This window comes from Gudongella sp. DL1XJH-153 (genome assembly GCF_049310905.1).
In the GTDB taxonomy this organism is placed as follows: domain Bacteria; phylum Bacillota; class Clostridia; order Tissierellales; family Tissierellaceae; genus Gudongella.
This window is the reverse complement of sequence record NZ_JBMEMN010000001.1, coordinates 1-115,343: the sequence shown is the minus strand read 5'-3', so window position 1 is coordinate 115,343 and position 115,343 is coordinate 1. Positions and strand designations below refer to the sequence as shown.

General features: G+C 37.8%; 105 protein-coding genes, 1 tRNA gene, 1 other RNA gene, 2 pseudogenes and 4 riboswitches (1 of these 113 running past the window's edge). Of the genes and pseudogenes, 81 read left to right on the top strand and 28 right to left on the bottom strand.

The features are described 5' to 3' along the window. The 3 genes in view from ACOEN1_RS00545 to yedE are tightly spaced (at most 13 nt apart) and all read right to left on the bottom strand, a layout consistent with a single transcriptional unit that may run on beyond the window. A protein-coding gene (locus ACOEN1_RS00545; protein ID WP_422484450.1) for a DUF3343 domain-containing protein crosses the window boundary here: on the bottom strand, positions 1 to 56 show its 5' end (the start). It extends 184 nt beyond the left edge of the window; the window shows 56 of its 240 coding nt (coding positions 1-56); its start codon is at positions 54 to 56; its stop codon lies beyond the left edge, outside the window. A 1-nt stretch (position 57) separates the two neighbouring features. Beyond that, positions 58 to 264, bottom strand: coding sequence for a sulfurtransferase TusA family protein (locus ACOEN1_RS00540; protein WP_422484449.1), 207 nt, complete (start codon positions 262 to 264; stop codon positions 58 to 60). A gap of 13 nt (positions 265 to 277) precedes the next feature. Beyond that, positions 278 to 1,357, bottom strand: coding sequence for a YedE family putative selenium transporter (gene yedE / locus ACOEN1_RS00535; RefSeq protein WP_422484447.1), 1,080 nt, complete (start codon positions 1,355 to 1,357; stop codon positions 278 to 280). A 170-nt stretch (positions 1,358 to 1,527) separates the two neighbouring features. Here yedE and ACOEN1_RS00530 point away from each other — a divergent pair, with 170 nt between their 5' ends. After that, positions 1,528 to 2,676 (top strand): aminotransferase class V-fold PLP-dependent enzyme, encoded by a 1,149-nt coding sequence (locus ACOEN1_RS00530; protein ID WP_422484445.1) that lies wholly within the window; start codon positions 1,528 to 1,530, stop codon positions 2,674 to 2,676. Positions 2,677 to 2,712: 36 nt separating this feature from the next. Here ACOEN1_RS00530 and ACOEN1_RS00525 read toward each other — a convergent pair whose 3' ends face one another. Next, positions 2,713 to 3,771: an NAD(P)H-dependent flavin oxidoreductase gene (locus tag ACOEN1_RS00525; protein ID WP_422484443.1), complete on the bottom strand. Its 1,059-nt coding sequence runs from the start codon at positions 3,769 to 3,771 to the stop codon at positions 2,713 to 2,715. Positions 3,772 to 3,786: 15 nt separating this feature from the next. Further along, on the bottom strand, positions 3,787 to 4,218 hold the full coding sequence (gene fabZ / locus ACOEN1_RS00520) for a 3-hydroxyacyl-ACP dehydratase FabZ (protein ID WP_422484441.1): 432 nt from the start codon (positions 4,216 to 4,218) through the stop codon (positions 3,787 to 3,789). 173 nt (positions 4,219 to 4,391) lie between these two features. Between fabZ and ACOEN1_RS00515 the strand changes: the two genes are divergently transcribed. The 15 genes from ACOEN1_RS00515 to yihA all read left to right on the top strand — a co-directional run bounded on the left by ACOEN1_RS00515 (position 4,392) and on the right by yihA (position 19,672). Next, positions 4,392 to 5,390: a beta-ketoacyl-ACP synthase III gene (locus ACOEN1_RS00515; protein ID WP_422484652.1), complete on the top strand. Its 999-nt coding sequence runs from the start codon at positions 4,392 to 4,394 to the stop codon at positions 5,388 to 5,390. Then, positions 5,383 to 6,342 (top strand): enoyl-[acyl-carrier-protein] reductase FabK, encoded by a 960-nt coding sequence (fabK, locus tag ACOEN1_RS00510; RefSeq protein WP_422484439.1) that lies wholly within the window; start codon positions 5,383 to 5,385, stop codon positions 6,340 to 6,342. Before ACOEN1_RS00515 ends, fabK begins: the two co-directional genes overlap by 8 nt. Continuing rightward, positions 6,335 to 7,288 carry an ACP S-malonyltransferase gene (gene fabD, locus ACOEN1_RS00505; protein ID WP_422484437.1) on the top strand — a complete coding sequence of 318 codons (954 nt, stop codon included), beginning with the start codon at positions 6,335 to 6,337 and terminating at the stop codon, positions 7,286 to 7,288. Before fabK ends, fabD begins: the two co-directional genes overlap by 8 nt. A 2-nt stretch (positions 7,289 to 7,290) precedes the next feature. Beyond that, the gene (fabG, locus tag ACOEN1_RS00500; RefSeq protein WP_422484435.1) at positions 7,291 to 8,028 is read left to right on the top strand and encodes a 3-oxoacyl-[acyl-carrier-protein] reductase; all 738 of its coding nucleotides are present in this window, start codon (positions 7,291 to 7,293) and stop codon (positions 8,026 to 8,028) included. Between the two features lie 18 nt (positions 8,029 to 8,046). Continuing rightward, a complete protein-coding gene (acpP, locus tag ACOEN1_RS00495; protein ID WP_422484433.1) occupies positions 8,047 to 8,277 on the top strand; it encodes an acyl carrier protein in 231 nt (76 codons plus the stop codon). Between the two features lie 19 nt (positions 8,278 to 8,296). Next, a complete protein-coding gene (gene fabF, locus ACOEN1_RS00490; protein ID WP_422484431.1) occupies positions 8,297 to 9,532 on the top strand; it encodes a beta-ketoacyl-ACP synthase II in 1,236 nt (411 codons plus the stop codon). 100 nt (positions 9,533 to 9,632) lie between these two features. Then, positions 9,633 to 10,973, top strand: a complete 1,341-nt coding sequence (locus tag ACOEN1_RS00485; protein ID WP_422484429.1) for a CCA tRNA nucleotidyltransferase — start codon at positions 9,633 to 9,635, stop codon at positions 10,971 to 10,973. A gap of 28 nt (positions 10,974 to 11,001) precedes the next feature. After that, positions 11,002 to 12,351 carry a phosphoglucosamine mutase gene (glmM, locus tag ACOEN1_RS00480; protein WP_422484427.1) on the top strand — a complete coding sequence of 450 codons (1,350 nt, stop codon included), beginning with the start codon at positions 11,002 to 11,004 and terminating at the stop codon, positions 12,349 to 12,351. Between the two features lie 16 nt (positions 12,352 to 12,367). Continuing rightward, positions 12,368 to 13,201, top strand: coding sequence for a DegV family protein (locus ACOEN1_RS00475; RefSeq protein ID WP_422484426.1), 834 nt, complete (start codon positions 12,368 to 12,370; stop codon positions 13,199 to 13,201). Positions 13,202 to 13,290: 89 nt separating this feature from the next. Then, positions 13,291 to 13,374, top strand: a tRNA-Leu gene (locus tag ACOEN1_RS00470). 127 nt (positions 13,375 to 13,501) lie between these two features. After that, positions 13,502 to 14,797: a trigger factor gene (tig, locus tag ACOEN1_RS00465; protein WP_422484424.1), complete on the top strand. Its 1,296-nt coding sequence runs from the start codon at positions 13,502 to 13,504 to the stop codon at positions 14,795 to 14,797. Positions 14,798 to 14,808: 11 nt separating this feature from the next. Beyond that, positions 14,809 to 15,393, top strand: coding sequence for an ATP-dependent Clp endopeptidase proteolytic subunit ClpP (gene clpP / locus ACOEN1_RS00460; protein WP_422484422.1), 585 nt, complete (start codon positions 14,809 to 14,811; stop codon positions 15,391 to 15,393). An 11-nt stretch (positions 15,394 to 15,404) separates the two neighbouring features. Beyond that, a complete protein-coding gene (gene clpX / locus ACOEN1_RS00455; protein ID WP_422484420.1) occupies positions 15,405 to 16,682 on the top strand; it encodes an ATP-dependent Clp protease ATP-binding subunit ClpX in 1,278 nt (425 codons plus the stop codon). 46 nt (positions 16,683 to 16,728) lie between these two features. After that, positions 16,729 to 19,083, top strand: a complete 2,355-nt coding sequence (gene lon, locus ACOEN1_RS00450) for an endopeptidase La (RefSeq protein ID WP_422484418.1) — start codon at positions 16,729 to 16,731, stop codon at positions 19,081 to 19,083. Then, complete coding sequence (yihA, locus tag ACOEN1_RS00445) at positions 19,070 to 19,672, top strand: ribosome biogenesis GTP-binding protein YihA/YsxC (protein ID WP_422484416.1); 603 nt, start codon at positions 19,070 to 19,072, stop codon at positions 19,670 to 19,672. Before lon ends, yihA begins: the two co-directional genes overlap by 14 nt. A 45-nt stretch (positions 19,673 to 19,717) precedes the next feature. Here yihA and rd read toward each other — a convergent pair whose 3' ends face one another. Then, positions 19,718 to 19,876, bottom strand: coding sequence for a rubredoxin (gene rd / locus ACOEN1_RS00440; RefSeq protein ID WP_128426380.1), 159 nt, complete (start codon positions 19,874 to 19,876; stop codon positions 19,718 to 19,720). 162 nt (positions 19,877 to 20,038) lie between these two features. Between rd and ACOEN1_RS00435 the strand changes: the two genes are divergently transcribed. The 4 genes from ACOEN1_RS00435 (at position 20,039) to ACOEN1_RS00420 (ending at position 24,717) form a co-directional block, all read left to right on the top strand. Next, on the top strand, positions 20,039 to 20,428 hold the full coding sequence (locus ACOEN1_RS00435) for an ATP-binding protein (RefSeq protein ID WP_422484414.1): 390 nt from the start codon (positions 20,039 to 20,041) through the stop codon (positions 20,426 to 20,428). Positions 20,429 to 20,576: 148 nt separating this feature from the next. Continuing rightward, on the top strand, positions 20,577 to 22,391 hold the full coding sequence (typA, locus tag ACOEN1_RS00430) for a translational GTPase TypA (protein ID WP_422484412.1): 1,815 nt from the start codon (positions 20,577 to 20,579) through the stop codon (positions 22,389 to 22,391). Between the two features lie 29 nt (positions 22,392 to 22,420). Next, positions 22,421 to 23,878 carry a cardiolipin synthase gene (gene cls / locus ACOEN1_RS00425; RefSeq protein WP_422484411.1) on the top strand — a complete coding sequence of 486 codons (1,458 nt, stop codon included), beginning with the start codon at positions 22,421 to 22,423 and terminating at the stop codon, positions 23,876 to 23,878. A gap of 20 nt (positions 23,879 to 23,898) precedes the next feature. Next, positions 23,899 to 24,717, top strand: coding sequence for an aminotransferase class IV (locus ACOEN1_RS00420; protein ID WP_422484409.1), 819 nt, complete (start codon positions 23,899 to 23,901; stop codon positions 24,715 to 24,717). A 26-nt stretch (positions 24,718 to 24,743) separates the two neighbouring features. Here ACOEN1_RS00420 and pepT read toward each other — a convergent pair whose 3' ends face one another. Further along, a complete protein-coding gene (pepT, locus tag ACOEN1_RS00415) occupies positions 24,744 to 25,976 on the bottom strand; it encodes a peptidase T (protein WP_422484407.1) in 1,233 nt (410 codons plus the stop codon). A gap of 136 nt (positions 25,977 to 26,112) precedes the next feature. Between pepT and ACOEN1_RS00410 the strand changes: the two genes are divergently transcribed. From ACOEN1_RS00410 to ACOEN1_RS00395, 4 genes are all read left to right on the top strand, one after another. Beyond that, positions 26,113 to 26,976, top strand: coding sequence for a DegV family protein (locus tag ACOEN1_RS00410; RefSeq protein ID WP_422484406.1), 864 nt, complete (start codon positions 26,113 to 26,115; stop codon positions 26,974 to 26,976). Between the two features lie 30 nt (positions 26,977 to 27,006). After that, positions 27,007 to 28,062 carry an endonuclease/exonuclease/phosphatase family protein gene (locus ACOEN1_RS00405; protein WP_422484404.1) on the top strand — a complete coding sequence of 352 codons (1,056 nt, stop codon included), beginning with the start codon at positions 27,007 to 27,009 and terminating at the stop codon, positions 28,060 to 28,062. Positions 28,063 to 28,100: 38 nt separating this feature from the next. Then, positions 28,101 to 28,826: an HAD family hydrolase gene (locus ACOEN1_RS00400; protein ID WP_422484402.1), complete on the top strand. Its 726-nt coding sequence runs from the start codon at positions 28,101 to 28,103 to the stop codon at positions 28,824 to 28,826. A 104-nt stretch (positions 28,827 to 28,930) separates the two neighbouring features. Then, positions 28,931 to 30,016 (top strand): GerMN domain-containing protein, encoded by a 1,086-nt coding sequence (locus tag ACOEN1_RS00395; protein ID WP_422484400.1) that lies wholly within the window; start codon positions 28,931 to 28,933, stop codon positions 30,014 to 30,016. Between the two features lie 43 nt (positions 30,017 to 30,059). Here ACOEN1_RS00395 and ACOEN1_RS00390 read toward each other — a convergent pair whose 3' ends face one another. Further along, positions 30,060 to 31,922 carry an ATP-dependent helicase gene (locus tag ACOEN1_RS00390; protein WP_422484398.1) on the bottom strand — a complete coding sequence of 621 codons (1,863 nt, stop codon included), beginning with the start codon at positions 31,920 to 31,922 and terminating at the stop codon, positions 30,060 to 30,062. Positions 31,923 to 32,054: 132 nt separating this feature from the next. Between ACOEN1_RS00390 and ACOEN1_RS00385 the strand changes: the two genes are divergently transcribed. The 8 genes from ACOEN1_RS00385 (at position 32,055) to ACOEN1_RS00350 (ending at position 40,291) form a co-directional block, all read left to right on the top strand. Continuing rightward, positions 32,055 to 32,612 carry a phosphatase PAP2 family protein gene (locus ACOEN1_RS00385; protein WP_422484397.1) on the top strand — a complete coding sequence of 186 codons (558 nt, stop codon included), beginning with the start codon at positions 32,055 to 32,057 and terminating at the stop codon, positions 32,610 to 32,612. A gap of 50 nt (positions 32,613 to 32,662) precedes the next feature. Further along, the gene (locus ACOEN1_RS00380) at positions 32,663 to 33,472 is read left to right on the top strand and encodes a nitroreductase family protein (RefSeq protein ID WP_422484395.1); all 810 of its coding nucleotides are present in this window, start codon (positions 32,663 to 32,665) and stop codon (positions 33,470 to 33,472) included. Between the two features lie 67 nt (positions 33,473 to 33,539). Then, on the top strand, positions 33,540 to 34,505 hold the full coding sequence (locus ACOEN1_RS00375; RefSeq protein WP_422484394.1) for a tetratricopeptide repeat protein: 966 nt from the start codon (positions 33,540 to 33,542) through the stop codon (positions 34,503 to 34,505). Further along, the gene (map, locus tag ACOEN1_RS00370; protein ID WP_422484392.1) at positions 34,483 to 35,241 is read left to right on the top strand and encodes a type I methionyl aminopeptidase; all 759 of its coding nucleotides are present in this window, start codon (positions 34,483 to 34,485) and stop codon (positions 35,239 to 35,241) included. The genes ACOEN1_RS00375 and map overlap by 23 nt, the downstream gene beginning before the upstream one ends. Before the next feature lie 11 nt (positions 35,242 to 35,252). Further along, on the top strand, positions 35,253 to 35,894 hold the full coding sequence (gene trhA, locus ACOEN1_RS00365; RefSeq protein WP_422484391.1) for a PAQR family membrane homeostasis protein TrhA: 642 nt from the start codon (positions 35,253 to 35,255) through the stop codon (positions 35,892 to 35,894). Between the two features lie 237 nt (positions 35,895 to 36,131). Continuing rightward, positions 36,132 to 37,670, top strand: coding sequence for an AbgT family transporter (locus ACOEN1_RS00360; RefSeq protein WP_422484389.1), 1,539 nt, complete (start codon positions 36,132 to 36,134; stop codon positions 37,668 to 37,670). Positions 37,671 to 37,740: 70 nt separating this feature from the next. Next, positions 37,741 to 38,853: a M20/M25/M40 family metallo-hydrolase gene (locus ACOEN1_RS00355; RefSeq protein WP_422484387.1), complete on the top strand. Its 1,113-nt coding sequence runs from the start codon at positions 37,741 to 37,743 to the stop codon at positions 38,851 to 38,853. A 97-nt stretch (positions 38,854 to 38,950) separates the two neighbouring features. Continuing rightward, complete coding sequence (locus ACOEN1_RS00350; RefSeq protein WP_422484385.1) at positions 38,951 to 40,291, top strand: MATE family efflux transporter; 1,341 nt, start codon at positions 38,951 to 38,953, stop codon at positions 40,289 to 40,291. A 14-nt stretch (positions 40,292 to 40,305) separates the two neighbouring features. Here ACOEN1_RS00350 and ACOEN1_RS00345 read toward each other — a convergent pair whose 3' ends face one another. Further along, positions 40,306 to 40,659, bottom strand: a complete 354-nt coding sequence (locus tag ACOEN1_RS00345; RefSeq protein ID WP_422484384.1) for a DUF1667 domain-containing protein — start codon at positions 40,657 to 40,659, stop codon at positions 40,306 to 40,308. Positions 40,660 to 40,756: 97 nt separating this feature from the next. Here ACOEN1_RS00345 and ACOEN1_RS00340 point away from each other — a divergent pair, with 97 nt between their 5' ends. The 3 genes from ACOEN1_RS00340 to ACOEN1_RS00330 all read left to right on the top strand — a co-directional run bounded on the left by ACOEN1_RS00340 (position 40,757) and on the right by ACOEN1_RS00330 (position 43,077). Then, positions 40,757 to 41,440 (top strand): MgtC/SapB family protein, encoded by a 684-nt coding sequence (locus tag ACOEN1_RS00340; protein ID WP_422484382.1) that lies wholly within the window; start codon positions 40,757 to 40,759, stop codon positions 41,438 to 41,440. A 20-nt stretch (positions 41,441 to 41,460) separates the two neighbouring features. Next, a complete protein-coding gene (locus ACOEN1_RS00335; RefSeq protein WP_422484380.1) occupies positions 41,461 to 42,066 on the top strand; it encodes a peptidylprolyl isomerase in 606 nt (201 codons plus the stop codon). A 399-nt stretch (positions 42,067 to 42,465) separates the two neighbouring features. Beyond that, positions 42,466 to 43,077 carry a thymidine kinase gene (locus ACOEN1_RS00330; RefSeq protein WP_422484379.1) on the top strand — a complete coding sequence of 204 codons (612 nt, stop codon included), beginning with the start codon at positions 42,466 to 42,468 and terminating at the stop codon, positions 43,075 to 43,077. A 37-nt stretch (positions 43,078 to 43,114) separates the two neighbouring features. Here the strand turns inward: ACOEN1_RS00330 and ACOEN1_RS00325 are convergent, their stop codons facing one another. The 4 genes and pseudogenes from ACOEN1_RS00325 to ACOEN1_RS00310 all read right to left on the bottom strand — a co-directional run. Next, a complete protein-coding gene (locus tag ACOEN1_RS00325) occupies positions 43,115 to 44,149 on the bottom strand; it encodes a DUF4097 family beta strand repeat-containing protein (RefSeq protein WP_422484377.1) in 1,035 nt (344 codons plus the stop codon). 11 nt (positions 44,150 to 44,160) lie between these two features. Then, positions 44,161 to 44,808, bottom strand: coding sequence for a DUF1700 domain-containing protein (locus ACOEN1_RS00320; RefSeq protein ID WP_422484651.1), 648 nt, complete (start codon positions 44,806 to 44,808; stop codon positions 44,161 to 44,163). Continuing rightward, positions 44,773 to 44,844, bottom strand: a riboswitch (Fluoride riboswitch). (Overlaps the previous gene by 36 nt.) Before the next feature lie 33 nt (positions 44,845 to 44,877). Beyond that, positions 44,878 to 45,810 (bottom strand): magnesium transporter CorA family protein, encoded by a 933-nt coding sequence (locus ACOEN1_RS00315; protein ID WP_422484376.1) that lies wholly within the window; start codon positions 45,808 to 45,810, stop codon positions 44,878 to 44,880. A gap of 322 nt (positions 45,811 to 46,132) precedes the next feature. Next, positions 46,133 to 46,249, bottom strand: a pseudogene (locus tag ACOEN1_RS00310) (GTP-binding protein); the annotation flags it as partial. 170 nt (positions 46,250 to 46,419) lie between these two features. Between ACOEN1_RS00310 and ACOEN1_RS00305 the strand changes: the two are divergent. Next, complete coding sequence (locus tag ACOEN1_RS00305; protein WP_422484374.1) at positions 46,420 to 47,334, top strand: CPBP family intramembrane glutamic endopeptidase; 915 nt, start codon at positions 46,420 to 46,422, stop codon at positions 47,332 to 47,334. Positions 47,335 to 47,360: 26 nt separating this feature from the next. On the opposite strand, the gene ACOEN1_RS00300 is transcribed toward ACOEN1_RS00305, so the two are convergent. The 4 genes from ACOEN1_RS00300 to rodA form a co-directional block, all read right to left on the bottom strand. Next, on the bottom strand, positions 47,361 to 48,143 hold the full coding sequence (locus ACOEN1_RS00300) for an undecaprenyl-diphosphate phosphatase (RefSeq protein ID WP_422484372.1): 783 nt from the start codon (positions 48,141 to 48,143) through the stop codon (positions 47,361 to 47,363). 255 nt (positions 48,144 to 48,398) lie between these two features. Then, a complete protein-coding gene (locus ACOEN1_RS00295) occupies positions 48,399 to 49,670 on the bottom strand; it encodes an IS1380 family transposase (RefSeq protein WP_422484370.1) in 1,272 nt (423 codons plus the stop codon). Positions 49,671 to 49,849: 179 nt separating this feature from the next. Continuing rightward, positions 49,850 to 50,176: a PadR family transcriptional regulator gene (locus ACOEN1_RS00290; RefSeq protein ID WP_422484368.1), complete on the bottom strand. Its 327-nt coding sequence runs from the start codon at positions 50,174 to 50,176 to the stop codon at positions 49,850 to 49,852. 181 nt (positions 50,177 to 50,357) lie between these two features. Further along, positions 50,358 to 51,467 (bottom strand): rod shape-determining protein RodA, encoded by a 1,110-nt coding sequence (gene rodA, locus ACOEN1_RS00285; protein WP_422484366.1) that lies wholly within the window; start codon positions 51,465 to 51,467, stop codon positions 50,358 to 50,360. Positions 51,468 to 51,572: 105 nt separating this feature from the next. On the opposite strand from rodA, the gene queG reads away from it, so the two are divergent. From queG to ssrA, 39 genes and pseudogenes are all read left to right on the top strand, one after another. Further along, on the top strand, positions 51,573 to 52,586 hold the full coding sequence (gene queG, locus ACOEN1_RS00280; protein ID WP_422484364.1) for a tRNA epoxyqueuosine(34) reductase QueG: 1,014 nt from the start codon (positions 51,573 to 51,575) through the stop codon (positions 52,584 to 52,586). Positions 52,587 to 52,642: 56 nt separating this feature from the next. Then, positions 52,643 to 53,830 (top strand): glycine C-acetyltransferase, encoded by a 1,188-nt coding sequence (locus tag ACOEN1_RS00275; RefSeq protein ID WP_422484362.1) that lies wholly within the window; start codon positions 52,643 to 52,645, stop codon positions 53,828 to 53,830. 92 nt (positions 53,831 to 53,922) lie between these two features. Then, entirely contained in the window at positions 53,923 to 54,204 is a 282-nt protein-coding gene (locus ACOEN1_RS00270; protein WP_422484361.1) for a DUF503 domain-containing protein, read from the top strand. 9 nt (positions 54,205 to 54,213) lie between these two features. Beyond that, the gene (nth, locus tag ACOEN1_RS00265; protein ID WP_422484359.1) at positions 54,214 to 54,864 is read left to right on the top strand and encodes an endonuclease III; all 651 of its coding nucleotides are present in this window, start codon (positions 54,214 to 54,216) and stop codon (positions 54,862 to 54,864) included. After that, a complete protein-coding gene (locus ACOEN1_RS00260) occupies positions 54,861 to 56,369 on the top strand; it encodes a VanW family protein (protein ID WP_422484357.1) in 1,509 nt (502 codons plus the stop codon). Before nth ends, ACOEN1_RS00260 begins: the two co-directional genes overlap by 4 nt. A 51-nt stretch (positions 56,370 to 56,420) precedes the next feature. After that, positions 56,421 to 58,502: pseudogene (locus ACOEN1_RS00255) on the top strand (sensor domain-containing protein). 79 nt (positions 58,503 to 58,581) lie between these two features. After that, positions 58,582 to 58,764: riboswitch (cobalamin riboswitch) on the top strand. A 91-nt stretch (positions 58,765 to 58,855) separates the two neighbouring features. After that, on the top strand, positions 58,856 to 59,791 hold the full coding sequence (locus tag ACOEN1_RS00250) for a helical backbone metal receptor (RefSeq protein ID WP_422484355.1): 936 nt from the start codon (positions 58,856 to 58,858) through the stop codon (positions 59,789 to 59,791). Between the two features lie 59 nt (positions 59,792 to 59,850). After that, positions 59,851 to 60,858, top strand: coding sequence for a FecCD family ABC transporter permease (locus ACOEN1_RS00245; RefSeq protein ID WP_422484354.1), 1,008 nt, complete (start codon positions 59,851 to 59,853; stop codon positions 60,856 to 60,858). Positions 60,859 to 60,877: 19 nt separating this feature from the next. After that, positions 60,878 to 62,125: a heme ABC transporter ATP-binding protein gene (locus tag ACOEN1_RS00240; RefSeq protein WP_422484352.1), complete on the top strand. Its 1,248-nt coding sequence runs from the start codon at positions 60,878 to 60,880 to the stop codon at positions 62,123 to 62,125. Between the two features lie 109 nt (positions 62,126 to 62,234). Then, a complete protein-coding gene (locus ACOEN1_RS00235; RefSeq protein WP_422484350.1) occupies positions 62,235 to 63,053 on the top strand; it encodes a Cof-type HAD-IIB family hydrolase in 819 nt (272 codons plus the stop codon). 25 nt (positions 63,054 to 63,078) lie between these two features. Continuing rightward, the gene (trmL, locus tag ACOEN1_RS00230) at positions 63,079 to 63,546 is read left to right on the top strand and encodes a tRNA (uridine(34)/cytosine(34)/5-carboxymethylaminomethyluridine(34)-2'-O)-methyltransferase TrmL (protein WP_422484348.1); all 468 of its coding nucleotides are present in this window, start codon (positions 63,079 to 63,081) and stop codon (positions 63,544 to 63,546) included. Positions 63,547 to 63,615: 69 nt separating this feature from the next. Then, a complete protein-coding gene (locus ACOEN1_RS00225) occupies positions 63,616 to 65,223 on the top strand; it encodes a Na/Pi cotransporter family protein (RefSeq protein WP_422484346.1) in 1,608 nt (535 codons plus the stop codon). 118 nt (positions 65,224 to 65,341) lie between these two features. Beyond that, positions 65,342 to 65,444, top strand: a riboswitch (glycine riboswitch). 2 nt (positions 65,445 to 65,446) lie between these two features. After that, a riboswitch (glycine riboswitch) is annotated at positions 65,447 to 65,532 on the top strand. Between the two features lie 89 nt (positions 65,533 to 65,621). Then, the gene (gene trxB, locus ACOEN1_RS00220; protein WP_422484344.1) at positions 65,622 to 66,557 is read left to right on the top strand and encodes a thioredoxin-disulfide reductase; all 936 of its coding nucleotides are present in this window, start codon (positions 65,622 to 65,624) and stop codon (positions 66,555 to 66,557) included. Positions 66,558 to 66,570: 13 nt separating this feature from the next. Next, entirely contained in the window at positions 66,571 to 66,888 is a 318-nt protein-coding gene (trxA, locus tag ACOEN1_RS00215; protein WP_422484342.1) for a thioredoxin TrxA, read from the top strand. 59 nt (positions 66,889 to 66,947) lie between these two features. Continuing rightward, positions 66,948 to 68,234 (top strand): glycine/sarcosine/betaine reductase component B subunit, encoded by a 1,287-nt coding sequence (locus ACOEN1_RS00210; RefSeq protein WP_422484340.1) that lies wholly within the window; start codon positions 66,948 to 66,950, stop codon positions 68,232 to 68,234. A gap of 54 nt (positions 68,235 to 68,288) precedes the next feature. After that, positions 68,289 to 68,762 (top strand): glycine/sarcosine/betaine reductase complex selenoprotein A, encoded by a 474-nt coding sequence (gene grdA, locus ACOEN1_RS00205; protein ID WP_422484338.1) that lies wholly within the window; start codon positions 68,289 to 68,291, stop codon positions 68,760 to 68,762. Between the two features lie 45 nt (positions 68,763 to 68,807). After that, a complete protein-coding gene (gene grdA, locus ACOEN1_RS00200) occupies positions 68,808 to 69,281 on the top strand; it encodes a glycine/sarcosine/betaine reductase complex selenoprotein A (RefSeq protein ID WP_422484336.1) in 474 nt (157 codons plus the stop codon). A 33-nt stretch (positions 69,282 to 69,314) separates the two neighbouring features. Beyond that, complete coding sequence (gene grdB, locus ACOEN1_RS00195) at positions 69,315 to 70,625, top strand: glycine reductase complex selenoprotein B (RefSeq protein WP_422484334.1); 1,311 nt, start codon at positions 69,315 to 69,317, stop codon at positions 70,623 to 70,625. A 73-nt stretch (positions 70,626 to 70,698) separates the two neighbouring features. Beyond that, entirely contained in the window at positions 70,699 to 72,237 is a 1,539-nt protein-coding gene (grdC, locus tag ACOEN1_RS00190) for a glycine/sarcosine/betaine reductase complex component C subunit beta (protein WP_422484333.1), read from the top strand. Between the two features lie 10 nt (positions 72,238 to 72,247). Continuing rightward, a complete protein-coding gene (gene grdD / locus ACOEN1_RS00185) occupies positions 72,248 to 73,429 on the top strand; it encodes a glycine/sarcosine/betaine reductase complex component C subunit alpha (RefSeq protein ID WP_422484331.1) in 1,182 nt (393 codons plus the stop codon). Positions 73,430 to 73,607: 178 nt separating this feature from the next. Further along, complete coding sequence (gene rpoN, locus ACOEN1_RS00180) at positions 73,608 to 74,978, top strand: RNA polymerase factor sigma-54 (protein ID WP_422484329.1); 1,371 nt, start codon at positions 73,608 to 73,610, stop codon at positions 74,976 to 74,978. Between the two features lie 103 nt (positions 74,979 to 75,081). Beyond that, entirely contained in the window at positions 75,082 to 76,125 is a 1,044-nt protein-coding gene (locus ACOEN1_RS00175; protein WP_422484327.1) for a sugar-binding transcriptional regulator, read from the top strand. Positions 76,126 to 76,141: 16 nt separating this feature from the next. After that, positions 76,142 to 77,149: a type I glyceraldehyde-3-phosphate dehydrogenase gene (gene gap / locus ACOEN1_RS00170; RefSeq protein WP_422484325.1), complete on the top strand. Its 1,008-nt coding sequence runs from the start codon at positions 76,142 to 76,144 to the stop codon at positions 77,147 to 77,149. A 70-nt stretch (positions 77,150 to 77,219) separates the two neighbouring features. Next, positions 77,220 to 78,407, top strand: coding sequence for a phosphoglycerate kinase (locus ACOEN1_RS00165; protein WP_422484323.1), 1,188 nt, complete (start codon positions 77,220 to 77,222; stop codon positions 78,405 to 78,407). Positions 78,408 to 78,419: 12 nt separating this feature from the next. Then, positions 78,420 to 79,166: a triose-phosphate isomerase gene (gene tpiA, locus ACOEN1_RS00160; protein WP_422484321.1), complete on the top strand. Its 747-nt coding sequence runs from the start codon at positions 78,420 to 78,422 to the stop codon at positions 79,164 to 79,166. Positions 79,167 to 79,179: 13 nt separating this feature from the next. Next, positions 79,180 to 80,712, top strand: coding sequence for a 2,3-bisphosphoglycerate-independent phosphoglycerate mutase (gpmI, locus tag ACOEN1_RS00155; protein ID WP_422484319.1), 1,533 nt, complete (start codon positions 79,180 to 79,182; stop codon positions 80,710 to 80,712). A 26-nt stretch (positions 80,713 to 80,738) separates the two neighbouring features. Next, a complete protein-coding gene (gene eno, locus ACOEN1_RS00150) occupies positions 80,739 to 82,031 on the top strand; it encodes a phosphopyruvate hydratase (protein ID WP_422484317.1) in 1,293 nt (430 codons plus the stop codon). A gap of 149 nt (positions 82,032 to 82,180) precedes the next feature. After that, positions 82,181 to 83,188 (top strand): metal ABC transporter substrate-binding protein, encoded by a 1,008-nt coding sequence (locus tag ACOEN1_RS00145; RefSeq protein WP_422484316.1) that lies wholly within the window; start codon positions 82,181 to 82,183, stop codon positions 83,186 to 83,188. Continuing rightward, positions 83,178 to 83,912, top strand: coding sequence for a metal ABC transporter ATP-binding protein (locus ACOEN1_RS00140; protein ID WP_422484315.1), 735 nt, complete (start codon positions 83,178 to 83,180; stop codon positions 83,910 to 83,912). Before ACOEN1_RS00145 ends, ACOEN1_RS00140 begins: the two co-directional genes overlap by 11 nt. After that, entirely contained in the window at positions 83,912 to 84,736 is an 825-nt protein-coding gene (locus ACOEN1_RS00135) for a metal ABC transporter permease (RefSeq protein WP_422484313.1), read from the top strand. The genes ACOEN1_RS00140 and ACOEN1_RS00135 overlap by 1 nt, the downstream gene beginning before the upstream one ends. 18 nt (positions 84,737 to 84,754) lie before the next feature. Next, positions 84,755 to 85,183, top strand: a complete 429-nt coding sequence (locus tag ACOEN1_RS00130; protein ID WP_422484312.1) for a Fur family transcriptional regulator — start codon at positions 84,755 to 84,757, stop codon at positions 85,181 to 85,183. 120 nt (positions 85,184 to 85,303) lie between these two features. Further along, a complete protein-coding gene (gene secG / locus ACOEN1_RS00125) occupies positions 85,304 to 85,531 on the top strand; it encodes a preprotein translocase subunit SecG (RefSeq protein ID WP_422484310.1) in 228 nt (75 codons plus the stop codon). A gap of 16 nt (positions 85,532 to 85,547) precedes the next feature. Then, positions 85,548 to 87,548 carry a sodium-translocating pyrophosphatase gene (locus ACOEN1_RS00120; RefSeq protein WP_422484308.1) on the top strand — a complete coding sequence of 667 codons (2,001 nt, stop codon included), beginning with the start codon at positions 85,548 to 85,550 and terminating at the stop codon, positions 87,546 to 87,548. 112 nt (positions 87,549 to 87,660) lie between these two features. After that, entirely contained in the window at positions 87,661 to 88,437 is a 777-nt protein-coding gene (locus ACOEN1_RS00115; RefSeq protein WP_422484306.1) for an alpha/beta fold hydrolase, read from the top strand. A 30-nt stretch (positions 88,438 to 88,467) separates the two neighbouring features. After that, positions 88,468 to 89,982, top strand: coding sequence for a UDP-N-acetylmuramoyl-tripeptide--D-alanyl-D-alanine ligase (locus tag ACOEN1_RS00110; protein ID WP_422484305.1), 1,515 nt, complete (start codon positions 88,468 to 88,470; stop codon positions 89,980 to 89,982). Between the two features lie 17 nt (positions 89,983 to 89,999). Continuing rightward, positions 90,000 to 91,169, top strand: coding sequence for a D-alanine--D-alanine ligase family protein (locus ACOEN1_RS00105; protein WP_422484304.1), 1,170 nt, complete (start codon positions 90,000 to 90,002; stop codon positions 91,167 to 91,169). Positions 91,170 to 91,242: 73 nt separating this feature from the next. After that, entirely contained in the window at positions 91,243 to 93,390 is a 2,148-nt protein-coding gene (rnr, locus tag ACOEN1_RS00100; protein WP_422484302.1) for a ribonuclease R, read from the top strand. A gap of 45 nt (positions 93,391 to 93,435) precedes the next feature. Beyond that, positions 93,436 to 93,900: an SsrA-binding protein SmpB gene (gene smpB / locus ACOEN1_RS00095; protein ID WP_422484300.1), complete on the top strand. Its 465-nt coding sequence runs from the start codon at positions 93,436 to 93,438 to the stop codon at positions 93,898 to 93,900. 56 nt (positions 93,901 to 93,956) lie between these two features. After that, positions 93,957 to 94,307: a transfer-messenger RNA gene (ssrA, locus tag ACOEN1_RS00090) on the top strand. A gap of 251 nt (positions 94,308 to 94,558) precedes the next feature. On the opposite strand, the gene ACOEN1_RS00085 is transcribed toward ssrA, so the two are convergent. Continuing rightward, positions 94,559 to 96,190, bottom strand: coding sequence for a hypothetical protein (locus tag ACOEN1_RS00085; RefSeq protein WP_422484299.1), 1,632 nt, complete (start codon positions 96,188 to 96,190; stop codon positions 94,559 to 94,561). A gap of 520 nt (positions 96,191 to 96,710) precedes the next feature. Between ACOEN1_RS00085 and katG the strand changes: the two genes are divergently transcribed. Together katG and ACOEN1_RS00075 are read left to right on the top strand one after the other, a co-directional pair. Next, a complete protein-coding gene (gene katG, locus ACOEN1_RS00080) occupies positions 96,711 to 98,894 on the top strand; it encodes a catalase/peroxidase HPI (RefSeq protein WP_422484297.1) in 2,184 nt (727 codons plus the stop codon). A gap of 383 nt (positions 98,895 to 99,277) precedes the next feature. Then, the gene (locus ACOEN1_RS00075) at positions 99,278 to 99,463 is read left to right on the top strand and encodes a hypothetical protein (RefSeq protein ID WP_422484296.1); all 186 of its coding nucleotides are present in this window, start codon (positions 99,278 to 99,280) and stop codon (positions 99,461 to 99,463) included. A gap of 93 nt (positions 99,464 to 99,556) precedes the next feature. Here the strand turns inward: ACOEN1_RS00075 and ACOEN1_RS00070 are convergent, their stop codons facing one another. The 6 genes from ACOEN1_RS00070 to ACOEN1_RS00045 all read right to left on the bottom strand — a co-directional run bounded on the left by ACOEN1_RS00070 (position 99,557) and on the right by ACOEN1_RS00045 (position 104,428). Beyond that, positions 99,557 to 101,239 carry an MASE3 domain-containing protein gene (locus ACOEN1_RS00070; protein ID WP_422484295.1) on the bottom strand — a complete coding sequence of 561 codons (1,683 nt, stop codon included), beginning with the start codon at positions 101,237 to 101,239 and terminating at the stop codon, positions 99,557 to 99,559. 274 nt (positions 101,240 to 101,513) lie between these two features. Further along, positions 101,514 to 101,900 (bottom strand): DUF302 domain-containing protein, encoded by a 387-nt coding sequence (locus ACOEN1_RS00065; RefSeq protein ID WP_422484293.1) that lies wholly within the window; start codon positions 101,898 to 101,900, stop codon positions 101,514 to 101,516. A gap of 127 nt (positions 101,901 to 102,027) precedes the next feature. Next, complete coding sequence (locus ACOEN1_RS00060) at positions 102,028 to 103,032, bottom strand: ice-binding family protein (RefSeq protein WP_422484292.1); 1,005 nt, start codon at positions 103,030 to 103,032, stop codon at positions 102,028 to 102,030. Between the two features lie 38 nt (positions 103,033 to 103,070). Beyond that, a complete protein-coding gene (locus tag ACOEN1_RS00055; RefSeq protein ID WP_422484290.1) occupies positions 103,071 to 103,415 on the bottom strand; it encodes a hypothetical protein in 345 nt (114 codons plus the stop codon). 127 nt (positions 103,416 to 103,542) lie between these two features. Next, a complete protein-coding gene (locus ACOEN1_RS00050; protein WP_422484288.1) occupies positions 103,543 to 103,785 on the bottom strand; it encodes a hypothetical protein in 243 nt (80 codons plus the stop codon). Positions 103,786 to 104,140: 355 nt separating this feature from the next. Continuing rightward, a complete protein-coding gene (locus ACOEN1_RS00045; protein ID WP_422484286.1) occupies positions 104,141 to 104,428 on the bottom strand; it encodes a hypothetical protein in 288 nt (95 codons plus the stop codon). Between the two features lie 311 nt (positions 104,429 to 104,739). Here ACOEN1_RS00045 and ACOEN1_RS00040 point away from each other — a divergent pair, with 311 nt between their 5' ends. From ACOEN1_RS00040 to ACOEN1_RS00030, 3 genes are all read left to right on the top strand, one after another. Then, complete coding sequence (locus tag ACOEN1_RS00040) at positions 104,740 to 105,636, top strand: cyanophycinase (RefSeq protein WP_422484285.1); 897 nt, start codon at positions 104,740 to 104,742, stop codon at positions 105,634 to 105,636. Continuing rightward, positions 105,578 to 108,241, top strand: a complete 2,664-nt coding sequence (gene cphA / locus ACOEN1_RS00035) for a cyanophycin synthetase (protein ID WP_422484284.1) — start codon at positions 105,578 to 105,580, stop codon at positions 108,239 to 108,241. Before ACOEN1_RS00040 ends, cphA begins: the two co-directional genes overlap by 59 nt. A 125-nt stretch (positions 108,242 to 108,366) precedes the next feature. After that, positions 108,367 to 109,737, top strand: a complete 1,371-nt coding sequence (locus ACOEN1_RS00030) for a serine hydrolase domain-containing protein (RefSeq protein WP_422484282.1) — start codon at positions 108,367 to 108,369, stop codon at positions 109,735 to 109,737. A gap of 118 nt (positions 109,738 to 109,855) precedes the next feature. Here the strand turns inward: ACOEN1_RS00030 and ACOEN1_RS00025 are convergent, their stop codons facing one another. Then, the gene (locus tag ACOEN1_RS00025) at positions 109,856 to 111,319 is read right to left on the bottom strand and encodes an alanine/glycine:cation symporter family protein (protein WP_422484280.1); all 1,464 of its coding nucleotides are present in this window, start codon (positions 111,317 to 111,319) and stop codon (positions 109,856 to 109,858) included. Positions 111,320 to 111,807: 488 nt separating this feature from the next. On the opposite strand from ACOEN1_RS00025, the gene ACOEN1_RS00020 reads away from it, so the two are divergent. Next, positions 111,808 to 112,038, top strand: coding sequence for a MoaD/ThiS family protein (locus tag ACOEN1_RS00020; RefSeq protein ID WP_422484278.1), 231 nt, complete (start codon positions 111,808 to 111,810; stop codon positions 112,036 to 112,038). A 118-nt stretch (positions 112,039 to 112,156) separates the two neighbouring features. Here ACOEN1_RS00020 and zwf read toward each other — a convergent pair whose 3' ends face one another. The 3 genes from zwf to pgl are packed head-to-tail and all read right to left on the bottom strand — an operon-like array spanning position 112,157 to position 115,243. After that, positions 112,157 to 113,542, bottom strand: coding sequence for a glucose-6-phosphate dehydrogenase (gene zwf, locus ACOEN1_RS00015; RefSeq protein WP_422484277.1), 1,386 nt, complete (start codon positions 113,540 to 113,542; stop codon positions 112,157 to 112,159). Further along, on the bottom strand, positions 113,529 to 114,485 hold the full coding sequence (gene gnd, locus ACOEN1_RS00010; RefSeq protein WP_422484276.1) for a phosphogluconate dehydrogenase (NAD(+)-dependent, decarboxylating): 957 nt from the start codon (positions 114,483 to 114,485) through the stop codon (positions 113,529 to 113,531). The genes zwf and gnd overlap by 14 nt, the downstream gene beginning before the upstream one ends. A gap of 41 nt (positions 114,486 to 114,526) precedes the next feature. Continuing rightward, positions 114,527 to 115,243 carry a 6-phosphogluconolactonase gene (gene pgl, locus ACOEN1_RS00005; RefSeq protein WP_422484274.1) on the bottom strand — a complete coding sequence of 239 codons (717 nt, stop codon included), beginning with the start codon at positions 115,241 to 115,243 and terminating at the stop codon, positions 114,527 to 114,529. Positions 115,244 to 115,343 lie beyond the last annotated feature (100 nt).

Below are 115,343 nucleotides of genomic sequence, written 5' to 3'. Positions count from 1 at the left end.
CTTTGAAATTTGATTGCGCCTGAATGTGTAAAGAATATTACCATATAAGTGTTCATATTATTTTAAACCATTTATAATAATATCATCCTGTGAACCATCAAAGGATACTTCATAGCCCTCATGTGTAAGGAAACGTTCAATGTTTCCTTTAGCTGTTTCGTTGTCTACAACAATCTGAATTTGAACTGGCTTGTCTTTAATTGCATTCTTAGTTAAAAGTACAGGCTGTGGACAAGACATTCCACGTGCATCTATTTTTTCCATAGTATATCCTCCTTTAAGCGTTCACTTTTTTTGCTGCAAAATCTGAGTTTGCAACTGAAATAATAAGAACTGCAATAATACTTACAATTACTGCAATTTGACCATTAGCAGTTGGACCTGCTCCACTTGAAGCAAGACCGAAATTGTGAGCGATGGCTGCACCTACAGTCATTCCCATAACGCTGATTGCTGAATCAGTGTTGCCTTCACCAGCAAGTATAAGCTGTCTCATTGGACATCCACCAAGTAACACTGAACCCCATCCTGCAAGGAGCATACCCATAAAATTCCATAAACCGTCATTATGAGCAATTGGCTGACCAACAAATCCTAGATTAAAATAGCCCATAATTACATTTCCTGCAAAAGCGAATAGCAATATTGATATAAATCCTGAAATAAGATGAGAATCCCTAAAGAGAATCATATCCCTGATTCCTCCGACCATGCAAAGTCTATTTCTCTGTGCAAGCCATCCCACAATCAATCCTGCTGCAAGAGCAATCCAGATTGGTGCATGCATTGAGCCTGGGCCTTCGGTGCTAAAGAACAGAAATCCTGCTCCCGCAAAGAGAAGAACCAGAAGTCCAAGATTTACAGCTGGGAATATGTATCCCTCTATGGAAGGCATTTTGTAGCTTCTTCTTAAGCTAAACCCTTTATTAAGGAATAATACTCCAAAATATATTCCAACAGCATATCCTCCGATTCCAAGTAGTGCATTAAGATCTCCTCCTGCAAGACGAAGAACCATTCTTAAGGGACATCCTAAAAACATTAATGCTCCTATCATTACCATTGCCCCAAGTACAAATCTCGAAAATGGTGAAGAGCCTCCTGTTGTTCTGAATTCCTTGTTCTTAATGGATACAATAAATGCTCCTAGAACCAATCCGATTACTTCTGGTCTTATGTACTGAACTACTGAAGCTCTGTGTAATCCTACTCCTCCAGCAATATCTCTAAGGAAACAAGCTATGCAAAAACCCATATTTGCAGGGTTTCCATAGTAGACTAGAATTACGGAAAGGATTCCGACTATTGCTCCGGCAAAAATGATGCCTCTTTTTTCTTTCATAAGTAACCTCCTCATATTTATTTTAATGGCATATATTCGTTATGATTATAACAATACAGCGGACAGAAGTTAAATAGAATAAATTAATGGAAAACAATTTGTCATAGAAAATACTAATACAGATTGAATTTCACTCCTGGAAGGAGTAGCATCAAAAGCAGAGAATAAATGAGAGGAGGCATGCTATGAAAAGGGTATATCTTGACAATGGTGCTACCAGTTATCCTAAAGCTCCTGGAGTGGCTGAATCTATGGTAGATTACATAATTAACAATGGTGCCAATATTGGTCGCGGAACATATGAAAGCTCCTTCCATGCTGAAAATGTAGTTTTTGAAACAAGAGAAAAGCTTGCAAAGCTATTCCATTTTCCAGAGCCAGCCAATGTTATATTCACAAAGAACATAACCGAGAGTCTAAATGTATTATTAAAAGGTCTATTGAAGGAAAACGACCATGTAATTGTATCATCAATGGAACATAATGCAGTTATGAGACCATTGAATTCTCTAGGAAAAAGAGGAGTAACTTTTTCCAAGGTACAATGCAATAATGTTGGAGAGCTTGATCCTGAAGATATATTAAAGCAAATAAATACTCAAACCAGAGCTGTAGTTATGACACATGCTTCAAACGTTTGCGGTACAATAATTGATCTGGAAAACGTGGGGAAATTATGTAAGGAACAAGGGTTGCTTTTTATTGTTGATGCTGCTCAGACGGCTGGATTCATAGATGTAGATTTTTTTAGAATAAAAGCCGATGCAATAGCATTTACGGGGCACAAGAGTCTTTTGGGTCCACAGGGGATGGGTGGATTTGTCATAAGTGAGGAATTATCAAATGAGATTGATACATTAGTTGAAGGTGGTACCGGAAGTCTTTCTGATAAGGAGATACAACCTGAGTATATGCCAGACAAACTTGAAGCTGGAACACAGAATATTCCCGGTATATTTGGATTGCATGCTGCCCTGGAGTATTTGGAAAAAAATGGTGTTGATAATCTTAGAAAAAGAGAGATGATGCAGGTAGAAGCTTTTATTGATGGATTAATGAAGATAAGTGGAGTTAAGTTGATTGGGAAGAGTGGCATTGAAGGCCGAACAGGCGTTGTTTCCATTGATGTACCTGAAAGGGATAATGCAGATATATCATTTAGATTATATGACCAATTTGGCATTGCTACTAGATGTGGAATGCACTGTGCACCTTCAGCACACAAGACTCTTGGAACATTTCCCCAGGGGACGGTCAGATTCAGCTTTTCACATTTCAACACCATGGAAGAGGTCGAATATACTCTTGGTGCAATAAGAAAAGTAGTTAGATAATTGTTAAAAGAGCCAGACCCGAGGGTCTGGCTCTAACTATATCAAAGCAGCTTCAAATTCATCCATAAGCGCATCAACGGTTGTAATCTTATCTACAAGATATCCTCTCTTGCCAATAAACACCAAGCCGTTGTCTACATCTCCCTGAACGGCTCTAACAAGAGCACTGGTAATGCAATAGGGCGTAGTGGCTGGATTACAGCCAGTCAGGCAATTGTAGCACTTGGTTATTTTTTCCTTCTCCAATGATACCCGTTTAATATAGGGATTAATTACAGCCTGTCCAGGCATCCCCACAGGACTTACTATATAATCGATGGATTCTTCCTTGGAGTTAACGTAGGCCATTTTGTAATTCTCATGGGCATCACATTCCTCTGTTGCAACAAACCTGGTTCCCATTTGAACACCATCTGCTCCTAAATCCAGGAATTTTTTTATGTCCTCACCATTATAGATTCCACCTGCTACAACAATCTGTGCTGTCTTTCCTGATTTTTCTTCAAGCGGCTTAATAGCATTCTTTACCTCGGTATAAATGTCTTCAAGCTTTGGAATTGAATCACTTGAAAGAACTTCTTTGCTGAACCCAAGATGACCGCCTGCAAGGGGTCCTTCGATTATTATTAGCTCTGGAAAATAGTCGTGTCGTTTCATCCATAACTTGGTAATTACTGCAGCAGCCTTACCTGAGGAGACTATGGGAGCGATTTTTGTCGTACTTCCCTTTACAAGTCCCGGTAGGTCATTTGGCAAACCTGCTCCAGAAATTATCAAATCAATTTTTTCTTCCACTGCCGCTTTTACTGTTTCTGCATAATTTTCAATGGCAACCATAAGATTTACCCCAAGTATGCCAAGAGGACTTTTTTCCCTTGCCAGTCTTATTTCTTTTCTTAATGCTCTGATATTTGCTTCCTTTGTATTGGTCATGAAATCAGGTTCTCTGAATCCTATCTGAACTCCTGATATAACTCCCACTCCACCTCTGTTTGCAACAGCTGATGCCAGTCCTGAAAGAGATACTCCTACGCCCATTCCTCCCTGAATTATGGGTAGACGGGTCATTTTATCTCCAATTTGCAATTGTTTCATCAATACACCTTCTCTCTATTTATCTATTGCGAATAAGAATTCACCTTCTGCAGCCACTTCACCATCAACATAAGCTGTACCTTGACCGATTCCTATTACACCACGTAATTTAATTATCTCAACATCCATCTTAAGGACATCTCCTGGCTGAACCTTCTTTTTAAATCTGAATTTGTTGATTCCAGCAAAATAAGGAGTTTTACCTTTAAAATCGTCTCTTGCCAGAAGTATGACAGCCCCAACCTGCGCCATGGTCTCAATTATTATTACACCAGGCATAACGGGATTTCCAGGAAAGTGTCCCTGAAAAAAAGGTTCGTTGATTGTCACCATCTTATATCCTGTTCCAGTTTTACCTTCTTCGGTAATCTCAACCTTATCCACAAAAAGAAATGGTTGTCTGTGAGGAATAAGATTCATAATGTCGTTGACATTGTAGGTATTCACTACTATACACCTCCTTTTGATTAAAAGTCAGGAAATAAAATATTGATTAAATCCTCATTTTGTACTATACTGTTCTTAAGTTTGCATGTGCCTATTAACAATAATAATTTAAAAATGAAAAATTTGCAAACTTTTAATCCCCCTAAAAAACAGGAGGTGGTAAATTGAATAAAATATCTGTAGGAATCACAGGAATAGGAAGCTATGTTCCCGAAAATGTGATGACCAACGATGACCTCGCCAAGATTGTTGATACAAATCATGAGTGGATAGTGTCAAGAACCGGTATCGAGGAGCGAAGAATCGCGGACAAAGATCAACCAACATCAGATCTTGCCACGAAAGCGTCATTAAAGGCTCTTGAAGATGCATCAATTGCACCGGAGGATCTGGACCTGATAATTGTAGCAACGGCAACACCGGATTATATATTTCCTTCAACAGCTGCAATGGTACAAAAGGACATCGGAGCCACAAAAGCGGCTGCATTTGATATAAGCGTCGGTTGTTCAGGTTTTGTATATGGACTGGTTACCGGAGCAAACTTCATTTCATCGGGAATGTATAAGAAAGTACTTGTAATAGGAGCTGAAACCCTGTCAAAGATAGTTGATTGGGAGGACAGAAATACCTGCGTTTTGTTTGGAGACGGAGCGGGGGCGTGTATTTTGGAACCATGTGACGAAAGTTTTGGAATTCTTTCTTCAGAGCTTGGGTCAGATGGTGTCAAAGGAGACGTTTTAATAGTACCTGGAGGAGGGTCAAAAAACCCTGCTACAGAAGAGACAGTGAAAAACAAGCTTCATGCCATCAGGATGGATGGTAAGGAAGTATTTAAGTTTGCAGTAAGAGTAATGGAACAATCCTCAATGAGGGTTCTGGAGAGTGCGGGACTGTCGAAAGAGGAATTGGATTTCATGATTTCTCACCAGGCAAACAGCAGAATTATTGATGCAGCAATGAAAAAGTTAGGATTAAGTAAGGATAAGACCCATGTTAATCTTACAAAATATGGGAATACATCTGCAGCCTCCGTGCCAGTTGCTCTGGATGAGGCTGTTAAAAGCGAGCTTATAAAAAAAGGCGACAATTTGCTTCTTATTGCATTTGGAGCTGGATTGTCATGGGCATCTGTAGTCCTTAAGTGGAATAAGGAGGTTAGAAATGTTTGATTCAAGATTGAAGGATCTTCTTGGAATCAAGTACCCCATATTCCAGGGAGGGATGGCATGGGTTGCAACAAGCGAACTGGCAGCTGCAGTATCAGAAGCTGGCGGACTTGGAATAATTGCAGCTGGCAATGCACCTGGGGAATATGTACGGACTGAGATCAGGAAGCTAAAAGAAATGACCGACAAACCCTTTGGCGTTAACATTATGCTATTATCGCCGTTTGTAGAAGATGTTATAAATATAATATGTGAAGAAGGAGTTCCTGTTGTAACCACAGGAGCAGGAAATCCAGGAAAGTTTCTTCAGAGATTCAAGAACCATGATATAAAAGTCATTCCAGTGGTACCTACGGTGTCTTTGGCAAAGAGATTGGAAAAGCAAGGCGTAGATGCCTTGATTGTCGAGGGAACTGAAGCAGGAGGGCATATTGGAGAGATTACAACAATGGCACTTGTCCCTCAGGTTTGTGATGCTGTAAGCATTCCAGTAATAGCTGCTGGAGGAATTGCAGATGGAAGAGGTGTGATTGCAGCTCTGGCTCTTGGAGCGAACGGTGTACAGTTGGGAACCAGATTTGTATGTTCAACTGAAGCCAAGGTCCACCAGAACTACAAGGATAAGCTTATCAATGCTAAGGATAGAGATGCTTTGGTAACTGGAAGAAGTACAGGACATCCAGTAAGAGTTATTAAAAATCAGTTTACCAGAGAGTTCATGGAACTTGAGAAGGCTGGCACATCAATGGAAGACCTTGAAAAAATGGGGTCGGGAAGACTTCGCCTGGCAGTGGTTGAAGGTGATGTTGACAGAGGTTCTGTAATGTCAGGACAGATTGCCGGGATGATTAATGACATCAAGCCATGTAGAGAAATAATTGAACAATTGATTAATGAGGCTAAAGCGGTATTAGGTGGTCTTAATGATCAGGAAGGAGGTGAGAGAAATGAGTAAGCGTGCATTTATCTTTCCTGGTCAGGGAGCACAACATATTGGTATGGGTCAGGATTTCTTTCAACAGATAAAAGAATCCAAAATGATCTTTGAGGAAGCTGATGATACACTTAAGAGTCCACTTTCAAAGGTAATATTCGAAGGCGACGAAGAGGATCTTAAAAAAACTGAAACTACTCAGCCTGCAATTCTTACTGCAAGTATTGCAATGCTAAGGGCACTTGAAAAAGAAGGAATCGACTGTGATTGCACAGCGGGGCTTAGTCTTGGTGAATACAGTTCACTTGTAATGAGTAAAGCCTTGAGATTTCAGGATGCTCTGTCAATAGTAAGACAAAGAGGGAAATTCATGCAGGAAGCAGTGCCTAACGGTGTAGGAGGCATGGCAGCAATTCTTGGGCTGGACAGATCAAAGTTGCCGGAAGTTCTTTTGGCAGCAAAGGATTATGGCATTGTGGAGGTTGCAAACTACAATAGCCCCGAACAGATTGTAATATCCGGAGAAAAGAAGGGGTTGAAAATAGCCTGTGCAAAGGCTTTGGAGGAAGGCGCCAAAAGAGCTGTTGAGCTCCCTGTAAGTGCTCCGTTCCATACATCAATGCTTTCTCCCGCGGGAGTAAGACTCAAGGTTGAGCTGGAAAAATTGAGTATTGGAGACTTCCAAAAGAAGGTAATTACAAATGTTGACGGAAAGGCAATTGACAGTAAGGATCAACTGGTATCAAAGCTTGTTGACCAGGTTTCACACTCCGTTCTTTGGCATCAATCAATTGAATATATGATTAATGAAGGAGTGGATACATTTATTGAGATAGGTCCTGGGAAGTCATTGTCAGGCTTTGTCAAAAGGATTGGTAAATCCATGGACAAGGATGTAAAGGCAATGAATATTTCTGATATGGACAGCTTCAGAAACACAGTTGAGAAGCTGACGAAGGGGGCTTAATAATGAATGGGAAAGTAGCATTGGTTACTGGAGGAAGTAGAGGTATTGGAAGAAATATTGCAAAGGTACTTGCCGGTGAAGGCTACAATGTAGCCATAACATACAATAGCAATGAAGAGTTGGCAAAAGAAGTAGTAAAGGAACTTGAACACTCAGGTGTTAAGGCAGCCTGCTTCAAGGCTAATATAAGCATCAAGGACCAAGTCGACAATCTTATCAGGGAAATTGAAAAAGAACTTGGTTCGGTATGTGTTTTGGTAAATAATGCCGGGATAACAAAGGACAATCTTTTAATCAGGATGTCTGAGGACGACTGGGATTCTGTAATGGATGTAAATCTAAAAGGTGCGTTTCTAACCACCAAGGCAGTTGCCAGAGGTATGATGAAGAAGAGATATGGTAAAATCATCAACATATCCTCTGTAGTGGGAGTGATGGGTAATGCAGGACAGGGAAATTACTCTGCATCCAAGGCAGGACTCATAGGATTTACAAAATCAATGGCAAGGGAACTTGCAAGTCGGGGAATCAGGGTAAATGCAGTTGCACCCGGATTTATTCGGACAGATATGACAGACAGTTTGAAGGAAGAAGTAAAAGAGGCTATGCTTTTAAATATACCCCTGGGTTATTTTGCAGAGTCTGAGGAAGTTAGCAATCTGGTAGCATTTCTGGCAAGTGAAAAATCGGATTATATAACTGGCCAGGTTATTCAGATTGACGGTGGAATGAACATTTAAATTAGAGGAGGAAGTAAAATGATATTTGATAAGGTAAAAGAAATTATTGCAGAGCAATTGGATGTAGAAATGGAAAGAGTAACGATGGAGACTTCACTGATGAAGGATCTTGAAGCTGATTCACTGGATGCTGTTGAGATAATGATGGCTCTTGAAGATGAGTTCGAAATTGAGGTACCAGATGAAGATGCAGAAGGTTTCAAGAATATCGGAGATATCGTAAAATATGTTGAGGCTAAGTTAGCCTAGACTAAAGAGAGGTGTAAGGATGAATAGAGTAGTTATAACGGGTCTTGGTGCCATAACACCTGTTGGATCAGGTAAGAATGAATTTTGGAACTCACTTGTATCTGGTAAATCAGGCATTGACTATCTGACAAAATTCGACACAAAGGATCATGAAGTAAAAATTGCGGCTGAAGTGAAAGATTTTGATCCTACGGAATATATGGGCAAGAAAGACGCAAAGAGAATGGATCTGTTTAGCCAGTATGCGATAGCGGCGACTAAACAAGCGCTGGATGATTCTGGAATAGACATGGAAAAGGTAGATGCCGAAAGAGCAGGTACCATAATTGGTTCAGGCATAGGCGGAATATCAACTTTGGAATCAGAAAAAGAAAAAATGGATGAAAAGGGACCTGGAAGAATTAGTCCATTGTTTATTCCGATGATGATTTCAAATATGGCTGCAGGACAGGTATCGATGGCTTTCGGGCTGAAGGGTTCATCTATGACAATTACAACAGCGTGTGCATCTGCTACTCACGCCATAGGTGAAGCCTTCAGAATGATTAAGTCGGGCAACCTTGATTTCGCAGTGACAGGGGGTACAGAAAGCTCAATAACCCCACTTTCCATGGCAGGATTTATTTCCATGAAGGCGTTGTCAACAAACAACGAGAATCCTCAGTCTGCAAGCAGACCATTTGATAAAAACAGGGATGGATTTGTTATGGGCGAGGGCTCAGGAATTATTATTTTGGAGGATCTGGACCATGCATTAAACAGAGGAGCTACAATCTATGCTGAGATTATAGGCTATGGTTCAACTTCAGATGCATTCCACATAACTCAACCGGATCCGGAAGCAAAGGGTGCCAGAAACGCTATGGCATTGGCAGTAAAAGAAGGAAATATATCACTGGAAGATGTACATTACATCAATGCACACGGAACCAGCACATATTTCAATGATAAACTTGAAACCTTGGCCATTAAGACTTTATTTGGCGACCATGCCAAGAACATAAATGTAAGCAGCACCAAGTCCATGACAGGACATTTACTTGGAGCAGCTGGCGGAATTGAAGCGATTGCAACGGCATTGGCCCTTTATAACGGGGTTGTTCCTCCAACAATCAATTATGAAACCGAGGATGAGGAATGCGACCTTAACTATACTCCAAATGTTGCAGTTGAAAGGGAGATAGTTCATGCTATCTCAAATTCCTTGGGATTTGGTGGTCATAACGCAAGTATATTGTTGAAAAAGTACAATTAATAGCACAGTAGGCTGATCGGGAAATGACCCGGTCAGCTATTTTTTTAGTCAGTTACATGAATTTTATGCTATACTAATAGGTATACAATGGAGGTAGAAAATGGTGATAACTATACCTATATATATAGAAAGTATTATTGAGAGATTGGAAAAGGCAGGATTCAGCGTACATCTTGTAGGTGGCTGTGTTAGAGATTCAATTCTAGGGAAAACACCTGTGGACTATGATCTTGCAACTTCTGCTACACCCGTTCAGATCATAGCTCTATTCAACGATAAAAGAACCGTTGAAATTGGCAAGGAATACGGAACGGTTGTAATAGTTGAAAAAGAGGGTAATGTTGAGGTCACTACCTACAGGACAGATGGAGCTTATTTGGATGGAAGAAGACCAGACAAGGTAGGTTTCACTGAAGATATTTTGGAGGATCTAAGACGTAGGGACTTCACCATTAACGCAATGGCTTATCATCCTGAAAGAGGGCTGCTGGACCCTTTCAATGGAGTAGAGGATATAAGAGACAGTTTAGTCAGAAGTGTGGGAAGTCCAAGAGAGAGACTCTCAGAGGATCACTTGCGAATTTTAAGAGCTGTAAGATTTGCTACCCAACTTGATTTTCTAATAGACATCAAGACATCGGAGGCATGTATGGATTTGTCTCCTAAACTTGAAACTGTAAGTATTGATAGAATTAGAGATGAACTGTTCAAAATTATTCTAGCTAAAAGACCTTCAAGAGGATTTCTACTTATGAGAAGTCTGGGTATATTGAAAGAAGTAATTCCGGAACTTATACCAGCAATAGGTTTTGATCAGAGGAATCCCTACCACGACAGATCCGTATTCCAGCATACACTAACTGTTATGGACAATACGCCTCCTGTTCTCCATATTAGATTGGCGGCATTGCTTCATGATATTGGAAAACCTTATACCTTTACTTTGGATGATAAAGGTGTGGGACACTTCTATGGACACGATAAAAAAAGTGTTGAGATTGGAAAAGAAATACTAATGAGACTCAACTGCTCCACAGATCTTATAGACTCAACATTAAGACTAGTTAAAGAGCATATGATACATCATCCTGATTTAAAAAAGAAGGGTCTAAAAAGACAACTCCAAAGAGTTGGAGAAGACAGGATATATGATTTGGTTGACCTTCAAGTAGCTGATAGACTCAGCAAAAGTAGCAATAAAGACATTTCAAACCTTTTGGCCAAAAAGAAGGCCATAGACGCAATCCTATATGCAAAAGAGCCTTTTCGCAGAAAACATCTGGCAATAAACGGTGATGACCTGAAGGAAATGGGATATACACAGGGTAAGATCATCGGCAAGATACTGGAGTATCTTTTAAAATGTGTGCTGGAGAAACCAGAACTGAACAAGATAGAAACACTAAAAAAGATTGCTAGAGATATTTATCCTTTGGATTAGACAGAATAATGATAATGGGGGAATTTAAATGGGAAAACTATTTGGTACTGACGGAGTGAGAGGAGTTGCCAATGAGGAACTGACACCAGAGTTGGCATTTCAGATTGGAAGGGCAGGAGCATATGTATTGGCCAAAGAGAAAAAGGGGAAAGTTATAGTTGGCAAGGATACAAGGGTTTCAGGAGATATGCTTGAAGCTGCATTGACAGCAGGAATTTGCTCCATGGGATTGGATGTTGAATCTGTTGGGATTATACCAACACCTGCAGTGGCATATCTTACAAGAAAGTATGGAGCCGTGGCAGGGGTCGTGATTTCTGCATCCCATAATCCTGGTGAGTACAATGGAATCAAATTCTTCAGTGGAGAAGGCCTAAAGTTACCAGATTCAACAGAGGAAGAAATTGAAGATTTATTGATGAACAAGGGAGAAATAAAAGATAGACCAATTAAGAATCTAATTGGAAGGGTATATATAAATGAAAATGCAGCTTATGATTACAAGGAATTCCTCAAGTCCACTATTGAAACTGACCTGTCGGGAATAAAGATTGCCATGGATTGTGGTCATGGAGCACTTTACGAAATCGGACCCCAGTTGTTTGATGAAATGGGAGGAGAAGTGTTTGCAATTAATACAGAGCCTGACGGAATGAATATCAATGATGCATGTGGCTCCACTAAGCCTCAATTGGTTCAGAGGCTTGTACTGGAAAAGGGTGCAGATTTAGGTATTGCCTTTGATGGTGATGCTGACAGAATAATTGCAGTAGATGAAAAAGGCGAGATTATTGATGGTGATCATATTCTTGCGATTTGTAGCAGATATCTTAAGAAGAAAGGTAAACTTGCTAAGGATACTGTCGTAGGAACTGTTATGACCAATATGGGCCTTGATGAATTTCTAGGTAATAATGGAATGGATATTGTGAAAACTGCTGTAGGGGACAGATATATTCTAGAGGAAATGATTAAGGATGGCTATAATCTGGGAGGAGAGCAATCTGGACATATTATATTCCTGGAGCACAATACCACCGGAGATGGCTTGGCAACAGGATTACAGTTGATCCAAGTGATTAAGGAGACAAAAGAAAAAGCTTCTGACTTGAATTCACTGATGAAGAATTATCCTCAAGTACTTGTAAATGCCAGAGTAGAAAATGCATATAAAACAAAGTACATGGAAATTCCTGAAATTAAGGAAGAGATACTGAAGCTTGAAAATTATTTTGCTGGCGAGGGAAGAGTGTTGATTAGACCATCAGGAACAGAACCTCTAGTAAGAGTTATGATTGAAGGTAAAAACCAGGATACAATATCTGAGAAAGCACATGAATTAGCTGCATTTATCGAATCAGTGATAGGACCAAAATAAGTCGGGGAGTGATGAAATGGATTACAAAATCGTTGCAGACAGTAGTTGTGATACAAACGAACAATTGGACAAGTTTATGGAAGTCCACAAAGTACCCTTTAAGATTGACATCGATGAAAGAACATTTATCGATAATGAGGAGTTGGATCTTGAAGATATGGTCAAGACCATGAAGGAAAGTCCAAATCCCATTAAGTCATCCTGTCCTTCACCTGGTGACTTTAAGGAAGCCTACGGGGATGCTGAAAATGTATTTGTAGTAACTATTTCCAAAGAGCTATCAGGAACCTACAACAGTGCCGAACTGGCAAAGGAAATGACAATTGAGGAAAATGAGAATCAGTTTGTTCATGTATTCAATTCCAAGTCTGCAAGTACAGGTGAAACTCTTACAGCCATGAAGATTCAGGAGTGTGTCAACAAGGGAATGACAAGGGATGAAATCGTTGAAACTGTAGAAAATTACATCCAGGACACAAAGACATTCTTTATATCCGAAGACTTGAGCAATCTTATCAAGAATGGCAGAATATCAAAGACTGCGGGTCTGATTGCAAATGTATTGAATATCAAACCCATTATGAGAAGAGATGAAGATGGTAATATTGAACCTGTGGAAAAAATCAGAGGCAGCAAAAAGGCATTCAAGCGATTAGCAGAAGTGATTGGCGAGAATGGATCAAATTTTGAGGAGAGAGTTATTGCCATATCTCATGCAAATGCTTTGGATAAAGCTATGGAGTTGAAAAAGGACATCGAAAGGTACAATTTCAAGGAAGTAATAATCGTTGAAACCAAAGGCTTATCAACAGCTTATGTAAATGATGGAGGAATAATCGTCTCCTTTTAGCGGCAAAAAAAAGCACCCAAAAAATATTTGACAAATCATTTTTGGGTGCTATAATAGTAAGAGTGAGTGATATTCACTTAACGTTTTATGCGGGAATGGCGGAATTGGCAGACGCGCTAGACTTAGGATCTAGTGTCATTGACGTGGGGGTTCAAGTCCTCTTTCCCGCACCAGATTTAACCAGTGGTTATTGCCATTGGTTTTTTTATTGTACCAAAACAGCACCTAATATGTTATAATATTATGATGAGACTAAAATTCGGAACAGAATTTAAAAAAATACACTAGGGGGTTCATTGAATGAAGGCAGTTTTTGAGAAAAAAGAAAAAAATACGGTACACTTTAATATGGAATTACCAGCAGGTGATTTTGAGAAAGCACTGCAACAGGCTTATCTGAAGGATAGAGGGAAATTCAACATTCCTGGATTCAGAAAAGGCAAAGTGCCTAGAAAGATCATCGAAATGAATTATGGAGAAGAAATCTTCTTTGAGAATGCAATAAACATACTTCTTCCAGATGCTTATTCCAATGCAGTTGAGGAACTCCAACTGGAGCCTGTTGATAGTCCGGAAGTTGACGTAGAGGAAATTAAACTTGGAGAGCCAATAAAGGTAAATTTCAATGTTGAAGTAAAGCCTGAGGTAAAGCTGGGCGACTACAGTGAAATTGAACTTGAAAAGGTGGATTATTCAGTTACTGATGAAATGGTTCAGGCAGAGCTGGATAAGGCAAGAGATATGAACGCAAGGATGGTTGATGCTGGAGACAGAGAAGTGCAGGAAGGCGACATCCTAACTATAGATTTTGCAGGATATGTTGATGATGAGCAGTTCCCAGGAGGAACAGCTGAAGACCAGACGCTTGAAATCGGGGCAGGACAGTTTATACCTGGGTTTGAAGAAGGTCTTGTTGGGAAGTCAAAAGGTGAAGAAGTAGATGTAGAGGTAACTTTCCCTGAGGAATACCAGGAAGAATCACTTAAAGGAAAACCTGCAGTTTTTAAAGTGACAATAAAAGAAATCAAAACAAAAGAGCTTCCTGAGCTTGATGATGAGTTTGCAAAGGATGTAAGCGAGTTTGATACTCTTGAAGAATACAAAAACAGCCTAAAGGAAGAACTTGAGAAATCACTTGAGAGTCAGGAGAGAATCGAAACAGAAAACAATTTGGTAGACAAGGTTGTTGAAATGTCAGAAGTTGAGATTCCTGAATCGATGATACAGTCACAAGTTGAAAATGAAATCAAAGACTTTGAACACAGAGTAAAAAATCAGGGATTTGAGATTGATCAGTATCTTGAGTTGACAGGTACTACAATGAATGATCTTGAATTGAATTTCAGACCAATGGCGGAGAAGAGAGTCAAGGCAGATCTTGTTCTTGAAGCAATTGGTGAAGCTGAAGGAGTTCAGGTAACAGATGAAGATATTGATGCTGAGCTGGACAAGTTGGCAGAACATTACAATCAAGTTGAAAACAAGGAAAACTTCATTGAACAAATGAAAAAGGGAGATTTGGGTTTCCTTAAAGCGGGTATATCAAATACCAAGGTTTTGGAGTTGCTGAAGGATAAAGTTAAGTATATTGATTAGGAGGATTTAATATGTCATTGGTTCCAATAGTTGTAGAACAGACTAACAGAGGCGAAAGGTCATATGATATCTACTCGAGATTGTTAAAGGATAGGATTATTATTCTTGGTTCAGAAGTCAACGATACAGTGGCAGACTTGGTTGTTGCTCAGCTGTTGTTTCTTGAAGCTGATGATCCTGAAAAAGATATTCAGATATATATAAACAGCCCAGGTGGATCTGTAAGTGCAGGATTCGCAATATATGATACAATACAGTATATAAAGCCGGATGTAACTACAATATGTATCGGTAGAGCTGCAAGCATGGGAGCATTCCTACTGGCGGCGGGGACTAAAGGCAAGAGGTTCGCACTGCCTAACTCAGACATTATGATACATCAGCCCTTGGGTGGAACTCAAGGACAAGCTGAGGATATAAGGATACAGGCAGAAAAGATAATTGAAATCAGGGAAAGAATAAACAGAATATTGTCTGAAAGAACTGGACAACCCCTGGAAAGAATAGCAAAAGATACAGACAGGGATTATTATATGAGTGCTGCAGCAGCTGTGGAGTATGGAATAATCGATGCTGTTATGGAGAGAAAGAAATAAGAGGTGATTCCATGGCAAAAAATGATGACAAGCAACTAAGATGCTCGTTCTGCGGGAAACCACAGGATCAGGTAAAAAGGCTTATAGCAGGTCCGAATGTATACATCTGCAATGAGTGTATAGAGTTGTGTCAGGAGATAATTGACGAAGAATTCGTGGATTATAACCAAGATTACGAAATGAGTGATCTGCCCAAACCTTCAAATATAAAAGAGACTCTTGATGAGTATGTAATTCAGCAGGAGAGGGCTAAGAGAAATCTTGCAGTGGCAGTTTATAACCACTATAAGAGAATAAATAAAAAGGCATCAAAAACAGAAGAGGTTGAGCTGCAAAAAAGCAATATTCTGATGATCGGACCAACCGGATCAGGAAAAACACTTCTTGCTCAGACATTGGCTAGAATTTTGAATGTGCCTTTTGCTATAGCAGACGCGACTTCCTTGACGGAAGCCGGTTATGTAGGGGAGGATGTTGAAAACATAATCCTAAAGCTTATTCAGGCTGCTGATTATGATATTGAGAAGGCAGAAAAGGGTATAGTATATATAGATGAAATAGACAAGGTAGCCAGGAAGACAGAAAACCCTTCAATCACTAGAGATGTCAGTGGTGAAGGAGTTCAACAAGCCTTGCTTAAAATTCTTGAAGGAACCGTTGCAAATGTACCGCCTCAAGGTGGTAGAAAGCATCCACATCAGGAATTCATTCAGATTGACACCACTAACATACTGTTTATAGTAGGTGGAGCATTTGATGGCCTTGATAATCTAATTCAGTCAAGAGTGGGTAAAAAGACAATGGGCTTTGGAGCTGAAGTCAAGTCAAGGAAGAAAAACATTGGAGAGCTTCTAAAGCAAATCCAGCCGGAGGACCTAATTAAATTCGGGTTAATACCGGAATTCGTTGGAAGATTACCGGTTGTGGCAACTTTGGAAGAGCTTGACGAAAATGCTCTAGTTAGAATTCTTACAGAACCTAGAAATGCTCTTGTTAAGCAGTATACTCAGTTATTTAGCATGGATGACATAGAGCTTGAATTTGAAGAAGAGGCACTTTCTATCATTGCCAGAAAAGCAATTGAGAGAAAAACAGGTGCTAGAGGCTTAAGAAGTATAATTGAAGAAAAAATGCTTGATATAATGTATGAGCTTCCTATGAGAGAAGACGTTGAAAAATGCATTATAACTAAAGATACAATTGAAAATGGAACAGAGCCTACTCTTGTGCTTTCAGACAAGAAAAAAAGTAGGACAAAAGAAAATAGCAGTAAGGAATCTGCATCTTAAAGGCTCACAACTGTGAGCTTTTATTTTGCATTAAGGAGGGACGAAAATGAATAACCCTTATTTAATAGAAGAGAAAAAACTACCTTTGATACCATTGAGAGGAATATCAATTTTTCCTCATATGGTAATACATTTTGATGTTGGGAGAGAAAAATCAGTGCAAGCTCTTGAAAGGTCAATGATGGATGATTCACTGATCCTGTTGTGCACTCAGATAAATCCAAAGGTTGAAGAACCAGGCTTTGATGATTTTTACCATGTTGGAACAATATCCAAGGTTAAACAGATGCTAAAGCTTCCAGGTGGGAGCATTAGAGTCTTGGTTGAGGGAATAAACAGAGGCAAGGTTAAGAGCATGAGTCAAGAGGAGCCTTACTTTGAGGCTGTTGCTGATGTATACAGCTATGAAAGCGAAGAATTTGAACAGAGCCAGGATCTAGAAGCTGCAATGAGACTGGTTGTTGAAGATCTTGAGGAGTATATCAGTCTAAATCCAAAGGTATCTTCAGAGGTTTTGTATACAATATCAGATATTGAAGACCCAGGCAGGCTTGCCGATGTAATTGCATCATATATTTTCCTTAAACAGGAGGATGATCAGAAAATTCTTCAGTCATTTGATTTTTTTGAAAGACTCGAAAGCCTTCATGAGATTCTACAAAAAGAGATTGAACTTTTAAGAATTGAGGAGAAGATCAATCAAAGAGTTAAAAAACAGATAAACAAGGTACAAAAAGATTATTATCTTAAGGAACAAATCAAAGCAATTCAGAAGGAGCTAGGAGAGGATGATAGCTTTTCTGGAGAAATTGAAGAGTACCAGAAAAAAATCAAGAAAATAAAAATGCCAAAGGAAGTCAAGGAAAAGGCACTAAAAGAAGTTGAAAGGTTAGCAAAGACTTCACCACATTCAGCAGAAGTTGGAGTAATAAGAACATATCTTGACTGGATTGTAGAACTACCTTGGGACAAGGAAACCAAGGAGAAAATAGATATAAAGAAAGCTAGAGAAATACTTGACAATGATCACTATGGTCTTCAGGATGTAAAAGAAAGGATTCTTGAGTTTATTGCAATAAGAAAGCTTACAAACTCAATCAAGGGGCCAATATTGTGTCTTGTAGGTCCTCCTGGAGTTGGTAAGACGTCAATTGCTCGCTCAATAGCATCGTCACTGAATAGAAATTTTGTCAGGATGTCTCTGGGTGGAGTGAGAGATGAAGCTGAAATCAGAGGTCATAGAAGGACCTATGTTGGAAGTATGCCAGGTAGAATAATAAGTTCAATAAAAAAATCAGGAACTAGAAATCCGGTATTTTTATTTGATGAAATTGACAAACTTGCAAGTGATTTTAGAGGAGACCCAGCAAGTGCACTTCTTGAGGTATTGGACCCTGAACAAAACTCAACATTTACAGACCATTTTCTTGAAGCGCCTTTTGATCTATCCAAGGTAATGTTTATCACTACCGCAAATACAACATCAACCATACCTCCTGCTCTTTTGGACAGGATGGAGGTTATTAGAATCAGCGGATACACGGAGGAAGAAAAGCTACAGATTGCAAAGATTTATCTTCTTCCAAAACAGATTAAGGAACACGGCTTGAAAGACGGGCAACTCAAATTATCTGATGCAGCCCTAAGAGCTTTAATAAACTACTACACCAGAGAAGCCGGGGTCAGAAATCTAGAAAGAAATATAGCTAATCTATGCCGAAAAGCTGCAAAAAAAATAGTTGAAGATGACAAGAAATCTGTAACGATAAATGCAGGAAATATTACAACATATCTTGGAACAAAGAAATTCAGATATGACAAACTTGAAGAGAAGAACCAGATTGGAGTAGCCAATGGCCTTGCATGGACTGCAGTCGGCGGAGAGACCTTATCGGTAGAGGTTACATCCATGAAAGGTACTGGAAAGACTCAACTCACTGGTAAGCTGGGAGATGTAATGAAGGAATCTGCAATGGCTGGCATCAGTTATGTAAGAGCCAATGCAGAGAGATTGAAAATATCACCTGATTTTTACAAGGATGTAGATATCCATATACACGTACCTGAGGGAGCTATTCCAAAGGACGGACCGTCTGCAGGAATAACGATAGCAACTGCTGTTATTTCAGCATTGACAGAAAGACCTATCTTAAGAGAAGTTGCAATGACTGGTGAAATAACTCTTAGAGGTAGAGTATTGCCAGTAGGTGGAATAAAGGAAAAATTGCTTGCTGCCCATCGGATGGGAATAGAGAAGGTTCTTCTACCCTTTGACAACAACAAGGATTTGGAAGAAATCCCAGATAAAATCAAGAAAAAAATGGAATTTGTACTAGTGGAAAATCTGGATCAGGTTCTTGAACATGCATTGGAAAAGGGTGACAGCGATGAAAATAATTAGTTCAGATCTTCAGGCAATGGCAGTTGCTCCGAAGGGATACCCTGAAGACGGGTTTCCCGAGCTTGCATTTGCCGGGAGGTCAAATGTTGGTAAATCATCATTTATTAACGCAATGTTAAATAGAACAAACCTTGCCAGGACAAGTGGAAAGCCTGGTAAGACAAGAACTATCAACTTTTATCTGATTAATGAGAATTTTAGGTTTGTAGACTTGCCAGGCTACGGTTATGCACAGGTATCAAAATCAGAGAGAAAAAAATGGGGAGACATTATTGAGAAATACCTAAGAAAAAGAGACAATCTCAAAGCCGTAGTGCTCTTGGTTGATATCAGACATAAGCCTTCTGGACAAGACGTGGACATGTATCATTGGATCAAAAGTTTTCATTATAATGCAATAATTGTTGCCACAAAGGCAGACAAGATAGCACGTGGACAGTGGGAAAGACATATGAAAATAATTAGGGAAGAATTGGAGATAGAGGGAAATGACATAGTAGTACCTTTTTCATCCTCCAAGAAGCTCAATGTAGACAAACTCTGGGAAATTTTCGAGCCTATGCTTAGTCAACAAGACGACATAATTTAAATAAAAAAAGAGCCAGTGATTATCACTGGCTCTTTGTAAGTACTATTACTCTTTTTCGAACATGTCCTTAGTTGCTCCGCATACGGGGCAAACCCAATCTTCTGGAAGATCTTCAAAAGCTGTTCCAGGAGCTATACCTCCATCTGGATCTCCTTCAGCTGGATCATAAACGTATCCGCATGGTCCACATACCCATTTGTCCATTGTGCATTCTCCTTTCGTTAATGAATTTACTTAATTACTTAATTATACCATATATTATCAAAAATAAAACATTTAAATTATACAAAAGTAACCGTTATATTAGATTATAATACTTTAGAATGGGTAGAATACATAAGACTAGATAATTTGGATGTGATAGCTATGAATTATATTTACAAGGGCACAGTCTGCAGTGATTTGGAAACCATAAAGTCCTTTATCGACCAGACTGTAAACAATCTCGACAATTTAATATCCGACAATGACCTGATTTTTGATATTAAGGTTATTCTCAATGAACTGATTGTCAACGGAGCTCTCCATGGCAACGAATGCGTGCCCTCAAAATGCATTAGTTTAACCTTAAAGATGAACAGTAAAACTTTAACAATAGAAGTGCAAGATGAAGGTAGGGGAATTGATTACGATCCCGAAGAATACAGATCTACAGATCTTAAGTCGTGGGGAAGAGGACTTGTTTTGGTAAACGGACTTTCAGATGAGTTTTATGTAGACAGAAACAAGGTTGTATCAATAAAGAATATTGTTTAAGGACTAATAATATTAGATTTTATTCTGACCTTAGTATTATCCCAAATTCGAGATAATACTAAAATTTTGTGTTTTTTGCAAAAGTATGATAATATTATAAAGTTAAGCATATGATAATTTATTTATAGAAGGGATTTGTAATAATTTTATGAAAAGAAATGATATTAGAAATGTAGCAATAATAGCCCATGTTGATCATGGAAAGACAACTTTGGTTGATAGTCTTCTCAAGCAATCAGGTATATACAGAGACAACCAGGTTATTCAAGAGAGAGTGATGGACTCGAATGACATAGAAAAAGAAAGAGGAATCACGATTCTTGCTAAGAACACTGCAATAACTTACAAGGACATCAAGATCAATATCGTAGATACTCCTGGACATGCTGATTTTGGAGGAGAAGTGGAACGAGTTTTAAAGATGGTCAATGGTGTAGTACTCCTTGTAGATGCATTTGAGGGATCAATGCCACAGACAAAGTTCGTTTTAAGGAAGGCACTGGAACTTGAATTGCCAGTTGTAGTCGCAATTAACAAGATTGATAGACCAGAAGCAAGACCTGAAGAAGTAATTGACGAAATCCTGGATTTATTTATAGAGCTTGGAGCAAACAACAATCAGCTTGATTGTCCATTTGTATTCACCTCAGCCAAAGAAGGAACTGCAACACTTGATCTTGAAGTTAAAACAGATACCATGAAGGACTTGTTTGAGACAATAGTCGAGTATATTCCAGCTCCTGAAGGTGATCCTGAAGGTGAGACTCAAATACTTATTTCCACTATTGATTACAACGAGTATGTAGGTCGTATAGGAATAGGAAAAGTTGAAAGAGGAGTCATTCATACCAATCAGGAAGTAATTATTGTAAATGCTGCAAAGCCCGAAAGAAGAGTTAAGGCAAAGATCAACAAGCTATACGAATTTGAAGGCCTTAACAGAATCGAAGTTGAAAGTTCAACAATGGGTAGCATAGTATCACTTTCTGGTCCAGCAGACCTTGAAATCGGAGATACACTTTGTGATCTGGATACACCTGAAGCAATAGATTTTGTGAAGATATCAGAACCAACCCTTGCAATGACATTTTCAGTCAATAACAGTCCCTATGCTGGAACTGAAGGAGATTTTGTAACATCAAGACAGCTCAGAAACAGACTTTACAAAGAGCTACAGACAGATGTAAGTCTTAGGGTTGAAGATACAGACCAGACGGATTCATTCAAGATATCTGGAAGAGGAGAACTTCACTTGTCGGTATTGATCGAAAACATGAGAAGAGAAGGTTACGAGTTCCAGGTTTCAAAACCAGAGGTTTTATATAAAACCGTAGATGGAAACAAGCATGAACCCATGGAGAAGGTAACAGTAGATGTCAGCAGTGAGTTTGTGGGAGCTGTAATCGATAAGCTTGGACAAAGAAAAGGCGAGCTGATAAGTATGTCAGAGCCAGTTGGTGGATATGCCAGACTAATATTTTCAATTCCGGCACGTGGACTAATTGGATATAGGCAGGAATTTCTAACGGATACAAAGGGAAATGGAATATTGAATACAATATTTGATGGATACTCACCCTACAAGGGCGATATTCCTAGAAGAAAGTCAGGTTCAATAATAGCTTTTGAAACCGGTCAAGCTACAGGCTATGGTTTGTATTCCGCACAAGAAAGGGGTATATTATTCATAGGAGCAGGAACAAATGTTTATGAAGGTATGGTTGTTGGATCAAATCCTAAAGGATTAGACATTGAAGTCAATGTCACAAAGAGAAAACAACAATCCAATGTTAGAGCTTCTGGATCAGATGATTCTCTAAGATTATCACCACCAAAGATTATGTCTCTTGAAGAGGCATTGGAGTTTATTGAGGATGATGAGCTTATTGAAGTTACTCCATTGAATATCAGAATCAGAAAGAGAATTTTGGAAACCAATAAGCGACATAAATCAAAAAAATAATTTAAAGAGCAAAAATTGGGGAGACTGAAATGGAAAGTCTGTTTTCATCTTACATGTTCATATTTAGCAATCTTATATGGATCAATATTCTACTGGCCTTGGTGTTGGTTTTCTTTGAAAGAAGAAACCCTACATCAACATGGCTGTGGCTTATGGTCCTGCTTTTTTTGCCTGTAATAGGATTCATTCTCTACCTTTTTGTTGGACAGGATATGTCAAAGAAAAAAATGTTCATGTCAAAAGCCAATGAGGATGATTGTTTTGATATCCTTTTAGCAGATCAAGAAAAAAATTTCAGCACCAGAGAATTTTTGAAAAAAAATCCTGAATACAAAGCCTATGATGATATAGTCAAGCTTCACTTGATGGGCAGTAATTCTGTTTTCACATCAGACAACGAAGTTGATCTATATTTTAGTGGTGAAGATAAATTCAAAGCTCTTCTTGAAAGCATAGAAAAAGCTGAAGAATATATCCACATGGAATATTACATATTCAACGATGACAATATGGGAAACATTGTAATGGAAGCATTGGCTCAAAAAGCCAGGGAAGGCATTGAAGTCAAGCTTCTGATTGATGGAATGGGAAGCAGAAGACTAGGTAGGAGAATAACCAATGTTTTAAGAGAAGCTGGTGGAGAGGTTGTGTTCTTTTTCCCACCATTTATACCAGTATTTAACGTAAGGATAAATTATAGAAACCATAGAAAAATATGTATTGTAGATGGAAAAGAGGCATATATTGGAGGCTTTAATGTTGGAGATGAATACATTGGATTGTCTAGCAAGTTCGGATACTGGAGGGATACTCATATCAGAATAAAGGGTTCTGCAATCAGTTCCATGCAATGGCAATTCTTTTTGGATTGGAGATTCGCATCTGGTGAAGAAATAAATGGATGCCAAAGCTATATTGGAACCCAAGAGGAAGATAACAAGGTAGGCATACAGATAGTAAGCAGTGGACCAGACTCTAAATGGCCAAGTATAAAAGACGGCTATCTAAAAATGATCAATAATGCCGAAAAACGATTGTACATTGAGACACCTTATTTTATTCCTGATGACAGTATTTTTGAAGCCCTTAGAATTGCAGGTTTATCTGGACTTGATGTCAGAGTTATGATTCCAAATAAACCAGATCATCCATTTGTTTTTTGGGCAAGTCTAAGCTATATTGGAGAACTGCTGGAAGCTGGAGTTAGATTTTATACTTATGAGAGAGGATTTCTTCATTCAAAGGTTATGATTACAGATGATTCAGTTTCGTCAGTTGGAACCGCAAACCTTGATATCAGAAGTTTTAACCTCAATTTTGAGGTAAATGCGTTTATATATGATAGAGATACAAATAATAAACTCGCCGAAAGATTTGTTCATGATCTCGAAAACTGTAAAGAGATAACTATGGAAACTTACAAAAACAGATCAAGAACAATCAAGATCAAGGAATCTGTTTCAAGGCTTTTGTCGCCAATACTTTAAACTCACAGGAGGTATCCAGAATGAAACCAGAGGCAATTTTTAAATATCTTTCAGTTGATGGTAAATTGATGGAGGTTGAAGAATCGACAGTATTTGATAGAATTACGGGACCTGCTATCTATGAGGTAGTAAGAGTTGTAAAAGGTAATCCGATGTTCCTTGAGGATCATCTTGAAAGAATGTTCGGTTCAGCCAAGTTGGCAGATTTAAGGATTCCCTATAACAGAGATGAAATAAGAAGTCAGGTGCTGAGGTTGATAAAAGCTAATAATATTGACAATAACAACATCAAGATTTTATATACACTTGATGAGTCAGAAGTAGAGATCTTTCTGGTATATGCGGTAGAAAGCTTCTATCCTCCTGAAAACTACTATCGCGAGGGAATTAAAGTCATATTGTTTGAGCACCAGCGGGAAAATCCAAATGCCAAGGTCCAGCACAGTGATTTCAGACAACGGGTAAAGAATGCCATGAACAATAAGGATGCTTTTGAGGCGCTTTTGGTAAATGGGCAAGGTCATATACTGGAAGGAAGCAGATCCAATATGTTTTATGTAATGAACAATACGCTTTACACAGCTCCTGCTGAAGATGTTCTGCTTGGAATAACAAGGAAACACATAATTGCACTATCCATGAAGCTTGGATATCCCGTATTGGAGAGAAGACTAGGAAGAGATGAGTTAGATAAACTCGAAGGGCTATTTATCTCTGGCACGAGTGTAGGAGTTCTTCCTGTTTCTTGGATAGATGACATCGAGTTGCCAACTGCTGAAAATAAAATCGTAAATGAATTGGTAGAAGGATATAAGCAACTTATGAATGAAGTATCCTGAATCAATCAAATAGTGAAGACCTTTGGTTAAATCAAAGGTCTTTTTTCTGCAAGAATTATTATTTCAAGTATTGTCCTTGTAGCAAGTTCCATGCCTTCTATAGTTACATACTCGTACTTACCGTGAAAGTTATATCCTCCAGTAAAAATATTTGGGCAAGGCAAGCCCATGTATGAAAGCTTTGAGCCATCTGTTCCACCTCTGACTGGCTTGATACGGACTTCAATACCGAGATCCTCCATAGCTTCCCTGGCAAGTTCAACTATCTCCATAACGGGCTCAATTTGCTCCTTCATATTATAATATGAGTCTTTGATTTCAAGAGCTATGACATCTCCGTATTTTATATTTAGGAAGTCTGCAATTTCAGTTATAAGATTCTTCTTTTTTTCAAACCCGTCCTTAAAATGATCTCTTATTATATAACTCATTTCAGTTTCTTCAACAGTTCCGTTAATTCTCATCAAATGGAAGAAACCTTCATAATTATCCGTGTATTCGGGGCGTTCATTAACGGGTAGCATACTGTTTAATTCCTGTGCAATCAGTAATGAGTTAATCATCTTGTTCTTGGCTGAACCTGGATGTACATTTCGTCCCTGAATATTGACCGTGGCAGATGCAGCGTTAAAATTTTCGTATTCAAGTTCACCCACGGGACCACCGTCTACAGTGTATGCAAAATCAGCACCAAACTTTTCAACATTAAAATGGTCTGCTCCTCTACCGATTTCTTCATCTGGAGTAAAGCCTACCTTTATTTCACCATGGGGAATATCAGGGTTTTGTAAAAAATACTCCATTGCAGTTATAATCTCTGCTATACCTGCTTTGTTGTCCGCTCCCAGAAGAGTTGTTCCATCAGTAGTTATTATTGTCTTGCCTATATTTTCCTTAAGCTCAGGGAAATCATCGGGAGAAAGTATAATTCCTTTATCCTTGTTTAATACAAGATCTTCCCCTTGAAAGTTCTCGAATATCTGAGGATTAACATTTTTTCCTGACATATCAGGACTAGTGTCCATATGTGCTATAAAGCCAATAACGGGCAACTCTCTCTCTGTATTATTTGGAAGTGTTGCCATCACATAACCTTTTTCGTCCAAGCTTACATCTGACATTCCAATTTTACCGAGCTCATCAGCCAGTATTCTGGCAAACTTCAATTGGGATTCAGTACTTGGAACACTTACTGAACTTTCATCTGAAGTAGTTTCAAATTTTACATAATTTAAGAATCTGTTTGCTAAATTTTCCATATACATCCCTCCGTTTCTATTGTACCCTTTTATTAAAGAAATGTGTCCATTAATATCAAAAAATGGGTAAATGTGCTAAAATATTAGTATATTGGGTAGAAATACAGAAATAGCATAATTAAATGGAGGGGTTATAATGAGCATTAAGATACTATGTGACAGCGCATGTGATTTGCCTAGAACACTACTTGAGGAACTTGAGATTGAAGAGCTTCCAATAGTATTAATAAAAGGAGAAAAAGAGTATTTTGACAAGGTTAACATAGATCCTGAGGAAGTTTACAAAGGGATGAGGGATGGAGAAGTATTCAGAACTGCTCAAATTACTCCTATAACTTTTGAAAATGCATTTGAAAAACATATTAAGAATGGTCATGAAATCATATACATCGGATTCTCATCAGGATTATCAGCTACTTTCCAGTCAGCTTCAATTGCCAAAATGACATTAAAAGAAAAGTACCCCGATGCAGATATAGCCGTAATAGATTCCAAGGCAGCATCTTGTGGATATGGACTTGTAGTTTACGAAGCGGGGACAGCTCGCAAGAATGGCGCTTCAATGGAAGAGATAATTAAGATAACTGAATTTTACAGTGAGAATGTGGATCACATATTTACTGTAGACAATATCGAATATCTATATAGGGGAGGAAGAATTTCAAGAACAAATGCCATACTTGGAGGAATGCTCAATATAAAGCCAATTTTGGAAGTAAGAGATGGCAAGTTGGTTGCAATGGAAAAGGTTAGAGGAAAAAACAAGGTACTTAAGAGAATGGTTGAGTTGGTTGGAGAAAGGAATATTGATTCAGATCTTTCTAATACAACCTTTTGCATTACCCATGGAGACGACCTGGAAACTGCTGACAAACTGAAAGCAATGATTACTGAAAAATACGGAGTAAATGATTACATTACCAACCAAATAGGAGGAGCAATTGGTGCTCATGTTGGACCAGGATCATTGACGCTTTTTTATTCAAAGAGAAAAATGTAAAACTATCAAATGACGTGAAGGGAGGATCATATGAGAGTGCTCAAGGTGATAATATTAGCAGCCAGTTTCATAGTCCTTTTATTTGCGTCATTTTTATTCTACATATCTATAACTGATTTTAAGCCACAAGAGAAGGAAACTTTGTCGATTTCCAACAACCAACTTAAGGAGATGCCAGTAGGAGAGAATATTTCTATTACAACCTATAATATTGGATATGCAGGCCTTGATAAGACACAGGATTTCTTTGCAGATGGTGGTGAGAGGTCTAGGGCAGAAAGTACCGAGTCAGTTCAGGCAAATATCGATGCTGTGATTGATGCTTTAGATATCACCGAAGCAGAAATACTACTGTTGCAGGAAGTTGACCAGAATTCTTCCAGAAGCCACAGAATCGACCAGGTTGAGTTGCTTAAAACATATTATCCAAACTACGGGTATTCATTTGGAATCAACTACAAGGTACCCTGGGTACCTGTACCCTTGCTTAATCCAATGGGCAAGGCCTTATCGGGAGTCATGACTCTTTCAAGGTATAACATCACTGATGCCAATAGGTTTCAGCTTCCGGGAGAAGAAAAGTGGCCTGTGAGATTGTTTGAATTGGATAGATGCTTTACAGAATCTCGTTTAAAAGCCACAAACGGCAAGGAAGTTGTATTGATAAATCTTCATTTATCGGCTTTTGACGAAGGTGGCATTATAAGGCTTCAGCAGCTGGAGTATCTAAAGAAGCATCTCGAGGTTGAGTATGAGAAAGGAAACTACTTAATAGCAGGCGGGGATTGGAATCATAATCTTCCAGGGACTGATCCAATGACATTTGAATCCAGTGAACCGTGGCCCTTCTGGCTTAAGAACCTGCCTGATGATTACCATGTAAAAACATACTATTGGGCAGTGGATTCGAGGGTTCCTACAGTAAGAACCCTGGAAAAACCTTATCAGGATGGTTATAATTTTAAGGCCGTAATTGATGGATTCCTGGTATCAGATAATATTGAAATAATATCTGTTAATAATGTAGATACAGATTTTGAGAATACTGATCATAATCCAGTAAATATGATTTTTTCTTTAAAATAAAAGACATTATAAGTACTTACAGGGAAAAGAGGGATAGGATGAAAAAAACAGCTGCTTTTTTTGATATTGACGGAACCATATTCAGAAATTCTCTTATGATAGAGCATTTTCGAAAGCTGATTGCTTTTGAAATAATTAATCCTGAGGTTTGGTATACAAAAGTAAAGAAAGCATATGAGGATTGGGAAAAGAGGTATGCTGATTTTGAGGAGTATCTTGAAATCCTTGCAGGGGTATATCTGGAGGAATTAAAGGGAATAAAGCGAGAGCATATTGAGTTTGTTGCAAATCACGTTATAGAGTCAAACTGGGATATGGTATACAAATACTCAAGAGAACAGATAGAATGGCATAAGAAAATGGGACATGAGGTATTTTTCATATCAGGAAGCCCTGATTTTCTTGTTTCCAAAATGGCTGAAAAGTATGGAGTAACAGAATACAGAGGTACAAAGTATCTGGTCGATTCTGACAATTGCTACACAGGAGAAATTGTAAGGATGTGGGACTCCGCAAGCAAGAAAAAAGTGCTTGATGAAATCATTGAAAAGCATCAGGTTGATCTTGTGAGGAGCTATGCTTATGGTGATACACCAGGCGATCTGTCGATGCTAAGAAGAATGGGAAATCCGGTTGCCATAAATCCAAATAGGGAATTGATTCTTAATATTAAGGATGATGAGTATCTTTCTAGACGAATCACTATTATTGTTGAACGAAAGAATGTAATCTACAAGTGCGATGCAGATATCGAACTTTTGTAGTTTAGCACCCAAGTGAGGGTTATTGTAAAGAATTCGTAAATTATTCCAACGGTACATGTTATATAATCGTATCAAGGAATGGTATATGGAAGAGGTGATTCAAAGTGAGAAAGTCAAATGGATTTAAGCTTAGAGTATTGATTGTTGCATTTTCATTAGCATTTGCTACAGCCTGTACACCTATAAGTGACAGCCAGGAAGTACAGGATGAGGGCAAGGCAGGTGACAACGGAGTATCCTTAAATGACTACTATCCTTTTATTCACGATTCGTTGTATGAGTATGAGGGTCGTGGCAATGAATTTGCAGAGCAAAGTGTTTTCCTTGAATATGAAAATGGTCAAAGAGGTCAGTATAGGAATATAAACCCTGGAACAGAAACAGTAAGAATAGTTGAAAGAACAGCAGATTCCGTACGCGAGATATATCTGGAGGGAGAGTTCTACCACACTGAGAACATACTATCCACATCTGGTATCAAAAACAATGTGCTTTTAAAGGAACCTCTGGAGAAAGGGAATTCATGGGAGCTTGAAGAAGGCTATATCAGAGAGATTACTGGATTGGATGTTATGATTGAGACACCCTATGGAACCTTCAATGCACTTGAAGTTACAACCTATCTTGATGAAGACAGGTTGCAGAAAAATTATTATGCTAAAGATATCGGTATGGTAGCTGTTTTGTACTTTGATGGTGAAACCGAGATAAGCAGTCTTTTAAGCGATATAATTGAAGGCCCTTACGAAAAAGACATACGGCTGTACTATCCACTGGAAAGTAACAATGAAATTACTTTAAGATACGTGGATCATATATTCAATTTCAATACAAATGATCAATTGGAGAATATTTTCGAAGATCTTTTTAAAAATCCAGTGGAAGAGGGATTGACTCGGGTTATATCCCAGGATACCATGATAAACAGTGTTTTCCTAGACAAGGGAACTTGGACGGTCAAAGTAGATTTCACAAGTGAGCTAATTCCAGGCTGGAATGCAGGTTCATATCCTGAATGGATGCTTATTAATAGTATAGTGAACACATTTGGTGAATTTTATGATACCGACAAGGTATATATCTCGATTGACGGAGTTCCATTTACATCAGGACATTACGAACTGCCGGAGAATGAAGTTTTTGAAGTGGATACGGAAGGAATAGAAGAATACGATATAAGTGATGAATAGTCCCACTTGTGTGGGACTATTTTTTTATTTGCTTTTATTGTTTTTATTTAGAAAAAGTTTGTAATTCAGAGAGAAAACCTGAAGGACTTGCCTTGTGGCCATCCATAGTATTGTAGCAAAGGAGGTCGAGAGATTTTTTTGCTCTGGTCATTCCTACATAGAATAATCTTCTTTCCTCTTCATACAATGAACTATCACCATTTTCCATCGCTTCAACGCTTGAAGCTGAAGGAAATGAGCCATCAACAAGGTCAATTATATACACTGAATCAAACTCGAGGCCCTTTGCTGAATGGACAGTTGACAGGGTTAGATTGCTCCAATTTTTTGAGGATTGAAGCATCAGATCCCTCAAGTCACTCATTCTTTTACGAAAATGGTTAAAGTTACCTGTTTCAGCAGCTATTAACTCCATATAATAAAGCATTTCCTTCAATTGTTCAAATGTGTAGCCAAACCTTAATGAGTTTTCATGGATATAACTATCGTAGTTTATGTTTGACCTTATATATCTGATTGCATGTGCTGGTGCCATCTTCTGAATTTTTTTAAAATCCAGCTCAAGCTCCAATAACTGCTTTCTGTAGAAGTCAGATAATCCTGGATATTTCAGAAGTTCTTTAAATACATTCTTTTCAATATGCCTTCCCTTAAGCCAGTTTACCATCTTTCGGGATATATATCCTTTCATCTTGTAAAATATCTGTTCAAAAACTTCAATATTGCAAATATCCGCTGAAAGATCCATAAAGTTGTAAATATCTTTGGTTAACCAGTGGTTAAAGAATTTCAACTTTACATCTCTCATGTAAAAGTCTGTATTATTCTTTTCCAGGTAATTCATCAGGCCCAGTGCAGATAGATTATTTCTATATAGAACTGCTGCCTTTTTATGAGGATTGTCTCTGAAGTTTTTAAGAATATATCCATACTGCTCCTCAGAGGATTTCAACCTAATCACCTGAACTGCCTTGCTGTAGGGATTGTCAGTGGAAACGTTCTTTTTGTATCTTGATATATTCTGTTTAATAAAATCATTGGAGAGATTTACAATATTTTTAGAAGAACGAAAATTTTTCTCCATATAAAATAATCTACCCTCAGGGAAAATATTCTGAAAATCAAGAAGTCCCTGCGGATATGCACCTCTGAACCCGTAAATGGATTGGTCATCATCTGCTACAATGAAGAGATTGTTACCTGGAGATGCCAGAAGCTTCAATAATTCCAGTTGGATTTTCGAGGTATCCTGACCTTCATCAAGCTGAATATAGTCATATTTTTTACTGTAGTATTCCAAAGCCTTGGGATTGTCCAGTAGAAGCTGGTAACTCATTGTAAGAAGATCATCAAAATCAAGGAGATTGCCATTTATTTTCTTTTCCTCGTAAAGCCTGTACATTTCCCTAAATTCATCCAATTCAATCTTCTTTGTTTTTAGTAGTTTATCAGGTTTTATCATCATATTTTTTGCATATCCATAATAACTTAGGAATGATTCCATTTTTTCTTCTGTAATGGTTGAGCCGAACAATGATTGATAAATATCCTTGATTAGTCTGTATTTGTTAAGAGGTTCTTTATCGTCTTCAATCAGGCGAAAAGAAACATTCCTTTTTTTTGAGTAATCGCGTATAATTCTGAAGCAAAAAGCGTGAATGGTTGAAAACTCGGGATTTGAAATTTCTTTTGGAAATTCTGAAGTGAACCGTCTTTTCATATCGATTGCTGAGGCCTTGCTGAATGTTATGGATAGGATTCTTTCAGGCTTTATAGCAGATTCTCTTATAAGCTTGTGAGTCCTGTGGATGATTACTGTTGTTTTGCCAGATCCAGGCACTGCAAGGATAAGTGCTGGTCCATCTCTATGATTTATTGCATCTATTTGTGTTGTACTAAGTCTCATACTATACCTCCTATAATCTACAACTTAAATTTTAACACAAAAATGAGGAATAATGTAGTAAACTGATATTAGACCCTTTATTATCGGGTAACAATGTAATATAATTGTGTTAGCTTAAATGAGGTGAATACTTTGAGAAATATATTTAAAAGGTTTGATGATCATTTTATACAGTTGATAAATGCCAGGATAAAAAATCCTTATCTGGATAGATTTATGCTCAGGATAACTGATTTGGGTGGTGCAGTGTTTACCTCGATATTTGCTTCAGGGCTGGTGTTGTTAGGGGATAAAAACACCAAGTTGCTTGGACTGGAGGCTATACTGGCTTTATTTTTTGGGCAGATTTTTGTACAATCATTGAAAAAGCTAATGAGTAGGGAAAGACCTTACAAGATAATCGAACAACTTCATACATTCGGAATTGATTTAAGAGATTACTCGTTTCCATCGGGTCATACAACCGCCAGTTTTTCACTTGCAACAACGATTGCAGTCAATATGCCACGGCTGACTTTGTTTATTTTTTTACTGGCTCTGTTGATTGGAGTAAGCAGAATTTATCTGGGAGTTCATTATCCAACGGATGTTGCAGCAGGAATGATTCTAGGAGTATTAGCAAGTCTTGTTATACATTTTTATTTTATTGAAGCAGTTGATAGAATTGCTTTTGTCATTGGTATCAGTTGACAAACAATGCAATTAACAATATTACATTACCAGACAAGGAGGAATGAAAAATGAATATGACTAGTTTTTTAAAAAGCAGAAAATCAACGAGGGAGTTTAAAAAGAAGAGTGTTACTGAAAAAGACCTTGCAAATGTAAAGGCAGTTATTGATGAAATTAATGATGAAGTAAAGGGAAGCAACATGGAAGTCAAACTCTATGAGTTCGGAAAGAGAATATTTGACAGTCTCAAGGGTGTTGGTGGATATTCGGGAGTTATGATAGAGAGTCCTCACTATATAGCTTTGGATATGAAGTCACATGGTCCGGAAGAAAAGCTGAATAGTGGATATTATATGGAAAGAATAGTTACTAGATTGAATGATATGGGAATTGGAACATGCTGGGTAGGCCTTAATAATTTAGACATGGAAAGGATGAAAGCAATATTTGGTGAAAATACAGGTGACAATGATTATCTGCTTGCCATTGGCTATCCAAAACCAAAGAATCCATTTGTTCATGAACAATTCAGTGAAAGACTTGGCGTAGAAGAGATAGCATTCCGCGAAAGCCTTGCAAAGCCAGCAGATGTTGATTTCCTTGAAGAAAGAGGATTGGGAGATCTCTTGTTCTATATAAGATTTGCACCATCAAGCAAGAATCTTCAACCTTGGAGATTCATAATCCACGACAGTTATGTAGAACTGGCTATTGAAGAGATGAACGGAGAGTTTTGCTATACTGATGCGGGAATTGCAATGTACTACTTTGAAGAACTTGCCAAGACTCAGGGTATAAAGCACAAATGGGATTTAGATATGAGACCACAGCAAGTAAAGGGTAAGAAATACATGTTTATTGGAAAATATGAACTGTAAGGACTAAAAGTAGAGGTTAACCTCTACTTTTTTCTCAGGATATGTTAGAATTAAGAGGGAGAGTAAAATGAATAGAAAGATGCGAAACTATAGATTAATGGCTGAGGATTTCTATTTGGAGGGAAAAGTAGATAGGGCTCTCTCTTTTTACAAAAAAGCTCTTAAGTTTTCCAGAACCAAGGATGACAATAGTCTTCTTCTCTTCAATATTGGCGTGATTCTTACCGAAAAGGGCAGAGTAGAAGATGCAATGAAATATTATAAGAAGATAATTGACATAAATCCCGGATACCATGATGCTTACTATCAGATTGGAGTTATTCAGGAGGATAGGGGAGAATTCGATGAAGCCATAAGTAATTATAAAACTGCTTTGAAGTTGGACTCCAATGACACAATGAGTATGTATAATCTTGCCAATCTGTATGATATCCAAGGTGAAGGAGAAACTGCAAGAAAGCTTTATAAAAGGATTCTACACCTTGAGCCAGGTCATCCATATACTCTTAACAATCTGGGTGCCATGCTTGAAGCAGATGGCAGATACAGAGAAGCATATATGCTTATAAAGAGAAGTCTTAATGCAAAGAATGACTTCTTTATGTCACATTTTAACATGGGAGTAGTGCTGAAAGCTTTAGGTGAATCTGACAAGGCACTTGAACACTACGATATAGCCATAAGATTGAATCCAAAATACCATTATTCTTATTTGAATATGTCAGCAATATTTATTGAAAAAGACCGATACAATGAGGCAATAGAAATTCTAACAAAAGGTATTGAATCAAATCCAAAAGCTCATGATCTCTACTATAATAGAGCATGCTCACGAGCAATGCTAGGGGACTCTAAAATGGCAATTGATGATATCGAAATATCCCTAGGAATGCATCCGCCGTTACTAAAATGGGTTATTTGGGATAAGGATTTCGATGCTATCAGACATACAGAGAGATTTAAAGAATTAATCGAAATGTACAATAAGACAAAAGGAAAGGAAGAAGCAGATGATAATAGTCAAAACCAATGATGAGATCATGAAGATGAAAAAAGCTGGCGAAATACTCGCAAGTCTTCATAAAGAGATCAAAAAGATAATAAAACCGGGTATAACCACACTAGAGATAGATAAATTTGTAGAAGAATACCTGGAAGCAAGAGGAGCTTTCCCGGAACAGAAGGGATATCATGGCTACCCATTTGCTACTTGTGCATCAGTCAATGATGAAATATGTCATGGATTTCCAAGAGATAAACAACTAGAAGACGGGGATGTAGTATCAATTGATATGGTCGTTAGATATGATGGATGGCTTGCTGATTCAGCATGGAGTTATTCAGTGGGGGAGATATCCGAAGAGGCAAAGAAGCTAATGGATGTGACAAAAGAATCACTATATCTTGGGATTGAGAAGGCTATACCAGGGAATCGATTAGGAGATATTGGTCATGCTATTCAACAACATGTTGAGGGCAATGGCTTTTCAGTTGTAAAAGATTTTGTTGGCCATGGGATTGGAAAAGACATGCATGAAGATCCACAAGTTCCACATTATGGGAAACCTGGTAGAGGCGCAAGACTTGTTGAGGGGATGGTAATTACAATAGAGCCAATGGTGAACAGCGGTGAATGGAATATGAAACTGGATGAAAACAAATGGACTGCAAGAACTACAGATGGTAGCTTGTCAGTCCAGTATGAACATACTATAGCTATAACTGAAGACGGTCCGGTGATTCTAACCGACCAGGAAGAGGAAAGATAAGGTGAAATAAAATGTCTAAGTTCTATACTGTTCGTGAAGAAATAATGAATGGGGTTACCCATGGTATGGGAATATTGTTCGGCATTGTTGCACTGATAATTTTACTTATATCGCCAAGTGCTAAAGAGAGTCTTGCAGCTGCTGTATCTTTTGGGATATATGGATCCTGCATTATAATAATGTTCTCAGCATCCACACTTTACCATAGTTTTAGAAAAGAAAAAATCAAGAAGATAATGAGAGTTTTTGATCATTCCTCAATATTTTTATTCATAGCAGGTACTTATACTCCTGTTGTTATGCTTACTCTTGAAGGATCGATGAGAATTTGGATTCTCTCGGGTACTTGGCTGGTTGCATTGCTGGGGATAATTTTCAAGATAGCAACATATGGAAAATTCGACAGGTATAAAGTTTTATCTCTGATTCTATATATAGGAATGGGATGGATGGCAATTATACCAATTAAAGCTATCATTGAAGCGACATCATGGGGATTCTTTGCGTTTATATTAACTGGTGGGTTGCTATATACTGTGGGTACAGTATTTTACAGCATTAAGAAGATACCCTACAATCATGCTATCTGGCATCTGTTCGTATTGGCGGCAAGTATTTCTCATTTTATTGGAATAGAGCTCTATCTGGCATAGGACTAACTAAATATAGTAATCGAACATCCGTCAATATTGACGGATGTTTTTTTAGCGGAAATTGTCAGAATATAAAATACATTTATGAATATTATTGCGAACAATGAAAAAAAGAAAATGGCATAAATAGTAGATTACAGGGTGTTTTAATCATTTATCACTTTTGTGTAGAAAGTTGACAATGAATATATTGATATATATAATGTAAAGGCACAATAACATAAAAAGAGGAGAAAGATGTCTAATAACAATTCAAAAAAATCCGCTAACAGTGGGATTCTCAAGGCAATTGAAAGGGGAGGCAACGCACTTCCACATCCAGCAATCATATTTGTTATCTTAAGTGCTGCAGTAGTAGTTATATCTTTTTTCGTTGCACAGGCAGGAGTTAATGTAACATTCTACGATGCAAGAGCAGGAGCTGAGACTACCGTTTCTGCAGTTAATATGCTTTCAGCAGATGGTTTGCGTTATATTTTCAATAGTGCTACCAAAAACTTTACAGGATTTGCACCACTTGGAACAGTACTTGTAGCAATGCTTGGTGTAGGTGTAGCAGAGTGGTCAGGTTTGATCAATGCATCACTTAAGAAAATGCTAAGTAATGTTCACCCAAGACTTCTAACTGCAGTTGTAGTATTTGCAGGTATCATGTCAAATATCGCTTCTGATGCTGGATATGTAGTCGTAATTCCATTGGGAGCAATTGTATTTGCAGGAGCAGGAAGACACCCAATAGCAGGACTTGCAGCAGCATTTGCTGGAGTATCAGCTGGTTTCTCAGCAAACCTTCTTATAGGTACGCTTGATCCATTGCTACAAGGTATTACAAATGAAGCTTTAAGAAGTGCAGGGATGGATTATGAGATTCTGCCAACAGCGAATTACTACTTTATGATAGTATCAACATTCCTATTGACATTCCTTGGAACTTTTGTAACAGAGAAAATTGTTGAACCTAACCTTGGAGAGTATACTGGTTCATACAAGCCAAACAAGGAGACGCTTTCAGATGTTGAAAACAGAGGCCTTAGAAATGCAGGGATTTCACTTCTAATATTTGGTATCATAATGATGGCCCTTACAGTACCAACTAATGGACTTTTGAGAACACCAGATGCTGATGGCGTTATGACTATAAATGAATTTATGAGCAACGGACTAATCTTTATGATTCTACTTGTATTTATGATTCCAGGAGCAGTTTATGGTAAGACAATAGGTAAAATCAAGAACAGTAATGATTTGGTTGAGTCAATGACTCAGGCTATGAAGAGCATGGGGGCATATCTTGTTCTAGCATTCTTTGCAGCTCAGTTCGTTTCTTACTTTGGAAGAACAAACCTTGGAACAATTCTTTCTGTAAAGGGAGCAGACTTCCTTGAGAGTATTGGCTTTACAGGTCTTCCACTGATTATCGGATTTATATTTATATCGGCATTCCTTAACTTGTTTATGGGATCTGCATCGGCAAAGTGGGCAATTATGGCGCCAGTTTTTGTTCCGATGATGATGAGACTTGGATTGAGCCCTGAGCTTACACAGGCTGCATACAGAATAGGTGATTCAACAACAAATATTATTACACCTCTTATGAGTTACTTTGCAATGATTGTTGTATTTGCCAAGCGATATGATGAGGAAAGTGGACTTGGAACACTAATCGCAACAATGGTTCCTTATTCAGTAGTATTCCTGATTGGATGGCTGGTGATGATGGTAATATGGTTCTACTTGGGCTTGCCATTGGGACCAGGAGCAATGATTCACGTATAATATTTGACTAAAAATGAGGCTTTAAAGCCTCATTTTTTTCTAAATACAAAAGCAGAAAGGGGAGAATTGTATGATAAATGAAAAAAGACTGCTTGAAAGATTCCTTAAGTATGTACAGGTTGATAGTCCTACAATGGAGGAAAGAGAGTTTGCAATTGTATTGAAATCTGAGCTTGAAGAGCTGGGAATGGAAGTTCGAATGGATGATGCAGGTGAAAAAGTTGGAAGCAATTCAGGTAATCTGATAGGATTACTTAAGGGAACAACTGAAGGTGAAAGCATCCTTTTCAGTGCTCATATGGACACGGTTTCACCTGGAAAAGGAGTAAAACCTCAAATTAAGGATGGTGTCATCTACTCTGACGGAACGACTATCCTAGGTGGTGATGACAAGGCGGGTATTGCAGCAGTTGTTGAAGCAATTCAATCAATACATGAAAACAATATTCCGCACGGAGATATTGAAGTTGCATTTACAATATTTGAAGAGGGTGGCTTGTTTGGTTCGAAAAATCTGGACTATTCAAGTATCAGGTCAAAAAAGGGATTTGTTCTGGACAGCGGTGGAGATCCTGGAACAATAATAGTCCAAGGACCAGCACAAAACAAAATTGATGTCAAATTCATTGGTAAGGAAGCTCATGCAGGAGTAGCTCCTGAAACTGGTATAAGTGCAATACAGATGGCAGGGGAAGCTATTTCAAATATGAAACTCCTAAGAATAGACGATGAGACCACTGCAAACATTGGTTCAATACAATCGGAGGGTCCAACCAACATTGTTCCAAAGGTTGTTGAATTCTTTGCTGAAGCAAGAAGTCTCAGCGATGAAAAACTTAAGGAGCAATCTGATCACATGGTTAAATGCTGTAAAGAAGCTGCGGAGAAGTTCGGTGGTTCGGTAGAAGTAAGCGTTGAAAATGCTTATGGAGCATTTAAAATTGCTGAAGATCACCCATTGGTAAAGGTTGTTGAAAAAGCTTGTCTAGCTTTGAATTTTGAATCAAGGACTTCAAAATCGGGTGGAGGAAGTGACACAAATATTTTCAACGCCAATGGAATAGATGCAATAAACTTAGGCGTAGGTGAAAGAAAGCCACACACACTTGAAGAGCATCTTCACATAACAGATCTTGAAAACTCAGCTAAATTGGTAATTGAGATAATAAAACAATATGCATAAATCAGAAGGATAGCCATTTAGGCTATCCTTCAATATTGTAATACACAAGCAAATAGTGTAGAATGATAAGGATAATTTGTAGTACAAGGAGTTTACAATGAGAAGAGAGCTTAATCTAACTGAAGGAAATATTATAAAGACTCTGACAAGGTTGGCATTGCCTATTATGGGAACCTCCTTTATTCAAATGGCATATAGTTTAACAGATGCCATGTGGCTTGGGAGACTGAGTACAAAAGCAGTTGCAGCGGCTGGAATAGGGGGATTTTTTCTATGGCTTGGCGCTGCTCTTATTATGATAACGCAGATTGGTGTTGGTGTAAGTGTATCCCAAAGTTACGGGAAGTCAGATATTAAATCCGCCAGAGAATACATAACAGCAGGGCTGTTGATTGACATTATAATTGGATTGGTCTATGGTTTTTGTTTATTTACATATAATAAGCAGATTATTGGGTTCTTTAATCTGGGAGACCTCGAAGTAATCGGTATGGCTGAAAGTTATCTGCAAATAATTGGTATGGGAATAATATTTCACTTTTTAAATCCGGTGCTTTCCACAACTTTGAATAGCTCTGGAGATAGCATGACTCCATTTAAAGTCAATACCATCGGTCTGGTTGCCAATATGATACTGGACCCCTTACTGATTTTCACATTTGGGTTGGGAATCGAAGGGGCTGCCATTGCTACAATTACATCTCAGATGGTAGTAACGATGATCTTTCTAGTTATTGGAAAACGGATTAATTCTTTGTATTCCACATTTAAGCTATTTTCAATTCCTGATATGGACAAGGTTAAGAAAATCATAAAGTTGGGTTTTCCGCCATCAACCCAAATGGGCATTCATGCTATGATTAGTATTGTTCTTACAAGGATAATTGCAGGCTATGGTCCTGTTGCCGTCGCCGTTCAGACAATCGGTTCTCAGATAGAGTCCATATCGTGGATGACATCAGAAGGTTTTGCAGCAGCCATATCTGCATTTGTTGGACAGAATTATGGTGCAAACAAGATTTCCCGAATCAAGGAAGGGTATTACAAGGGTATAAAGGTACTTGGAACATTCGGTATATTCGCTTCACTCCTTCTAATTTTTGCCGCAAGACCATTGTTTACAATTTTCACGCCGGATGATCCAAAAGCAATTGCTGAAGGAATAATATATCTAAGAATTCTAGGCTTGTCACAATTTTTCATGAGCATTGAGATTGGAACTGCAGGCGCCTTCAATGGGCTTGGAAAGACAATCCCTCCAACAATAACAGGAATTTCATTAAACGCAATGAGAATACCTGCTGCCATATTGCTTTCAGGATATACATTTCTGGAATTGTCAGGGATCTGGTGGGCAATAAGTGGAAGCAGTATCTTAAAGGGAATAATTCTATTTGCATGGTATCAAAGAGAGCTTCAAAAACTAAAGGAAGCCTGATTCATATCAGGCTTCTAAAGTGCTTTTCTCTGAGCAATTACATCTGCTCCAGTATTGAGGATGTTCCTAATTATTATCTGGCCTCGAACAACAGGAGCGTCTACGGCGGTTTTCTGAATTGTTTTAAGAACTTTGTCTATTAATTCAGTTGGAATCTCCTTGGTTGTTGAAACAGGGAGTCTACTCATTTGACCACCAGATAGAAGGCATCTTCCTGTTACAATTTTTTGATTATTTGTCAAATGCTTTTCAGCCAATTGAGATCCTCTACCACAGCGATTGCCACTGATTATTGTTGAATTTTCATATTGTTCTATAGTTATTTCACATGCCATCTCGCAGATGGAACAAGTGATTTTGCTGTTCATAAAGTAACACCTCAAGATAATTATACCATATTGAGTTGATGAAATACCATTTATAGAGTAAAATTTAGAGTAAGGACACATATCAGGGAGGTACAGTATGTTAGCCTATCCAGAAATACTTGCAAGATTACTAATATCTGCTGTTCTAGGGGGTGTTATCGGCATTGAGAGAGAAGCCAGCAACAGACCAGCAGGATTCAGGACCCACATACTAGTCAGTGTAGGATCAACACTAATTATGCTTGTATCCATGTATGCAATTCCCCAACCTGCAGACCGTGCAAGAATCGCTGCACAGGTAGTTAGCGGAATTGGTTTTCTGGGAGCAGGTACAATTTTAAGAACTGGTAGCACCATCAGAGGTCTAACAACTGCAGCCAGTCTTTGGGTATGTGCAGGAATAGGCTTGGCTATTGGATCTGGATATTATTTTGGAGGAGTTGTTACTGCAATGATAGTCCTGATATCACTTGTTGTTCTCTCAAAAGTTGAGAAAAATGTATTTAGGGGAGCAAACAGGATGGTAACAGTAAAGGCCTTGGATAGATCGGGGCTTATAGGAGATATAGGGGTTATTTTCGGACGTCACAGTATCAGTATCAGAAATATTACCATAGAGGATATTACAAACGAGGATGACGACCCATCTGGCCTTATAGAAATCAAGTTTTACATTAAGAAACCCATGGGATTCGACATCGGAATACTCGATGAAGAGATACATCGGATAATGGGAGTTGAGTCAGTAAACTTAGAAAATGGTAAGATTGATAATAACTAACAAATAATGGGGGTAATAACATGCTTAATCAACTAAAGAAACCTGAGAATAACGAAGAAATTGCTATCATAAGGACAAATCACGGAGAAATTAAACTAAGACTATTTCCAGAAGTGGCTCCCAAGGCAGTTGAAAATTTTACAACACATGCTAAAAATGGTTACTACGACGGGATTAGTTTTCACAGATTGATAAACAACTTTATGATTCAAGGCGGAGATCCTGATGGCACTGGGCGTGGTGGAGAGAGTATTTGGAAAAAGCCATTTGAAGATGAATTCAGTTCAGATTACAGAAACATACGTGGTGCTTTGTCAATGGCCAATTCAGGACCAAAGACCAACGGTAGTCAGTTTTTCATTGTCCAGAAAAAGGATATTGAGGACAGTATAATCGATCAGATGAAAAAACTTGGTGAGAAAAAGGGTTTTTCAGAGGATGTTATTGAAGCATATAAGGAGAATGGCGGAACATACTGGCTGGATGGCAAGCATACAGTTTTCGGTCAAGTGTTCGAGGGAATGGATGTTGTGGATAAAATAGCAGAATTGCCTGTTGGAAGAAACGATATGCCGAAAGAGCCCGTTATGATTATGAAAATAGAAGTAACAAAACACAAAGAGTAGCTATGATGAAGAAAGCAATAGCCAGGTAAGTATAAGATTACGTATTGAACTTTAAAAAAGAGATAGTATGGATAGTCTCTGGAAGAGAGCTTTGGATGTAGAGATTTGAAAGAGTTACAGGCTACCAATTGCTTACAGAAAACGTTAAAAAATTCGAGTATTTGCGAGATTAAAGTGTTTTCGGAAAATGTTTGGTTAAAATACCTTGTTCATTTAAAAATCCAAATCACTAAAAATATTGCAGGCTAATTATGAAGTGCACCACAAATGCTAGATAAAAGACTATTATTTGGTGGTGTGCTTTTTTATTGCGAAATTCACTATTGTTTTGCCTGTAGGCATTTAACTCTGATCAAATTATTGATATAATAAGAAGGCCAAGTATAAGGAGGGACATAAATGCATCAATACAAAGGGAAACTGATAATACACACGGGATCCATGTTTTCAGGCAAGACATCAAGCCTAGAGAAGGAAGTAAAGAGATTTATGATTGCTGGGTACAGAACTGTTGCCTACAAACCATCTGTGGACAACAGATATCCAACATCTGAAATTGTAACACATGATAAGACTTCTCTTGAAGCTATTCTTGTGGATGACATAGATCACTTGTTGAAGCATTGTGAAAAGGTAAATCCGGAGGTTGTGGCAATAGATGAAGTTCAATTCTTAGGAGGAAACATTGACAAAATCCTGGAGGGAGTCAATTCACTGCTAAGTAAAAACATAACGGTTATAGTAGCGGGACTGGATATAGACTTTTCGGGCAAACCATTTGAAATACTAAAAGAGCTTATGCCAATTGCTGATTATTTGACCAAGCATCATGCAGTTTGTGTTAAGTGTGGAACAGATGCCTGGGTAAGCCACAGAAAAACCAAGGAAACAGAAAGAGTTGTAATCGGTGCAACTAAGGAGTATGAGCCTTTATGCAGATCGTGTTTCCTTAAGGATAAGAAAAAAGAGGATGCTATTGTAAATAAGAACCAGGTAACTTTTATTGATTAAAAATGATGGGATGACAATTGTCATCCCATTAACTATACTATTCAAAAAGTGTTATATTACCTGAAGAGCTTGCAAGGTCCATATTGTAGGAGCCTTCCTCCAGAGTCATCCTAAGATTGTATCCATCATTTTGTATTGATTTTGCGGAACCTTCATAGGAAATTCTTCCTGAGGAAGTTGTTGCCTTCACTTCAAGCGGAAGCCCTTTTAATGGACCGCTGCGGATATTTCCGGAGCTGGTGGTCACTCTAATATCACCCAATGGAACAATTGGACTAAAGGTAATATTACCAGAGCTACTGGCTATTGAAATTTTGCCAGTTGATGAAATGATTTCAATTTCTCCTGAAGAAGATACAATTTTGGTTTCTGATGCCAAGATCTGACCTATTCTAATATTTCCGGAACTCGATTCAATACTGGCAACATCTGCATCTATAAGTACAGCTTCAAAATCAGCAGAGGAAGATTTAAAATCCAAGCTTCCATCAAAGGTTGAAGGCAAGTATATCTCCAATTGAAGATTAGACTGAGAAACCGTGAATCCACCGGTTTCTGGTGTAACTGACACCTTAATGTTATTACCGATATCTTGAATATCAAGTGAAACAGCTCTATTTGACTTGTAACTTCCCTTTAAGGAAGCAATCAGTTCATCATTATCTGATGTATAAACTCGAGTGTTTGCAAATGTACTATGAATTGAAACTGAGTCGATATTCTCCGAAAGATTCGTACTTTTTGACTCATCAGCTTCATATGATTTCAGATTGGAGAAAATATTGATGCGTTCAAAAAAGCTTATGTCTCGAATTCCCACTACAGTCTTGTTTCCATCTTCAACAACTTCAATTCCATCCCAATTGATTGAAACAGATTTACCATTCTCATTAATCATTATTCCTCCAGAACCAATTTCAAAAGTATCTCCGTTGTTAGTTATTTCTATTCCCCCTTCTCCTGCGATATCGTCAATATTGAAATCGTCGATATAAAGAAGAGAATATATTCCCACCCCAAATGCAATAAGTACTACTCCTGCAAGTATTAGGGATAATCTTTTTAAATCCATTTAATTCCCTCCTAACTATTTATAACCTTCTTATTCCATTCAATATACATTGAGGCGAGCCTGTAGAATAGTTTGCTCAGATAAATACCAAATATAAAAACCAAAGCGCCCAGGGCACTTAAACCGATTCCGAAAGCCAAAGAAGTAAGCATTCCAGGGACAAATCCTGCCATAAAACTCGTGAAGGGAGCACCAATCATTAACCCCACTCCACCGACAACAAAACCTATACCAGCTCCAAAGATTCCTACAATAACTCCAAGCACTGCCACCGCTGGTCCTGCCAGGAATACAATATTAAGTCCCAGCAATAATAGGATAATCAGAAACCTTTTTACACCGTCATCTGCTGGTTTTGCTGTAGCGGTATTTGGGTTTGCCTTTTCTTCGGGCCCAATTGTGCTTAGTATACTTTCTGCCACTTCTTTTGGAGATCCCAGTTCAGCAGATATTTCATCATCCGTTTTACCTTTATCTCGTCCAATATTAAAATGTTCTTCGTAGTCAAGTAATACTTCTCTCAACTCACTTTCGCTTAATTCAGCAAGATAAGATCTAAGCCTTTTTAAATACTCAGGGGAATTGACCCTATAATAAAAAAGCTGATGAGTCTGTGAAAATAAAAAATCACAGAAGTCATCAGCAAATTTGCGGTTCAAGCTAAGCTTAGGGAGAACTTCATTCCCAATAATATGAATTTATCATAATCAGTATTAATTTTCAACATGTCAAAACATTTTTTTCTTTACCATGAAAAGAGCCAGAATAGTTGATAACCCTAAAGAAATTGCGATTATTATAATAAACGCATAAGGCTGCATAGACAAAGGAACAGGTACATTCATTCCAAAAAAGCTTGCAATCATTGTAGGAATAGTAAGTACAATTGTCACTGAGGTTAAAAACTTCATTACAATGTTTAGATTGTTTGAAATAATAGAAGCAAAAGCGTCCATCATTCCGCTTAAAATATTGCTATAGATATTGGCCATTTCAATAGCTTGCTTATTTTCAATAATAACATCTTCAAGTAAATCTTCATCTTCAGGATATTTTTTAATTGCATCAAGTTTGAGCATTTTTTCAAGAACAATTTCATTACTTCTTAAAGAAGTAGAAAAATAAACTAAGCTTTTCTCTAAATCCAGAAGTTGAATTAATTCTTTGTTTTTCATAGATTTATGCAGTTCACGTTCAATATTAAGGCTCATGCGATCAATTTGTTTCAAATATTGAAGGTAATAAGTTGCATTTTTGAAAAGTAATTGAAGTATAAATCGACTTTTCTTGAAAGTGTAGAAACTTTTAATTTTACCAGACATGAAATCATTTAGTAATGGGATTGCCTTTAGGCATACTGTTATAATATTTTCACCTGATAAAATGATTCCCATAGGTAATGTTGTATAAATCTTTGATCCATCATTTTCTTCAAAAAATGGAACATCTACTAGAATGAGCGTACAGTTCTCATCTACTTCTATTCTTGATCGTTCCTCTTCATCAAGAGCTGCTCGTAAATGGTCTTGTGGAATTGAAAATGAATTACTTATTATATTGATTTCTTCCTCTGTTGGTTTAATCATATTAATCCAGATGTTATCTTGAATTTCATTTAATTGGATTAAAGATTCATTGAGTGTTTTAAAATACTTGATCATAATAATCTCCTTTCAATACTTAGAATAATGTGAGCACACAAAAGCGATCTTTATGATTACATGTCTCAAGCATTTTTTCTCACAGTAAACTTAGTATACGGGATTAATACAAGATATAATCAAGTATACATAAAGGTAATCATATAGATAGGATTAAGGTGCTTTATTAAATTTTGGTTGTAACAACTATGTTCAGGACCACTATCCATATATCTCACCTCTTTCTTAACATGAAAAGTATTAAAACCATCTAGCAATTATACATCAGTTGCCAAAACTATTCAATAATAACATTGATAACTAGCGAAAAAGAGTATTATACAACTGCTTCATTGGCTCTAAAGACACCACTTTGAGATAACAATGCATCAACCAAAGTGGATTTACCTGCGTCTACGTGGGCAATTACCGCCACGTTTAAAATTTTTTGTTTTTCCATAATTCCTCACATCTCGTATGTTTTCAAGTAACTAAACTAGTATACTACAATAAACACCTTCTGCATACCCCTGATTCATAAACTTAACCATCATAAAAATATAATGCCTAAACTTATCTTTCTTTTATAAATTTTTTTCATGTGTTAAAATAAAAATTAGGAGGCAAAAAATGAAATCCAATCATTTAATACTTACAGCAAAAAATCAACGCAACGAAAAGGGCTTATGGTCACTCATAGATATATTTCTATTAACACCCGCAGTTTATATTGTTTTTTCATCCTTGCTTTTTATCGCCCTTGACCCCATCAGTGCCACTGTGCCATCAACTTATTTTATGGAAGTCCTAAAGTTTTCCAGCATTCATTTGGGTATCAGCTTCATGGTCATGGTTTTATCCATCTGGTTTGTGGTTAAAACCATGGAACACAGGGGCCTTAAGACCCTAGGCTTTCAAGCAAAAAAGCCATTGGTCAAATATGGTTTTGGCTTTTTAATAGGCTTTATCATGATCAGCCTGACCACCCTATTAATTTTATTATCTAAGAGTGGTCAGCTAAATGCTGATCATATACAAGTTTCTGGTTATTCCGCCCTACCAACCGTTCTTATTATGCTTGTAGGTTGGCTCATACAAGGAGGGGCAGAAGAAGTATTAACAAGAGGCTTTATACTGCCTAAACTTACTTATCGCTATAATCTCTTCTTTGGTGTTTTTATATCTTCATGCCTATTTTCCTTACTACATTTAGGTAACCCTGGCATGGGATGGATTCCCATTATGAATTTAAGCCTCTTCGGTTTATTTGCAGCCCTTTACAGCTTATATGAAGAAAGTATCCTAGGCATTTGCGGTCTCCACAGCGCTTGGAACTTTTTTCAAGGTAATGTCTATGGTTTTCTTGTCAGCGGCACTTCAGCCAAAGGTGGCAGTCTTATGGGCATTGCACCCAATGAAAAGACGCTCCTCAATGGGGGGGACTTTGGTCCAGAAGGTGGTTTCATTGTATCTTTTGTTTTGGTCGTTGGCATAATAATTTGTATCTTTTATCTTATAAAAAAAGAAAAACAAGGTGTGGCTTAAATGCCCATCTTGTTTTTATCCTTATCTTATAAAAATCTATGTAGTATAAACTGATCAACCAATACAAAGGCCCCTAGTATGAAAACATAGACAGAAAAAATCTTCAAACTCTTTTTAGCAATGAGTTCCATCATCAATTTAATGGCAAAATAGCCAGAAATCCCTGCAGCAAGGGTCCCTGCAACAATGGGTCCTAAGGACCCTAGGGTCTCAATCTCGGCTAAGTCCTTAAACTGGAATACCAAAGATCCTAAAATGGCTGGAATGGACATTAAAAAAGAAAACTTAGCCGCAAAACGTCTGTCTAGTCCCTCAAATAAACCACCTGCTATGGTTGAACCCGCTCTTGAGACCGCTGGAAAAATAGCAGCCCCCTGGGCAATACCCATAACAATGGCATGTCTAGGTTTCATTTCTTTTAAAGTTTTATGGCCAGGTTTTTTAGACTCAACAAGCCATAGTAGACTACCGGTAATGATAAAACCAAAGCCTAGGGTTGAGCCTGTATCAAAAGCAGATTCTACAAAATCTTTTAGTAGCAGTGCTATAAAAATAGTCGGTAGGGTTGCAAGAACAATATAAACACTTAACTTTTGAAAGGGTTTCTTCAACATATCCCAAATATCTTTTTTAAATATGACAATTACAGCCAGTAAAGTGCCCATATGGACCATAATTGTAAAAAATAAGGTACCTTCCTCAATGCCAAAAAGCCTTTGAAGCAAAACCAGGTGTCCTGAACTGGACACAGGTAAAAATTCTGTCAAACCTTGAACAATGCCTAATATAATTGCCTGTAATATACTCATCATAACCTCTCTTTACTTTATCCTTAATCAGTTTAGCACCTAAATTCTGCGTTAAACTGATTCATAATTACATTTCATCAAATTTACGAAGAATTTAAGTTCCGATTACTATATTCTACCATAAATAAACCTTCTTTTGAATAATTTTTCTAAGTTTTCTGTAATAATATATGTTCCCCCAAAACACCACCATAGTAAATAAACCTCATAGTGTTTTACGAAGCTAATGTTAGCAGTACAATTATTAACTATCATTCATGAACGGTTATACCAAACAGTTTCATACACTTTCCAATAAGGGTAGGTTTCACCTATTTTCATGATTACAGACCTTGCAGTTTTTATGATTTTTCCTGCAAGAAACACATACTTTAAGCGAAACGTCTTAATTTGTTGCCTGTATTCAGTGATTGTTAAAAAATCAAACTTAAACAATAAAAACAAGTTGTATGAAAGCATCATCATTTGAAATACTGCTTCATTTGCCCAAAATGATTTCAACAGAAGATGCCCTACGTTCATATCATATTTGGCTTCTTTAATATAATTTTCTGCATTACCTCTTTTTTCATAGGTAATGACTACCTTTTCTGAAGGTAAATCTGTATTGGTAATAAAGAAAAAATACAGGTACTCTGCACCAGGCAAAATTGATAATTGAACTCTATCTTTTTCGGGTTTGATCACACGAGAAACTACAAATCTTCTTTCATTATCCCAAGTATTTAATTTGGTAAATAGTTCTATTGTCTCTCTACCTTCTTCACCTTCAACAAAATGTTTCTTGGAATCTGTCACTTTTGTAGTGAGAGTAGGATAGGCTTTAGCTTTAATCAAATATTCGCAATTAAGTGATTCTATTGTCTGTATTATTTCCTCATCAAAATATCCGCTATCCATTCGAAATAAGATTTCTAAATCATTTGTTTTGATGTTAGCTACTATTTCCTTTATCATTTCTGCAGCGCCATTAGCAGTATAGGTGTTACCACTTCTCATAAATCCAGTGATATAAGCTTTAAGTTCATCACAGAAAGAAAATTGAATATTGTAACAGCGATTTCCTACTTTTTTAGGGTTATAACCTTTGGTAGCACCTTCTTGATGACCTTCTACATTTATGACACTGCTATCAATATCTATTGTAATTGAACTTAATCCACTTTTAGAAAGTAACTTTTTAAACACTTTGAAATTGATATCTCGAAACATTTGCGTTGTCTTATATGTAAAGCAAGATAGAAATCTTGATACGGTACTGGGCATTTTTACAGATATGTCAAATTCCTTAACCAAAGGATCATTTTGAAGTAACTTAAGACGTTCTAACTTATCAATCCCAATAAAATGTCCACAAAGCATTGTTTTTATGTGATTCATTTTGATTCTATTGGTGGATTGGTTATCAAAAATGAGATCATTTTCAATCATATCGAAAATACCATTGTTTTTTGCTTCTTCAAGAAGCAAAAAGATTCCTGCATTTGAAGTAAGATTCTTTGCATTAAAATCAAGTTTATTAATCATAGTTCTGGGCTCCTTTCATACAACATTCATTGTTATATTTATACCCATTATGAGAGTCAAAAAACATTAAATAATCTGAATTTCCTTTCACCCAATGGGTGAAAAGCGAATATTGCTAAACTTGTTGTTATCACTAAGTTTTAAGACTTCTGGATTATTTAAACGCAGAACCTAGGTACTCATTCCTTGTCATCAGACACACCCCTTAACAATAAATTGACATCATTCACAAAACTATCCCATTCCTCCTGAAGTACTAAAAGTACATCCTGTCCCTTCTCTGTTAGTTTATAATATTTTCTCGGAGGACCCTCTTGGGATTCCTCCAGATATGTCGTTACATAACCGTCACTTCTAAATCTTCTTAGGAGAGGGTAGATGGTACCTTCAGAAATCTTGATAAACCGAGAGATGTTTTCAACCAATTCATACCCATAATAATCTTTTCTGTTCAGCAATGTGAGAACACAAAGCTCAAGAACTCCTTTTTTGAATTGTATATTCATGGCTAATCTCCTTTCACAGCTATAATATATCATACGCTACCTTATAATGCAAGGTACTAAATAAAAAAAGTATCAAAAAAATTTAGGTTACTTTTTTGATACTCAACACGAAAATCTCACAATTCAAATAAATAGTAATTTTCTATTCCTAATAAAAAAAACAGGAGAAATTTTCTCCTGTTTACTCAAAGCTCAGTCCTTCTCTGTGCAATCCAACACTTAAAACAATACCAATGGAAATAAGATTTATCAACTGGAAGGTTCCGCCATAGCTCATAAATGGAAGAGGTATTCCTGTTATTGGCATCAAACCTATTGTCATACCAACATTCTCCCATATATGGAAAAGGAACATTGCAGCTAAGCCGACTGACATAAACGACCCGAATTTATCCGGACTGTTTCTTGCAATTCTTATGATTCTGTTGATCATTATGAAATATAGAAGTATAAGTATACTTCCACCGACAAAGCCCAGCTCCTCTGCAAGAACTGCAAAAATAAAGTCCGTCTGCTTTTCAGGGATATAGTTGAACTGCGTTTGAGTTCCCTGAAAAAGTCCTCTTCCGAAAAGCTTTCCGCTACCAATTGCAATTCTTCCTTGAATAGCCTGATATCCAGTGTTGTTGGTATCTCTTTCAGGGTCTAAAAAGTTGAAGATTCGATTTTTTTGAAAAATATCCAGTCTGGACCATAGAACAGGAAGACTCAAGAGTCCAATAGTCATTGCGATTCCAATATACTTCCATTTTACTCCCGCTACAAATAGCATCGCAGCAATAAAGAAAACAAATACCATAGCCGTTCCGGCATCTGGTTGAATCAATATCAACGCAACTGGTATAAAGGCAAAAATCAAAATCTTTAGCAATACAAAAGGTGAATTAATATCTTCCTTATGAATATCCATATACTTTGCCAGGGATATTATTAATCCTACCTTAACAAACTCCGCCGGCTGGAATCCAAAGGAGCCAATATAAAGCCAGGAACGTGCACCCCATTGATCATCACCGACACCCATGAAAAGCACTGCCACAAGCATGGCAACAGATATCAGATAAATTGGTATGTAGAGCTTACCTAAAAACTGAAAATCAAAGAATACCAGAAACAGAATCGCAACCAATCCAATAATTGTAGCAATTCCCTGTGTTCTGACAAACCTTATGTTTTCCATACTCAAAGTTGCAGAATAAATAACTACTAGTCCATATACACACAAGAGAATGACTGTTGCCAGTAATATAAAATCAAATCTCTTAAAAGCTTTTTTTCTAAGATTAAACATAAAATCTACTCCTTTACATTAAGGTTTATTATATCACAATATCAGTTGTACAAGTAGTGGGTTTACGGCTAATTATTTGGTATAATTGTAGATGGAGGGATTAATATGCATAAGGATAAAGTTGTTGAAATAGCAAATGACATTGGGATAGAAATAATCGGATTCACTCATCCAGGACCATTTGAAAGGATTGAAGAGCAGCTGAAAAAAAGATCTGAAGCTCAAAGATCAACAGAATTTGAGGAAGATGACCTGGATTTAAGACTTGATCCAAGAAAAACAATGAAGGGTTGTAAATCAATAATTGTGATTGGGATTTCATATAACCTTGAATATAATCATAAAACCAAAGTTGATATCAAGGGAAGTCTTTCAAAGTCTTCATGGGGTAGTGATTATCATTTTGTACTTAAGGACAAAATGGAATCACTTGTTACTGAAATGAAGAAGAATTTTGACTTTGATTATAAGCTCTTTGTCGATACGGGCCCATTGATAGACAGAGAGCTCGCATACAGAGCTGGAATTGGGTATTACGGCAAAAATTGCAGTATAATCAATCCTGATTATGGATCATTTATTTTTATCGGTTATATTTTAACTGATTTGGAATTGGAAATTGATTATTATCAAATGGAAAGTCAATGTGGTGATTGTACTTTGTGCTTGGATGCCTGTCCAACAGGTGCTTTGGAGGCTCCTGGAATACTTAATCCCAAGATATGCATATCTTATTTGACTCAGACCAAGGAACTAATACCTGAAGAATTATCATCAAGAATGGGTATAAAAGTATATGGGTGCGATACTTGTCAGTCTGTTTGTCCCAAGAACAAGGATATTCATTTATCATCACATCAGGAATTTTCCCCTTCAAAGACAGAAGGAGTCATAGATATAAAAGAGCTTGCTCATATGTCAAAAAAAGAGTTCAAGGAGAAATACGGTGATATGACTGGAAGCTGGAGAGGAAAGACAGTGCTCTTAAGAAATGCAGTAATTGCATTGGAGAATATTGGAGCTCGGAATTATATTGACATAATAGAGACAATAGACAAAAAGAATGTAGAACTTTTGGAACCTTATACTTCTAGGATATTAAAAAATATGGTAGAATAGCAAATGTCGTTTTAACACATAAGCTTATGTTTTAAATTTTTTAAGGAGGGATTTTAGTGTCAAATGTACATGATTTGGGATTCCTGAAAGAGAATATTCAGGAACTCAAGGATCAAGGCGTATACAGAAAGCTACCTGTAATGGGATCTGCAAGTGATGCAGAAGTAATACTAAATGGAAAGAAGGTTATAAACCTTTCATCAAACAACTACCTTGGATTTGCAAACCATCCCAGAATGAAGAAAGCAGCAATTGAAGCAGTTGAAAAATATGGAGTAGGTTCAGGTGCTGTTCGTACAATTATTGGGAACATGGATATTCATGAAAAACTTGAGGAGACACTTGCTAAATTCAAAAGGGAAGAAGCAGCATTTATTTATCAATCAGGATTTAACTGTAATGCTGGTACTATTCAGGCAATTACAGAGGCAGGGGATTTGATAATATCGGATGAATTGAATCATGCATCCATTATCGATGGTGCAAGACTTTCAAAAGCAGCAAAGACAATTTACAAACACTCTGACATGGAGAGTCTTGAAGGGGTGCTAAAGGAGAATAAGGATAAATACAGAAATATGCTTATTATAACTGATGGTGTGTTCAGTATGGATGGAGATATTGCAAAACTGCCTGAAATAGTCGAGTTGGCAGAAAAATATGGCGCCATGACCTATGTGGATGATGCTCATGGTTCAGGAGTTCTTGGAGAAAGTGGAAGAGGTACTGTCGATCACTTCGGGCTTCATGGAAGAGTAGACTTTACAATCGGAACCTTATCAAAGGCAATAGGAGTAATCGGTGGATATGTGGCAGGTTCAAAGACCATGTATGAGTGGTTAAGCCATAGAGCAAGACCTGTTCTTTTCTCAACATCGCTTCCCCCAGCTGCAGTAGTCCCAATTACAGAAGCCTTGAACATGCTTATGGAATCAACTGAATACACTGACAAGCTTTGGGAAAATGCAGCTTACTTCAAGGAAAAGATGGGTTCACTTGGATTTGATACAGGAAACAGTGAGACACCAATAACTCCAGTTATAATTGGCGATGAAGCCAAGACAATGGAGTTCAGCAAGAGACTTCTTGAAAAGGGAGTATTCGTATCAGGTATCATTTTTCCAACAGTACCAAAGGGAACTGGGAGATTGAGATGTATGGTAACAGCTGCTCATACCAGAGAACAGCTTGACAATGCCGTGGAGTCATTCAGACAAGTTGGCAAAGAGATGGATATTTTATAGTGGTGTTTAAAAGAGGGGAAATCTCCCCTCTTTTCTTTATGTCTGAAATAGTATACTATTAGACTAAGAAATAGATAACAAGAGGTGGAATTATGATAATTGGTGCATGTTCAGTTGAATTGCATATATTTGAAGTCTATTCACTAAAGGAAAAGAGACAGGTGATCAAGAGCTTACTTGGAAGACTACAATCCAGATTCAATATATCTGTGGCTGAAGTGGATTATTTTGATACATGGCAATCTTCTGTTATCGGGTTTGCCTGTGTATCCAATGAAACAGTCCATGTAAGAAGCATAATAAATAATGTAATAAGGTTTGTGGACCTGGATGGAAGAGTGGAAATAGTTTCCCATGAGATTGAAATACTATAGGAGAATGACATGAGGAAAAGACTTACAAAGATTGAAAAAAGCAAGGTTCTTGAAATACTAGATGGCCTGTATCCTGAGGCAAAAGCAGAATTGAATTACAATAACCCTTTCGAACTTCTCATAGCAACAATTTTATCAGCTCAATGCACTGATGTCAGAGTAAACAAGGTTACTGAAGAGATGTTCGAGGAATTGAAGAAGCCTTCAGATTACATTGGAATTGGAGTAGAAGCCCTTGAAAGAAGGATCAGGAGTTGCGGACTTTCCAAAACCAAGAGTAGGAATATAGTAGCTACTTGTGGGATAATTCTAGAAGAGCATAAAGGAAAGGTTCCAGATACTATTGAAGAACTGATAAAACTGCCTGGTGTTGGTAAGAAGACTGCAAATGTTGTTGCGAGCAATGCCTTTGGAATACCAGCTATAGCTGTGGATACCCATGTGTTCAGAGTATCAAATCGAATTGGACTCGCTGCATCAAAGACAGTTGAAAATACAGAGAAGGACTTAATGAATAGTATACCTGAAGAAAGATGGACAAAGGCACATCATCAGTTGATTTTTCATGGAAGAAGGGTTTGTAAGGCAAGAAAACCACTTTGTGAAGATTGTCCTGTTAATGTTTATTGTCTTTATTATAAGAACGGGGTGGGGAAGTGAAAAAAGGAATCAAAATATTAATAATAGTATTAACGGTCTTCGGTGTAGCAAGTCTTGGAGGCTACTATTATCTGGACAGCTATGTTGCAAAGGATACCTTTTATGAAGGAATTATAATAGATGAAATCCCAATGGGTGGATTGACATTGGAGGATGGGATTCAGAAGCTTAAGGAGTCCAAGGAAGTACATGAAACTAAGCAAATAACTCTTACAGTGGAAGGATATCCTGGTGCAATATATTCTATGAATATGTCAGATATTGATCTGGATTTCAATTACGATGAGGTAGCCATGAAGGCATTTAGTGTTGGAAGATTAGGGAATGTAATACAAAGATTTCAAACAATAAGAGATCTCCAGACAAATCCAAAGGTATATACTTTGTCCCCAACTATAAAAACTACAAATGCCGATAGCGTCCTTGACGTAATCGCCGAGGATATTGAGATTGAACCGGTTGATGCACAGTTCAGTTTTCAGTCAGGACAGTTTGAAATCATAAAACCTGTTCAAGGAAAGTATCTCGACAGAGATTCCTTCAAGAAATCTCTTGAGATGGTTTCGGAAGAAATCCTTACAGTTGAGAGTTTGGAAATTTCCGTGATAACACAAGAACCCAAAATTCAGGAAGAATACTATAAAAAAATCAATGGTGTTATCGGAGAATTTTCTACCAGTTTTGCAGGAAGCTCAGCGGGAAGAAGCCACAATGTAAGATTATCTGCAGAATCCTTTAAAGGGATGCTTGTAATGCCGGGTCAGGAAGTATCCTACAACAAGACAACTGGTCCAAGACAGGCAAGATATGGGTATCAGGAAGCTCCAGTAATTGAAAACGGTGAGCTTATCCCTGGAATGGGTGGAGGAGTATGCCAGACGTCAACTACTTTATACAATGCACTCCTTCTTGCTGATATGAAAATTATTGAAAGAAGTCCCCATTCCATAGCACCAGGATATGTTCCGAGAGGAACTGATGCAGCTGTTGCTACAGGTTATCTGGATCTGGTATTTAGGAATGACTTTGATTATCCTGTAATGATTGACAGCAAGGTAGAAGGTACCAGAGTATACTTCTATATTTACGGTGACAAGGATAACAGGGATTATTCCATTGATATTTCAACAAGCTATGTTGCAACAATACCATACAAGGTACATGAGAATCTTGATGACACAATCCAGCCTGGAACGAGGGAAATGGTACAGGAAGGAAGAAACGGGTATAAGGTAAATGCCTTTAAATCAATAACAAGAAATGGAGAAATAGTAAGTACAGAACAGATATCACATGACTATTATAGGGAGAGAGACTATATTTACAAAGTGGGTCCTGAACCGATTGTGACTCCTCAGGTACCAGCCCAGGAAGTTCAAAACCCAGAACCAGAAATACCGATAATAGATGTATCTCCAGAGAATAGTGATCCTGTTAATGATGAGAATAGTGAGGATATGTCTGTGCCAAATGAGGATCTTTCTGAGCTGGAGGCAGCTGAATAACTGCTGATATACCCTTTCAGATTTTTGAGTCATAAAGAGGAGAGTTTCTATATGAATAAGAAATCCGAGAACAATCATAGTAATGGGAAAGAGAAATCAAATATACTTGCCCAGAGTCAAAAAAAATTATATGAAGCTCTTTTTGAAATCAGTCCTGATATGAATTATCTTTTGGATAAAGAGGGATATGTGGTTAATATTAGTATCTCAAGTGAAAGATATTTGAAGTATTCCAGAGATGAATTAATAAATTCTCATTACTCAGAATATATCCATGAAGATGATTTAGAAATTGCTAAAGATGTTTATTCAAAGGTATTGAGAAAAGAGGCTTCACAATTTGAAATTAGATTGCACAATCGTGATAATGAGATTATTTGCTTCCAGGTATCCTCAATACCGATTATTGAGGATGAATTGATAATTGGCGCTTTTGGAATTGCACGGGATATTACTGCAAAGAAGGAAACTGAAAGGAAGTTAAAGGAAGATGAACAAAGGTATCGATCACTTTTTGAGGACAATGTAGATGCTGTCATAACATATGATTTGGAAGGACGGTTTGCATCGGTTAATAGAGCTACTGAAGAATTGATGGGATACACAGCTGATGAACTTATTGGGGAGCCTTTTTTGCCATTTATTGTACCAGAACGTCAGGAATACACCATGAATCAGTTTTTAAAGGTATTGGAAGGAAGATCCATTCAATATGAAACAGCTATGTACGATAGAAAAGAAAGAATAGTTGATCTGCATATAACAGTTATTCCTATTGTTATTGATGATGAAATAATTGGTATTCATTGCATAGGTAAAGATATAACAATGCAAAAAAGAGCTGAATTGGCATTAAGTGATATGGCCTTTAACGATTACTTGACCAAGCTGCCTAACTTGTATGCTCTAAATAGATATATTGATTATTTGATTGAAGCTGAGGAACAATTTGCCATATTCATGATGGATCTTGATCGTTTCAAAACAATTAATGATAGCTAGGGGCATGAAATGGGAGACCAGCTATTAAAGGCTGTTACACAGCGATTAACAACCCATATACCCGAAGATTCCAAACTATTCAGGTATGGTGGAGATGAATATGTTGTAATTTTGAAACATAATGATTTGGATGAAATATATCAATTGGCTCAGGTGATCAGGGATTTGTTCAAGGAATCTTTTGTATTTAATGAGATGGAAATCAACATATCATCCAGTGCAGGGATAAGTATCTATCCTGATGATGGCAGCAATATGGATACTTTGTTCAAAAAAGCTGACAATGCAATGTATTTCTCAAAAAAACATGGTCGTAACAACGTTGTGATGTTTAATTCTATTGAAAATGAACATGATGATAAATTGACTAGAATGGAATCATATTTGAAAAATGCCATTAAAAACAAAGAATTATCATTGGTTTATCAGCCTCAGGTTGATATGAATTCAAGAGAGGTAGATGGGGTTGAAGCCCTTCTGAGATGGAACAATCCCGTTCTAGGATCGGTGTAACCCTATGATTTTATACCAGTTGCAGAAGATAGCGGTCTAATTATTGAAATCGGGAATTGGGTAATGGATTCTGCGTGTAGACAGATTGATGAATGGAGCAAGATAGGCTTGGGTGATTTGAGTGTATCAGTTAATATTTCAGCTCATCAGTTTTATCACATGGATTTCATAACGGTGATTCAGGAAGTATTGGAAAATACAAAGATTGATCCACGGCTTTTAGTTCTTGAGATAACTGAATCAATTGCATCAAATTCTGATATAGTAATAGACCAGTTGATTCAATTGAAAGAACTGGGAGTAAAAGTATCAATAGATGACTTCGGTACTGGTTACAGCTCATTGAAGTACTTAAAGGATTTACCTATCGACTACTTAAAAATTGATAAATCATTTGTGCATGGAATAGAAAAAAGCAAAAAGGACCAGGATATTGTATCCACAATCATTACTCTGGCACATAATCTGGGTTTTAAAACCATTGCTGAGGGTCCTGAAACTGATAAGCAGGTACAGTTCTTGATAGAACACAGGTGTGATTATGCACAAGGGTATTATTACAACAGACCAATCACTCCTTGGAATCTGGGAATTTGGATTGCCAGATATTTCATATAAAAAAGAAGTAGATAACACCTTCAGAAAATTATAAAATGGAACTGGTTGATTAAGTCATCCTGTTCTGATATCATAAAGACAAATAATATTTGAAATAGGTATCTCACATTTGAGATTTAAAAGGGAAAGTGGTGCAAATCCACTACAGCCCCCGCTACTGTAAACGGGAACGAAGTCAGCAATAAGCCACTGGGAAACCGGGAAGGAGCTGAACCGAGGATGAACCGTAAGTCAGGATATCTGCCTATCACATCTACTAAGCGCTTTACCTCGGAGGGAGGGATGTATGCAATTTGTAAGAATAGCTCATCTCTTGATGGGCTTTAATTTATGCAAAAAAAGGAGCGATAAACTTGAAAAAAGGAATTCTTATTTTATTGGCAATGATGTTGGCAGTTGGTTTGTTGTCAGGTTGCAGTTCGCCTTCAACGCCTGAAACGCCTGAAGAACAATCAGAAGAAGTTGGGGATGCTGTACTGAGTATAGAGGACGATTTTGGAAATACCATAAACTTTGGGAATCCTCCGGAAAAAATAATTTCCCTTGCACCAAGTAACACTGAGATATTATTTGCAGTAGGTGCAGGAGACAAGGTTGTAGGAGTAACTAGCTATGACGATTATCCTGAAGAGGTTTTGGATATTGAAAAAATCGGAGATTTTAATGGAATTAATCTTGAAAGGATTATTGAACTTGAACCGGATCTTGTTATTAACTATGGGGACGGCGTAACTGAGGAAAACGAGAGACTCCTTGAAGCTGGTATCCAGATTGCAGGGTTTGAGCCTGAGAGTCTCCAGGAAGTGTATGACACAATAATAAAGGTAGGAAAAATAACAGGACATGAAGATGAAGCAAAAGAGCTTGTTGAAGAAATGACATCACAAGAAGCTGAGTTAGCCGAGAAAATAGAAGGACTGGATAAAAAAACTGTTTTTTATGAAATCTGGCATGAACCACTTATGGCTGCAGGACCGGGATCATTTGTAGATGAGCTCATAAATCGTGCTGGTGGTGAAAATGTTGCAGCAGATGCTGATGGCGAGTACCCACAATTTGATCTTGAACAGCTTATAGAGAGAAATCCACAGGTATACATCACCGCCAATGACCTTCCCGAGAAGACAGCAGATTCTATAAAGGAAAGACCAGGATATAGTGAAATAGATGCCATTAAGAATGATAGAGTGTATTTGTTGGACGGCAATATAATGTCAAGACCCGGACCAAGAATAATTGATGCACTTAAATTGATAATTGAAGCTATCCATCCTGAAATAAACAATTAAGTAAGGCTGTGATTAATGTGAAGGAAGAAATCCGGATTAAATCCTATGGTATAACCTTATTGATACTGATTATACTACTTGTTATAACAATTGGAGTTACAGCGACAATTGGATCTGCAAGTATTAATCCAATTGATGTTTACAAAGTTGTGGCATCTAAGATACCAGGACTTTCAAGCTTTATTGGGACTGATTCAATTACAGATTCTCAGCATTCCATAATATGGAGTGTAAGACTTCCTAGGGTACTTTTAGGAGTGATTGTTGGAGCCGGGTTGTCAATTTCTGGAGCCTCTTTTCAGGGATTGTTGAAAAATCCAATGGCTGATCCATATATTCTTGGAATTTCGTCAGGTGCTGCTCTTGGAGCAGCTATCGCTATTATACTTAGATTGAATGTTGCTTTTGTTGGCTTTTCAGGGATTTCAGTGATGGCGTTTATCGGGGCGTTAATTGCTGTGACACTGGTGTATAATATAGGTCGGATCAGAAATCAAGTACCAGTTACAACCCTATTGCTTGCAGGTGTTGCAGTTGGACAGTTTCTAACTGCAATAACATCACTTTTAATGGTAGTATATAATAGGGATATGACAAAAATCATTTATTGGACTATGGGAAGCCTATCTGGAAAAGGTTGGACTCCAATAACATCAATTTCGATACCCATGATCATTGCAATGGCGATTACATTATTTTTTGCCAGGGATATAAACATAATGCTGACAGGAGAGGAGTCTGCAAAAAGTCTTGGAGTGAATGTTGAAAAGACAAAGGTGTATATACTTCTTCTTGGAACTTTTATTACATCTATGGCAGTATCCATAAGTGGTATAATAGGGTTTGTTGGTTTAATCATACCCCACATAGTTAGACTGATTGTTGGACCAGATCATAGAATTCTACTTCCTTCATCTGCTATAGTGGGAAGTATATTTATGGTATTTGCTGATACAATAGCGAGAACTGTTATTTCCCCTATGGAAATTCCTGTAGGGATAATAACAGCAATATTTGGAGGGCCTTTCTTTATCTATCTTCTACGAAGCAAGAAAAGAGCCCTTTAATGGATAAGGTAGTGATATTATGATGGCAGTAAATGCAAAGAATATTGTCTTTGGCTATTCCTCTACTCCTGTTATTAGAGATGTAAGCTTCCAAGCTGACAGTGGAGAATTTATAAGCATAATTGGACCAAATGGTTCTGGGAAGTCAACACTGCTTAAAACAATTAATGGCCTTTACATACCTGAATCTGGACAGGTTGAACTTCTGGGGAAAAATCTTGAGGAGTACAAGAGAAAGGAAATAGCACGAAAGATTTCTTTGGTTCCGCAGGATACAACTCTTGATTTTGAGTTTACCATTGAGGAAGTTGTTTCAATGGGTAGACATCCATTCAAGGGTAGATTTGAAAAAGAAGATGTAAAAGACAAAGAACTTATCTATGAAGCCATGGAGATGACCAATACATTTGATATAAGGGACAGACTTATAACTGAAATATCCGGTGGTGAAAGACAAAGGGTCTTTATTGCTAAGGCACTGGCTCAGAATACTGAGATAATTCTACTGGATGAGCCCACCTCACATTTGGATATTAATCATCAGATTGACATTTTAAATCTACTGAGGAAGATGAATCAGGAAAAGGGTATTACTATTATACTTGTAATCCATGATATCAATCTTGCTACGAGATACTCAGACAGAATACTGCTTTTGAAAAAAGGCAGTATTATAAGCCAGGGTACACCTGAGGATGTTATCACAACTGAAAATATTCTGCAGGCTTATGGCATGAGGGCTGCAGTTGAGAGAAATAGATATACAGGGCATATTTCAGTTATACCCCTTGAAGTTAACAAGCGAATACGTAGCGAGATGAACATAAAGATTCACGTAATATCAGGAGGAGGCTCTGGTCAGGATTTAATTAATGTCCTTTACCAAAGAGGATATCAGCTTACCCTTGGGGTACTAAATGCTGGAGATAGCGATTGGCAGTATGCAAAAAGTCTTAAGATCCCGGTAGCAGAAGAAAAACCATTTTCAGGGATTTCCGATAAAGCAGAAAGGAAAAACAAGGAGATGATATCTGATACAGATTTTGTTGTTATGACCAATGTACCTATTGGAAGTGGTAACCTGAAAAACCTTCAAATGGCTGCAGATGCATTGGAGACAGGAAAGAAAGTGGTCTACCTAAGTGAGAGAAAGTACGATGAGTTTGATTACACCGGAGGTGCAGCAACAGCCATCCTAAATAAAATGATTAAAAACGGACTTGTTATTGTTGAATCGATGGAACAATTACTTAGAAAATTAACGTAATATATGCTAGACCGGGATAAAAATTCCCGGTCTTAAACTTTGATGGGGAGCTTTTGATATTTTATTTTCAACTCCGTTGTGATATATTAATTGTGTCAGGAGGAATCACATGGATATAAAATTAATCGCAATAGACATGGACGGAACCTTATTAAACAGCAGCAACAAGCTAACAGAAAGAACTAAGAAGGCTATAGCAATGGCTAAGGAAAAGAATGTTGAAGTGGTACTTGCAACAGGAAGAGTTCTTAAATCTGCATTGCATTATGCAAATTTATTGAACCTTGATAGCTATATAGCAGCTTGCAACGGAGCTATTTTAGTTGATAATAAGGGAAATGATATATACAGAAAGCCAATTAATAAAAAAAAGCTTGAAAAAATAATGGAAATAGGACATGATATGTCAGTGTACTTTCATTTTTACAATGAAGATACTTTCTTTACCAGAACCTATGTTAAAGAGATTGTAGACTACTATTCATCTTCCAACGGTAAATTCACCGGACAATCTATCGATGTTGATATTTACAAAAGCATCCGAGATATTGCTGAAAGAGTCGATCTAGATGTTTTCAAATTTCTTTTTATAGACAATGATCTGGACAAGTTGATACAGCTTAAAAAAAGACTTGGCTCAATTGAAGGCATTTCAATTTCAAAGAGCTGGACAAATAATCTAGAGGTAATGGAAGAAGGCGTATCGAAGGGTAGAAGCCTTGAGCATCTTTGTCGTCTGATGAATATTTCATTGAATAACACAATGGCAATCGGTGACAATGAAAACGACTTATCTATGCTTGAGATTGCAGGAATCAGCGTAGGGATGGGCAATGGAGCAAAATCTGTGCTGGAGAAAGTGTATTATGTAACAGAGGATAATAATCACGATGGTGTTGCACAGGCAATTGAGAAGTTCGTACTTTAGACTTGAAGAATATTGGAGGGTAAAGATGGCTCTAAACATAGTATTGGTCGAGCCTGAGATACCGCATAATACTGGGAGTATAGCCAGGACATGCGCGTTGACAGGGGCTGTATTACACTTGGTAAGACCGCTGGGATTCTCACTAACTGACAAACATTTGAAAAGAGCTGGTCTTGATTACTGGCCTTTGGTTAAGCTAGAGTATTACGATAGTTTTGAGGAAGTGGTGGAGAAAAACCCAGATGGTGATTTTTATTTTGCAACAACAAAAGCTGAGAAGAATTACTCAGAGTTTCAGTACCGTGACAATTCCTTCTTTGTTTTTGGCAAGGAAACAAAAGGACTGCCAGAGTCTTTGATCAATGCAAATATTAAACATGCAATAAGAATACCGATGAAAAAGAACATCGCTCGATCATTGAATTTATCGAATTCAGCAAATATAATAATATATGAAGCATTAAGACAATTGGATTATCCAGGTCTTGAGTGATGCATAGAATATCTTTGGCAATAATTGATTTTTATTCCTAAATTTTAGAGACAAAGGGGGAAACACAGAATGGATACGGCTCTTCCGGTATTAGGTGGTCTGGGATTATTCTTATTTGGTATGAATACCATGGGTGATGGTCTTGAAAAAGCTGCTGGAAACAAACTTAAAAAAATGATAGAAAGACTCACAAGAAATAGGTTGATGGCAGTATTGGTTGGAGTAGTTGTAACTATTGCAGTGCAAAGCAGTAGTGCCACAACTGTAATGGTTATTGGTTTTGTTAATGCAGGGTTGATGACTCTGCCACAGGCGGTAGGTATAATAATGGGTGCAAACCTTGGAACAACGGTTACTGCACAGCTTGTTGCATTTAAATTGACAGAGGTTGCACCACTTGCTGTAGCAATTGGAGTTGCAATTTGGATAGGTGCAAAAAATAAAAAGGCAAAGACCTACTCTGAAATACTTATCGGTTTTGGTATATTGTTTATCGGTATGGATATGATGGGGGATGGGCTGAAGCCTTTGGCTCAATTGCCTGCTTTTACAAATGTAATGGTAAGCTTGAATAATCCATTTATGGGAATGCTTGTTGGTCTTGGTCTTACAACAATAGTTCAAAGTAGTTCTGCCTCAATTGGTCTGTTGCAGGCTCTGGCAGGGGAAGGCCTGATTTCCATGAACCTTGCATTTCCAATACTTTTTGGTGAAAACATCGGAACCACAACTACGGCAATGATATCAAGTATAGGTGCAAACAAGACAGCAAAGAGAGCAGCAATTATTCACTTTTTATTTAATTTGGCTGGAACAATAATGTTTATGACTATATTCAGGTATCCAATAGAATGGCTGGTGACGTATCTTTCACCAGGAGATGTTACACGACAGATTGCAAATGCACATACCTCATTTAACCTTATAAACCTTATTGTACAGTTTCCTTTTGCACTTCTTCTTGTAAAGGCTGCTGAAAAATTGGTTCCTGGAGAGGATGAATATGAAATCACAGAATCAAAATTCCTTGATAAACGTATAATAGAGACACCTTCAATAGCTCTTGGACAAGCAACTAGAGAAGCATTACGAATGGGAGATTTGGTACTTGAGAACCTTGCAGCAGCAAGAATTGTAATGCTAGAAGACAAAACCGAGCTGATCGATTCAATACTTGAAAGAGAGAGAGTGATTAACAGGATTCAGAGAGAAATAACAGACTATCTGGTTAGACTTTCCAATGCATCTCTTTCAGATGTACAGCATTCAGATGTAAATGCAATGCTTTACATCATCGGGGATATCGAGAGAGTTGGAGACCATATTGAAAACTTAAGTGAGCTTGCACAATATAAATCAGATAATAATTTGTACTTTACTCCACAGGCTATTGAGGAAATGGACGAAATGTTCAGCATCTGTACAGAAGCATTCCAATCATCTCTAACATCATATAAAAACACAGACGAGGGACTAGCCAGACAGGTCCTGATATTGGAGGATGAAGTGGACAGACTTGAGAGAAAAAACAGAACTAACCATATAGACCGGCTTAACAAGATGATGTGTAGTACCGGAGCTGGGATTGTATTTCTAGATGGTATATCTAACCTTGAAAGAATGTCTGATCATTCAAGAAATATTGCCATGTATGTCCTCGATAAATTTAAGGGATAATGTTTTATAAAAAAGTGTAAATTGACTATTGATATGTACAATTAAATAGAGTATAATGAGCTTGTCAGGGTTGTTAAAAACGTAACAAAATAATTAGGAAAATTCTGAACATTTCTGGATGATAGTAGCGGGAGAGACCACATTAGTGGCGCCGAAGGAGTAATTAACAGAGTTAGCCCCTCTGTTGCGAACCTCTCAGGCAACAGGACCGCTGCCGGACAGAACTCTGGAAAGCGTCTTTTACACCGAAGGAGCAATTCCATTTTTTTATGATGAAGTGGAAGAATCTCTCAGGTCAATAAACAGAGTAAGTAGGCAAGGTCTATTTATTCTGTTTTTTTTTGCAGAATATACAATAGGGATAAGACCTAGTGATATTTTTAGAAGGAGGGAAATGGATGATTTATGATGTAGTGATTATCGGAGCAGGACCAGCTGGACTCTCAGCCGGATTATATGCTGCAAGAGCAAGAATGAACACTTTGATAATCGAAAAAGAAGCTGCTGGTGGACAGATAGCTACAACTGATGAAGTTGCCAACTATCCTGGATCTGCTGAAAATGCTACAGGACCATCACTTGTTTCAAGAATGGTTGAACAGGCAGAAGAATTCGGAGCAAAGAGAATAACGGATACGATTGAAAGTGTTGATGTAACAGGAAAGGTTAAAATCCTAAAGGGTGAGAATGAAGAGTATCAGGCCAAGACAGTAATAGTAGCTACAGGTGCTGTACCCAAGCACATAGGATGTCCCGGAGAAAAAGAACTTACAGGAAGAGGCGTATCTTACTGTGCAACATGTGATGGTGCATTTTTTGAAGATCTGGAAGTATTTGTTGTAGGAGGAGGAGACTCTGCTGTTGAAGAGGCAATGTACCTTACCAAATTCGCGAGAAAGGTTACAATTGTTCACAGAAGAGATGAGTTGAGAGCTGCAAAATCGATTCAGGAAAAAGCATTTAAGAACGAAAAAATTGATTTTCTATGGGATTCAGTAATAACGGATCTAAAGGGAGACGGTCTTCTTGAAACTATGACAGTTAAAAATGTGAAGACTGGCGAAGAAACGGAAATTCATGCAGATGAAGACGACGGAACATTTGGAGTATTTGTTTTTATTGGGTACGATCCAGCCAACAAGCTATTTGAAGGACTTGTTGAAATGGAAAATGAATATATTGTTACCGATGACAATATGAGAACAAATGTACCAGGAGTATTTGCTGCAGGTGATAACAGAGTAAAATCCTTGAGACAGGTTGTAACTGCCACAGCTGATGGTGCTATTGCAGCCACACAGGCAGAAAAATATATTGAAGAGAATTTCGGATAATAGGAGGGATATTATGATAGAACTAAACAAAGAGAATTTTGAGGAAGAGGTTTTAACTGCAGAAGGAACAGTTCTTGTAGATTTTTGGAGTCCTTCATGTGAGCCATGCAAGGCACTTATGCCACACATTCACGAACTTGAAGAGAAGCATGGTGACAAGATCAAGTTCACATCACTTGATATAACAAAAGCTAGAAGAGTGGCAATTGGACAAAAAGTACTTGGACTACCAGTAATTGCAATTTATCAGAATGGCGAAAGAGTAGATGGAGTAGTTGGAGATGAAGCAACAACAAAGTCAGTAAAAGAGCTAATAGAGAAATTCTGCTAGTTTGAAAAAACTGGAGAGTTTCGCTAGATAACAACCAATATTTTGAGGAGGTGAAGCAAATGCGTCTAGAGTTAGGAAAAGTACTAATTAAAGATGTAGTATTCGGTGATTCGACTAAACTGGAAAATGGAGTTATTACAATAAACAAGTCAGAGTTAATTGAACTTGTAATGGAAGATGAGCATATTAAATCAGTTGATGTGGATATTGCCAAGCCAGGTGAGAGTGTAAGGATTACACCTGTTAAGGACGTAGTTGAGCCAAGGGTTAAAGTTGAAGGACCTGGAGGAGTATTCCCGGGAGTACTATCGAAGGTTGATGTTGTAGGTTCTGGAAAAACCAACGTCTTAAAAGGTTGTTCAGTAATGACAACTGGAAAAATTGTAGGATTCCAGGAAGGAATAGTTGATATGACTGGACCTGGAGCAGAGTATACTCCATTTTCAAAGCTGATCAACATAGTGGTAAATTGTGAGCCTGTTGATGGATTGAAGCAACATGATCATGAAAAGGCTGTAAGATTTGCAGGTTTCAAGTCAGCGGCATATATTGCTGAAACAGCAAAATCATTGACACCAGATGAAGTTGAAGTTTTCGAAACTGATAATTTTGTCGATGGAATGAAGAAGTATCCAGACCTTCCAAAGGTAGGATATGTTCATATGCTTCAGACACAGGGACTATTGCATGACACATATGTATATGGTGTAGATGCTAAGCAGATCGTTCCAACAATTCTTTATCCAACTGAAATAATGGATGGAGCAATAGTTAGTGGTAACTGTGTATCAGCTTGTGATAAAAACACAACTTACCACCATCTGAACAACCCAGTTGTTCATGACTTATTGGCAGCTCACGGTAAAGAAATCAATTACGTTGGTAACATAATAACCAACGAGAATGTTTATCTTGCTGATAAGGAAAGATCATCAAACTGGACCGCAAAATTAACTGAGTTCTTGAATCTTGATGGTGTAGTAATATCACAGGAAGGTTTTGGAAACCCAGATACAGACCTAATAATGAACTGCAAGAAAATCGAGGAAAAAGGTATCAAGACCGTAATCATCACTGATGAGTATGCAGGAAGAGATGGAGCAAGTCAGTCCCTTGCAGATGCAGATAAATCAGCGGATGCAGTTGTCACAGGTGGAAATGCCAACGAGGTTATTACTCTTCCAAAAATGGACAAGGTAATTGGTACACTTGCATATACTGATATCATTGCAGGTGGATTTGATGGAAGTTTAGCAGATGATGGTACAATCACAGTTGAGATTCAGGCTATCACTGGTGCTACAAACGAAATGGGATTCAATAAAATGTCAGTAAAAGGTTTCTAGGATAATAAATATTCAACAAATATAATTTAAGAATCATAGAAAGGATGTGGAGAAATGTCAATATTTAACGAGAGCTCAAAAGTAATCGTAATTGGCGATAGAGACGGTATTCCAGGCCCAGCCATGGAAGAATGCATAAAGACCACACCTGCAGAAGTGGTATTTTCAGCAACAGAATGTTTTGTCTGAACGGCTGCAGGAGCAATGGATCTTGAGAATCAAAAGAGGGTAAAAGACCTGACTGAGAAATACGGAGCGGAGAACGTTGTAGTATTAATCGGTGGAGCAGAAGCTGAATCAGCAGGATTAGCTGCAGAGACAGTAACAGCAGGAGACCCTACATTCGCAGGACCATTGGCAGGAGTTCCGTTGGGACTTAAGGTATACCATGCAGTAGAGGCAGAATTTAAAGAGTCAGTAGATGCAGATGTATATGAAGACCAGATCGGCATGATGGAAATGGTGCTTGATGTGGATGCAATAGTGGAAGAAGTCGCTTCAATGAGAAAAGAGTACGGCAAATACTAAAACAATCAAAAATAGAATATAAATAATAGGAAAGGATGTGGCAATATGTCAATATTTAACGAGAGCTCAAAAGTAATCGTAATTGGCGATAGAGACGGTATTCCAGGCCCAGCCATGGAAGAATGCATAAAGACCACACCTGCAGAAGTGGTATTTTCAGCAACAGAATGTTTTGTCTGAACGGCTGCAGGAGCAATGGATCTTGAGAATCAAAAGAGGGTAAAAGACCTGACTGAGAAATACGGAGCGGAGAACGTTGTAGTATTAATCGGTGGAGCAGAAGCTGAATCAGCAGGATTAGCTGCAGAGACAGTAACAGCAGGAGACCCTACATTCGCAGGACCATTGGCAGGAGTTCCGTTGGGACTTAAGGTATACCACGCAGTAGAGGCAGAATTTAAAGAGTCAGTAGATGCAGACGTATATGATGACCAGATCGGCATGATGGAAATGGTGCTTGATGTGGATGCAATAGTGGAAGAAGTGGCTTCAATGAGAAAAGAGCATGGCAAATACTAAACTCCTAAAGAATAAAGGAGAGGAGGGAATATTATGGCGAAAATTAGAATCGTACACTATATAAACCAATTCTTTGCTGGTATTGGTGGTGAAGAAAAGGCTGACATAAAGCCAGAGGTCAGAGAAGGCGCTGTAGGACCTGGTATGGCAATACAGGCTGGATTTGGTGGAGAGGCTGAGATTGTAGCTACAGTAATCTGTGGAGACAGTTACTTTGGCGAGAATATTGAAGAAGCAAAAAAAGAAGTACTCCAAATGATCAAAGGATATAGCCCTGATTTATTTATTGCAGGACCAGCTTTCAACGCTGGAAGATATGGCGTTGCATGTGGAACAATTACTGAAGCTGTTCAAAATGAGTTGAATATTCCTGCTCTTACAGGGATGTATATCGAAAATCCTGGAGCAGATATGTACAAAAAATCAGTGTATGTTGTAGAAACAAAGAATAGTGCAGCTGGTATGAAAGATGCAGTTGCAAAGATGATTCCACTTGCCAAAAAACTTCTAGGTGGTGAAGAGATTGGTTCCCCTTCAGAAGATGGTTATATAGAGAGAGGAATCAGAAAGAACTACTTTACTGAAAAAAGAGGGTCAGAAAGAGCTGTCGACATGCTTCTTAAGAAGCTGAAAGGCGAGGAGTTTACAACTGAGTATCCAATGCCTAATTTTGACAGAGTTGATCCTAACCCAGCAATTAAAGACATTACAAAAGCCAAGATAGCTCTTGTAACATCAGGTGGAATTGTACCTAAGGGTAATCCTGACCACATTGAGTCATCTTCAGCTTCAAAATACGGCAAGTATGATATTGACGAAGTAACAGACTTGACCAAAGAGTCACATGAAACAGCTCATGGTGGATTTGATCCTGTTTATTGCAATGATGATTCTGACAGGGTGCTACCAGTAGATGTTCTTAGAGATCTTGAAAAAGAAGGTAAAATAGGCGAACTACACAGATATTTTTACTCTACAGTGGGAAATGGTACTTCAGTAGGAAGCTCCAAAAAATTTGCTGAAGAGTTTAGCAAAGAACTGATTGCAGAAGGAGTGGATGCAGTTATTCTTACCTCAACCTGAGGTACCTGTACACGTTGCGGTGCAACGATGGTTAAGGAAATTGAAAGAGCTGGCATTCCAGTAGTTCACATCTGTACGGTAGTTCCAATATCATTGACTGTAGGAGCAAACAGAATAGTTCCTGCAATAGCTATCCCTCATCCACTTGGTAACCCTTCAATGGATAAGGATGAAGAAAAAGCGCTAAGAAGAAAAATTGTTGAAAAGTCTTTAGTGGCACTTGAGACAGAAGTTACTGGACAGACAGTATTTGACAAATAATAAAAGACTACAAATGGGTGATAGTAAATACTACACCCATTTGTAAAATCTATTTTTAATGGAGGTGACTCGTTTGAGTTATTCAGTAGTAAAGGGAACAAGCTATGTTCTTGTGCACGCACCGGATATGGTACTTCACAATGGAACAACACAGACTATGGAAAGAGATAAAAATCCAGAATCAGAATATCTTAAGAAATTGCCAAACAGTCTTAGAAGTTTTGATGAGGCTGTAAACTACCTGCCAAACCAGGTATATATAGGAAACAACAAACCAGAAGATCTTAGAAAGCATCCTCAGCCATGGGTCGGTAAAGAGGTTGAAGGCTCATCAAAAGACGGTAAGCTTGGAGAAATAATGCCTCAGGATGAGTTTATCGGACTGATTAAGATAGTTGATGCATTTGAGCTTGTAAAGCTGACAAAAGATTTCACAAAAGATGTTAAGAAAAAATTAAATAATCATCCGTTGGTAAGTGATGAGCTTGTATCAAAGCTTAAAGAAGGTGAAGAAATTGATGAGATTAAAAAGCTTATTGATGAGCAGGGAGCAGAGCCTGTTTATATGAACAACCTAGTGATTGGATGTATCAAGAGAGCACATGATGTTGATGTAAACCTTAATGCTCACGTAATTTTTGAAAATCTTGTATCCAAAGCTTCGGGAGTACTTGCAGCACTTCATCTACTTGATAAGACAGACATTAATCCTGAGGATATTGAGTATGTACTGGAGTGTTCTGAAGAAGCTTGTGGAGACATGAACCAACGAGGTGGAGGAAACTTTGCAAAAGCCATTGCTGAAGTTGCGGGGCTACTCAAGGCTTCCGGATCAGATATAAGAGGTTTTTGTGCGGCTCCTACACATGCTATGATCTCAGCTGCATCACTGGTTAAAGCCGGAACGTTTAAGAACGTTCTGATAGTTTCAGGTGGATCAACAGCTAAGCTTGGGATGAATGGAAAGGACCATGTTAAAAAAGAACTGCCTATTCTTGAAGATGTTATCGGGGGATTTGCAGTGCTTGTAAGTGAAAATGACGGTACAAGTCCTATTTTAAGAACGGATTTGGTAGGAAGACACACTGTGGGTACCGGTTCATCACCACAGGCAGTAATAACCTCGCTTGTAACTGAACCACTTGATAGAGGTGGATTAAAAATAACTGACATTGACAAGTATTCAGTTGAAATGCAGAATCCTGATGTAACAAAGCCTGCAGGGGCTGGAGATGTACCAAATGCAAACTATAAAATGATCGCGGCCCTTGGAGTAAAAAGAGGCGAACTTGAGAGAACTGCTCTTAATGACTTTATTGTAGAGCATGGAATGGAAGGATGGGCTCCTACGCAGGGTCATATACCTTCAGGAGTTCCTTTTGTAGGTTTTGCAAAGGAAGATATTGAGTCAGGAAAGATTAAGAATGCTATGATTATAGGAAAAGGAAGTCTTTTCCTTGGAAGAATGACAAACCAGTTCGATGGAGTTTCAATAGTAATGGAGAAAAATCCTGGAGTAGTGGAGGAAAGCAAAGGCGTTTCTGAGCAAGAGGTCAGAGGTCTTGTAGCAGAAGCTATGAGAGATTTTGCTTCACATCTCCTTCAAGGTTAGAGGTGATATGATGTCTGAAAACAATGTAAAAGCCATGATTGGCAAAGTATTCAACGACATTGCCGACGCTATGGAAACAGGCCAGTTCGGTCAGAGGGTCAGAGTTGGAATTACTACCCTTGGAAGCGAGCTTGGCATTGAAAACATGGTAAAAGGTGCTGAGCTTGCACAGCAAAGAGATAGCACTGTGGAGGTCGTTCTTATTGGACCTAAGGTTGACTCTGACCTTACGCAGGTAGTCGTTGAAACAGAAGAAGAAGGTTACAAAACAATGGAGAAAATGCTGGACGAAGGTGAGCTTGGAGGCTGCGTTACACTTCATTACAGCTTCCCGATTGGGGTTTCCACCGTTGGTAGAGTAGTGACACCAGGAAGAGGCAGGGAAATGTTTGTAGCAACTACAACTGGAACTTCCTCTTCACATAGAGTCGAAGCTATGGTTAAGAACGGAGTATTTGGTATCATTTCCGCGAAAGCAATGGGAGTAAAGAATCCTACTCTTGGAATTCTTAACGTAGATGGTGCAAGACAGGTAGAAAGAGCATTTAAGGAGCTTATAGCCAATGGATACAGTTTGAACTTCACTGAATCTGCAAGAGCTGATGGTGGAGCTGTAATGAGAGGGAACGACCTGCTTGCAGGCACACCAGATGTTATGGTTTCTGATACTCTTACAGGAAATATCCTTATGAAGATGTTTTCATCTTTTACAACAGGTGGTAGCTACGAGTCACAAGGCTTTGGCTACGGACCTGGAATTGGTGAGAATTACGACCGACTTATCCTGATTCTTTCAAGAGCATCAGGATCACCGGTTGTTGCCAATGCTATAAGTTATGCAGGTGATTTGGTAAAAGGAGAAGTAAATTCTGTTGCAAAGAGAGAATTTGAAGAAGTGAACAAAGCAGGTTTCAAAGAAATTCTTGCAGCACTGACCAAGGAAACCAAGAAGGAAACCAGCGATGAGAAAGTTTTGGCACCGGAAAAGGAACCAGTTACCGGTACAATCGACGGAATTGATATTATGGAGCTTGACGATGCAGTAGAGATTCTTTGGAAAAACAAAGTATATGCTGAGTCAGGAATGGGCTGCACAGGACCAATTGTTATGGTCAATGAAGCTAAATTAAATGAAGCGTTGATGATCCTTTCAAAAGCAGGATATGATGTTGGTGAAGCAGATCCTTGCTAACTATTAACCCCGGAAAATTCCGGGGTTTTTTTCTGTTTAAGTAAATCTAGAATCTTAAGCTAAACAAATGAACTATTTGAATAATAATTTTACACTATCAAATAAGGTTGTCGAATTGTTAATGCTTCCTGATTCTGATATAATCATAGTTAGGTAATAAGAAAAGGAGGTGGGACATTTGAGGTTGAATTATGACTTAACTCTGGAACAAAGCCAGAAACTGATTATGACGCCAGAGCTTAGGCAGGCTATACAATTACTCCAGTATACAAGTCTTGAACTGAATAGTTATCTGAAAAAAGAGATGGAAGAAAATCCACTTCTTGAACTTGAAGCACCTTTAGAAGATAATCAGAGCATGGAAACACTAAAGGAAGAGAAGGACATCGACTGGAAGGAATTTCTTGAAAGCTATGATGATATAAGCTACAGATCAGAAGTCGATAGAAATAAAAAGGAATACTCCTTTGAAAATTTTGTGTCCTATACACCGTCCTTGAAAGATTTCTTAATTGAACAGCTGAATATGATAAGTCTTGGTGTAGCTGAATACAGGATAGCAGATTATATAATTCAAAATATAAATTCAAATGGATATTTGGATGCTTCAATTAGTGACATGGCATCCCAGCTGGAGGTTTCAGAAGAGGAAGTAGAAGTAGTTCTTGCTGTAATACAGGTTTTTGAACCCTACGGTGTAGGAGCAAGAAGTCTTAAAGAATGTCTACTTATCCAAATTAGAGAGGAAAAGGATTATCTTCTGAAAAGAATTATCAATGATCATTTGGAGGATATAGCATCCAACAAAATTGGTAAAATTGCAAAAGAACTTGAAGTTTCAACTGAAAAAGTCCAGGAATATGTGGATGCCATAAGGTGTCTGGAACCAAAGCCAGGCAGGACATTCAGGGGCGATGGAGAAGATACAAGATATATAACTCCTGACGCATCCATAGAAGAAATAGACGGAGAGTATGTAATATTTATAAACGATGTTACCGGACCTAGACTTAGTATAAACAAATATTATAGGAGTCTTTTAAAAGATGGAGGGGATACTGAGACCACAGAGTTTTTACAGGATAAACTTAACTCCGCAATGTGGCTTATAAAAAGCATAGAACAGAGAAGACAGACCCTATACAAGGTTGTGGAGTCAATCCTCAAGTATCAGAAGGAATTTCTGATACATGGTGAGAAAAGGCTTGTACCATTAACGCTTAAGGATGTGGCAGAAGATATCCAGATGCACGAGTCTACAATTTCCAGAGCGACAAACGGCAAATACGTTCAGACACCAAGAGGAGTATTTGAACTTAAGTATTTTTTCACCACAGGACTTTCAGGAGAATCAGGAGAAGTTTCAGCAACCAGTGTAAAATCAATAATAAAGGGTATAATCGATACCGAAGACCAAAAAAAACCTCTTAGCGACCAGCATATATCCAATATACTCAAGGAGAGAGGTATGGAAGTCTCGAGAAGAACAATTGCAAAATACAGGGATGAGCTTAAGATTCCATCGTCATCCCGAAGAAGAAGGTATTGAATATCAGAGATGGCTTGAAAAAAAGCTGTCTCTGGTATATAATTAGCTTATAGGATATTTTTTTATTCTATGCGGGACAAAAAAACAAATACTGGGATATAAAGTGTCCAACGGAGGTGATGATATAGATCTTCTAAAACTAATCGGCAAGCTTTCCCCTGAATGTTTCCAGACAATTGAAAGAAGATACACAATTCTAAGAGCGGTTGAGTTTAGACAGCCTGTAGGAAGAAGAGCACTTTCGATTGAGCTGGGCATGAAGGAAAGAACCATCAGGTCAGAGGTTGAGAAACTACGAGAGCTTAAATTATTAAACACTGACAATATGGGTATGTATGTTACAGACGAAGGCAAGGAGCTTCTTAATCAGTTGGGTGATATATACCAGAGCATCAGAGGAATACCTAATCTAAGGAAAAAGCTTCAGGAAATTCTGGAGATTAAGAACATAATAATAGTTCCTGGTGACTCTGGAGCCAATGATTTGGTTCTACAGGAAATGGGAAGAAGTGCTTCAAGACGTTTGATTGCAACTATAGTAGGAAATGACATAGTTGGAGTTACAGGCGGAAGTACAATGGCAGCTTTTTCAGATCAGGTAATCTCAGAAACAACATTCCCAAATGTTACTGTTATCCCTGCAAGGGGAGGACTTGGAAAGGAACTTATGACTCAGGCAAATTCAGTAGCAGCAAAAGTTGGAAAAAGTCTTGGGGCCATGTACAGGTTGCTTTATATACCCGATGGTCTTGAAAGAGAGGCTTTGGAAGCTTTACAGGCAAACGATGAAATCAGGCAGTCTCTCCAGCTTATAAATAAAATGAGGATTCTTGTTTTTGGAATTGGCAGAGCTGATACACTGGCAAGCAGAAGGAGTCTTTCTGAAGAAAGAATAATTCATTTAATGGAAAATGGAGCTGTTGCAGAGGCATTTGGTCACTATTTTGACATCGAAGGAAACGACATTTGGGAATACAAGACAGTCGGATTATCCCTCGAAAGATACAAAGAGATACCCCAGGTAATTGGAGTTGCTGGTGGTGCAGATAAAGCTGAGGCAATAATTGCAATATCATCAATCAGAAAGGATATAACTCTGATTGTAGATGAGGCAGTGGGAAATAAAATAGTAGAGATATTAAATTAATCAAGGAGGAATTTTTATGACGTTAAAAGTAGGATTAAGTGGATTTGGTAGAATCGGGAGAGATGTATTCAGAATATGGGCAGAAAACAATGTAGAGGAATTTGACATTGTGGCCATAAACGCATCTGGTAAAATCGAGGATTTGGCACATCTTTTCAAGTATGACAGCATTTATGGAAAGTTCGAGGGAACAATTGACACATACGAGGAAGGATTTATTGTAAACGGTAAGAAGATTCCAGTAATAGCTTTCAGAGATCCATCAGAACTACCTTGGAAAGAAATGGGAGTTGACGTGGCAATAGACTCAACAGGAGCTTTCAGGGACAGAGAGGGTCTGCAGAAGCATCTTGATGCAGGGGCAAAAAAAGTAATCGTTACAGCACCTGCAAAGGGTGAAGACATAACTATTGTACTTGGAGTAAACGAGGACAAATACGATACTGAAAATCACAATATAATTTCGAATGCTTCATGTACAACAAACTGCCTTGCACCTGTAGCAAAGGTAATTCTTGATAAGCTTGGAATCAAGAAGGGGTTAATGACAACCATTCATGCTTATACAAACGATCAAATGATTCACGACAAGAGACATAAGGATATGAGAAGAGCTAGAGCAGCCTCGGAGAATATCATTCCAACCACAACTGGAGCAGCAAAAGCGGTTGCATTGGTATTACCTGAACTAAAAGGAAAAATGAACGGTTTCTCAGTAAGAGTACCTGTTCCAACAGTATCACTTGTGGATGCTGTATTTGAAGTTGACAATCCAACAACAGTGGAAGAAGTAAACAAGATTTTGAAGGAAGCAAGTGAAGGCGATCTTAAAGGTATAATGGGTTTCTCAGAGGAGCCTCTTGTATCAAGAGACTTTATAGGCGATGAAAGATCATCAATAGTTGATGCCGATTCAACAATGGTAATAGACAATATGGTAAAAGTTGTATCATGGTATGACAACGAATGGGGTTACTCAGCCAGAGTTGTTGACTTGACTAGACTTGTAGCTAACAAATGGTAGTAACTATGTCGGGTCTTTTGACCCGGCATATCAATTGTGACAAACATTAGAAAAGAAGGTGAATTTATTGTTGAATAAAAAAACATTAAAGGATATGGATGTAAAAGGAAAAAAGGTTCTTGTAAGAGTCGATTATAATGTACCTATGAATTCTGATGGAGATATAACTGATGATATAAGGATCAGGAGTTCGCTGCCAACTGTGGAGTACTTGCTTGAAAATGGTGCTGCAGTAATTCTGATGTCACATCTTGGTAGACCTAAGGGAGAGCCAAAAAAGGAGTTTTCACTGTTTCCTGTGGCCAACAAACTATCTCAGCTACTGAAGAGAGAAGTGGTGTTTTCAGATGATGACAATGTAGTTTCCGAAAAGGTAAGAGAAATGGCAGCCGGACTAAAATCTGGGGATGTAATGCTACTTCAGAATACAAGATTTAGAAAAGAAGAGGAAAAGAATGTGGAAAGCTTTGCAAAGGAACTTGCTTCTCTTGCAGAGTTGTATATAAATGATGCCTTTGGAACATCTCACAGAGCTCATGCATCAAATGTAGGTGTGTCAAATCATCTTCCATCAGCATTGGGATTTCTTGTTGAAAAAGAAGTTTCAATTATGGGGAAGGCACTTGATGATCCTGAAAGACCATTTGTTGCAATACTTGGAGGTGCAAAGGTTTCAGACAAGATAGGCGTAATCGAGAATCTTCTTACCAAAGTTAATGCGATAATTATTGGTGGAGGAATGGCGTTTACATTCCTTAGGGCAAAAGGTTACGAAGTAGGAAAATCACTTCTTGAAGATGATAAGGTTGACCTTGCCAAGGAACTTATCAATAAGGCCAAGGAAAGTGGAGTTGCCTTGGTTCTACCGGTGGATGTAGTGGTGGCAGACGAGTTTAAGAATGATACTAATTTCAAAACTGTTCCAGCAGATAAGATTCCAGAAGATATGATGGGACTTGATATTGGACAGGAGACAATTGATTTATTTGAAAGTGTAATAAAGGAAGCCAAAACCGTAGTATGGAACGGTCCCATGGGAGTGTTCGAAATGGATAACTTCAACAAGGGAACATATGCAATAGCAAGAGCCATGGTAGAATCAGGTGCCCTTACAATTGTTGGTGGTGGAGATTCAGCATCAGCTGTTGAAAAGGCTGGGTTGGCAGATAAAATTACTCACGTTTCAACAGGAGGCGGAGCATCTCTTGAGTTGCTTGAAGGGAAAGTACTACCTGGAATAGATGCAATTAGTGAATAAGGAGGCAGTCTATTGAGAAAGCCAATAATAGCAGGTAACTGGAAGATGAACAAGACAATATCTGAGGCTGAGCAGTTAATCGATGAAATAAAGAATCAAAAATTAAATGAGTCTGTAGAAGCAGTACTTTGTGTTCCATATCTTTCATTGGCAAAAGCCAAGGAAATGACCAAGTATACAAATATCAATATAGGAGCACAGAACATGCACTGGGAGGAAAGTGGAGCATTTACAGGTGAAGTTTCACCGACTATGCTAAATGAAGTACAGGTGGATTATGTAATAATCGGGCATTCCGAGAGAAGACAGTATTTTAACGAAACAGATGAAACCGTCAATAAAAAGGTACTTTCAGCGATATATCATGGATTGGCACCAATTATCTGTGTAGGTGAGACTCTTGAACAACGAGAAGAGAATATTCATACCTCACTTGTGGCAGAGCAGATTAAAGCTGCATTTAGCAATGTTTCTAATGAAGATGCAACTAAGACAGTTGTTGCCTATGAACCGATCTGGGCCATTGGCACAGGAAAAACTGCATCCAGTGAACAAGCAGAAGAAATGTGTGCTTTAATAAGAAATACCATTAAGGCGCTGTATGGTAAAGAGACAGCCGAGTCAATCAGAATTCAGTATGGTGGTAGCGTCAAGCCTGGTAATGTCTCAGAGCTTATGTCCATGGAAAATATAGACGGAGCACTTGTAGGTGGAGCAAGCCTCAAGTCCTCAGATTTTGTAAAGCTAATTAATTATTGATCGGAGGAAACAAATGTCAAAAATACCAGTAATGCTTATGGTACTGGATGGTTTCGGTCTAGGTGAGGATTATCCCGGCAATGCAGTAGCACTTGCTGAAAAACCAAACTTTGATATAATCATGTCCCAGTATCCAAATACAACATTGACGGCGAGTGGGATAAAAGTCGGCTTGCCTGAAGGACAAATGGGAAACTCAGAAGTAGGGCATCTTAACATAGGTGCAGGAAGAATTGTATATCAGGAGTTGACCAGAATTACCAAGGAAATTAAAGAAGGTGGATTTTTCAGAAAGCAGGAGTTCCTGGATGCCATCAAAAATGCTAAGGACAATAATTCAGCAGTTCATTTGATGGGTCTTCTTTCTGATGGTGGAGTTCACAGCCACAACACTCATCTATATGCGCTTCTCGAGCTTATGAAGCAACACAATGTGGATAAGGTCTACGTCCATGTAATACTGGATGGTAGGGATGTGCCTCCCACTGTGGGAAGTCAGCATGTCACGGAACTCCAAGATAAAAACAAAGAGCTTGGAGTTGGCGAAATAGCAACTGTTTCAGGAAGATACTATACTATGGATAGAGACAAAAGATGGGAAAGAACCCAGCTTGGATACGATGCAATGGTTCTTGGCGAAGGTGAAAAAGCGGAGGATCCAGTAAAAGCAGTTGAAGAGTCTTACAAAAAAGACATAAATGATGAATTTATGATGCCTACTGTAATAACAAAGGATGGAAAACCGATTGCAACAATAGAAGATAATGACTCCCTTATTTTTTTTAATTTCAGACCAGACAGGGCAAGACAAATAACCAGAGCTATTGTTGATGAGGACTTTGATGGATTTGAAAGAAAGAAGCGAGTAAACACTTATTATGTCACTATGACAGAATACGACAAGACAATCAGAAATGTTCATGTCGTATATACAAATGAAGACCTTAAGAACACTTTAGGTGAGTATGTAAGTAAAAATGGAAAAACTCAGCTAAGGATAGCAGAAACTGAAAAATATGCACATGTCACCTTTTTCTTCAATGGTGGAAGGGAAGAGCCATTTGAAGGTGAGGACAGAGTTATGGTGCCTTCGCCAAAGGTGGCAACCTATGACCTTCAACCTGAAATGAGTGCATATCAGGTAAAGGATGAGGTTATTGAAAAAATTAAATCAGATAAATACGACCTTATTATCCTAAACTTTGCAAATCCAGACATGGTTGGACACACAGGAGTAATTCCGGCAGCTGTCAAGGCTGTTGAAACGGTTGACAAGTGTATGGGTGAAATTGTTCTCCTGATGGAGGAAATAGGTGGCAAGATACTTGTGACTGCTGATCACGGGAATGCTGAGTCCATGATAGACAGTGAATCAGGAGGAATTGTCACATCGCACACAAGCAATAAGGTTCCATTGATACTTGTAGGAGAAAAGGATGTAACCTTGAGAGAAGGAATCTTGGCCGATCTTGCACCGACAATCCTTGATCTTATGGGTTTGGAAAAGCCAGATGAAATGACTGGAACGTCATTGATTGAAAAATAATAAAACTAAGAAATGGAGTGATTTAGATGAGTTTGATTACTGATATTTATGCTAGAGAGGTACTTGATTCAAGGGGAAATCCAACCGTTGAGGTAGAGGTTTGGACTGAGTTGGAAGCATTTGGTAGAGCAATGGTTCCATCGGGAGCATCAACTGGTATCTATGAGGCAGTGGAACTTAGAGATATGGATAAATCAAGATATCTTGGAAAAGGTGTATTAAAAGCTGTTGAAAACGTCAACGACATAATCGCCGATGAAATAATTGGAATGGAAGTCTTCGATCAGGTAATGATAGACAAGATTCTTATTGAAATTGATGGAACAGAGAATAAAGGCAAGCTTGGAGCCAATGCCATTTTGGCAGTTTCAATGGCAGTTGCAAGAGCAGCAGCCAACGAATTGGGTATGCCACTATATCAGTATATCGGAGGAGTCAACGGAAAAACGCTTCCTGTTCCAATGATGAACATTCTAAATGGTGGAGAGCATGCAGACAACAATGTTGATATTCAGGAATTTATGGTTATGCCAATTGGAGCAGAGAATTTCAAGGAAGGCCTTAGAATGGGTACAGAAATTTTCCATAATTTGAAGGCGGTATTAAAAGCTAGAGGTATGAGTACTTCTGTAGGAGATGAGGGAGGTTTTGCACCGAATCTTTCCAGTAATGAGGAAGCACTTGTTACAATAATGGAAGCAATTGAAAAAGCTGGATACAAGCCTGGTGAGGATGTTGTTCTTGCATTGGATGTAGCTGCCAGTGGAATGTTTGATGAAGATAAGAAAACATATAATCTTAAGGGCGAAGGCAGAGAAATGACTATCGAAGAAATGGTGGATTACTACGCAGATCTATGTGACAAGTATCCAATCATTTCAATTGAAGATGGACTGGGAGAAGACGACTGGGATGGATGGAAGCTTCTAACAGATAGACTAGGAAAGAAAATCCAGATTGTTGGAGACGACCTGTTTGTAACCAATACTGAGAGACTTCAGAGAGGAATTGATATGGGAGTTGCAAATTCAATCCTTATCAAACTTAACCAGATAGGTACAATCACTGAAACTCTTGATGCAATTGAATTGGCAAAGACAAATGGATATACTGCAGTAATATCACACAGATCAGGTGAAACAGAAGATTCAACAATTGCAGATCTTGCAGTAGCTACAAATGCAGGTCAGATAAAAACAGGTGCACCATCAAGAACAGACAGGGTTGCTAAATACAACCAGTTGGTCAGAATTGAGGATGGACTTGGAGAAATGTCAGTTTATAAAGGCTTGAAAACCTTCTATAACCTAAAGAAATAGATTATTGACATTCACAATATAAAAGAGTAAAATAAACGCATATGCAAACTATTTGCATTTGCGTTTTATTTTTTTGTCTTTGGGTATCAAAGACAAAGAATGAGTAAATATCTAATAACCAAGAGAAATGGAAACTACGGAGGTATGGTATGAAAAGAAAAGAAATGATTTTTTTAATAGTGATAATGATATTCGGAACAGTCTTGTCAGGTTGTAGAACAAAAGAACCAGCACGACCAACAGATGACTCTCCTCAAGTTGAGATGCCAGATGAGGATACAAGTGAAAATGATAGAATCTCAATAGTTGCAACACTTTTTCCGCAGTATGATTTTGCAAGAACAATCGGTGGCGTACATGTGGATGTAAGGTATCTATTGCCAACAGGTACAGAAGCCCATTCATACGAACCCACTCCACAGGATATGGTTGCACTTTTAAATGCGGATGTTTTTCTTTATACAGGAGAGCTTATGGAACCTTGGACTGTTAACATTGTATCAAACTTGGAAGATGAGGATGTAATGATAGTTGACTTAAGCCAGGATATTTCACTCCTTACCAATGAAGATCATGACCATGAACACGATGATGAAGATGAGCACGATGATGAAGAGGAGGTTTACGACCCTCACTACTGGACAGACCCTAATATGGCAATAATAATGGTCAATAGAATAACAGAGTCTCTAGTGGAAATTGATCCTGAAAACAGAGATGAATATCAGGAAAACGGAGATAAGCTAAAGGCAGACCTCAAAGAGCTGGATGATGATATAAGAGAAGCATTGGCTAAGACAAAATCCAAGACCATTCTTTCAGGAGGCCATTTTGCGTTCGGATACTTTGCTAAACAATACGGACTCGAGCATATGTCGCCCTACACAGGTTTCTCACCAAATGCAGAGCCAACTCCTCAAAGAATAACTGCCTTGATAAACACCATAAATGAAACTGGAGCAATGGCGATATTTCATGAGGAACTTATTGACCCAAAGGTAGCACAAGTAATTGTAGAGGAAACTGGGGTAAAGATGTTGCTACTGCATGGGGCGCACAATATTTCAAAGGAGGAGCTGGACTCCGGCAAGACATATATCGAAATCATGTATGATAATCTTGAAAATTTGAAAGAGGGATTGGGATATGAAGAATAAACTAATTGAGGTTGAGAATCTTTCTGTATATTATGGACAGCATCAAGTACTAAAAGACGTATCCTTCGTTATTGAGGAAGGGGACTATGTTGGTCTTGTGGGAGCAAATGGATCAGGCAAGACTACCCTTGTTAAGGCGATTCTTGGATTGATTCCCGTCACAAAGGGGAGTATAACTTATCACGGATCAGGCGGTGTCCATAAGGGAGTAGGTTATCTTCCGCAGGTAGCAGTTACAGGAAATACATTGTTTCCAGGAGAAGTACATGAGATAGTAGCTGTTGGACTACTTGGGAAGAAAAAATTCCCGAAGAGGATTACTGCAGATGACAACAAGATAATAGATGAAATTTTAAGAAGGTTAGATATATATCACCTAAAGCATAATAAGATTGGCGATCTTTCAGGTGGTCAGCAGCAGAGAGTTCTCCTTGCACGAGCAATGGTAAGCAATCCAAGACTACTGATTCTGGATGAGCCCACTAGTGCTTTGGACCCAAAGGTACGAACAGAGTTTTTCAGCCTTATTAGAAAGATAAATGAGGAAGAAGGAACAAGCATAATACTTGTTTCCCACGACTTAAGCAGCATCAAGAAATGTTCTTCAAAGATAATGCTATTGGATCGAGAGTTACTTTATTTTGGTAGCACTGAAGATTTCAATATGAATGTTAACTTTGTGGAGGGCATTCACGATCACCATAATAAAGAGGCGGTGAACTGATGGGTACGATGGATTTGATAAAAGAAGCAATGGGACTCGCATTTATGCAGAGGGCAATGATAGTAGGAACTGCAATAGCTTTAAGCAGTGCTCTTTTGGGAATTTTTCTGGTACTCAAGAAATACTCAATGATAGGAGATGGACTTGCACATGTTAGTTTCGCAACAGTTGCAATAGCTCTCCTTTTGGGAGCATCACCATTGTTGGTTTCAATCCCTATTGTAACAATTGCATCTATTTTTATAATGCAGCTAAATGAAAAAGCAGGAATCCATGGCGATGCAGCAATAGGTCTTGTGTCTTCCTTCTCAGTTGCGCTTGGTGTACTTATATCAAGTGTTGCCGGGGGGTTCAATGTTGATCTTTTCAGCTACTTGTTTGGTAGTATATTGGCTATCAAACCGACAGACATGTATTTATCGATTCTTCTAGCTTCAATAATAATTGTACTGATTGTATTATTCTACCACGATTTGTTTGCAGTGACCCATGATGAATCCTTTGCAAGTGTGATAGGAATTGGAACGAAACGAATGAATTATTTAATAGCAACCTTGACGTCAATAACTATTGTTCTGGGGATCAGAGTTGTTGGAACAATGCTTATTTCAAGCATGATAGTGTTTCCTACAGTAACTGCATTGCAGATATCCAGGAGTTTTAAGTCAACAATAATCATTTCAGCAATTATATCAATTATTGCAGTAATTACAGGAGTTATTGGATCATATATATTCAATTTCCCCTCAGGAGCAAGCATAGTAATGATAAATGCATTCTTGTTTCTTGTTTTCCTTGGAATGAAGAAGTTTGTCAGGATATGATCACTGGAGGTGTTTGGAATGAGCAGTGAAAAAATAAGAGAACTATTCAAATCAAGGGGTATAAAAAATACTCAGCAAAGGCAGCTGATATTCGATTTCCTAAGTAAAAAAAGTCAGCCTATAACTGCTGAAGAAATCTATATGGTATTATCAAAAAAAGAGAAGACAAGAATGAATCTCTCAACTGTTTACAGAGTATTGGATACATTTACAAAAAAAGGCCTTGTTCAAAAATCCAGTATAAACATTGAGGGAAAGTCTACCTATGAGATAAATCACATGGATCACAGACATCATCTGGTGTGTGTTAAGTGTAACAAGATAATTCCGATAAAGGGATGCCCACTTGAAGGTTATGAAAAATATCTGGGAGAAAGCACTGGATTTAAAATCATTGAGCATCACCTTGAAATCAAGGGAATATGCCCTGACTGTCAAAGGAAGTAAACTGTAAAAGATAATTATGGATAAACTCAAATTCCATTGCTTTTAATATTTGCCTATGTTAAAATGGTAATGTTATAGACTTGAATATTAAATATTTTTAAATGTACAGGAGGTGTAGGTATGACGACTTTGTTCTCAGTTTTAATGCTAATAGCTAGCATTATCCTTGTAGCGAGTATTCTTATGCAAGAAAGTAAATCAGAAGGATTGGGAGCCATCAGCGGTGGTGGTGCTGATTCAACGTTTGGAAAAAGCGTTGGAACAAGCCGACAGGCAATGCTTAGGAAGGTAACTATTGTGTCCGCAGTAGTATTTATGATTTCAGCTGTTGCTTTGGCAGCGATATAACAAGGAGGAAGATAAAATGAGTATTGCTTTATATGCCGCTCCAATCGTAGGAGTGGTTGCTTTGTTGTTTGCTTTGTACAAAGCATCATCTATTGATAAGGTTAGTCCTGGAAACGACAGGATGCAGGAAATCGCAGCATACATTCAGGAAGGTTCAATGGCATTCTTGTCAAGAATGTATAAAGCCCTGGGTGTTTTTATTGTCGTACTGTTTATAGTACTCGCACTTCTAATTGGTCTTACAACTGCCATCACTTTTATATTTGGAGCAGCATTTTCTATAATGGCAGGATTCTTCGGTATGAGGGTTGCAACAAAGGCTAACGTTAGAACAACTAATGCAGCAATGGAAAGTGGAATGACAAAGGCTCTAAACGTAGCATTCTCAGGTGGGTCAGTAATGGGAATGAGCGTTGTAGGACTTGGGCTTTTAGGTATTGGGGTATCATATATTGTTTTTAGAGATCCAGCAATAATAACCGGATTCGGATTAGGAGCATCATCAATCGCATTATTTGCAAGAGTTGGTGGCGGTATTTATACCAAGGCAGCAGATGTAGGAGCGGACCTTGTAGGTAAGGTCGAAGCTGGAATTCCAGAGGATGACCCGAGAAACCCTGCAGTAATCGCTGACAACGTTGGAGATAACGTGGGAGACGTAGCAGGAATGGGAGCAGACCTTTTCGAGTCATACGTTGGAGCAATAATATCAGCAGTTACACTTGGTCTAATTGCATACGGAGACAATGGAGTTTTCTTTGCTTTCGGTCTTGCAGCAGTTGGAATTCTTGCGTCAATTGTTGGGGTATTTTTTGTTAGAGGTGACGGAGACCCACAAAAATCACTTGATAAGGGAACTCTTGTAAGCTCACTTTTGACAATGGTAATTGGAGCAGTATTGAGTATTGTTATACTTGGAACATTTCAACCATTTATCGCAATCATTGCAGGTCTTGTAGTAGGACTAACAATCGCTAAGATCACTGAGTACTTTACATCAGCTGAGTATAGCCCTGTAAAGAGGATTGCGAAGGAATCTGAGACAGGAGCATCAACAAATATAATAGGTGGACTTTCAGTGGGGATGATGTCTACATCACTCCCAATAATTGTAATAGCAATAGGTATATTAGTTGCATACTATGCATCAGGTGGTGCAGCAGAGCCGGTAAAAGGACTTTACGGTATAGCTCTTGCGGCTGTAGGAATGCTTTCAACAGCAGGAATGACAATAGCCGTTGACGCTTACGGACCAATTGCAGACAATGCTGGTGGAATTGCAGAAATGTGTAAATTACCGGAAGATGTTAGAAAAATTACTGATAAGCTTGACTCAGTAGGTAATACAACTGCAGCAATAGGAAAAGGATTTGCAATCGGATCAGCAGCACTTACTGCTTTGGCTCTTTTCTCATCCTACACACAAGCTGTTCAACTTACAGCAATTGACCTTACAAAGCCAGTTGTTATTGCAGGACTTTTAATTGGTGGAATGCTACCATTCCTTTTCGCAGCACTTACAATGGATGCTGTTGGTAAGGCGGCTTTCAGTATGATTGAAGAAGTTAGAAGACAATTCAGAGATATACCTGGTATTATGGAGGGAACTACAACCCCTGAATATGCAACTTGTGTAGATATAAGTACCAAGGCAGCATTGAAGGAAATGATTATTCCAGGTCTGCTGGCAGTAATAGTACCTGTATTTGTAGGACTGCTACTTGGAGCAGAAGCTCTTGGAGGACTTTTGGCAGGAGCACTTGTAACAGGAGTACTTATGGCTATCTTTATGTCAAATGCCGGAGGAGCATGGGACAATGCCAAGAAGTACATTGAAGAAGGCAATCACGGTGGAAAAGGAAGCGAAGCTCATAAGGCTGCTGTAACTGGAGACACAGTTGGTGACCCATTCAAAGATACATCAGGTCCTTCATTGAATATCCTTATAAAACTTATGACAATTGTATCACTTGTATTTGCACAGTTGTTTGTACTATACGGTGGAATATTGTTCTAGATTTATAGCCCTCCTTATGGAGGGTTTTTTCTTGTCTTAAATACTGTATAAATCTTGCTGGATATGATATAATTTTAAGTTGTGACACAGAAAAAAATAAGGATGGAATAGAATGGAAAACAATCTTGAGATTGAAGGAATTATAATCAACTACATAAGAGCTGGTTCAGGTGATCCTGTACTTGTCCTTCACGGCTGGGGAGCTAGTATAGAAACAGTAATGCCTATTGTTAACACCTTAAAGGAAAATCATACTGTGTATGCTATGGATCTACCTGGTTTCGGGAAATCGGAGGAGCCAAAAGAGGTATTCGGTTCCTTTTGTTATGCAGATATTGTAAAAGAATTCATCGACATACTTATACCTGGAAAACTTTCGCTGGTAGGACATTCCTTCGGAGGAAAGCTATCCATAATCATTTCGTCAAAGTATCCTGAACTGATAAATAAGGTTGTGCTTATAGACAGTGCAGGCATTACACCTAAGAGGACATTAAAATATCACATCAGGGTTAAGAGCTTCAAGCTTCTTAAGAAATTATACAATACTCTTGCATTTTGGGAAAATAAAGAGAAGAGGATGGAGAAACTCTACAAGAGATTTGGTTCCGATGATTATCAGAACAGTTCAGGAGTAATGAGAAAAATTCTTGTAAGAGTTGTCAACGAAAACTTGAAGCCGATTCTCAGAGACATTAAAGCACCGACTTTGCTTATATGGGGCGACCAAGACGAGGATACACCGCTATATATGGCGGAAATAATGGAAAAGGAAATCAAGGATAGCGGTCTTGTAGTATTTGAAGGTGCAGGACATTACTCCTATCTGGATGACTACAATAGATTCATAAGAGTGATGGAAGCCTTTTTCAAACCTGAAGCCGAATAAGTATTTGGCAAATAAATTTGGAGGATAACAATGAGTTTAATGATTATCATTATATTTCTAGTAATATCAGTTGTCTCAGTACAGATAATGAGCAAGAGAACAAAGGAATTTCTTCACATGGTGCAGCTGGAAGGTTATCTGGCTGACCACTATTTGAAGTGGTTGTCAATGAATAAGAAGAGAGCATATAGTCTTTCCAAAGAGGAAATGACAATAAAGAAGCCACTGGTTATGACACAGAGAGCAACAAGGTTAAATCGGGCTAATTTCATATTGTCAGCTGTAATTATTGCATTGCCTGGCTTATTGATCTACACAATTACAAACAATACAATTGTTGGAGGAGTCTTTCTCCTGATAGGAATTGCTGGGGTATATTACTATCAACCTATTATTATTGCTGGAGCAGCAATGATAATGAAGCCAATTGAGGATAATATTAACATGGGATTCTATAGATCTGCTCAAAATAAAATCAAGACAAGAGAGGATCTTAGTGTTGTAGGGATTACTGGAAGTTTTGGTAAAACGAGTACAAAGTTTATTGTAGGGACAATTCTATCCCAGAAGTTCAGTGTGTTGAACACACCTGAGTCATATAATACTCCTATGGGATTATCCAAAGTAATAAACAACGACCTAAAAGATGATCACGAAGTTTTTGTTGCAGAAATGGGTGCGAAAAAAATTGGAGAGATCAGGGAAGTGGCACAGCTTGCACAACCTAAAATTGGAATACTTACATCAATTGGACCAGTTCACATAGAAACTTTCAAGAATATAGATAATATCATGAAAACAAAGTACGAATTGATTGAGGAGCTTCCGACTGACGGGGTAGCAGTTTTTAATTACGACAATGAATTCATTAGAAAACTCGCTGATAAAACCTTTAAGGAAAAGATGCTATATGGTCTGGAGAACGTTGATAAGTTGGATATCTATGCTGAGGATATAGTAGTCACTGAAAATGGCTCTGAATTTACTCTTAGAGATAAAGAAGGAAGCAGTATCAGATGTACTACAAGGCTTTTAGGAAAGCACAATATCTATAATCTTTTGGCAGGGGCATGTGCATCAAAGATACTTGGCCTTACATTGGAAGAAATCAGCAAGGGAATTGAAAAAGTTGAGCCTATTGAACACCGTTTAAATCTTATTGAATCAGCAAGCGGCGTTATTATAATCGACGATGCTTTTAATTCTAATCCAGTTGGCACAAAGGCAGCACTAGATGTCCTTTCACAGTTCAAGGAAGGAAGAAAAATAATTGTTACACCTGGAATGATAGAGTTAGGTGAGATGGAAGAGTCAGCAAACCATGAATTTGGGGTAAATATTGGTAAAGTATGTGATTTTGTTATTCTGGTGGGAGAACAGAGAACAAAGCCGATTTACAAGGGACTTATGGATACATTGTTCAATCCTTCCAACATATTTATTGTAAACAATTTACAGGAGGCGACAGAGCAGATAGGCAGAATAACAAAAGCAAAGGATGTTGTTTTGTTTGAAAATGATCTACCAGATAACTACAGTGAATAGCAAGAGGAGGTCTCACAATGAAAAAAGTAGGTATACTTTTTGGAGGAAGAAGTGTTGAACACGAGGTTTCAGTAATAACAGCAATGCAGATTATTGAAAATTTGGACAGAAGCAAATATGAGCCTGTGGCAATCTATATTAACAAGGAAGGTCAGTGGTTAACGGGCAAATCACTTCTTAGCTTTGAGAGCTACAAGAACAATGATTTCAAGGATGCCAAGAGAATAGTGTTATCTCCAAATCACAACGATGGTAACCTTTATACACATCCTGAGGAAATGGGGATGTTTGGAAAGAAAATAATAGAGACGGTTGATGTTTTTTTTCCGGCATTTCATGGTACTAATGGAGAAGATGGATCCTCACAAGGTTTGTTGGAATTCGTAAACAAACCATACGTTGGAGCAGGGCTTCTTGCATCATCAGTTGGAATGGATAAGATTGTAATGAAAGATGTCTACAAGGCCAATGGCATACCAGTGGTTGATTATATTTGGTTCTACAGAAGTCAGTGGGAAAACGATAAAATTGGATCAATTCAAGAAGTTGAGAGTAAACTTGGATACCCGGTATTTGTAAAACCTTCAAATCTTGGTTCAAGTATTGGTATTTCAAAAGCAAAAAATAGAGAAATGCTCGAGATAGCTCTTGAAATTGCGGCGAGCTACGATAGAAAGATTATTGTTGAGAAGGCTGTTGAAGAACCTAGAGAAATAAATTGTGCAGTAATGGGATATGATTTTGAAGTAGAGGTTTCAGAGTGTGAGGAACCGCTAGGCTGGAGTGAAATACTTTCATTTGAGGATAAGTATGTAAGAAAGGACTCAAAGACTACAGATTCCGCTGGATGTAACAGAGCAATACCAGCTAATCTCGAGGACAAAACAAGATTGGAAATAGAAGAGCTGGCACGAAAAGCATTTACTGTCATAGATGGAAGAGGAAACGCAAGAATAGATTTCCTAATAGATAAGAGTGGAAAGGTATTTGTAAATGAAATAAATACTCTTCCAGGTTCAATTGCATTTTACCTATGGGAAGGCAGGGGCTATGACTTCAAGGCATTGGTAAATAGAATGATAGAAATTTCCCTGATAACACATAAAGAAAAGAACAGTAATATGTATGTTTACGATTCAAATCTGTTCAATAGAACTCAATTTGGCGCGAAAACAGGTAAAATGTAAGATATTTAAAATATCTTACATTTTTTTTCAAAGAGAGGGTAAATACTAAGTATTGAAAGAAGGGGGATTTGCGATGATTTTACGGGAAGAGATTATAAAACTGATGGAAAGCAAGAAATACAAGCCGCTTCTCAAAGAAGAACTTGCTGCCAGATTCAATATTGGAAAGAAGGAGCAAAAAGATTTCTTTAAGATATTGGATGACATGGAAAAAGAAGGACTAATACTAAAGGCTAGAAATGACAGATATGGTCTTATCAATCCTGAGTTTCTTGTAATTGGAAGATTGGAAGGAAATGAAAAAGGCTTTGGATTTGTAATATCAAAGGATAGACCGGGGGAAGATATCTTTATACCTGCTGATTCGATGAATACAGCGATGCATGGTGACAAGGTTGTAGCCAACCTGATAAAGGGTAGACAGGAAGGAAGAAAGCAAGAAGGAAGAAAGCAGGAAGGCGAAGTAATAAGAGTTCTTGAACGAGCCAATGAGTCAGTAATAGGTACTTATGAAGACAGTGGAAACTTTGGATTTGTAATTCCTGACAATCACAAGATTGCTTATGACATATTTATACCTAAAGGAAAGACACTAAAAGCCAAGGACGGTCAAAAAGTTGTGGTAGGAATCGAAAAATGGCCAGAGTTCAGGAGAAATCCAGAGGGTTCTGTGATTGAAATACTTGGGTATCTGACTGATAAGGGCACTGATATATTGTCAATTATAAGACAGTTTAAGCTGCCGGAAGAATTCCCTGAAGAGGTGAGGGCGGATGCACTTAAGGTGCCATCAGTAATCGATGATCAGGAGATCAGAAACAGAAAAGACTTACGGGAACTAAATATATTTACAATAGATGGAGCAGATGCAAAGGACTTGGATGACGCAATTTCAATTGAAAAGCTACAAAACGGAAAATTCAGACTTGGAGTGCACATCGCAGATGTAACTCATTATGTAAGACCAGGAACCCAGTTGGACAAGGAAGCACTGAAGAGAGGAAATTCTGTCTATCTACTTGATAGGGTTATACCAATGCTGCCACATGAACTGAGCAATGGAATATGTTCACTTAATCCTAATGTAGACAGATTGACAATGACTGTTTTTATGGATATAGACAAGAATGGAAAAGTAGTCTACCATGAGATACATGAATCAATAATTAATAGCAAGGCAAGGCTTGTGTATGATGATGTTTCGGATCTTCTTGAAGGAACAGATGAAAAAGCAGCAGAAAAGCTTGCATTAGTGGCGGATGACATATTCCTCATGAAAGAGTTAATGGATATTCTTAGAAGACACAGAGATAAAAGAGGAAGTATTGATTTTGATTTTCCTGAAACCTATATTGAGCTGGATGAAGATGGAAAGCCCGTTGATGTAAGAAAGCGGGATAGAAGAATTGCCAACAGACTTATTGAAGAATTTATGCTTGTAACAAATGAGACAGTGGCAGAAAGATTTTTCTGGGAGGAAATTCCTTTCCTTTACAGAATACACGAGGAGCCAAAAAGTGAGAGAGTAGAGGATTTTCAGAAGTTCATTCATAATTTTGGATACTCTATGAAGGGCAAGGAGCTTCATCCAAAGGATTTCCAAATTTTAACTCAGGAAATCAAAGGAAAAAGAGAAGAACCGGTAATATCAACATTACTTTTAAGAACCATGCAAAAAGCAATATACAGTGCTGAACCAGGCATTCATTTTGGATTGGCAGCTCAGTACTATTCACACTTTACATCACCAATAAGAAGATACCCAGATCTTCAAATACACAGGATTATAAAGGATTCACTCCATGGACAGTTGAGTGAAAAGAAACTGAATCTGCTGGAAGGATTGCTGCCTGAAATAGCCGAGCATACTTCAATGACAGAGAGAAGGGCTGAGGAGGCCGAGAGAGAGGTTGACGATCTTAAGAAGGCCCAGTATATGGCTGAGCGAATCGGCGAGGAATACGAAGGCCTGGTGTCTTCAGTGACCAGCTTTGGATTATTTGTACAGCTTGAGAATACAATAGAAGGACTAGTACATTTCAGTAATATGGTTGATGATTTCTACTTCTTTGATGAGGACAACTATATGATAGTTGGAGAGAGAACAAAGAAAGCCTACAGATTGGGTGATCCTGTAAGAATAAAAGTCATCGGTGCTGATATCGGCAAAAAAAATATTGACTTTCAGCTTATAAATGAGGAAGTTGACACAGAGGATTAAATTTGCTAAACTCAATTACGACAAAATTATTAAAGGATGAAACTAATGAAGAAAACAGGCACAAAATTAATAGCATCTAATAAAAAAGCAAGACACGAATTCTTTATAGAGGATACCTTTGAGGCTGGAATTGTACTTAAAGGAACGGAAGTAAAGTCCATCAGACTGGGCAAAGTGAATATCAAGGAATCGTACGCTTCCATCGAAAGAGGAGAAGTGTTTATAACAGGAATGCATATAAGTCCTTATGAACAAGGCAACATTCACAATGTAGATCCTGTGAGGAAGAGAAAACTGCTTCTGCACAGACGTGAGATTAGAAAACTGATAGGTGAAACCCAGCAAAAGGGATTCACCTTGGTACCACTTTCCATTTATCTGAAGGATGGTCGTGTCAAGGTTGAGATTGCTCTTGCAAAAGGTAAGAAGTTGTTTGATAAGAGACAGACCATGGCTAAAAAAGACGCCGAAAGAAGAATACAGCAGCATTCCAGCGAAAAATACCAATAATGGTGTAATTGACAGAAAGTCGAACATATGTTATAATTCATATGTAGCAAATAAGAGGGGGCGAATTTGGTTTCGACGGGAATACGGAATCAGGAGTAGCGAGCCGTTGTCGCCAAGCAACGAAAAAAGTGGCAAAACTAATTAAACGCAAACGATAATTACGCATTAGCAGCCTAATTTAGGCGCTCGATTTAACCGGGATTCCCACGACCTGGATTGAATCGTCATTTTAGTGGGGAACCGAGTCCGGCAAAGCTTTGAGCTGGAAACGGAACTTATGAAGCTACCGAAACTCATATCCTGTCAGTAGGAGATGAGCCGGGGGAATCTTAAATTGCTGGCTGCGCTCGGAGAAGCTCTTGTGGAAGGATTTTCGGACGTGAGTTCGACACTCACCGCCTCCACCATTATAACATCCAAATTTTGATACAAAATAGAACCCGCTGATTTCAGTGGGTTTTTAGTATTTTTTGAAGAATTTTATGCAGATTTATGTAGAAGATATCTGAACTTAAATGTCACGAGCTAGAAGATTTACATCAGTAGAACGATGGTGGCCAAATATCGAAAGAAGGCCATCCGTGAGCTAGAAACCCTTTATGCCATTCACAATTCACGATAAGGAAATGGCAGAGTATATGTTGAGTCTTTTAATCAGCTAAATTTTACCAATGACCATATAGGTTACAATATAAATAAATACGACTAAAGTAAAAATAATGTATTCATAGAATAAAAAATATAAATAAGACAGTGTTATTGTGCTCTCATATTCTCGGTTCCACCGATAGTGACGCACCATCAAATAATAAGAAATTATACTTGTGAATACCATAAATATATAAATATAAGGTTCGTTACCTATCGTGAGAGGCCTTAAAATAAATGTCCCCATTACGTGAATAATATAATAGATAAGTGATATCTTTAACGCCAAGTGTAGGATTGCACACACAAGACTTTTAACATATTCCTTGTTTTTAAAATCCGGTAAAAACTTATTCATTATTATAAGCAATAGAAAAGGAAGAACACCAACAGCCAAGACATAATAAACAGTGCTGAATAATGCAGCTAAGACCACTGCCATAAGAAACATACCAATAATTCTAGTGGGATTAATGGTTAGAGCTTCTGTTGTCTTTTCAACAAGGTCTTGATTGGATGATGCAAAATAAATGACTTTATTGTTATCAACTAAGTCAAAAAATACCAGTCCCTGATCCTCACCAAATTCAAAGTAACTTGAACTTAGACTTAAATTCTTTGTTTTTGTCAGCGGTGTAATTTGGGTTTCTTGATCTTCAGACACAAGAACCACTACGCAGTTTACACCGTAATGTACACTTTCTTGAATTAATATTTTTACTTGATCATCTTTTACATCAAGGATTGTAGGTGGGCTGTCATGTATAGAAAATATTCGACGGTAATCTGTTAGCTTTTTGGATGTGTGAATGTCGTACCGGTGAACAGTCAGATTGTTTTCACCATATCTGGGATCCTTCCAAACAAAAATACCGGTTACAAGGTCCTCTTCTACGTGGAGATCTCGAATAAATTTTAAATGGGTATTGGTTGAGCCTTCTTCTATTAGAAAGTTTTTTTCAATCTCTAAATCTTCATTGAACTGAATATAAACAAGATCCACTTCATTGGCATTATTGATAGTAGCCATCAAATGGTAGATGCCTGTGCTTTCGTCTTGATCCAGCGAATATGATTTTATAGGACCTGCCAGTAATGGCATGACTTTACCAGGGTCTTCAACATTCATACCATAAAGATCAGAAGCATGCTGAAATACAATGGTTTGACCGTTTCTCAAAAAAAATTTCACTTCTTCTGCAATTCTTGTCCGCTTAAATTCAAGGGTATCTAAATCAATTAAGACCTTATATAAATCGTCTTCAAGGTACATAATTGTAAGGATGCCTTCATGATCTATACTGGTTGAAATCTCTCTTGCATGAAATAAGTTCAAATCAAGGACATCTTCTTCAATGACTTTTCCTAATCTAGATACTTTATATAACTTGACTAGTTGATGATCAACTGCAGTGACGAGTATTTCCGCATCCGATAGAACTAAAGTACTTACATGACTATCTATATAGTTTTTTTCTCCCGACTTAACTGTACCAATCTCAACTTCACGACTAAAACCCTCTGAAGGTCCAGAGGCTAAGAATCTCGACATAGTAAACCCATATAAACATAGTAAGATAAAAATGATAATGATCATGGGTCCTTTGTTGGATTGATTAAAATATGATTTGATTTTAAACATGATATCCCCCAATTTATACAACCTAGTCTAATATTATAAAACCAGACTTACTTTCCTTATTATGATATCACAAAATGGCTTTAGAAAAAGATATTTTACTTAAACTTAGTTTGATGTAAAAGATTGGAAGAGTTCCAACAATTGTGAAAGTTTTGGCGACATTTGAATAGTTGAATTGAGATGTTTTGAATTAGGTTATTGAAGTGAGAGAATATCGTATTTTACGGTACTTGCTAAATCATTTGCACTCAGGTTTTGAGTTTTGAATAGCGTATTCAGGGTATATGACAGACATATATAGTACTCATTACAAGCTAGGATATTCAGGCTGATAAATAAGTTTGACTAATTGGCGTTGATAATGGCTTATAGGATAATAATGTACAATGATTGCATGGATTGGAGCATTTTTGCTATTTGACTTATGAGCTATCTAAAAGGACAGATTATTAAAAAACAGATTATTAAAAAAACAGGGATATTTTAGACAACATTCAAAAGAAATGAAAGGAGATGTGCTATGAGTGAACATGGAAGATGCCCGGTAACGGGAGCAACCGGAACTAGGCCGATCAAAGGAACAACCAACAAGGATTGGTGGCCGGAACAGTTGGATTTAAAAGTGCTGCAGCTGCACTCAGAGAAAGTCAATCCAATGGGAAAGGATTTTTGCTACGCTAATGAATTCAAAAAGCTGGATTATTATGCTTTGAAAAAAGATTTACATGACCTGATGACGGATTCACAGGATTGGTGGCCTGCAGACTATGGTCATTATGGTGGATTGTTTATCCGTATGGCATGGCACAGTGCCGGAACTTATAGAGCCGGTGATGGAAGAGGTGGTTCGGGTTCAGGTAACCAGAGATTTGCACCTCTGAATAGTTGGCCTGATAATATAAATCTGGATAAAGCTAGAAGGTTGCTTTGGCCAATTAAGAAAAAATACGGTAAGAGCATCTCCTGGGCTGATCTGATTATTCTTACAGGTAATTGTGCCTTGGAATCCATGGGTTTCAAGACTTTTGGATTCGGTGGTGGACGTGAAGATATCTGGGAGTCTGAAGATGATGTTTATTGGGGAAAGGAACAGGAATGGTTGGATGATAAACGTTATTCCGGCGAAAGAGACTTGGAGAATCCCTTGGCGGCTGTCCAGATGGGGCTGATCTACGTTAACCCAGAAGGACCTAACGGTGTTCCTGATGCTGTGGCATCAGGAAAAGACGTAAGAGATACGTTTGAACGTATGGCAATGAATGATGAAGAAACTGTAGCCTTGGTTGCTGGGGGTCATACCTTTGGGAAATGTCATGGTGCAGCCAGTCCGACTCATGTAGGACCGGAACCTGAAGCAGCTGATTTGGAAGAAATGGGACTAGGTTGGAAGAACAGTTTTGGTGACGGCAAAGGGGACAGTACTATTTCAAGCGGTATTGAAGGACCTTGGAATTCCACACCAACAGAATGGGATATGAACTATTTCGATACCTTATTTGGACATGACTGGAATTTGGTGAAAAGTCCTGCTGGAGCATGGCAATGGGTACCTTCAGATCCGGAGGCTCATAACATCCCAAGTGCACAGGGCACCTATAAACAACCGCCGATCATGACAACAGCCGACCTCTCTTTGCGTATGGATCCAATTTATAAACCGATTTCCAAATATTATCATGAAAACCCTGAAGCTTTTGCAGATGCATTTGCCAGAGCCTGGTTTAAGTTGACCCATAGGGATATGGGTCCAAAATCAAGATATCTTGGACCGGAAGTCCCGAAAGAAGATCTTATATGGCAAGATCCTGTACCAGAAGCAGATTACAAGATGATTGATGATAACGATATCGAGTTATTGAAAAAAGAGATATTATCCAGCGGATTAAGTGTATCCCAATTGGTCAGAACAGCATGGGCTTCCGCATCAACCTTTAGAGGTTCTGATTATAGAGGTGGTGCCAACGGTGCACGAATTCTACTTGAGCCCCAAAGGAGTTGGATTGTCAATCAACCGGAAGAATTGGAAAAAGTGATTGCAGCATTGAAACAGATTAAAGAAAATTTCGATGCAGATAATGGAGAAAAAAAAGTATCAATGGCGGACCTTATTGTTTTGGGTGGTTGTGCTGCAATAGAATTGGCTGCAGAAAAAGGTGGTTACAATAAAAAAGTGCCTTTTGTGGCTGGCAGAACAGATGCTACACAAGAGGAAACAGATGTAGCAGCTATGGGACTTCTTGAACCAAAGGCAGATGGCTTTATCAATTACGCGAAGAACCCCAAAAACCCTTGTCCTGAAGATCTTCTGATAGATAAGGCGCAACTGTTGAAACTTACAGCACCGGAAATGACTGTATTGCTTGGCGGCATGCGTGTACTAGGTACAAATTATGGTAATGCTCCATTTGGGATTTTGACAGACAAACCGGGTACACTTAGTAATGACTTCTTTGTAAATCTCTTGGATATGGGCACCACCTGGAAACCAATGGACGATCAAAAAAGCACATTTGAAGGCTTTGATCGTGGGAGCGACGAAAGGAAGTGGATGGCATCAAGAGTGGATCTCATTTTTGGTTCTCATGCACAACTAAGGGCATTTAGTGAAGTATATGCCAGCGATGACAATCAGGAAAAGTTTGTAGATGATTTTATTAAAACTTGGGATAAAGTAATGATGTCAGATCGTTTCGATGTTAAATAGGAGGATATATAAATATTAAAGTAATTAGAACACTGTATCCTTAACACCAAGGGAAAAGCAATGGGGACGGTTCCTGTTGCTTTTTCTTCATTATTTTTTTGTTGATATCCACCAAAAATCATATTGAAATTAATTAACTATTTCAACAGACTTTACGACTTGTTTGGAAAGCAGAAAGAATCGTCTCCAATGCTTTATTTTGAATTTTCCATACATATCCTACTGGAAAGGGAAAAACTTTATAATTGAGTGTCAACTAATGATATTATAAAGATCCAGCATGACAAATCGACAAAGTAATAAGTAAGTAGATGGAAATCCATGTGAATAAGGGAAGACTGTTAACAAAAATTTACATTAGGATGATTAAAGGGAGTGTTATTATGAATAACAAGAAATACCTAATAGTGGTTATTATCGTGATCACTATAATAGCAGCATTCAGCAGTGAACATGAGCTCCCTTCACAGGAAGACAGGTTGAACTGTTCACCAGCATTTCCAGAAAACCCAGTAAAACAATCCATAATTAACAATTCCGATCAGACATTCATTGAAATAAAAGAGTGAGCGAACAGTTCTAACCAAGAAAATTAAGCAAAAATAACCGTCCCTAATGCTTTTTTCTATTCATAAGCAAAACCCAGGGTATAAATCCTGGGTTTATTTGACATGCATAATCAGAATTGTTACATCATCCTTGAGTCTTTCGATGCTTCCTATGTGATCATATAGATTTCGCTTTAGTTCTATCTCTAAATCACTAGCATCCAAAGAATGATGTTTCTTTAGAAAATTTTTCATTTTATCTTGACCATAAATTTCATTGTTCACATTTCTAGCTTCAACCAACCCATCAGAGTACAACAATAGCTTATCGCCAGCTTCCATTTGCATTTTTCTATTCTCATAAGTCGGCAAAATATAATCACCAAGCTTGCATATGGAAAAACCTCTGGAATTGAGTTCCAGGATTTCACCTGAGTTTTTAATGACATATGGTGAAACATTCATCCCTGCGGAAGCATAAGTGAATAATTTGGTCGTTTTATTATAGATACCATATAGCATCAGGATATAGGTTTCATCATTAAAATTGGTTTCATTAAAGCTTTTGTATATTGAATCCAGGACTGCTTCGGGGGATACCACCTTCCCGAATTCATTCTCATCTTCTTTTAGAGGTTCTACATTCTGATTGGCAAATACAGTAAGCATTGCAGCAGAAACGCCATGTCCAGCTACATCACCTATATATATTGCTATATTGTCCTCATCTAGCTTAATAACATTATAGAAGTCTCCGCTTAACCTTTCAGCAGGTATATATTCAGCATGAAAAGATACTGACTTATCCTCGGGCAGATGTTCGGGCATAAGACTAAGCTGCATTTCTCTAGCATATTCGATATCCTTCATAAGCATTGAATTTGCATCTTCAAGATCTTTGGTTCGTTGCTTTACAATCAGATTGAGGTTATCTGAGTAATCGCTTAATTCATTTTTTGCTTTTTTCATTTCCCTGTATGGCTCACTTACATTGTCTATATAAATTGCTTTGTATAAAATGATGTATGCAATTATTTTATATATATGACCAATATAATTGAATGCGTCATAAACGCTTCCATAGTTGGTAAATGCGAATTCAGAAAAGATTAGAAATACAAGAGCCATCATAAATTGATGCTCACGGATCTGAGCTGTTTTTTTATATTTATACATTATAACTGCAAAGGTAATTGCCATTATTAAAATAATTATATACTCCATAATTATTTTTGTTATCGTAAGACCAGAATCTTCAATTAGCATAAGTGGAAATGCATTGGGATAATAAGTAGTTATTAAGAATAACAGAATCGAGAAGGAGAAGGTTAAGCCTGCAAATACACCTTTCTTGATATCAGTCTTAACCGAGTCTGGAATTAACACCGCCAGTAAAAAACCAAAGCTTCCAAATGTCCTTGAAAGAATCCACAAGGTTGTTGCTCTGTTTGCAGTTGTATTTGCTATAAAGAAGTCAGACATTCCCTTAAAACTGAAGGTATGGAGAGCATCAAGAGTCCCCATCATTAAAAAAGCACAGCCAAGAACGATCATGTTGAGTTTTTTTGATTCCTCATATACAAAATAGGATACAGTAAAAATTGAAAAGGAAACCAAGACACTAGCAAATTCGAATATCATATGCCATGTCAAGTAATCGGCAATAGACATAAAGCCCATAAACCAATCATTATTAATACCAGCTATCATATAAAGTATTATAGAGAATAATACTATTCGGATTATTCTTTTGTAGAGCATTAGATTTTTCATGTAGTTGCTCTTTTTATTATCCATAAACGCCCCCTGCTAGGCAGTTAATTGAGTAGCTTTGAGCTATTAAATATAGCAATTTCAATAAAATATCACACTCTGTAATTATACAAAAACAGGAACAATCTATCAAGTCATTTCCTAAATAAGCACTATTTTGATAATCACAATTGTCGATGAATTATTAGTAGAATGATGAGTTTTTAGGTCTACATAGATAGGCTGCCAAGAATGAAGCCTCTTGACAGCCAAATTTGTATGGTTAATTAACTAACATTTATAAGATTCTGTATTAGTTTTAGCTTGCATCTTCTATGGAAGATTTTAGATCCTTCTCAATATTTGATGCAATATCTGACAATCTATTGTCATTTAACATATCAACCAGCATTGATGGTCTAATCATACCAATAAAAACTGAATTGTCATTTTCGTATACTACTACTTTGCAGGGTAAGAAGTACCCTACTTCGATATTTTTTTCTAGTAGTTCTGCTGCTTGTTTTGGGTTGCAAACCTCTAGTATGTTTATATTCTTATCAAAATCCAACCCTTTTTCATGAAGCTTATCTTTGAAGCTTAGCTCCCATAGCACCCCGAAATTATAATTACTTAGACTTACCTTTAAATCTTCAATCGCTTTTTCAAAACTCTTGTTGGTTTTTACTTTATAGTTTATATCCATAAAAAATTCCTCCTTGAATTATTATACTTAGTTAAAGAATACCCTTTATATAGTTCAATATTCAAATCGTACAGTATAGTATAAAAAAAGTAAAAAGGTTTCCCTTTCTACTCTTGGTTTTTACTATTTACTTTTTATTCTTTAGCAATGCAAAGCCTGCTAGCATAAATGATGCTCCTAAACCGCTTAATGCTGTCGTTGCGGCTGCACCAGTAGCTGGTAATCTTGGCTCATTTGGAGCCTCTGGTTCTTCTGTAGCTTCTGGTTCTACTACTATAGCCTCTGTTTCAACTACAGCCTCTGGCTCATCTACTGCTTCCTGATCATCTCTATCGTCTCTATCATCATCAGAAATTATTATAGCTGGAGGAGTTGTTGTATCTCCATTGTTGCTTGTTTCATCCGCTATACTACAAACATCATTTGTTATTGTGTTGGTATTTAAAGTAACAGCTCCACCTAAAGCAAGTAGTCGTCCTTTTACTGTTGCACCTGTTGTTGCTGTTATAGACTCAGATGCCATAATGGTACCAACAAATTCTGAGTTAGCTCCTAATGTTGCAGAGCTTCCAACAACCCAATATACCTGACAGGATGTAGCACTGTTTATGTTTGAAACGATACTTGAACCTGCTGTTACTAGAGTTGAATCCATTAGAAATATGAATACTGCATTTGGATCACCCTTTCCATCAAGAGTCAATGTGCCAGTTAGTCCAAATGTACCTGATGCAGAATCATATACTCCTGGAATAAGTGTTTGACCGCCTAGCTCGGTTTCGATAGTAGTTGTTGGAGTTCTGCCTGTGGCATTGTTATAGGCTGTTAGCAAATCATCTTTTGCTTCGCTGGCAGTGGCTTCAGCTAAGTATACATCACCACTTATTGTTGCACTTGTTTCACCTGTAAATGCTGTTTTTGGATGTAGTCCAACATTTGATCCAGCACTACCACTAATAGTTGTATCTCCGGTATTTGTTATTGTGCTTCCAGCTAAAACTGCAAATGAGGATGCTGTTCCAAGATCGACAGCTGCTTCAGCTGCATTACCTATAGTAGGTATTACAAGCATAATTGCAAGCACTGATGCCAAGGCTATTGATGCTATTCGGTTATTATTAATTATTTTCAAAATTTACCACTCCCCTAATTCTAATTTAAATGATTATTCTATGAAACTTTCGCTTCTTTGTTATTGCTCATAATGTCAACCAGTTTAGCAATACTCCATGCCAATGCAGCGTACGCAAGCATTGCAATTATAAGAGCGGGTTCCAAAACCGATTGGGTTTCAATACCCTCTGACACAGCTATTCTAAAGATTCCATAGAATGGTGCCAAGAACAAATTGGTAATTGAATATATGATTGATACAAATGGACTTCCAGGGTTTGCGCCTAATACTTTTAAAACAAGTCTAAAAGCAAATAGAATCTCTAGAATTCCCAATATATAATATATGATTCTTTTTGCCTTAATATTTCCTGCACTTTCAGTTCTTTCAACATTTTCCATTTTAATACCTCCAAATAATTATTTTTTAAATTTTCCTTGATCTTGAATGTCAATTTGTTTATATAAAAAGATTCTTCCAATATATATGATTTAATCCATATTATATTTTGTGGTTAAAGCATAGACTCTAACTGTTAACTCCATTTGGTAAAGACTTAATGAGCTTGTCTGCAGTTTCACCATCCAGAGTCTCGAGGTATTCGAGAAATACTGAGAGTCTTTTATACTCTGAGATAGAGAATAGAACTGCATCTGATTGATTGTTTTTTAAAATAAATATCTTGCCAAATTTCTCAGCTTTATCTCTACAGGTTTTGTAGTTTTTAATCATATCTGAATTTGATACAATTGCTTCCATCAAAATATTCATTAATCTCAGTCACCTCTTTCTATTACTAAATACATCTTGCTCCACGAGTATACATCAATTATAACAATATAGCAAATAATATAACTAATAAAATATATAATAATAATACTAATTATAATAAGTATAATAATATGAATCAGGTATGCGTTCCGGTAGCTCAATTCGTATCAAGATATAGAAGAAAAAATATATTTTTAATTCAAAAGATATTTTATTAATCTAATTTCATTTCATTATTTATTTCAAAAAACAAAATTACCATCTTTGACCTTGATTAGTCTTAAAGATGGCAATTTTGATAGTTCATTTGATGATACATAACTTTTCAATATCCTTCTAGGTTCATATTACTGATCTACTTAGCGTCTTCTTTAGGTAGAGATTCCACTAGCTTCAAAATATCCTTTTCAGGGGTGTTATCCAGATGTTCAATGATACTTGAGAGTCTTTTGTATTCTCCGATAGAAATCAAGACTGCATCAGGTTGATTGTTTTTTAGTATGAATATTTTACCAAGATCCTCTGCTTTGTTTCTGCAAGCTTTATAGTTTTTAATCATATCAGAGTTTGAAACCATTGCTTTTGCTGTAAGTATCATCTTAATCTTCCTCCCGTCAGGTTCTCTCCACAATAAATAAAACATTTCGTCGATCCTCTATGATTTTATCATAGTAACCAAATTTATTAAACTATTATCCTATCTATTTTTAGACCATAAATGAAGACCAGATAATTTGCAATTCTTTTTTATTCCAGAATTTCAGATTTTGAACAAGTCCATCATATAGGAATATCGAACGATGGAAGATCGAAAATTAAATCATTCACAACAGGTATAACTGAAAAGGGGTATAATGAATATATGAGGATTCGAATTCTTAGCAAATTCGTTCAAAAATCATGAGTAATGAGTACTCAAATGATTTCAGTAAATTATTCACAAGGAGGCAAAAAATGAGTAAGGATTCATCTTATATATATGAAAATCGTATTATTCCAAAAGGTTTGTTGGTTGCAATCGGTGGAAACGAGGACAAGGAACACGACCTGCAAATCTTTAATACCATCCTGTCATTGGTAAATAAGAAGAGAAAGAGTATTGAAATAATCACTACAGCCAGTAGTTATCCAGAAGAAGCAGGTATGGCGTATTACAAGGTTTTTACCAGGGATAGTGAGAATAATGTCGGGTTGATGCATATATCGACACGAGAACAGGCTTCCGATGCTAGTCTCTTAAAAAGAATCACTACTGCGGACATTATTTTCTTCACTGGGGGAGATCAACTGCGTATCACCAGTGTTTTGGGTGGGACTCCAATTGAGAATGAAATTCTTAGGCGATATGAACAGGAATTTTGCATCATTTCAGGGACCAGTGCCGGTGCCAGTGCCATGTCAAAGACCATGATTTGTGGAGGGGATAGCAGGGAAGCTTTGCGTAAAGGGACTATTAATGTTTCAATCGGCATTGGATTGATAGACAATGCAATCATCGATACGCATTTTATAGAGCGTGGACGGTTTAGTAGATTGATGCAGATTGTAAGTATGAATCCAAGCAATATTGGAATAGGTATTGGGGAAGATTCTGGTATTGTCATAAAGGGCGGATGTATCTTAAAAGCCATAGGTCGTGGGATTACAGTTATTTTGGACGGGCAACACCTTAAGTATACAAATGTTGCGGATATTGACTCAGATGAAGCAATCGCAATAGAAAATCTAGTAATTCATACCATTGTAAATGGTTATGGTTATGACCTGTGTGAGAAAAAGTATCTTAGACCATATGATTTGGATAGGATCAATCGGATTGAAAGTGAGGGGAATAGCAGTGAAAATAATTGAGATGCGAGCCATAAGAGGACCAAATTACTACAGTAGACATCCAGTCATCTTTATGAAGCTGGATTTAGGAGAGCTTGAAGAGAAACCAACAGATACGGTTCCGAGCTTTAAGGATAATATCTCGATGATGATGCCAAGCTTGTATGAGCACAAATGCTCTCCAGGGGTGATAGGCGGATTTTTTGAGCGCTTGTTAACAGGTACCTGGGCTGGTCATGTCGTGGAGCATGTTGCCCTTGAGCTTCAATGTCTTGCAGGGCATGAAGTCGCTTTTGGGAAAACCTTCACCATGGATGAACCTGGAGTTTACAATCTTGTATATCGCTATGTGGATGAAAATACCGGTATACGGGCAGGTGAAATGGCAGTTGAAATTGTAGAAAAACTGTTTGAGGGAGTAACCACAGATGTAGAGCCATTGATTCTGGAATTGAAAAAAATTGCAGCGAACAGTCTACTGGGGCCATCAACACAATCAATAGTAGACGAGGCAACCAAGCGTGGAATACCACACCTAAGGCTAAATGAAGAAAGCTATGTTCAATTAGGTCAGGGAATTCATCAAAGAAGAATACAAGCTACAATGATGGATAATACATCTGCCCTGGGAGTTGAGATTGCAGATGACAAGGAAAGTACCAAGAATCTCCTGTCATCATTGGGAATTCCAGTGCCTGAAGGAAATTCCGCCCAAACAGAAGAAGAAGCATTACAGGTAGCAGAGACAATCGGTTATCCAGTAGTGGTAAAACCATTAATAGGGAATCATGGCAGGGGAATTACCATCAATGTTACAGATAAGGAAGAACTTGTAACGGCCTTTAGGATAGCAATAAAAATCTGTGAAACATGCCTGGTGGAAGAATATCTGGTGGGATTTGACTACAGAATCCTTGTCATAGATGGAAAATTTGTTGCAGCTGCTCTTAGGGAGCCAGCATTTGTTATTGGTAACGGTAAGGATACCATTAAGAAGCTTATCCAAGATATAAACAATGATCCAGAAAGAGGAATCGGTCATGAAAGGAATCTGACTCAGATTAAGATTGATAATATGACGGAAAGATTATTGGCAAGTCAGAATCTTGAACTAAATAGTATACTTGATGAGGGTAGAAAAATTTATGTTAAATCCACTGCAAATCTAAGTGCAGGAGGTACCGCTCTTGATGTCACTGAAAATGTCCATCCTCTCAACCAATTAATGGCGGAAAGAATTTCAAGAATTGTTGGATTAAATGTAATAGGAATTGATATAATTGCCGATTCACTGGAAAGTCCACTATCAAGCGGTCATTCAGGTGTTGTTGAGGTCAATGCAGCACCGGGCTTTAGAATGCATCTTAATCCTACAAAAGGAACACCAAGAAATATTGCTTCCAATATCGTTGACATGCTTTTTCCGCCTGGAACAATCCATTCTGTTCCAATTGTTGCCGTCACCGGAACCAACGGTAAAACAACAACCACCAGACTTATTTCACATATCCTTGGATTGAACGGAAGCACGGTGGGGATGACGTCTACAGATGCTGTAATCATCGACAACATTCCAATACTTAGAGGAGATTACAGTGGTCCAGAGGGAGCAAGCAAGGTAATGATGGATTCTACTATAGACCATGCAGTACTAGAGGTGGCAAGAGGCGGAATTCTTCGGAGAGGACTTGGATTTAAAGAATGTGATGTTGGAGTGTTACTTAATATCACTTCAGACCACCTAGGTGAAGGCGGAATCGACTCATTGGAGGAGCTTACACGATTAAAGTCAACAGTTACTGAATCTGTTAAATCATCTGGGTATGCTGTTTTCAATGCCGATGATCCGCTTGTTATTTCCTGTCTTGACAAAACAAAGGGACATCCGATTCTTTTCTCAAGGGACCCGGAAAATTCGGAGCTTAAAACCAATTTCGAAAAAGGGAATCTTAATGTAACAGTGAAGGATGGCATCATCATTGTTCAAAAAAAAGGATGGACTTCAACAGTAGCAAGTGTAATTGAGATACCCATAACTTTTGATGGGAATGCTGGATTCAATGTTGAAAATGTTATGGCAGCTGTAGCTGCTACAGCTGCCTTGGGATTAAATGAGACGCAAATAAGAGCAGGGCTTGTTAGTTTCAGCCCTTCAATTGGTCAGTCCCCAGGAAGAATGAACATAATCGATATGGGTGAATTCAAAGCAGTTGTTGATTACGGTCATAATACCGGGGCAATAATTGCGACGGGAGATTTTATCAAAGGCTTGATGCCGGGCAGAAAAATCAGGATGGCCTCTGGAGTTGGAAATCGTAGAGGTGATGATATAGTTGAATTTGGTGTTGCGCTTTCCAAGTACTATGATCATATAGTTCTATGCGATTCAGATCCAAGAGAAAGACATGTAGGTGAAACAGCAAGGCTTGTCAAGGAAGGACTGTTAAAGGGTGGGTTCAACCAGGATATGATAACGATGGTCTTGGATGAAAAAGAAGCCACAAAAGCGTCACTTGACATGGCAAGACCAGGTGACCTCGTGGTATTGCAGGTTGATAATATCACCCAGGTAATTAAAGACGTACTTGATTACAAGGCAAAATTAGTAGGAGCGCGTAAGAGTTAAAAATCAATCACCCAGGTTTACTAAACCTGGGTGTTAATTTGTGTGATGTTACGTTGTAAAAACTGCGTACATGTCCTATAATTGGCATAAGAGCTGATTTCCGAGATATAAGGAGTTGATATAGTTTGAATATACGAAAATCTTTTAAGTTGATATTGTTGATAGTGATATTTGTAATTCTTGCTTCGATGATAAGTGGTTGCAAATCTGGCACTGATGACTCAATTGAAATCGATGAATTTATGCAAGCCTATAATACCTATAGTAGCTACAAATATAGTGGGAGCATACTTGTTGCAAAGGGAGATAGGATTATACATAATAAAGGTTATGAAATGTCAGATTACGAGAATAATGTTATGAACACCATCGAGACTGCTTTTCCCATTGGATCAATAACAAAATCATTTACTGCTACAGCAATCCTGCAGCTTCACGAAAGAGGTAAATTGAATTTGGAAGACACAGTTTCCAAATTTATTGAGGATAACAATAGAGGAGACGATGTCACTATCCATCAGCTTTTAACACATACAGCAGGTATTGCAAGGGAGGGAAAGCTTTCTGGATCAAGAGAGATAACACTGGATGAAAATGTTAAGTTTATAAGTAACCAGAGGCTTTTATTTGAACCTGGGGAGGACTTTTCATATAGCAATGCAGGATATATACTCCTGGCATCGATAATCGAAAAGGTGTCAGGCCAATCATACAGTGAGTATCTGGAAAAAAATATCTTTGAGCCCCTAAGCATGAAAAGTACTTGGTGCGGGAATGACAGTTCCTACTCTGAAAACCAGGCACTTGGATATAGGAGAACTACAGGAGATCCAAGCCGTCTATTCATATACAATTTCTCAATGATAATTGGAAGCGGTAATATCTATTCTACATCTGAGGACTTGTATAAGTATGTCCAGGGTCTGAATGACGGTATACTGCTATCTCAGGAATCCATTGAAATGATGTATACTCCACATTATGGTGATTCCAACAATGGTTACGGCTATGGATGGGAAGTGTGGAAAATGAATGAAAATAGAGCTGTAAGCCATGGTGGAAACATAGGAGGAGGAGGCTATTCATCTTATCTATTGCAGTATCCGGATGAAGATTTAATATTTGTATTTCTTACAAATAATGATGACACAACCGCTTTGGATGCGGTTTCCAAAAGTATTGAGGCAATAATGTTTGAGGATGATTATGTAATTCCTGAAGATTCAGATTCCAAGAAAATCGAAGTTGAGTTACTGAAGGAATATGCTGGGGATTATTCATTCAACAATGTTTTGTTATCAATTACTTATAATGATGGGAAACTTTATTCAACAGCTGATGATGGAAATATTTACGAACTACTGCCCTTAAATGAGAGTACATTTCTTTATGAAGACCATCAGTGGATCAGAGGAAAATTTGTAAATGAAGATGGAGATATTAAGTACATACTACAGAACATAAATAATATTTTTGAATTTAAGAAGGTTAAGTAGCAACAGACTAAAAGCATATAAACGACCCCATCTATCATTGGATAAGAAATGCCACCTATTTAAAATAGGTGGCATTTCTTTATTTTACTTCATGTAATTACACATATAATTCAATAGCCTAAACTTTTGCGTTTTGCTTAGCTTTTCTAGCGTTAATTGCTTTCCAAGTTTCAGCATTCTTAATTCCAAGTTTATCAGGATCAAAAGTAGGTACTTTAATACCTGCTTTAAGTTGATCTTCGTAATCCTTCAAGGTAAGAATACCTGTTTTTGATAGTAGAAGTATAGCTACTACGTTTAACCATGCCATCAATCCAACTCCTATATCACCAAGAGCCCAAACCTCTCCAACTGTGCTTAGAGTTCCGGCAAATACTGATCCTAGGAATACTATTCTTGTAACTGTGATTACAGTGTGTCTAGTTTTACCCTTCTTGAATAGGTAGGCTACACCTGTTTCTGCGTAGTATCCATAAGCAAGAAGTGTTGTAAATGCAAAGAAGAAAAGAGCTACTGCAACAAATGATAGTCCAAAACCTGGAATAAAGGTGTCGACAGCATGCTGAGTGAAGGCAGGTCCATATTCAACACCTGGAGCACCTTCAAATATGATTGCATCTCCGTCATAAACATTGTACATTCCTGAAACAATTATCATAAATGCTGTAGCTGAACAAACGAACAATGTATCGAAGTAAACTGAGAAGGCCTGTACAAGACCCTGTTCTGCTGGGTGGTCAACCTCTGCTGCAGCTGCAGCCATTGGTCCAGTACCCTGTCCAGCTTCGTTTGAGTAGATACCACGCTTAACTCCCATTGATATTGCAGCACCGATGATACCTGCAAATGCTTGTTCTGCACCGAATGCACTACCGATAATGATACCAAATACTCTTGGTATTTCTGTAATATTAACTATCATCATAGCCAATGCAACAAGTATATATACAATCGCCATAATAGGAACTACTTTTTCTGCTACTCTACCAATACGTTTTACACCACCGAATATTATAAGTGCTAATAATAATACTATTATTCCACCAGTTATTGCTGGTCCAATGCTAAAAGCGTTTTGCATACTAACTGCAATAGCATTTGATTGAATACCTGGTAGGAAGAATCCCATTGCAACTACAACTGAAACTGAAAAAGCAACCGCGAACCATTTGATACCAAGACCCTTTTCGATATAGTACGATGGTCCTCCACGATACTGATCATCAACTTCATCCTTGTATACCTGCGCCAAAGCAGCCTCAACATATGCTGAACTTGCTCCAAGGAATGCGATTACCCACATCCAAAATACTGCTCCTGGTCCTCCCAAAGCAATAGCAGTTGCAACACCGGCAATATTACCAGTACCAACACGACCTGCTACAGCAAGAGCAAAAGCCTGGAATGAAGATACACCAGTCTCAGAAGCTACATTACCAAATAGCAAGGTAACCATTTTCTTAATTAGACGTACTTGAACAAATCGGGTTCTTAATGAAAAGTACAAACCTGTTCCTAGAAGTAGATAAACTAATGCATTACTCCAAATGACTGCGTTTAAAAAATCAACAATTGGTCCCATTCACTAACCTCCTTATAATTTGAATTATATGTGAATTACATGTGTAAATTATACTACATGAACGTAATAGAAGGCAAGCGATTTCATAGAAAATTCTCAACATTATGAATAGTTAAATTTTTGACAAGATAAATACAAAAAGTATTATATAGAAAAACAATTAATGACATATAAACGACATTTTACAGATGTCATAAATTATAATAAGAATGTCTGAATTATGGTAATTATAATAGAACATAGAAATAACCTGTCAAAGATAAGAAAGAATAGATCATTATAAGTAAGAGTGATTATATATGGGTGAGGATTGTTTCCAGCTTAGCATCCTGGTATCTAGACAGATTAAAATTAGTGACAATGATTAAGATTAAATAGCACACAAATTTCGAAATATCGAAAAAAGTGAAAATATTACGGAAATAATATTGAAAGCATATACCAACAATGTTATAATATTATCAAGCTAAGGAAAGGTGTTGATGGCTATGAAAGTACAAGTCAAGCTGTTTGCCACCTTCAGGAACGGAAGACAGGGGTTGCAGGAATTTGAATACCCACAGGATATACCTATCTCCACAGTACTGAAAGACCTATCATTATCTGAAAATGATATTGGTATGGCACTGGTGAACGGGATTCGCGCAACAACTGACAACAAGCTGCATGACCATGATGTTCTGGCATTGGTACCAGAATACAGACCAAGACATCACTAGGGATTAATCATAAAAGGCGTATTATCATAAGGAAATAGAGCGGCCTCTTTATTTCCAAAACCAATAAAAAATGATGCAAACTTCCGTTAAAGGATGTTTGTATCATTTTTATTTGGAATTACTTGTATTTGATCATCTGATCAAGCTCTTCAAAACTGTTGTATTCAATTGGATCTGAATCCTTTAAATAGGACTTGATTTGATCAATGAATCTCCAGGAATGCTCTATTTCATCCCATCTGGGGAAAAGTGTAGAGTCACCTGATATAATATCCAGCAGTAGTTTTTCATAAGCTTCCGGGAAGTTCCCAATTGCCTGACATTTGTGGCAGTAATCAAGAATTGTAGGCCTAACATCCAGTGTCAATCCTGGATATTTGGTATTGATCTGAAAAGTGATTCCATCTTCTGGATCTATTCTAATGATCAGTTGATTTGGTGGGACGCTTTCATTTGACCATTGTTTGTGACTGTGACTGTTTTCAAGGAAATCAACAATTATTTCAGATTTTTTTTCATCAAGATGCTTTCCTGTAATAAAATAGAATGGAACTCCTCGCCATCTTTCAGTATCAACTGCTACCTTAAGATAAACAAAAGTTTCAGTCTTTGAATCGGGCAAAACGTTTCTTTCACTCCTGTATCCATTATACTGACCAATAAAAACATTATCGGGATTAAAGTCTGTTTTTAAGTTTCTCAGCACATGGACCTTTTTATCGCGAATGTCATCAGTTTCAAAGCTTTCAGGAGGCTCCATCGCTACAAGGCTAAGCATTTGCATCAAATGGCTTTGGAGCATGTCTCTTAATGCACCAGAACGGTCATAATAGCTTCCGCGGTCAATAACTCCCTCCGATTCCTTGGCTAAAATAGTAATCTTTTTAATTCCATTACTACCCCACACATCCTCAAAAATTTTATTTGAGAAACGAACCACCAAAATATTTTGTATCATTTCTTTGCCCAAATAGTGATCAATACGATAAATCTGACTTTCTTTAAAGTATTGTTTGAGAAGTTGATTATATTCTTTAGCTGAAGCCAAATCTTCTCCAAAGGGCTTTTCAAAAACAATACGGACGCTGGGGTCCCCTTTTTTAGCTAGATTGAACGTACTGATACCTTCAGCGATTGTTGGCAGTAATTCTGGCGATGTTGCCAGATAGAATACAGTATTGGAATTGTTGAATTGGCAGTGGTTTTCTATAAAATTTCTCAAGCTATCATAGTCAGAAATGGATTCTATGTCCATCCTATAATACAATAGGTTATCTCTAAAAGAATCCCAATCAATTTTTTCTGTTACCTTATTAATGGCATCATCAACATATGTTTCTGTAGTAAGCTCCTTTCTGCCTACGCACACTATTTTTGTATCTCCGGAAAATGATTTGTTGGAGATAAGCTGAAATAAAGCTGGTAGAAGCTTTTTATAGGTTAGGTTGCCTGTTGCACCAAAAATTACAAATAAATTATTTTTCATGACTTCACCTTTTTTCATGGATGGCATGGCCACCAAATTCTTTTCGTATTGAAGCCACTACCTTTTCAGAGAATTTTCCCGTATCGACAGATTTGTACCTGGCGAATAATGCATTGGAAATAACAGGCATGGAGACCTTGAGTCTCAGTGCTTCTTCAACAGCCCATTGTCCCTCGCCTGACGAATCAACAATTCCTTGAATGTTTTCCAATCTGTCACTTTTTTCAAAAGCACCTAAAACACTTCTCATTAGAAGGCCTTCAATGATTGAACCGTTGCTCCAAACCTTGGCCACATTATGAAAGTCAATGTCAAACGGAGATGCATTAAGTAATTCAAAACCTTCCCCTATTGCCTGCATCATGCCATATTCAATCGCATTGTGAACCATCTTGACATAATGCCCACTGCCAGGGGCTCCTATATATGAATACCCGTTTTCAACTGATATGTCTTTGAATAAGGGGCTTAGATAATCAATAACCTCAGGCTCACCACCAACCATTGTACAGGCTCCGTTTCTGGCACCGTCGGTTCCACCACTGGTACCAACATCCACAAAGTCTATCCCAAGTGTTTTTAGCTTGTGATATCGTCTGATACTATCCTTGTAGAATGAATTGCCACCATCAATGACCACATCTCCTGGACTAAGGAACTCCAACAGCTCATCTATGGTATTATCAACAGCATCACCTGAAGGAATCATCATCCAAATGATTCGCTTATCTTTAAAAGAATGACAAAGTTCCTTGATGCTATATACACCTCTAATCCCTTCTTTTTCAATGCTTTCAGTTTTGTCAGAACTTCTATTGTATGCTATGATTTCGTGCTTATGGTCCCTTAGGTTCAATGCAAGATTATATCCCATTTTACCAAGTCCGATCAATCCAACTTCCATTTTAATCCTCTCCTTGTTTTCATCCTTAAACACTTTTACCCATATATAATTTTTCATCCCATTAAATGCTTAATTTATATGCTTCCTATACAAATAGTCTACTCAACCACAAACCATTGTACTGAACCATCTTTAGGGGCTACCATCTTGGTAGGTAAAGCTTCAATTGAATCAATATCTAAAACATCTTGCAAGATGGACATTTTTATTGAGCCGGCCGTTATAAAGGCAATATTTCTGGCATTGTTTATTAAGGGGAGGGTGAAGGACATACGTATAGGTGGAAATTTTGGAGCATCCACAAGATATGTGACCAGTCGTTTTCTTTCTTCCAAAATTGGATGATTTGGGAAAAGTGAAGCAGTATGTCCATCTTGTCCTAAACCAAGTATTATTAAATCGAAATTTGGAACCTCACTGGATTTAGTCCCAAATGTCTTCCTGATTTCATTTTCATATTCAATGGCAGAATCATAAGGTTCCAGATGAGTATCATAAGTATGGACCTTATTATCTGGAATGTTTACATATTTAAGAAAAACATTGCTGGATTTATTATGATTGCTGTCTTTACTTGTAGGAGGAACCAAGCGTTCGTCCACAAAAAAGACATGCCACCTGTTCCAGTCAAATGATTCTAATAATTCCTGATTTAAAATAGCCTCGGCAAAAATATCCATGGATGATCCGCCAGATAAACCTATTCTAAACTCACCTCGTTTCAGAATAGAATCATCATAGATAGATTTTACATATAGTCCCAAATCATGAGCAATCTTATCAAGTTGGTCAATTCTAACATTTGATTCTTTCATAAGGACACCTCCCATTTTTCATTGGTAGTGTCAAGTTTATCCCTTTAAAATAGCTATAAAATATTGTAATTTCAATAGTTATCAAAAAAAGATAACGACA

Bases quoted from the DNA above. Each gene is read 5' to 3' on its own strand.
- gnd (WP_422484276.1), bottom strand. From the start codon at position 114,485: ATGAAAAATTATATATGGGTAAAAGTGTTTAAGGATGAAAACAAGGAG.
- secG (WP_422484310.1), top strand. From the start codon at position 85,304: ATGACGACTTTGTTCTCAGTTTTAATGCTAATAGCTAGCATTATCCTT.
- ACOEN1_RS00085 (WP_422484299.1), bottom strand. From the start codon at position 96,190: ATGTTTAAAATCAAATCATATTTTAATCAATCCAACAAAGGACCCATG.
- ACOEN1_RS00040 (WP_422484285.1), top strand. From the start codon at position 104,740: ATGAGTAAGGATTCATCTTATATATATGAAAATCGTATTATTCCAAAA.
- ACOEN1_RS00115 (WP_422484306.1), top strand. From the start codon at position 87,661: ATGGAAAACAATCTTGAGATTGAAGGAATTATAATCAACTACATAAGA.
- rnr (WP_422484302.1), top strand. From the start codon at position 91,243: ATGATTTTACGGGAAGAGATTATAAAACTGATGGAAAGCAAGAAATAC.
- ACOEN1_RS00540 (WP_422484449.1), bottom strand. From the start codon at position 264: ATGGAAAAAATAGATGCACGTGGAATGTCTTGTCCACAGCCTGTACTT.
- ACOEN1_RS00345 (WP_422484384.1), bottom strand. From the start codon at position 40,659: ATGAACAGCAAAATCACTTGTTCCATCTGCGAGATGGCATGTGAAATA.
- pgl (WP_422484274.1), bottom strand. From the start codon at position 115,243: ATGAAAGAATCAAATGTTAGAATTGACCAACTTGATAAGATTGCTCAT.
- ACOEN1_RS00045 (WP_422484286.1), bottom strand. From the start codon at position 104,428: ATGTTTTATTTATTGTGGAGAGAACCTGACGGGAGGAAGATTAAGATG.
- fabD (WP_422484437.1), top strand. From the start codon at position 6,335: ATGAGTAAGCGTGCATTTATCTTTCCTGGTCAGGGAGCACAACATATT.
- ACOEN1_RS00120 (WP_422484308.1), top strand. From the start codon at position 85,548: ATGAGTATTGCTTTATATGCCGCTCCAATCGTAGGAGTGGTTGCTTTG.
- trxA (WP_422484342.1), top strand. From the start codon at position 66,571: ATGATAGAACTAAACAAAGAGAATTTTGAGGAAGAGGTTTTAACTGCA.
- zwf (WP_422484277.1), bottom strand. From the start codon at position 113,542: ATGAAAAAAGGTGAAGTCATGAAAAATAATTTATTTGTAATTTTTGGT.
- ACOEN1_RS00140 (WP_422484315.1), top strand. From the start codon at position 83,178: ATGAAGAATAAACTAATTGAGGTTGAGAATCTTTCTGTATATTATGGA.
- ACOEN1_RS00340 (WP_422484382.1), top strand. From the start codon at position 40,757: ATGTTAGCCTATCCAGAAATACTTGCAAGATTACTAATATCTGCTGTT.
- ACOEN1_RS00240 (WP_422484352.1), top strand. From the start codon at position 60,878: ATGATGGCAGTAAATGCAAAGAATATTGTCTTTGGCTATTCCTCTACT.
- ACOEN1_RS00360 (WP_422484389.1), top strand. From the start codon at position 36,132: ATGTCTAATAACAATTCAAAAAAATCCGCTAACAGTGGGATTCTCAAG.
- ACOEN1_RS00235 (WP_422484350.1), top strand. From the start codon at position 62,235: ATGGATATAAAATTAATCGCAATAGACATGGACGGAACCTTATTAAAC.
- ACOEN1_RS00135 (WP_422484313.1), top strand. From the start codon at position 83,912: ATGGGTACGATGGATTTGATAAAAGAAGCAATGGGACTCGCATTTATG.
- fabK (WP_422484439.1), top strand. From the start codon at position 5,383: ATGTTTGATTCAAGATTGAAGGATCTTCTTGGAATCAAGTACCCCATA.
- ACOEN1_RS00315 (WP_422484376.1), bottom strand. From the start codon at position 45,810: ATGATCAAGTATTTTAAAACACTCAATGAATCTTTAATCCAATTAAAT.
- ACOEN1_RS00290 (WP_422484368.1), bottom strand. From the start codon at position 50,176: ATGAATATACAATTCAAAAAAGGAGTTCTTGAGCTTTGTGTTCTCACA.
- gpmI (WP_422484319.1), top strand. From the start codon at position 79,180: ATGTCAAAAATACCAGTAATGCTTATGGTACTGGATGGTTTCGGTCTA.
- ACOEN1_RS00075 (WP_422484296.1), top strand. From the start codon at position 99,278: ATGAATAACAAGAAATACCTAATAGTGGTTATTATCGTGATCACTATA.
- ACOEN1_RS00420 (WP_422484409.1), top strand. From the start codon at position 23,899: ATGAAACCAGAGGCAATTTTTAAATATCTTTCAGTTGATGGTAAATTG.
- fabG (WP_422484435.1), top strand. From the start codon at position 7,291: ATGAATGGGAAAGTAGCATTGGTTACTGGAGGAAGTAGAGGTATTGGA.
- typA (WP_422484412.1), top strand. From the start codon at position 20,577: ATGAAAAGAAATGATATTAGAAATGTAGCAATAATAGCCCATGTTGAT.
- ACOEN1_RS00350 (WP_422484385.1), top strand. From the start codon at position 38,951: ATGAGAAGAGAGCTTAATCTAACTGAAGGAAATATTATAAAGACTCTG.
- ACOEN1_RS00530 (WP_422484445.1), top strand. From the start codon at position 1,528: ATGAAAAGGGTATATCTTGACAATGGTGCTACCAGTTATCCTAAAGCT.
- ACOEN1_RS00305 (WP_422484374.1), top strand. From the start codon at position 46,420: ATGAAATCCAATCATTTAATACTTACAGCAAAAAATCAACGCAACGAA.
- clpX (WP_422484420.1), top strand. From the start codon at position 15,405: ATGGCAAAAAATGATGACAAGCAACTAAGATGCTCGTTCTGCGGGAAA.
- ACOEN1_RS00435 (WP_422484414.1), top strand. From the start codon at position 20,039: ATGAATTATATTTACAAGGGCACAGTCTGCAGTGATTTGGAAACCATA.
- queG (WP_422484364.1), top strand. From the start codon at position 51,573: ATGCATAAGGATAAAGTTGTTGAAATAGCAAATGACATTGGGATAGAA.
- tig (WP_422484424.1), top strand. From the start codon at position 13,502: ATGAAGGCAGTTTTTGAGAAAAAAGAAAAAAATACGGTACACTTTAAT.
- nth (WP_422484359.1), top strand. From the start codon at position 54,214: ATGAGGAAAAGACTTACAAAGATTGAAAAAAGCAAGGTTCTTGAAATA.
- ACOEN1_RS00330 (WP_422484379.1), top strand. From the start codon at position 42,466: ATGCATCAATACAAAGGGAAACTGATAATACACACGGGATCCATGTTT.
- ACOEN1_RS00390 (WP_422484398.1), bottom strand. From the start codon at position 31,922: ATGAGACTTAGTACAACACAAATAGATGCAATAAATCATAGAGATGGA.
- lon (WP_422484418.1), top strand. From the start codon at position 16,729: ATGAATAACCCTTATTTAATAGAAGAGAAAAAACTACCTTTGATACCA.
- yedE (WP_422484447.1), bottom strand. From the start codon at position 1,357: ATGAGGAGGTTACTTATGAAAGAAAAAAGAGGCATCATTTTTGCCGGA.
- ACOEN1_RS00105 (WP_422484304.1), top strand. From the start codon at position 90,000: ATGAAAAAAGTAGGTATACTTTTTGGAGGAAGAAGTGTTGAACACGAG.
- trxB (WP_422484344.1), top strand. From the start codon at position 65,622: ATGATTTATGATGTAGTGATTATCGGAGCAGGACCAGCTGGACTCTCA.
- cphA (WP_422484284.1), top strand. From the start codon at position 105,578: ATGATTTGGATAGGATCAATCGGATTGAAAGTGAGGGGAATAGCAGTG.
- ACOEN1_RS00410 (WP_422484406.1), top strand. From the start codon at position 26,113: ATGAGCATTAAGATACTATGTGACAGCGCATGTGATTTGCCTAGAACA.
- ACOEN1_RS00380 (WP_422484395.1), top strand. From the start codon at position 32,663: ATGAATATGACTAGTTTTTTAAAAAGCAGAAAATCAACGAGGGAGTTT.
- clpP (WP_422484422.1), top strand. From the start codon at position 14,809: ATGTCATTGGTTCCAATAGTTGTAGAACAGACTAACAGAGGCGAAAGG.
- cls (WP_422484411.1), top strand. From the start codon at position 22,421: ATGGAAAGTCTGTTTTCATCTTACATGTTCATATTTAGCAATCTTATA.
- acpP (WP_422484433.1), top strand. From the start codon at position 8,047: ATGATATTTGATAAGGTAAAAGAAATTATTGCAGAGCAATTGGATGTA.
- ACOEN1_RS00325 (WP_422484377.1), bottom strand. From the start codon at position 44,149: ATGGATTTAAAAAGATTATCCCTAATACTTGCAGGAGTAGTACTTATT.
- smpB (WP_422484300.1), top strand. From the start codon at position 93,436: ATGAAGAAAACAGGCACAAAATTAATAGCATCTAATAAAAAAGCAAGA.
- ACOEN1_RS00375 (WP_422484394.1), top strand. From the start codon at position 33,540: ATGAATAGAAAGATGCGAAACTATAGATTAATGGCTGAGGATTTCTAT.
- eno (WP_422484317.1), top strand. From the start codon at position 80,739: ATGAGTTTGATTACTGATATTTATGCTAGAGAGGTACTTGATTCAAGG.
- ACOEN1_RS00050 (WP_422484288.1), bottom strand. From the start codon at position 103,785: ATGAATATTTTGATGGAAGCAATTGTATCAAATTCAGATATGATTAAA.
- trhA (WP_422484391.1), top strand. From the start codon at position 35,253: ATGTCTAAGTTCTATACTGTTCGTGAAGAAATAATGAATGGGGTTACC.
- gap (WP_422484325.1), top strand. From the start codon at position 76,142: ATGACGTTAAAAGTAGGATTAAGTGGATTTGGTAGAATCGGGAGAGAT.
- ACOEN1_RS00400 (WP_422484402.1), top strand. From the start codon at position 28,101: ATGAAAAAAACAGCTGCTTTTTTTGATATTGACGGAACCATATTCAGA.
- ACOEN1_RS00145 (WP_422484316.1), top strand. From the start codon at position 82,181: ATGAAAAGAAAAGAAATGATTTTTTTAATAGTGATAATGATATTCGGA.
- ACOEN1_RS00020 (WP_422484278.1), top strand. From the start codon at position 111,808: ATGAAAGTACAAGTCAAGCTGTTTGCCACCTTCAGGAACGGAAGACAG.
- ACOEN1_RS00110 (WP_422484305.1), top strand. From the start codon at position 88,468: ATGAGTTTAATGATTATCATTATATTTCTAGTAATATCAGTTGTCTCA.
- glmM (WP_422484427.1), top strand. From the start codon at position 11,002: ATGGGAAAACTATTTGGTACTGACGGAGTGAGAGGAGTTGCCAATGAG.
- map (WP_422484392.1), top strand. From the start codon at position 34,483: ATGATAATAGTCAAAACCAATGATGAGATCATGAAGATGAAAAAAGCT.
- rodA (WP_422484366.1), bottom strand. From the start codon at position 51,467: ATGTTTAATCTTAGAAAAAAAGCTTTTAAGAGATTTGATTTTATATTA.
- ACOEN1_RS00065 (WP_422484293.1), bottom strand. From the start codon at position 101,900: ATGGATATAAACTATAAAGTAAAAACCAACAAGAGTTTTGAAAAAGCG.
- ACOEN1_RS00405 (WP_422484404.1), top strand. From the start codon at position 27,007: ATGAGAGTGCTCAAGGTGATAATATTAGCAGCCAGTTTCATAGTCCTT.
- fabF (WP_422484431.1), top strand. From the start codon at position 8,297: ATGAATAGAGTAGTTATAACGGGTCTTGGTGCCATAACACCTGTTGGA.
- ACOEN1_RS00055 (WP_422484290.1), bottom strand. From the start codon at position 103,415: ATGGAAAATGTTGAAAGAACTGAAAGTGCAGGAAATATTAAGGCAAAA.
- ACOEN1_RS00270 (WP_422484361.1), top strand. From the start codon at position 53,923: ATGATAATTGGTGCATGTTCAGTTGAATTGCATATATTTGAAGTCTAT.
- rd (WP_128426380.1), bottom strand. From the start codon at position 19,876: ATGGACAAATGGGTATGTGGACCATGCGGATACGTTTATGATCCAGCT.
- ACOEN1_RS00300 (WP_422484372.1), bottom strand. From the start codon at position 48,143: ATGAGTATATTACAGGCAATTATATTAGGCATTGTTCAAGGTTTGACA.
- ACOEN1_RS00475 (WP_422484426.1), top strand. From the start codon at position 12,368: ATGGATTACAAAATCGTTGCAGACAGTAGTTGTGATACAAACGAACAA.
- katG (WP_422484297.1), top strand. From the start codon at position 96,711: ATGAGTGAACATGGAAGATGCCCGGTAACGGGAGCAACCGGAACTAGG.
- ACOEN1_RS00525 (WP_422484443.1), bottom strand. From the start codon at position 3,771: ATGAAACAATTGCAAATTGGAGATAAAATGACCCGTCTACCCATAATT.
- grdD (WP_422484331.1), top strand. From the start codon at position 72,248: ATGTCTGAAAACAATGTAAAAGCCATGATTGGCAAAGTATTCAACGAC.
- ACOEN1_RS00070 (WP_422484295.1), bottom strand. From the start codon at position 101,239: ATGGATAATAAAAAGAGCAACTACATGAAAAATCTAATGCTCTACAAA.
- ACOEN1_RS00485 (WP_422484429.1), top strand. From the start codon at position 9,633: ATGGTGATAACTATACCTATATATATAGAAAGTATTATTGAGAGATTG.
- ACOEN1_RS00210 (WP_422484340.1), top strand. From the start codon at position 66,948: ATGCGTCTAGAGTTAGGAAAAGTACTAATTAAAGATGTAGTATTCGGT.
- ACOEN1_RS00225 (WP_422484346.1), top strand. From the start codon at position 63,616: ATGGATACGGCTCTTCCGGTATTAGGTGGTCTGGGATTATTCTTATTT.
- ACOEN1_RS00025 (WP_422484280.1), bottom strand. From the start codon at position 111,319: ATGGGACCAATTGTTGATTTTTTAAACGCAGTCATTTGGAGTAATGCA.
- yihA (WP_422484416.1), top strand. From the start codon at position 19,070: ATGAAAATAATTAGTTCAGATCTTCAGGCAATGGCAGTTGCTCCGAAG.
- ACOEN1_RS00295 (WP_422484370.1), bottom strand. From the start codon at position 49,670: ATGATTAATAAACTTGATTTTAATGCAAAGAATCTTACTTCAAATGCA.
- ACOEN1_RS00335 (WP_422484380.1), top strand. From the start codon at position 41,461: ATGCTTAATCAACTAAAGAAACCTGAGAATAACGAAGAAATTGCTATC.
- ACOEN1_RS00130 (WP_422484312.1), top strand. From the start codon at position 84,755: ATGAGCAGTGAAAAAATAAGAGAACTATTCAAATCAAGGGGTATAAAA.
- ACOEN1_RS00355 (WP_422484387.1), top strand. From the start codon at position 37,741: ATGATAAATGAAAAAAGACTGCTTGAAAGATTCCTTAAGTATGTACAG.
- pepT (WP_422484407.1), bottom strand. From the start codon at position 25,976: ATGGAAAATTTAGCAAACAGATTCTTAAATTATGTAAAATTTGAAACT.
- trmL (WP_422484348.1), top strand. From the start codon at position 63,079: ATGGCTCTAAACATAGTATTGGTCGAGCCTGAGATACCGCATAATACT.